The sequence below is a fragment of the Mesorhizobium sp. 1B3 genome, from assembly GCF_050958605.1.
Taxonomy (GTDB): domain Bacteria; phylum Pseudomonadota; class Alphaproteobacteria; order Rhizobiales; family Rhizobiaceae.
In genome coordinates this window covers 849097-963025 of the sequence record NZ_JBJHDO010000001.1, presented here as the reverse complement: position 1 = coordinate 963025, position 113929 = coordinate 849097, and the positions used below count along the sequence as shown (strand labels likewise).

The following is a 113929-nucleotide window of genomic DNA, read 5'->3' as shown; positions in this document are numbered from 1 at the left end:
CGTTCGCGCGATGATCCATTTGTCCTACCGCTATCCCGCCCCCCGCGAAACCGTGGAATTCGTCCTGCAGGGCGTATCGAGCATCCGTGCCGGGCTCACCGCGGCACAGGACAAGCGGATCGCCGGCCTCGGCATCGCAATGCCCTTCGAGCTATGGAACTGGGCCGACACCGCCGGCGCGCCGCGGGATGTCATGGACCAGTGGCGACACCGCGATATCCGGGCTGAAATCCAGGCGGAATGTCCGTTTCCGGTCTATCTACAGAACGACGCCACCTCTGCCTGCGGAGCGGAACTGGTCTTCGGCCGCAGCGCCAATCCGCGTGACTTTGTCTATTTCTACATCGGTGCCTTCGCTGGCGGGGGCATCGTACTCAATGGCAGTCTTTACGCCGGCCCCAACGGCAATGCAGGGGCGCTCGGTTCGATGCCGGTGCCCGGACCGATGGGAAAACCTGCGCAGTTGATCGACATCGCGTCGATTGCGATCCTTGAACAGCGACTGAACGCAAGGGGTGCGGAAGCAACACAGCTTTGGACGTCACCCGGGGATTGGGGCAATATCGGCCCGGAACTCGACGCATGGATCGAGGACGCCGGGAGAGCCCTTGCCTATGCGATTGTAGCCGCCTCCTCGGTGATCGATTTCGAGGCCGCCGTGATCGATGGCTGGCTGCCCAAATCGGTCCGAGCGCGGCTCGTCGAAGCGGTTCAGCGGGAGATCGCGGGGATCGACGTCGAAGGGCTCAGGCTTCCCCAGGTGCAGGAGGGAAGCGTCGGACACAACGCCCGCGCGCTCGGTGCTGCCAGCCTGCCGCTTTCCGACCGGTTCCTGCTCGGCGCGGGCGTGGCTTTGAAGGGAGCCTGATCATGCGCTTGCAATCAGCCCGCAACCCGATTGCCGCGATCAAATCCAGATCCTATTGACCCCGTGGGGGCTTACTGGTCCGAGGGAACAGACGCATGATTCTATGCTGCGGTGAAGCGCTGATCGACATGCTGCCGCGTCAGAGCACGCAAGGCGAGCCCGCCTTCGCGCCCTATGCGGGCGGCGCGGTTTTCAATTCCGCGATCGCGCTCGGTCGCCTCGGCATCCCGACGGAATTTTTCTCGGGCCTCTCGTCCGACCTCTTCGGCCAACAGATTCGGGATGTGCTGGAGTCCAGCAATGTGGGGTCTCGCTACGCAGATGTCTCGACGCGGCCGACGACCCTGGCCTTCGTGCGCCTCGTGGACGGGCATGCGACATATACGTTCTACGACGAGGACACGGCCGGCAGGATGTTGACGGAAACGGACCTCCCGATGCTCGGCGACGACATCGAGACCATGCTCTTCGGCGCGATCAGCCTGATCCCGGAGCCCTCGGGGTCCGCTTATGAGGCGCTGATGAGGCGCGAGCACGAAACCCGCGTCACCATGCTCGATCCCAACATCCGCCCGGGCTTCATCTCCGACAAGGAAAAACATCTGGCGCGAATGCGCCGCATGATCGGCATGGCCGATATCGTCAAGCTGTCCGATGACGACCTCGGTTGGTTTGGCGAGACCGGAACCCATGACGAGATCGCCGCCAAATGGCTCGGCCAAGGGCCAAAGCTGGTTATCATCACCAGCGGCGCCAAGGGCGCCGATGGCTATACGAGACGGCGCAAGATCTCCGTAGCGTCGCAAACGGTGGCCGTGGTGGATACGGTCGGCGCGGGCGATACCTTCAACGCCGGCGTGCTTGCCTCTCTCCATGAACAGGGCCTCTTGTCCAAAGACGCGCTTGATGAACTTTCCGGACCGGCCCTGCAGGCTGCGTTGTCGCTGGGCGCGCGAGCTGCGGCTATTACGGTTTCCCGTGCCGGCGCCAATCCGCCCTGGCGACACGAGTTGACTTCAAATTGAACCGACCCCGGGTTGGAATGCGGGTGCGCCTCTCCACCTAAACGGGCAGGCCTATCCGCTTGCCCGCTCTGGTCGATTGCCAAGATGGTGCTCGATGGCCCAAGAGCCGAGACAAGCTTTTCGGATGAATCGAAGGCCACCACATTCCTTAGCCATGGTCGAGGAGGAAAGAACGTGAACACAAGAAAGTTGTTTTCCAGCGTCGTATTTGCGGCTTCGCTGGTCCTTGCTGCATCGGCAGCGAAGGCCGACATCGTCATCGGTCTCGTCGCGCCGCTTACCGGGCCAGTCGCGGCCTATGGTGCTCAGGTCAAGAACGGCGCCGAGGCGGCCGTCGAAACGATCAACAAGAATGGCGGTATCCTCGGCGAGAAGGTCGTGCTGACGCTTGCCGACGATGCGGGCGATCCCAAGCAAGGTGTCTCGGCCGCCAACAAGTTGCTCGGCGAAGACGTGCGCTTCGTCGTCGGACCGGTGACATCCGGCGTGGCCATCCCGGCTTCGGACGTCTTTGCCGAGAACGGCGTTCTGATGGTCACGCCGACAGCGACCGCCCCGGATCTGACCGCCCGCGGTTTGACCAACGTGCTGCGCACCTGCGGCCGCGACGACCAGCAGGCGGAAGTTGCCGCCAACTATGTCCTCAAGAACATGAAGGACAAGCGGATCGCCATCATCGACGACAAGGGCACCTATGGCAAAGGTCTGGCCGACGCCTTCAAGAAGGTGATCAACGATGGCGGCATCAAGGAAGTCCTGAGCCTGTCGCTGACGCCGGGCGAGAAGGACCTGTCGGCGCTCACCACGCGTCTCAAGGCCGAGAACGTCGATCTGATCTATTTCGGCGGCTATCATCCCGAGGGCGGTCTGCTTGCCCGTCAGCTCAACGACATCTCGGTGAAAGCGACGATCATCGGCGGCGAAGGGCTTTCCAACACGGAGTATTGGGCGATCGCCAATGACGCCGCCGCGGGAACGCTGTTCACCAACGCGACCGACGCCCTGAAGAACCCAGCCTCGGCAGAAGCAGTCAAGGTGCTGAACGAAAAGGGCATCCCGCCGGAGGCCTTTACGCTCAATGCCTATGCCGCTGTCGAGGTGCTCAAGGCGGGGATCGAAAAAGCCGGCAGCGCCGAAGACCCTGCAGCCGTTGCAACTGCCCTGAAGTCTGGCGAGCCAGTCGCCACAGCCATCGGCAGCCTGACCTATGGCGAGAGCGGCGACCTGAGCTCGCCGAGTTTCGCCATGTTCAAGTGGGAAAACGGCCAGATCGTCGGCGTGGAATAATACCAAGGGCGTTGATCTTTGATCGGTCGCAAGTGGCCCCTTGCTGTCCTGCCGGACATCTCTCCCCGCGTGTGACGCGGGGAGAGAGACGACGGCCGCTTGGGTTTCGCCAGTCGCCAATGCCTGACGATTGGCGAAAGTCGCGATGACAGCGTCCTTCTCCCCATAAAAAGGATAGAGTGGCCGGCAGGCCGATGAGCGGCAACGCGAGCGGTCAACCCTTATCGCTGCCGGCTGCTATAAAGGACGGGTTGGCATAATCGGCTTCACCGGCCTGCCTGCATTTGCCGTAAGTCAGAGGCTTGCCGTCCAAAGTCCGAGTCGAACCCCCGGCGGCACGCAACACGGCATCGCCAGCCGCCGTGTCCCATTCCATGGTGCGACTGAAGCGCGGATAAAGATCCGCTTCGCCGGCTGCGAGCATGCAGAATTTGAGCGAGGAGCCAACAGATACGAGTTCGACGGTTCCCAGATCGCGGATATAGCGCTCGGTCTCGGGATTGCTGTGCGATCGGCTGGCGACCACCGTCAGGGGTAGCCGACTCTCGCGCACACTGATGGAGCGCCTGGCGACCTCCTCGTAATCCGGAGAAACGATGATCTCCTCGGCCCTGCCCGGCCTGCCGGCGAAGCATTTGCGGCTCGCGGGAGCATAGACCACTCCGATCTCCGGCGCGCCGCCGCGGATAAGCGCGACGTTGACCGTGAAATCGCCGCGACGACCGACGAACTCACGGGTTCCGTCCAGCGGATCGACAAGGAAGAAAGTCTTTCCGGGGTCGCTAGGGCAAAGGCCTTGCGAACTCTCCTCCTCCGCCACGCAGGGAATGCCGGGAAAAGCCCGGCGCAGCCCGTCGAGGATGATCTTCTCGGCCGCGCGGTCCGCCTCTGTCACGGGCGTGGCGTCGCTCTTGCGCTCCACCTCGAAGTCGCAATGAAAGACCGCCATGACGGCGCGGCCCGCAGCCAGCGCCAGGCTCTCCAGAACGGCAAGGATGGCGATATCGTCAGATGCCGCCGCCGGCGTCGTATTGTTGATCGGCACTGTCCCGCTCGCGAAGCCACGTTTCGATGGTCTCTACCATCTCTTCAGGGGATTTGCCGAGTGTGCTCAGGTGGATTTCCGGCTTTTCCGGCGCTTCATAAGGCGAGTCCAGGCCGGTGAAGTTGCGAATCTCGCCGCCGAGCGCACGCGCGTAGAGACCCTTTGGGTCTCGCCTTGCGCATTCCTCGAACGGAGTGTCGACGAATATCTCGATGAACTCGCCTTCGGCCATGCGTTCGCGCGCCATCCTGCGCTCCGCCCGGAACGGCGAGATGAACGAGACCAATACGATCAGCCCGGCATCCGCCATCAGGCGCGCCACCTCGGCGACACGGCGGATATTCTCGACGCGATCCTCTTCGCTGAAGCCGAGATCCCGGTTCAGCCCGTGCCGCACGTTGTCGCCGTCCAGCAGGTAAGTGTGGCGGCCGGCCGCGTGCAGCTTCCTTTCAAGCAGGTTGGCGATGGTCGACTTGCCGGACCCGGACAGGCCGGTGAACCACAATACGGCCGACCGCTGATGCTTGAGGGAAGCGCGAGCCGCCTTGTCGACATCGAGGGCCTGCCAGTGGATGTTCGCGGCGCGGCGCAGCGGACGAAGGATCATGCCGGCGCCTACGGTCGCATTGGTCATGCGATCGATGACGATGAAGGCGCCGGTGTTTCGGTTCTCGCCGAAGCCGTCGAAGACGATAGGCGACTGGAGCGAGATGTCGCATACGCCGACCTCATTCATCTCCAGCGACTTCGATGCCTCATGCGCAAAGCTGTTTACATCGATGCGGTATTTGAGCGCGGTGACCGTTGCGCTGACGTGGTCGGTCTCCGTCCGCAACAGATAGGACCGGCCGGGCAGCATCGGCGTCCCACCGAACCAGACGAGATTGGCCGTGAGCTGATCCGCCACGTGGGGCCGGTCGCCCGGCGCGACAAGCATGTTGCCGCGCGAAACTTCGATCTCGTCCTCGAGCACCAGGGTGACGGCCTGTCCTTCGACAGCGCGCTCCAGATCGCCGCCATGAGCGACGATGCGCTTGACGCGCGATGGCCTTCCCGATTTCGCAACGACGATCTCGTCGCCCCTGGCGATCGAGCCCGACGCGATGGTCCCGGCAAAACCGCGAAAGTCGAGATTGGGACGGTTCACATATTGTACGGGAAAGCGGAACGGCCGTTCCGAAAGCGCTTCGCCGACCGGAACGATTTCGAGGTGTTCGAGCAAAGTCGGGCCGCGATACCAGGCCATCGTCTCCGAGCGGCGCGTGACATTGTCGCCGAAGCGGGCCGACATGGGGATCGCCTCGATCCCATCGAATCCGAGGCCCGAGGCGAATGCCAGATAGTCTTCGCGGATTCGCTCGAATACGCGGCGATCGAAACCCACGAGATCGATCTTGTTGACCGCCAGCACGATACGACGGATGCCGAGTAGCGAGGCAATGATCGAATGGCGGCGCGTCTGGCGCAGGATGCCTTGACGCGCATCGACCAGCACGACGGCTACATCAGCCGTCGAAGCGCCCGTCGCCATGTTGCGCGTGTATTGCTCGTGGCCCGGCGTATCGGCGACGATGAACTTGCGCTTGGGCGTGGCGAAAAAGCGGTAAGCGACGTCGATCGTGATCCCTTGTTCGCGCTCCGCCTCCAGCCCGTCCACCAGCAGGGCGAAGTCTATATCCGCACCTGTGGTGCCATGCTTGCGGGAATCCCGCTCCAACGCCGCGAGCTGGTCCTCGAAAATCAATTTGGTGTCATAGAGAAGCCGGCCGATCAGCGTCGACTTGCCGTCATCCACCGAGCCGCAAGTGAGGAAGCGCAAGAGCGACTTCTGTTCCTGGGCCGCCAGGTAGTCGCGGATGTCATCGACCTCAGCGATATCCCTTGCCAAGATATGCTGCATGGTCAGAAATACCCTTCCCGTTTCTTCTTTTCCATCGAGCCGGCCTCATCCCGATCGATCAGCCTGCCCTGACGCTCGGAGGTGCGGGCGGTGAGCATCTCAGCGACGATGCCTTCCAGACTGTCAGCAGTGGAATCGATCGCGCCGGTGAGCGGATAGCATCCCAAGGTGCGGAATCGGACGAGCCGGTTCTCGACCACCTCGCCCGGTTTCAGCTTGATCCGGTCATCGTCGACCAGGATCAGCATGCCGCCGCGCTCCACCACCGGGCGCTTCTTGGCGAAATAAAGCGGTACGATCGGAATGTCTTCCTGGAGGATGTATTGCCAGATGTCGAGTTCGGTCCAGTTCGAAAGCGGAAACACACGGATCGATTCCGCCGGCGAAATGCGCGTGTTGTAGATCTTCCACATTTCCGGACGCTGGTTCTTGGGATCCCAGGCGTGCTGCGCGTTCCGGAAGGAGAAGATGCGCTCCTTGGCCCGCGACTTTTCCTCGTCGCGGCGTGCGCCCCCGAAGGCCGCATCGAAGCGGTATTTGTCGAGCGCTTGCCTGAGCGCCACGGTCTTCATGACATAAGTATGGGTGTTCGAACCATGGTCGAAGGGATTGATGTTCTCCCTCACCCCATCTTCGTTGGTGTGGACGAGGAGATCGAAGCCGAGCTTCGCGGCCATCGCATCGCGAAATTCGATCATCTCGCGGAACTTCCACGTCGTGTCGACATGCAGGAACGGAAATGGCGGCTTCGCCGGATAGAAGGCCTTCATCGCCAGATGAAGAAGAACCGAGGAGTCCTTCCCCACGGAGTAAAGCATTACCGGTCTTGTGAAAGTTGCGGCAACTTCCCTGAAGATATGGATCGCCTCGGCCTCAAGTCGGTCGAGATGCGAGAGCTTGGCGAGCATTGGGGCACTTTCATCCGAACGAACGGCGGAACACCGATCGGAACATCCTGTGATCGCACCCGACAAGATTTCGCTCAAGGAGAGCGCGTCCAATGTTGTTGCCGCGCGCGGAGGAATTTTGCGCTCCGGCACCAAATCATAAAATGCGGTTTCGAAAAGGCTCTTGCCGCCTACGTCAGGCGCCGGAGGCCACGGCACGCAGCGCCTTCGCGGCGGATATCGGCGGTGCCCAGCCCAGGCGGGCGGCGAGCTCGGAACCGTCGACGACACATTCCTCGAACATGCGCTCCACGGCGTCTCGCGAAAGCGCGGTGCTTGCCGCCAATCGCAGCAAGCTGGACGGCAGCGGAAATGCATATGTTCGATGGCCAAGTGCCTCACCGATCCGCTTGAACAGCTCGCCATAGGTGAGGTCGAGCCCCTCGCCGGCAGGCAGGCGATAGCTGCCGCGATCGTTCGGCTCATCGGCGGCTGCAGCAAACAGATCTGCAAGGTTGGCGACATAGATCAGGCTGCGGCGATTGCTGAGCGAGCCGAGCGGCAAGGGTATCCTATGACGGGCGGCGCGGATCAGCAGCCCCAGAAGACCCGCACGGTCGGCGCCGTAGACGAAGGGCGGGCGAAGGACGGACAAGGTCGGGCCGTCCGACGGAATTTCCGCCTCGATAGCGGCTTCGGCCGCCAGCTTCGATCGACCATACGCGTCCGCCGGTGAAGGCTCGGTGGTGGCGTCGATACGACCCTGATGGCCATAGACGCGGATCGTGCTGGCATAAACAAAGCGGCCGACGCCGGCGGCCGACGCGACCCGGGCAAGCATGGCCGTGGCTTCGGCATTGGCGCGCATCATCTCGTCTTCAGTGCCGCGCCCCGGATTTCCCGCGAGATGGACGACGACATCGGCGCCGTCGAGAAGCCGGTCCCAGCCAACCGGCTCGGTGAGGTCGCCTTGGACCCATTCCACGCCGCCCGCCGACGACCCGCCATGCGAACGAGAAACGGCACGGACTTCGAAGCCACGACGGCTAAGCGCGGCGAGCGTTGCACGTCCGACAAAGCCGCTTGCCCCAGTCAGAAGGATTTTCTTCGGTTTCGCGCTCATCGAGATTCGCCTTGCCGCGCAGACCTTGCCTCCGCGCCGCGAAGCTGTGAAGGGAATAAATGGGATACGCACCGCGTGCTATCCTTCACCGCCACTGCCCACGAGTGCTGAATGCCTGAAACGATCTTCTCCTTCATGCTGGGTTTCGGCCTTGGCCTGGCGGCACTTTTCCTTGTCCTGCGGACATTCTCCGGCTTTGCCGCAGCCGATCCCAACGAACGCTCCAACCACGAACGACCGACCCCGCAGATCGGAGGTCTGGCCCTGGTGCCTCTCTTTGTCTTGGCCATGGTCGGCTTCCGTTTGGCCGGGGAGCCGCTGCCTGTGTTCTCGGACTGGAGCTTCCTCAGCGCAGTGCTGCTCCTTTTCATCACGGGCATCATCGATGATCGGCGGGTGCTCGGTCCCCTGCCAAAACTCGCGGCCCAGTTTATCGCGGCCGGGCTTGCAATGGTCGCTCTTCGAGATGTGCCGGCAACCTTTCCCTGGCCTAATGTCTTCGCCACGGTGGCCGCCTTCCTCGTCCTGGTCGCGATCTCGAACCTTGCAAATTTCCTCGACGGGCTGGATCTCATGGCGGTTGCGACGATCGGTCTGCCGAGCCTCTTCTTTGCCCTGCTCGCAGCGACGGGGGCGATAGGAATGGCTTTCGGTCCGGCGGGTGCAATAACAGCCGGACTGTTTCTTGCTTTCGTCTTCTTCAACCGCCCGCCGGCGAAAGCCTTTCTCGGCGATTCCGGCAGCCTGCCCTTCGGCCTCGTGCTCGGCACCATGACGGTGGTCGTCGCGTGCCAAACTAGCCCGCTCGCGGCACTGCTCCTATGCGCCTATATGCTCTGCGACGGACTTGTGACGATCGCGAGAAGAACGCTGAAGGGAGAAAACATTCTCCATGCCCATTCGGCTCATGTCTATCAGCGTGCCTTTCGCGCCGGCCGACCTGTTCTCACGGTGATAGCCGCAACGGTGTTTCTTGGAACTGTTTCCGGGCTGCTGATGCTCGCGACGGCAGGCATGGGCGTCGGCTGGCAGGCGACCGCCGCGATTTCAGTTTTTGTGCTGTGGTGGCTGCTCGCGGCCTGGCTGACGCGCGACCTTCGCGCCTGAGCAGTTTTGTCGGAAAACCGTTGGACACTTTTCCGAACCTGCTTAGGGCTATTCGAGGCTGACGTAGCTGCCTGGACGAAAGCGCGGCACGCAAAGACAGTAGAATTCGAGATCGGTCTCGCCGGTATTGGTAATGCGCTGTGCAGTGTCGGCGGGAATCACCGCTTGATCTCCCACGTCAAGAAGCTGGGCGATACCGTCAACCTCGACGACCCCCTTTCCCTTACGCACGATGTAGCGCTCGGAAATACCGACGAGCTTGTGAAGCTGGGTGGTGACCCCGGGTTCAACCCTGGCTACGGCGAGGGAGGCATCCGGCGAGGCCGGATCGTTGAGGAGTTCCGTTATGTAGCAGCGCTCCTCCGTCCAGAACTCCTTGCTTCCGGCATTGCCGACGAACCATTCTGGCGCCATTCCCGCTTTCTCCGACAAATATCAATCGCCTTGACAAATGTTAGGTTTCGCCCTGTTATCTGTCAAACGCTAGGGAATGGGGTTGCGCTCACCGGCCGGCGAACCAGGAAACAGAAAGGTGCGGGAACCGCCTTTCTCCTCGCTTCACGCCTGAGCCTTCTTCGATCTATGGTAGGGGCGAAGCTGATCGGCCGGTCATGCGCGGTCGTATCGGAGCGACCCGATTTGGGCAGGATCAATGGGAGACGGACCATGAAACTCTGGAAGACCTGGCTCGCAGCAGGCATGCTGGGCGCCGCAATGCTGACGTCGGCCGGCGCGAACGCCGCTGACCAGCTTTTCGTCTATGTTTCTCCCGACGCCATCGGCGTCAACGCCTTCCTTCAGATGGGCAAGGCGGGCATCGAGGCGGCAGGCAAGCAATACGGTGCGGACGTCAAGACTTACGAAAGCAAGACCGCGGCCGACCGGCTCGAGAATGTGAACGCCGCCGTCAACGAGGGCGCCAACGTCGTGGTGCTGCTCGGCTTCGAATTCAATGACATCGTCAAGCAGATCGCTCCGACGGCCCCGGACACGCAGTTTCTGATCGTCGACCAATGTGTCGACGACCGTCCGGACAATGTCCATTGCGCCGTGTTCCGCGAGCATGAGGCGAGCTATCTGATGGGTGTGGCCGCAGGTATGCTGACCAAGTCCAAGAAGGTCGGTGTCGTCGGCGCACTCGATATCCCCTTCCTGCACCGCTACACCGACGGTTATGCCCAGGGCGTGAAGTCGGTGAACCCCGACGCCACCGTCGATGTGCGCTGGGTCGGCGGTGAAAACCCGTTTGCCGATCCTGTACGTGCCAAGGAGCAAGCAGTGGCGATGCATTCGGCCGGCTCTGACCTGATCTTTACCGCCACGGCGGGCGGCGATTTCGGAGTGTTCGAGGCGGCCAAGGAGGGCAACTTCCAGGTCTTCTCGGTGGACGTCAATCATTGCCCCGAATTGCCTGGCAAGATGGTCGACATCACGATGAAGCGGGTGGACACCGCCATGGTCCAGGCGATCGGCAAGATCCTGGAGGGCGAGAAGAAGACGACAGCCTCGCTCGGTCTCAAGGAAGGTGGCATGGGGGCCATGGCGCTGGACGAGGCCGCGCTCGCCGACAGCAAATGCGTGGTCGCCGATCATCCGGAGGTCGTCGAGAAGATGCGTAGCGTTGCGGCCAGCATTATCGACGGGTCCTTGAAACTCGAAGACCCGATGTTCGCCAAGTGATTTTGGCTCGCGCCCGCCCACCCCGGCATCGGCCCGAAAATCGGAAACGATTTTCGGAAACCACGATGCGCGGATTGGGCGATAGGACCTCCTATGCGCGTCCGAGTGGACGCGCGGCGCTCTAAGGCCGGCTGCCATGTATCCGTCCTGTCGGTTCAAGTAGGTTCCGCCGATGCATGTCGAACTTTCCGGCATCACGGTGCGTTTCGGCGCGCTGACCGCCGTCGAAGGCGTCTCGCTGACCATCGAAGCTGGAGAAATCCACGCCGTGGTCGGCGAGAACGGCGCTGGCAAGTCCACGCTGATGAATGTGCTGTTCGGCCTGGTCAGGCCCGATGAAGGCACGGTCAAGCTCGATGGCAAGGAGCAACGCTGGGCTTCCCCGCAGGATGCCATTCGGCACGGGCTTGGCATGGTGCACCAGCATTTCATGCTGCAGGAATCCATGACCGTGCTGGAGAACATCGTTCTCTGCTCCGAGCCGGTCGGGCGTTTCGGTTTCGTCGACTTCACCGCCGCCCGCTGCCGCATGGCCGAGGGCGTCGCCCAGCATGGCATACGGATCGACCTCGATACGAAGGTCAGTCAACTCTCCGTGGGGGAAAGACAGGTCGTCGAGATCCTGAAGGTCCTCTACCGCAACGCGGAACTGCTCATCCTCGACGAGCCGACCGCAGTGCTCACGCCGCTCGAAAAGGATCGGCTCTTTACCATCCTGCGGAGCTTCCGTGCCGACGGCAAAGCGATCGTACTCATCACCCATAAGCTGGATGAAGTGATGGAAATCGCCGATCGCGTGAGCGTGATGCGCGGCGGCCGGCTGATCAAATCGGGTCCGCTGGCCGAGACGTCGAAGGACGAGATCGCCCGTGGCATTATCGGCGGCGAGATCCCCAAGCTGCGCGAACGCAAGGTGCAGGCCCCCGGAAAAGTCGTACTTTCCGTGAGGGATCTGACCATCGCCTCGCGCGGCAGCACGGTGGGGACCCTCACCTTCTCGGTCAGTGCCGGCGAAATCGTCGGCATCGCGGGTGTCAGCGGCAACGGACAGGCCGAGCTCATCCAGGCATTGACGGGGCTGAAGCCCGCAACCTCCGGCGAGATCGTGCTGGCCGGCAAGAGCATCGCTGCCCTCGACGTCCGTGACAGGCGGGCCGCCGGAATGAGCTATATTCCGGAGGATCGACAGCGTGTCGGCCTGGCGCTTGGCGCAACGGTGAGCGAGAACGCCAATGCGGGGCGCGACAATCGCATGGCTTTCGCCAAGGGACCGTTCCTCAGGCGCACGGCGATGGCCGATTTCGCCCGTTCGCTGATCGAACGCTATCGCATCCGTGTCGGCGGCCCCTCGGCCCGCGCATCCACCATGTCCGGCGGCAACAAGCAGAAACTCGTCGTCGGGCGCGAGCTCGCCCGCAACACTCCGCTGGTGATCGCCGAGAATCCGACTTGGGGCGTCGACATCGGTGCGATCGACTTCATCCATGGCGAGCTGATGCGCATGCGTGACGAAGGCCACGCCGTTCTGGTCGTCTCCACGGAACTCGACGAGATCATCGCGCTCTCGGACCGCGTGCTGGTGATGTATGGCGGGCGGATCGCCGGCGAAGTCGGCGGCGGCGAAGCGAGCCGCGACCGCATCGGCAATCTCATGACCTCGCGCGCCGACACCACTCTCCCGGAGGTCGCATGAGACCGACCAACGACGGTTTCTTCGCCCGGGAGATCCTGCCCTGGCTCGGTGTCGTCGCTTCGATTGGGGCGATCTTCTTCCTCCTTATGGCTCTCGACGGCGCCCCGTTCGGCGAGGCCATAAGGGGCTTCTTCGATGGTGCGTTCGGCGGCCGGCGTTTCGCCTATCTGATGGCGACGCTCTCGCGCGCCACCCTCATTGTCGGCATGGCGATCTCGGTGATGCTGAGCTTCCGTGCCGGTCTGTTCAACATCGGCGGTGAAGGACAACTCGTCGCCGGCGGGCTCGTCGCCGCACTGGTGGCGATCGCGCTTCCTGGTCCGCCGCTTTTCGTTCTGGTCGTTTCGATAGGCGCCGCCATGCTCGCCGGCGCACTTTGGGCCCTGCTTGCCGGCGTGCTGCAGCTCTATCTTGGCGTGCCGCTGCTGGTCGGCTCGCTGCTGCTCAACTATCCGATACGCTATATCGCGTCCTATCTGGTCGCTCATCCGTACCGGGACGTGGAATCCGGAATGGTCCAGTCGCATCTGGTGCCGCAGACGACATGGCTGCCCTATTTTCCCGGCACGCGCCTCGACATCGGTATTCTGTTCATCGTCGCCGCCGCCATCTTCGCCATCGTCTACAGCCGTTCCACGGTCCATGGCTATCATGCCCGCATGAACGGGCTTTCGGCGGATTTTGCTCGTGCCGTGGGCTTGCCGGTGGGCAAGCTAGCCTTGCAGACCCTGATGATGAGCGGCGCCATCGCCGGGCTCGTCGGGGCAATCGCCGTCTTCGGCATCCACCACCGCTACATCGACGGAATGCTGGTTCAGCCGCTTTACGCCTGGACGGGCATCATCGCCGTGCTGCTTGTCGGGATGATCCCCTGGCTCGTACCACTTTCTGGCTTCTTCTTCGCTGCGCTCCAGACAGGCGCGGCCGGCATGGAACGAGCGGCTGGCGTGCCCAAGGAGATCGCGTTGGTCATGCAGGCCGTCATCATCCTGTTCGTCGCGAGCCGGGTCTCCGGTGCACTGCTTGCGTCCTCGAAGAGCAAGGGATCGGACGGTGATTGAGCTTCTTTTCGATCCTTCCTTCGCCGCGTCCGTCCCGCGTTTCGTCACGCCCATCCTGCTCGCCGCCCTTGGCGGAGCGCTTTGCGAACGTGCCGGTGTCTTCAACATCGCGCTCGAAGGCTTCATGCTGACCGGCGCCTTTGCGGCGGTGCTCGGCGCCTATTTTGCGGGATTCCCCTATATCGGAGCCTTCGCGGCCATCATCGCCGGCATCGCCATGGGGCTGATCTTCGCCGAGTTCAATCTGCGGCGCGGCGGCGATCCGATCGTGGTGTCGATAGCGATCAACATATTGGCGGCGGGCCTGACCACCTATCTGTTGCGGGCAATCTTCGACGTGACCGGCGCCTTCAGCGATCCCGGCATCGCCGGGTTCAGACCGATCGACATCCCGGGGGTCGGCACGATCCCGTTTTTTGGAAGATTGCTTAGCGGTCAATCCATCCTGTTCTATGTCGCGCTGGCAGCGGTTCCGGCACTACATTATTTCTTCGCCCGCCATCGGCTCGGTCTGCGCATCCGTGCTGCGGGCGAGAACCCGGCGGCCCTGCAGTCCGGCGGCGTGAGCCCGCGCCGCGTCCAGCTTCTGGCACTGATCGGCTGCGGAGCTCTGTGTGGCCTGGCCGGTGCGCAGCTCTCCATCGCCAACGTCAATCTCTTCGTCGAGAACATGAGCGCCGGACGTGGCTGGATCGCGGTTGTCGCCGTGCTCCTCACGCGCGGCCGGCCGCTGCCGCTTTTTGTGATCGCTATGATTTTCGGAGTGGTGGACAGCCTGTCTTTCCGCGTTCAGGGTCTTGGACTGCCACAGCAGTTCACCGACATGATGCCCTATCTGGCGACGCTCGTCGTGCTGGTCGGCCTGTCCTGGTGGCGCCGGAAGAAGATGGCTTGACGGGAGGAGGCATGTCATGAGCGATCTGGTCATTCGCAATGCGACCGTCGTGACCTGCGACAATTCCGGCACCGTCATTCACGATGGCGGCGTCGCGGTCGAAAACGGCCGCATCACGCAGGTCGCACCGTCGGCCGAACTGCCCGGCGACGCAAAGCAGGTCGTCGATGCCTCCGGCCATATTTTGATGCCCGGCATCGTCAACACGCATTGCCATGCGGCCGACAGCCTGTTCCGCGGCCTCGTCGAAAACCTGCCGCTCGAGCCCTGGCTTCAAACCGTCTGGAAGGCGGAGGGCGCAATCCTCAACCCCGAGACCTCCTATCTCGGTAGCGTGCTCGGTTTCGCGGAGTTGCTTCTGTCCGGCGTCACCACCGTCATGGACATGTTCTGGTATCCCGGCGAAACCGTGAAAGCGGCACGCACGCTTGGCATGCGCGTCGCCACGGGCGGCATCTTCTTCGACCCGCCCGGCGTGACCGGCGACGATCTCGCCGGCAGGATCGCGAAGGCAGAGCGTTTCTTCGAGGAGTTCGGCGACGCGGAAGACGTATTCCCGACCATCATGCCACACGGCACCTACACCGTCGCGCCAGACAATCTGAAGGCGGCCAAGGCGATCGCGGAGCGGCACGGCGCGCTGTTCAGCACGCATGCCGCCGAGACGAAGGCAGAACAGGCCGACGTGACTGGCCGCTATGGCCGCTCCGTCATTCGGCACCTCGATCATCTGGGGCTGCTCGATCGCCGAACCGTGCTCGCCCATTGCGTCCACCTGGACGGCGAGGAGATCGAGATCCTGGCGCGCAGCGGCGCATCCGTCGCCCACAATCCGATGTCCAATCTCAAGCTCGCCTCCGGCGTGGCGCGCGTCCCGGACATGCTGGCGGCCGGCGTCAACATCACGCTCGGCACGGATGGCGCGATCAGCGGCAACGACCTCGACATGTGGATGGCGCTGCGCCTTGCCGCGACCTTGCACAAGGGCGTCACCGGCCGCGCCGATGTGATCTCGACCGGCGAGGCACTTTCCATGCTCACCCGCAACGGTGCCGCCGCTCTCGACGCCTCCGACCGGATCGGCAGCATCGAGAGCGGCAAGTTCGCCGACATGATCCTGATCGACATCAAGCGGCCGCACGCCGTGCCCGTCTTCGATCCGGTCACGCATATCGTCTATTCGACCGCCAAGTCGGATGTCCGTCACGTCTTCGTTGGCGGGCAGCAGGTCGTCCGCGACGGGGTGCTGACCCGTCACGACGTCGGGGATACCATCGAAGCCGTCGAGCGGCTCGCTCCGAAAATCGCCGCCAGCATCGCCTGAGGGCACAAGTGAAGGAAAATCCGATGTCAGAAAGCCAGCTCGCGCGCCTCAATCGCGCCCATTCCTCAATCCGTGGAAGAGCAGGCGCGCCCTGTGAGGTCGCTATCATGCTGGGTTCCGGGCTCGGGCAGCTTGCCGACGCAGTGAGCGATGCAATCGCCATTCCTTACGCCGAAATCGACGGCTTTCCCGTTTCGACCGCTCCCGGGCACAAAGGCCAGCTCGTCATTGGCGAGTTGTTCGGCCGGCGCGTCGTGATGATGCAAGGCAGGCTCCATCTCTATGAGGGCTGGACACCTCGTGACATCGCTCTCCCGGTCTACCTCCTGAAGCGATTGGGCAGTCGTACGCTTCTGGTGACCAATGCGGCGGGCGGCCTCAATGCCGCCTACGCGCCGGGCGACGTCATGCTCATCGAGGACCACCTCAATTTCACCGGTGTAAGCCCGCTCGTCGGTCCCAATGACGATGCCATCGGACTGCGCTTCCCCGACATGTCGCGCGCCTATGATCCAGATTTGCTGAAGCTGGCGGTCGAAGCCGCCGAGCGCGCCGGGGTTACCGTTCAGCGCGGCATCTACACGGGCGTTCTCGGCCCGGCGCTCGAGACGTCCGCGGAGCGCCGCTTCTTCCGCGCCAGCGGCGGGGATGCCGTCGGCATGTCGACCGTCACCGAAGTCGTGGCTTCGGCGCATGCGGCCCTTCCAGTCATCGGCATTTCCGCGATTACCAACGCGGCGACAGGCGGTCCCGACCAGCAGCCGGACACGATCGAAGAGGTCTTTGCCAATGCGGCCGTTTGCGGTCGCAAGATCGAGGCTATCCTGCGCGAATTGCTGCCGGCGCTGCCGGCCTGAGACAATAGGAAAAAATCATGACTTCAGTTCCACCCGTCAGCCGTCTTCTCGATCTCTCCGGCCGCACCGTCATCGTGACTGGTGCGAGCGGAGGCATCGGTTCCGGCATTGCACGGCGCATGGCCGAGGCCGGCGCCGATGTCGTATGCCATTACAACGGCAACCGTAGCGGTGCCGACGCCGTGGTCGCCGATATCGAGCGGAAAGGCGGCAAGGCTGTCGCAGCCCAGGCCGACATCGCGACCGCCCCCGGCGTCGCAGCCCTTCTCGATCAGACGCTCAACGCGTTCGGCCGTGTTCATGCGGTGGTCAACAATGCCGGTCATCAGCCGGTCGAGGCACTGATCGATATTTCCGAAGAAAGCTGGACCAAGATGATGGCGGTCAATGCCGGCGGTCCGTTTCTGTTGACGCGGGCCTTCGCCGAGCATGTCAGGGTTTCAAAGACGGGAGGCGGCTCGGTCGTCAACATTGCTTCGATCGAAGGCCACAATCCTGCGCCCGGGCACGGCCATTACGCAACTTCGAAGGCCGCGTTGCTGATGTTCACCAAGGCGGCGGCGCTGGAATTCGGCAGCCTCGGCATCCGCGTCAACGCGATCTGTCCCGGCCTCATCCATCGCGACGGCATCGAGCAAGGCTGGCCGGAGGGCGTCGGTCGCTGGAAAAAGGCCGCGCCGCTCGGCCGGCTGGGCCAGCCCGATGATATCGCCGACGCGGCCCTCTTCCTCACATCAGACGCGGCGCGCTGGATCACGGGTGCCGATCTCGTCGTCGATGGCGGCGTCTCGACGCATCCGACATGGTGAATTGAAAGTACGAAAGGTGAAATGATGAAAACGCTTCAGGACAGGGTGATCGCCGTGACCGGCGGGGCCGGCGGCATTGCGCGCGGCATAGCCGAGGCGATCCTCGAGGCCGGCGGCAAGGTCGGGTTGCTCGATCTCCCGGGCACGAAGCTTACCGAAGCAGCAGCAGCCCTCGATCCTGGCGGCGACAAGGTCGTTGCAATCCCGGCGGACGTGACTGACCCCGCAAGTCTCGACTTGGCCTTCACCCAGCTTGCCGACAAATTCGGACGATTCGACGGATTGGTGAACAATGCCGGCGTGGTTCGGCTCGGACCGGCGGAGGGCGCTACCCCGACCAATCTCGACCTGGAATTTGCCGTCAATGTAAAGGGCGTGATGCTCGCCTCCCAGGCTGCGGCCCGGCAGTTCGGCGACAAGGGCGGTACCATCGTCAACATCGCATCGAACGCCGGCAAGGTCGGCTACCGCAACATGGCCGGCTACAATGCTTCGAAGGCTGCGGTCATCAACTTGACCCGCTCTCTATCGCTCGAATGGGCCGACAAGAAGATCAACGTCAATGCCGTTTGCCCGGGCGGCGTCGCGACGGACATGCTGAAGACCGTCGCAGACTTCATCACCGGCGGCGACGCGGTGGAATCCGAGAAGATGATGAAGAACATGGTTCCCCACCAGCTCGGCCGCCATATCCTGCCGATCGAGGTCGGCCGCGTGATCGTCTTCCTGCTTTCGGACGCAGCCCAGATCATCCGCGGCCAATCGATCAGCGTGGATGGCGGCGACACGCCGTTCTGAGACATCAGTCCGAAATCAGCCACCAGAATTTTGAAGACAGCCCCGCCGTTTCCGGCGGGGCTGTTCTTTTGGAACGGCCGCGCGGAAGTGGTCTCTCGGGACGATTGCCACGCCGCGCGATCCTGCTGGACGGCCTTGACCTATACACAAATAGGGCAACTTGATCGCAGCCATATTATATGAATATTCTGACAATTGGCGGCAAAAAAGAATGGCCGCCTAACAAGGTGGCTGCTGCCAATCTACTGCATGCGGCTTCCTAGCAATTGATACACGACTACCCTCTTGCAGAGGAGGGAGGAAACCGAAGTCCAGAAGACGTTGAACAGGCAACGCGCCGCACATCAAGCGGACCAGACGGCATGCGTGACATAGAAGACTGCGAATGGGAGGAAATCGATGGTCAAGTCGCTTATCGGCGGCATCGTTGCCGCCACCGCAATTGCAATGTTCTCCTCGACGGCTCTGGCCGAGCCCGAGATCGTCAAGGGCCCGTCGGCTGAGCCGGACTGCTTCGCCCCTTGGACGCCCGAGACCAAGTTCTTCAAGTACCCGAAGAAGGAGGGGCCTTATCGGATCGCCCTGGCGAATGGCTACATCGCCAACACCTGGCGCATCCAGATGATCCAGACCGCGAAAGCCTACGCGGCGCAGCCGGACGTCGCGGCCAAGCTCAAGGAATTCAAGGTCGTCTCCACCGGGGAGGACGTGCCGGCCCAGATCTCGGCGATCAACAATTTCATTGATTCCGGCTATGACGCCATCGTCGTCAACGCGCAGAACCCGACGGCCTTCGCGCCGGTCATCAAGCGCGCCAAGGAGGCGGGCGTCGTGCTTGTCGCCTTCGACAACATCCTCGACACCGAGGATGCGATCAACGTCAATGTCGACCAGAAGGGCCTCGGCGTTCTCTGGGCGAACTGGCTGATCAAGCATCTGCCCGAGGGTGGGAAGGTGCTGGAGGTGCGCGGCGTCGCCGGCACCTCTGTCGACACCGACCGCCACAACGGCATTCATGAGACCTTCGCCGCTTCGGGCAAAAAGTGGGACGTCGTCGAGGTGATGGGCAAGTGGGATGATCCGACCGCCCAGAAAGCGACAGCCGACGCGATTGCCGTGCACAAGAAGTTCGACGGCATCACGGCCCAGGGCGGTGACACCGGCGTCGTCCAGGCGATGATCGATGCCAAGCACCCCTTCGTGCCAGTAGGCGCCGAGACGGAGAACGGCTTCCGGAAATTCTGTGCGAAATTCGCTTCGGACGGCCTCAAATGTTCTTCCGCCGGCACCGGCCCCGCACAGGTGGCGGTCGCCATCAAAACAGCCATCGCCGCACTTGAAGGCCAAGTCGTCCCGCAATCCGTCAAGCTGCCGCTCGCAATCGTAGAAGACCCGAACTTCAAGGAAGGGCAGGATTATTTCCCCGACCAGTCCGACAATTTCTTCGTCGGCAACTCCTTCCCCACCTGCGGCATCAACTTCACAGCACAGGAGATCATGGGGCAGACGAAGGAAAATCAGTAGATCAACCGCGGAGCGGAAGGCGACACAAGTGTCGCCTTCCGCCGAAGCGTTGCGGAGGCCGATGGTGGATGCTGTTCCGCTCTTGCGCATGGAGGGTGTATCCAAGCGTTACGGGGGCGTACGCGCGCTCGAGAAAGCCGAGTTGACAGTCAACGCCGGTCGCGTTCACGCGATCCTCGGCGAGAACGGAGCCGGCAAATCCACGCTGATCAAGATCCTTGCCGGGGTCGTTGCGCCGGACGAAGGACGCATGGCGATCGATGGGAAAGAAGTCGCCTTCGCATCTCCGGCCGGGGCGAACGAGGCCGGTATTGCGTGTATTTTCCAGGAGCTCTCCCTCATCCCCGATCTGACCGTCGCGGACAATATCCTGATCAGCGACCCGCCTCGGCGCTTCGGCATGATCGATCGCAGGACACAGCGGCACCTTGCCCAGGCCGCCCTCGCGCGAGCCGGCGCCGACGACATTCATCCGTTGGCGCTGGTCAAGGATCTGCCGCTGTCGCGAAGGCAGATGGTCGAGATCGCCAAGGCGCTCGCACGAAAACCGCGCATCCTCATTCTGGACGAAGCGACCTCCGCGCTTGCCGCCGCCGAGCGCGCGAAGATTTTTGCCGTGCTGAGGCGATTGCGCGCCGAAGGGCTCGCGCTGCTCTACATCTCGCACCGCATGCACGAGATCGCCGAGCTTGCGGATGAGTGCACTGTCTTCCGTAATGGGCGCAACGTCGCCAGTTACATGGCGGGCACCCGGACCGACAGCGAAGTGGTCGAGCTTATGATCGGCCGCGAATACAGACATGTTTTTCCACCGAAGCCCGAGCACCGCGTCGCTGGGAAACCAGTTCTGGAATGCAGGGGACTCTCCTGGACGGATCGGCTGAACGCGATCTCGTTCTCGATCGCCGCTGGTGAAGTGGTAGGCCTGGGCGGGCTAGACGGCCAGGGCCAAAGAGAGCTGCTGCTCGCGCTGTTCGGTGTGCTGCGCGGTTGTTCCGGCGAAATCCTGATCGATGGGCGGAAGGTGGGGATTTCCAGCCCTTCCCGGGCAAGGTCGAAGGAGGTCGGCATGGCGCTCATCCCTGAAGACCGCAAGACCGAGGGGCTGATGCTGCCGATGTCGGTTCGCCACAACCTTTCCTTCGCCGCTCTCGACCATGTTTCGCGCTGGGGCATCGTCGACCGCGAAACGGAAGGCCACCTGATCGACGAGATGGTCCGGCTGCTGGCGATCCGCACCGCCGACATCGATGTTCCCGTGGCCACTCTCTCCGGCGGCAATCAGCAGAAAGTCGTCGTCGCCAAATGGCTGATGCGCAACCCACGCATCATTCTACTCAACGACCCCACCCGGGGGATCGATGTCGGCACCAAGCAGGAAATGTATCAGCTGCTGCGCAAGCTCGCCGACAGCGGCGCGGCCATCCTCTTTTATTCAACCGACTACGACGAACTGATCGGCTGCTGCGACCGGGTGCTGGTGCTCTACGATGGGGCCATCGCCAGCGAGCTTGCCGGCTCGGCGATCACTGAACGAGCGCTGGTCGCCAGTGCGCTGAACGTGACGGGAGCCTGACGGAGGCACAAGCATGAAGGATTGGCGATACTGGCTGGCGGAACAGCGCGGCACGCTTCTCGCGCTCGGCATCTTCGTCGTCATGTTCCTCATCTATGTCGGCAACCATCCGGCGGGTTTCACCGCCAATGTCGTGCAAACGGCCGCCAACAAGGGCGTATTGCTCGCTTTCGTCGCTGTCGCGCAGGCTCTGGTCGTGATCACGTCCGGCATCGATCTGTCGGTGGGCATGACCTTCATCCTCACCAATTGTCTCGCGTCCTGGCTCGTGCACGGAGGACCGGTGGAAACGGCGCTTGGCGTTGGCGCCGTCCTGCTGACGGGACTTGCCTGCGGGGCGCTGAACGGGCTGATCGTGATTTATGGACGACTGCAACCCATCGTCGCCACCATCGCGACAGGAGCCGTCTATTTCGGCTTGGCCCTGATGTTGCGTCCGTTTCCGGGTGGAACGGTCAATGAGGGGCTTGCCGACGCGATGACCGGAAAGCTCTTCGGCTTCGTTCCAGCCAGCCTCGTCGTGCTGGCCGCGGCGGTGCTCCTGCTCTGGGTACCATTCAGCCGATCGGTGATCGGTCGTGCCGCGTATGCGGCCGGCTCGTCCGAAGTGGCTGCCTTCATGTCGGGAATGCCGATCCGCCGGGCCAAATTTGCCGCCTACACCTTGTCCGGCCTGTTCGCCGCGCTTGGCGGCTTGTTCCTGACCTTCTTCACCTACACGGGCGAAGCAGCCTACGCGTCGGGCAACGCCTATACGCTCTTTTCCATCGCCGCGGTGGTGCTGGGTGGCGTCTCGTTGTTCGGCGGGCGAGGCAGCGCCATCGGAGCGATCTTCGGCGCCCTCGCCTTCCGCACGATCGGCGACCTGCTTTTCGTCTTCGATCTCGAGCCGCTGTGGCAGCCGCTCTTCCAAGGAGTGGTTCTGCTGATCGCGGTTTCCCTCGGCGCCTTCGCCCTGTTCAGGGTGCGCAATCGTCTCGAGTGGTTCGGATGAGCGAAACAACGAGCAGATCGAGTGGCCGCCTTCCCGCAGTTTTCCGGCGTGCCGATCCGGCGGTGGCAACCGCCTTCGTCTGCATCTTCTTGCTGTTGTTCCTGGCGAGCCTTTATTCGACGAGCTTTCTCTCGCCCGAATATCTGCTCCAGCAGCTGAAGGTGGCATCCTTCCTCGGGGTCATTGCGACAGGCATGATGCTCGTCATCCTACTCGGGCAGATCGACCTTTCCGTTCCCTGGGCAGTCGCCATGGGAGGCATGATGGCGAGCGCGGCCGGGGCCTACGGCACGGCCGGGCCGATATTGTCCATTCCCTTCGGCGTGGCTTGCGGGATCGCGATCGGTCTCGTGAACGGCATCGGCGTCGCTTATCTGCGCATCCCGTCGATGATCGTCACGCTGGCCACGAACGCCGTCGCGCAAGGGTTGATGGTGGTCTACACCGGCGGCTTCTCACCGCAGGACGCCGCATCGCCGGCGATGCGGTATCTCGCGACCGGCTCGACCATTCCGGGCGTTCCGAATGCGGTGATTGTCTGGGCAATGATCGGTGCCGCAACGGTCTTCGTGCTGTCTCGCACGACGTTCGGGCGCGCCGTCTACGGCATCGGCAATCGCGAGCGCTCCGCCTACCTGTCCGGCATCGACACGCGGCGTGTGGTGATGATCGCCTTCGCCGTTTCGGGCGGGCTTGCCGCTTTCGGCGGCGTGCTGCTCGCCGGTTATGCATCCAAGGCCGCCCAGGCCATGGGCGACGCCTATCTCCTCCCGGCGATCGCGGCGGTTGTGCTCGGCGGAACGTCCATCCTCGGCGGCCGCGGTTCCTATCTCGGCACCGTCGCCGGCGTCATCCTGATCACACTCCTGCAATCTATCCTGTCGGTCATGCAGATGCCCGAAGCCGGCCGGCAGATCATCTACGGCGTCGTGATTGTCGTCATGCTGCTGCTTTACGGCCGCAGCCCGCCGAGTAGATAGCGCTATGCCCACCCGACATCGGCGAAGACCTCGGGATGCGCCTCCGAGAAATCCTCCAACTCATCCATGACGGAATCGATATGAGCGGCCATCGCCGCTCGCGCCGCGCCAGCATCCCCAGCGCGCAAGGCATCAACGATCGCATTGTGCTCGGCGAAGGTGAGCGCATGCCGGCGGGGTGAACCAAGGAGGCGACGAACCCGGTCGAGAGCCAACCGCGCCTTCTCGACCGTCGCCCGAACACGAGGAAACCCGGCGCCGCTTACAAGAAGATCGTGGAACTCCAAATCCAGCCGATGAAAGCCCTGGCGGTCGCCGGCCTCCATGGCCGATTTCTGGTAGCGCAGGTTTCTCTCCACTTCGACCAGCAGATCCGGGGCCCGACGCTTCGCCAACAGGGCCACCGTCTCGCCTTCGAGCGCGCGGCGCAGGAACATGTTTTCCCGGGCGTCGGCCAGCCTGATCAGCGAAACCGTCGAGGCACTCTGCGGCTTTATCTCGACCAGTCCCTCGGCTTTCAGGCGATTCAAGGCTTCCGAGACCGGGAAGCGCGACACGCCGAACCGGGTAGCCAGCGCTGCCTTGTCCAGCACCGTTCCCGGCGGAATCTCCAGAGCGACTATCGCCTCACGCAAAGCCGTGACGATGCGATCCGTTGCGCCGCCCTGCCCTCGACCGCCGCTCGCCGGCAGGGCGCGGCTGCTGGGAAGGACCGTCATGGTGCCGGCCTAGCCCAAGGAGAATGATACTTGCCTCGCATACTAACATGTTAGTATGCTCAAGTCCGACGAACGTCAATCAGCCCGCTCGCATGTCGAGCCAGCGAACCAGGACCATTCATGAACTCAATCAACACGACGGCGCGCATGCTGCGGCTAAGCGGCGAGGACAATGTCCTCGTCGCAGCGGGAAAGATCGAACCGGGAAGCCCAATCGCCGAGGGCGTGAGGACACGCCAGCGTATTCCTTTCGGCCACAAGGTGGCGGCACGGATGATTGCGGAGGGCGAGCCTGTCGTCAAATTCGGCCAGATCATCGGTTTTGCAAGTCGTGCCATAGAAGCCGGCGATTGGGTGCACGAGCACAATGTCGGCATGCACGATTTCGAGCGCGACTATCAGATCGCCGCCGCGGCCCGGCCCGAGAACATCCTGCCCATCGAGGAGCAGGCCACCTTCCAGGGTTATCGTCGAGCCAGCGGCAAGGCAGGTACCCGCAACTATATCGGCATCCTGACCAGCGTGAACTGCTCGGCCTCCGTCGCACGCTTCATGGCGGAGGCTGCTACTAATTCCGGCATTCTCGAAGGCTTCGACAATGTCGATGGCGTCGTTTCCTTCACCCACGGGACCGGTTGCGGCATGGCGGGCTCGGGAGAAGGCTTCGAGGTGCTGAAGCGCACTCAGTGGGGCTATTCGGCCAACCCGAACCTCGGCGCCGTTTTGCTCGTCGGCCTCGGCTGCGAGGTCTTTCAGATCGGGCGCATGAAGCAGCTCTACGGCATCGAGGAGAGCGAGACCTTCCGCACGATGACCATCCAGGACACAGGCGGGACCCGCAAGACAATCGAGCAGGGCCTGGAGCGCATCAAGGAGATGTTGCCGATAGTGAACCGAGCCAGGCGCGAGGCGACCCCTGCTTCCGAGATCACGCTTGCCCTGCAATGCGGCGGCTCGGATGGCTATTCCGGAATTACCGCCAACCCGGCGCTCGGGGTGGCCGCCGACATATTGGTACGCAACGGCGGAACGGCGATCCTGTCGGAAACGCCGGAAATCTATGGCGCCGAGCATCTTTTGACCCGCCGCGCCAAGAACCAGGCCGTCGGCGAGAAGCTGATCGAACGCATCCGCTGGTGGGAAGACTACACCCGCCGGAATGCCGGCGAGATGAACAACAATCCCTCGCCGGGCAACAAGGCAGGCGGGCTGACGACGATCCTGGAGAAATCACTCGGCGCGGCTGCAAAGGGTGGCTCCACCACGCTCAATGCCGTGTACGAATATGCTGAGCCGGTGACCGAAAAGGGTTTCGTCTTCATGGACACGCCCGGCTACGATCCCGTCTCGGCGACGGGCCAGGTGGCGGGCGGCGCCAATATGCTTTGCTTCACCACTGGACGCGGCTCCGCCTATGGCTGCAAGCCAGTTCCCTCGATCAAGCTCGCGACCAACACACCGATGTACGAGCGCATGGTCGAGGACATGGACGTCAATTGCGGAGACATCCTGGCCGGGGTTCCCGTCGAGGAAAAGGGACGGGAGATCTTCGAAGAGATCCTTGCCGTGGCTTCTGGCAAGCGCACCAAATCGGAGGAGCTCGGCTATGGCGACAATGAATTCGTGCCCTGGCAGATCGGGGCGGTGATGTAGTCGCCGGCGCGGGAGGAAACCGGGCAAGTGCTCGGACGCGCGCGGCCGGCTCGAGGAGAGCTCAAGGGAGGAGAAGACCATGAGGAAAGTTGTTACGACTGCCATGCTGGCGGCCGGCATCGGCCTATGGGCGGCCGGAGCCCATGCCGACACATCCGACAAGAAGATCGCCCTTTCCAACAATTACGCTGGTAATTCCTGGCGCCAAGCCATGCTGAAGAGTTGGGAAAAGGTGACGAGCAAGGCCGTCGCCGACAAGATCGTGGCGGCGGCCGATCCTTTCACTACGGCCGAGAACCAGGTGACGGAACAGGCCGCGCAGATACAGAACATGATTCTGCAAGGCTACGATGCGATCGTTCTCAACGCCGCTTCCCCCGACGCGCTGAACGGCGCAATCAAGGAGGCCTGTGATGCGGGGATCACCGTGGTCTCCTTCGACGGCATCGTGACTGAGCCCTGCGCGTGGCGCATCGCCGTCGACTTCAAGCAGATGGGCAAGGACCAGATCCTCTACCTCGCGGAGAAGATGCCGCAAGGCGGGAATCTCCTTGAAATCCGCGGACTGGCGGGCGTCTTCGTCGACGATGCGATTTCGTCGGGCATCCACGAAGGCGTGAAGGAAAATCCGCAGTTCAAGATCGTCGGCTCCGTCCATGGCGACTGGGCTCAGGATGTCGCTCAAAAAGCCGTGGCCGGCGTCCTGCCGTCACTGCCGGAAGTCGCGGGGGTCGTCACCCAGGGCGGCGACGGCTATGGCGCGGCACAAGCCTTCAAGGCGGCCCAGCGGCCAACGCCACTGATCATCATGGGCAACCGCCAGGACGAGCTGGCTTGGTGGAAGGAACAGAAGGACACCAGCGGCTACGAGACGATGTCGGTGTCGATCGCTCCGGGCGTCTCCACGCTGGCCTTCTGGGTGGCGCAACAGATCCTCGACGGCAAGGAAGTGCCTAAGGACCTGACCGTGCCGTTCCTGCGTATCGATCAGGATACTCTGGAGAAGAATCTCGAGACGACAGAGAAGGGCGGCGTCGCCAACACGGAATACACGCTCGAAGACGCGCAGAAGGTGATTGCGGACGCGAAATGATCTGGCACGGGCATGCGGCCGTCTCGGCGGCCGCATGATGCACGCAATGTCGCTATCTCTACATCTCGTTCATCTCGACGGCGTCGCCAAAAGCTTCGGCGCCGTCCGCGCGCTTTCAAGCGTTGATTTCAGGATCGATGCCGGCCAATGCGCCGGGCTTGTCGGCCATAACGGCGCCGGCAAATCAACCCTCATGCATATCCTTGCCGGGACGCTCGGCGCCGACACCGGCCGTATCTTGATCAGCGGTGAGGACTTGATTGGCCGCTACGATGTCAGCGCGGCCGGCGATCACGGCATACGATGCGTCTTCCAGGAACTGTCGCTGTGCCCAAACCTCTCTGTCGCCGAGAATGCCCGTATCATGCATCCCGCGCTCAAGGGATTCGGATGGCGCCGGCGCGCGGCAGCCCTGATTCTCGGCAGGTTGGACGCCATATTTCCGGGTCACGGCATTGACCCCGACGCTATTGTCGGTGACTTGTCGATCGCTCGTCGGCAGATGGTGGAGATCGCCCGCGCCTTCTCGGTTTCCGACCGTCCAGCGAAGCTGGTCATCCTGGACGAGCCGACCTCTTCGCTCGATGCCGTTCTGGCCAGCCAGTTGCTGGCCTATGTGCGGGCATTCGTCGCCGACGGCGGCGCCGTCGTCCTGATCTCGCACCTTCTGGGTGAAATCCTCTCCACGGCCGATCGTATCGTCGTCATGCGCGATGGGCGCGTGGTCGCCGATCGCCCGGCGGGAGATTTCAACCGCAACAGCCTCGTCGAGACCATGGGCAGCATGGTGCGTAACGAGGCAGGCATAGCGGCCGTTTCAAAGCGCACGAAGGGGGGAGCCCTTGTGGATGCAATCCCTGCTCGCCAGTCCGACGGCCGAAAGCTCACGGCTCATCGCGGCGAGGTCGTCGGCCTGGCCGGGCTGGGTGGCCATGGCCAGACGGAAATGCTTTTCCGGATCTTCGAGGGAGCGTCCCGCCGACTGGCGGGAGTGACAGTCATCGAACCGGTCGCTGTCGTGGCCGGTGACAGGCAGGCCGACGGCGTCTTTCCTCTCTGGTCGATCACCGGCAACATGTCCATCGCCTCGCTGAAGCCCATGACCCGCTATGCCTTGATCGATCCTTCCCGGGAAAATGCGATGGCAGAGGAGTGGCGCCGGCGCATCGCCATTCGCACCGACAATGTCGACAATCCGCTGCTCTCCCTCTCCGGCGGCAACCAGCAGAAGGTGCTGTTCGCTCGGGCTCTCGGCTCACCGGCAAGCATCATCTTGATGGATGATCCCATGCGCGGCGTCGACATCGGCACCAAGCAAGAAGTCTACACCATGCTGCGAACCGAAGCTGAAAGGGGTCGGACCTTTCTCTGGTATACGACCGAAATGGACGAGTTGAGGCACTGCGATCACGTTTATGTCTTCCGTGAAGGCCGTATCGTTGCCGACCTGCCGCGGAACGAGCTGACCGAGGAGCGGGTGCTACAATCTTCCTTCGAGGCCGCCGCCTGATGCAGGATCTCGTCGCACGCCACATCCGTATCGCCCTCCCCGCTCTGTCGCTCGCCGTGTTGCTCGTTGCCGTCTTCTACATGCAGCCGCGCGCCATGAGTTATGTCGGGCTCAACCTGCTTCTGAACCTCGCTCTGCCGATTGCCCTCGCGACGATTGCCCAGATGTTCGTGATCGCGGTCAACGAACTCGATCTGTCGATCGGCTCCTATGTCGGCTTCGTTGCCTGTGTGGGCGCAACCTGGCTTCGGGATGCGCCCTTGTTTGGCGTCGCCGCATTTGCCGGCGGTATTCTCGCCTATGCCGCCCTGGGCGCGCTCGTTCATCTCAGGAATCTCCCTTCCATCGTGGTGACGCTCGGCATGTCGTTCGTCTGGCTGGGGCTGGCGATCCTGGTGCTGCCGACACCGGGCGGAAAGGCGCCGGATTGGCTGCGGTCCCTCATGACGCTGAAAACGCCGCTTCTGCCTTTCACCATCTGGGCTTCCGCTATCCTGGCGGCGGCCGTTCATTTCGGGCTGATGCGGACAGCCTACGGCGCGGTGCTGCGCGGCGTAGGCGGCAATCCGAAGTCGATCGAGCGCGCCGGCTGGTCCCTTCTTCGTGCCAAGGTTGTTATGTTCGCGCTGGCTGGACTGTTCGGCACCTTGGCAGGGCTCGCTCTTGTCGGGCTCACCACCTCGGGCGACGCCAACATTGCGCTGCGCTATACGCTGCTGTCGATCGCGGGCGTGATACTGGGCGGAGGAGAATTCACAGGCGGCCGCATCTCGCCGGTTGGCGCGGTGATCGGTGCCATGACCCTGACGCTGGCAAGCTCGTTCCTTTCGTTCCTGCGTCTCGATCCCGACTGGCAGATCGGTGCGCAAGGCCTCATCCTGATCATCGTGCTGGCGCTGCGTGTCGTCATCAACCGGACGGAGGCGCGCGCCGCATGACCGCCGTTCAACGTCTCGCGGCCAAACCCTGGCTCTGGGCCTATGTCGGCGCGCTCGCCGTCTGGCTGGCCACCATCAGCTTCACTGGCGGTCGAGGCGGTGGCGAGGTGCTCACGGCGGCTCTCTCCTTCGCCACCTTCTCGGTAATTGTGGCGATCGGCCAGATGTATGTGATCACGCTCGGGCCCGGCAATGTCGACCTGTCGATCCCGGCCGCCATGACGCTTGCCGGCGCGGTGTCCATGAAGATCATGGATACGCAGGATTCCATGATCTTCATCGGCCTGCTCGCCGCGCTCGCCTGTGGCATTGCCGTCGGTGTGTTCAATTATGCCTTGATCCGCCTGCTTAGGATCCCGCCGATCATCGCCACACTGTCGTCGAGCTTCATCGTTCTGTCGGCCGCCATCTCCTATAGCCGTGGCATCAGGATCAAGCCGCCGCCTCTGCTCGCCGACTTCACCACGGCAGTTGTCGCCGGCATTCCCGTGCTTGCGCTGGTGATGGTGCTCGTTACCGTGATCATGAGCGTTGTTCTCCACCGCACGATTTACGGGCGCACGGTTACCGCCGTTGGTCAGAATGCACGCGCCGCGCGGCTCGCCGGTCTTCCCGTCGACCTCACCCGCTTCGCCACCTATGTGCTGTGCGGCGCCTTCGCAGGGCTGAACGGCTATCTCCTCTCCGGTTTTTCCGGCGGCGCGGCGCTCAACATGGGCACGGAATATCTGCTCGCCTCGATCGCCGTCGTGGTGATCGGCGGGACTTCTGTCGCAGGCGGCTTCGCCAATCTGCCCGGCCTGTGGGGGGCGGCCATGCTGCTCTTCTTGCTGGTCACCATGCTCAACACATTCGGTTTCGGCGCTGGCATCAGGCTGGTGCTGACAGGGCTGATCATCATCGGCGTCATCACTCTTGCCGGCGGCAAACGCGTGAAGTCTTAGTTTGGGAGGGAAGAATGAGTCTCGTGAGCGACGACTACGAATATTTCGACAAGAAGTTTCGAGACCTGACCGTCCCCACGGCGAAGGTCGAAATGCTCTATGACGGTTGCCGGTGGGCGGAGGGACCGGTCTGGTTCGCCGATGGCGGTTATCTCGTCTGGAGCGACATACCCAATAACCGGATGCTCCGCTGGATGCCGGATCTGGGGGTGAGCGTGTTTCGCGCGGATTCCAATTACTCCAACGGCAACACCCGGGATCGTGAGGGACGGCTCGTCTCCTGCGAGCATGGCGGACGGCGGGTCACGCGCACAGAGCCCGACGGCTCGATCACGGTCATTGCCAGCCATTACGACGGCAAAAAATTGAACTCGCCCAATGACGTGGTGGTGAAGTCCGACGGCACGATCTGGTTCACCGATCCGAACTACGGCATCATGAGCGACTATGAAGGCTACAAGGCAGAACCCGAGCAGGACGGCTGCCACGTCTACCGTGTCGACCCCCGCGCCGGCGAAGTGATCCGGGTCGCCAGCGATTTCGTCAAGCCGAACGGTCTCGCATTCTCGCCCGACGAGACAGAGCTTTACGTCGCGGATTCCGGCTCCTCTCACGATCCCGACGGGCCGCACCATATCCGTCGTTTCGATGTCGGCAGCGATAACAAGCTCCGGGGCGGTGAGGTGTTCTGCGAAGTTTCCCCCGGCGTTCCCGATGGCTTCCGCTTCGATGCCCAGGGCAATCTCTGGACAAGCGCCCGCGACGGTGTGATCTGCTTCGCGCCTTCAGGTGATGCGCTGGGCAAGATCAAGCTGCCCACCATGGTGGCCAACCTTACTTTCGGTGGAGCGCGCAGGAACCGGCTGTTCATCACCGCGACCGACCGGCTCTTCTCCGTCTTCGTCGCGGCAACAGGTGCGCAGAGGCCATAGCTGCACCCAAGGCGGAAGGCCGCTGCGTGATTTCCGTGCTTTGCTTGCGAAAGCTGGCTGGGGCGCCAGGATTCGAACCTGGGAATGGCGGTACCAAAAACCGCTGCCTTACCGCTTGGCTACGCCCCAATTTGGCCGGCTTCCGGATGAATGCCGGGGCCAGCGCAGGCGTCTATACACACTGGATCCGGCCAAGACAATCACCTGACATGGGTCAGTTCGCGAATCCTGGGGAAGTTCCGTCGGCCGGATAGAGTGTGTTCAGCCTTCTTTTATGAACGAAAACAGCGCGTCACGCGCCGCTTCCGCATCCCCCTTCCGCACTGCAGCCTCCAACTCGTCCAAGGCCTCCCGTATGCGGCTCGTCTCCAGCGGCTGCCTCTTTCCGTACATGATTTTGGGGTGGATCGTCTTCTCGACGCTCTCCGGATCGTAGAACAACTCTTCGAAGAGCTTTTCGCCCGGGCGGGAGCCGACGATCTCGATCTCGATATCGCCGTTGGGATTGTCCTTGTCTTTGACCGACAGGCCAGCCAGGCGGATCATGTTCTCGGCAAGATCGTAGATGCGCACAGGGGCACCCATGTCGAGCAGGAAGATTTCCCCCTTCTGCGACAGGCTTGCCGCCTGGATGATCAATTCGGCGGCCTCGTTCACCGACATGAAATAGCGGGTCATCTTCTGGTCGGTAAGTGTGAGCGGCCCGCCCCTTTCGATCTGTTCCTTGAACAGCGGCACGACCGAGCCTTGGGATCCGATCACATTGCCGAAGCGAACGGAGCAGAAGCGGCGCTTGCCGTTGCCCTCCGCATCCCGCGACGCGAAGCAGCGCACGATGATCTCCGCCCAGCGTTTGGTCGCCCCCATCACGTTGGTTGGGCGGACGGCCTTGTCCGTCGAGATCAGCACGAAATACTCGACGCCAGCGTCATAAGCAGCCTTGGCGACGGTCCAGGTGCCCAACACGTTGTTGACGATGCCGGCGATCGGATTGAGTTCGACCATCGGCACATGCTTGTAGGCCGCCGCGTGGAACACCGTGTCGACCGAGTGATCCTCGAACAGGCGACGCACCCTCTGTTCGTCGGTGACCGAACCAAGGATCGGGATCAGTTCTCCGCCCGCCTTGGGGCGCAGGGCGCGTTCGATTTCGTATAGAGCGAACTCGTCGAGTTCGAACAGGATCAACGCCTTCGCTTTCAACGTCACGATCTGGCGGCAGAGTTCTGAACCGATCGAGCCGCCGGCGCCGGTGACCAGAACCGTCTTGCCGGCGATGGGCGCGCTGAGGATTGCCGAGTCCGGCGGCACCATCGGCCGACCAAGCAGGTCGCCGATGCCGATGTCCCGAACCCGCGAGACCAGATCGCCACCGAAGCCACTCGCCACCGAAGGAAGGAAGCTTAGCCGGACAGGTGTCTTGGCGAGTTGGCGGAAAATCGCCGACTTGGCGGTGCTATCGACAGCATCGGAACAAACGATGATCTCCTGGACGTCGAGCGAATCGATCAGTTTCGCAAACTTGTCGGGGCTGTGGACGCGCAAACCCGCGACCTCGGCGCCGTGAAGTGCGGGATCGTCATCGAGAAAGCCCAGCGGGATGTTGCGCGGATCCAGCTTGAGCGCCGCCGCCAGCTGCCGCCCGACAGGTCCCGCGCCATAGATCAGGATGCGCTTCTGGTTGACGACATCCTCGACGGCCGCGCCTAGCAGGCGTTTTGCGAGAAGCCGGCTTCCGGACAGCATCGCAGTGCCTACTATGAAGTAGATGATCGGGATAGTGCGGGGAACGCCCTCGATGCCGCGGATCTCGGTCATGTAGACGATGGCCAACCAAAGTGGGATCGAAAGCGCCAGCGCCTTCATGATCGTCCAGACGGTTGTCTCCGTCAGGTAACGGACAACGACCCGGTAGAAGCCGAGTTGATAGAGGAAGGGCAGCGCAATCGCAGGAGCAGCGACAAGCAGGCCCAACTGCTGAAGGCCCGGACTGAAGGCCTCGCCCAGCCGGATTGCGTAACTCAACCACAGAGCCGCGAACAGAATGAAGAAATCGAATATGCCGAGCAGAACACGCTTGCGCGTGCGCGGCATGGAGATGAGCCAAGCAGAAAATCTATTCAGCAAGATGTTCAGGCCTCGACAATATGGAACGGCCTAAATTGATTCTACAGTTTGGCACAAAACACATTCACGCTCGCGTATATTCCCCTCGAATCCACTACGCTGCGGTCAGCGGATCGACGCGCGGCTCTTATCGCGCGAAAACCCAGGCAAATCAACGCATGCGGAGCGCCCGGCGACCTGGAGATAAGAAGGGCGATGCGCGACTCGGCCAAGATGGCGCAACTTCTGCGAAAGAGTTGCCGCCAAAGATCAAACCCGTGAACGTCTCGCGACCATGCAGCGCGAGAAGCGCCTCGTATCAGACCCGCTGGAGCACGGAACGCACGGAATCGATGATGAAGTCCTGCGTCTCCTGGTCGAGATAGGCGTGCATCGGAAGGCTGAAGACCTCCTGTGCCACCCGCTCGCTGACCGGCAGGCCGCCCGCGGCGGCCGGAAAATTCTCGTAGGCGGTCTGCTGATGCAGCGGCTTGGGATAGTAGATCGCTGTCGGCACGCCCTTGTCCTTCAAAGCCGCGACGATTGCGTCGCGATTTTTGCCTGGCGCGCGAACCGTGTACTGCGCCCATACCGACACCGATCCCTCCGGGACATGTGGCGTAACGAGAAGATTCTCGAAGCCCTCACTGTAGCGCGCGGCAATCCGGTTGCGCTCCTCGATCTCAGCGGGGAAGATCGCAAGTTTTTCCTGAAGAATTCCGGCCTGAAGGCTATCGAGCCGCCCGTTCATCCCGATCCGCACGTTATCGTAGCGGTCTTCCCCCTTGCCGTGAAAAAGCAATGAACGGATGAGCGCTGCCAAATCGTCATCGTCCGTGAAGACCGCGCCGCCATCGCCGTAGGCGCCGAGCGGCTTGGCCGGAAAAAAGCTCGTCGTGGTAGCGACACCGATAGTGCCGACCTTACGATCTTTGTAGACGCCCCCGAATCCCTGGGCGGCATCGCTGAGAAGCCAGAGTCCATTTTCCTCGACGATCGGCTCGATCGCGTCGTAATCAGCCGGCAAGCCGAAAAGATCGACTGAGATCACGCCCACAGGCTTGAGGCCGGCTTCCCTAGCCTCACCGATGGCTGCCTTCAGGCTTGCCGGGTCCATGTTGTAGGTGTCCGGCTCGATGTCGACAAAATAAGGTGTCGCACCGAGGAAAGCCACGACTTCGGCGGTGGCCGCGAAAGTGAAGGACGGACAGAATACCGCCTGCCCTTGTCCCACATTCTTAGCCATCAGCACGAGCGTGATGGCATCGGTTCCGTTCGAGCAGCCGATCGCGTGACGGGCGCCGCAGAATTCCGCCAGCTTGGCTTCCAGCTCGCCCAGCTCCGGGCCCATGATATAGGCGCCGTGGTCCAACGTACGGCGCATCGCCGCCTCGACGCGATCGCGAATTCGAGCCTGCTGAGCCGCGAGGTCGATGAATGGTATTGGTGTCTTCATGCTTGAACAGCTTCCAGAATTTCACCCAGCCTAAAGCTGCGCCAGAACGGCGCTCACCCCGGTCGCCTGAGGTGATGCTGGGATAGCTTGCGAACGCGTCTTTTGCCAGCGGCAGCGGCGGCTTTTCGCCGGGAAGGCAAGTGACGAATTGTTGCACTCGGAAAAATCCGACGAGATGGCCGGCACGGTACCGCGGCCGGCCGCCACTGCGCGAGCGGCTCCCAGCGTCAACGACGCAGGCGCGCGACAATACTCCACGTCGCCGGGACGATCGCCGCCGCCAGCGCGACCTTGACGAGGTCCGTCACGACGAACGGACCGACGCCCCATGAAATGGCCTTCTGCACGCCGAAGAGCCAGGCCAGCCACGCCGCGCCAAAGCCAAGGATGACGGCCTCGCCCGCAAGCATGGCCAAAAAGAGCCGGAATGGCTCGCGGTCCACGCCGCGATCCGCCGCGTGGCCGGCGATGGCTGCTGCGACCACGAAGCCGACAAGATAACCGCCGGTAGGACCGCCCATGTAGGCTATCCCTGCCCCGGAAGCGAAGACCGGCAACCCGGCGGCCCCCTGCGCCAAATAGACGAGAAGGGTTGCCAGAGCGAGATCGCGACCGTAGGCGGCTCCAATCAGGAACACGGCAAGAACCTGTAATGTCATCGGCACCGGCCAGAATGGAACGGTGATCTTGGCCGACAGGGCAAGCAGGCCTGTCCCCGCGAGGACGGCCACCACCTGCATCAAGCGACGACTTGTCCGATCCTGTGGGAGCGCAAGCGAGATGAGCGGGCGGGAAGCTTCTGATATGGCCATGCAGACCCTCGACAGGCTGGGCCGGATGTCCGGCGATCGGGTTCCGGTATATTGGCTTCCATGCTAAGCGGCAACGATCTCGCCGGCAAAGTCCACACAAAGCAGGAGCATGGCCGTGGCTCTGGAATTCGACACAGCTTTTGAGCCTTCCTACGGCCGCCCGGTCGAGGCTGCCCCCGGTGTCCTTCGGCTCACGGTCGAGAATCCCAGCCCGTTCACCTTCCATGGCACCAACACCTACCTTGTAGGCGGCGGGGCACTGGCCGTGGTGGATCCCGGCCCTGACGACAAGGCTCATCTTGCCGCCATATTGGATGCGGCGGGCGGGCGGCCGATAAGCCACATCTTCGTCAGCCATACCCATCGCGATCACTCGCCGCTCGCGGCCCGCCTCAAAGCACAAACCGGCGCGCAAATCCTTGCCCAAGGTCCGCACCGCGCGGCAAGACCACTTCGAATCGGAGAACTAAACCCGCTCGACGCTAGTGCCGACACCGACTTCGAGCCGGACGTCGCGCTCGCCGACGGAGATCTCGTGGAGGGCGACGGTTGGGCGCTGCGTGCCGTCCACACCCCCGGACACGCAGCCAATCACACCGCTTTCGCGCTCGAGGGAACTGGTATTCTCTTTTCCGCAGACCACGTGATGGCCTGGTCGACGACCATTGTCGCGCCGCCTGATGGCGCGATGGCGGACTACATGGCCTCGCTGGACAAGCTGCTGGCTCGCGACGATCATCTGTTCCTCCCGGGCCACGGTGGGCCGGTGATTTCGCCCAAAACCTTCATGCGGGGGCTGAAAGCGCACAGGAAAATGCGCGAACGCGCGATCGTCGAAAGGTTGAGCGCCGGAGACAATACGATCGCTGAGATAGTCAAGTCGATCTATCGCGACACGGACCCTCGCCTACATGGCGCGGCCGGCCTGTCGGTACTGGCGCATATGGAGGATCTGATCGGCCGCAATGTCGTAGCCGCTGAAGGGGACCCGGCGATCGACAGCGTCTATCGGTTGAAGTGACGTTCATTGCTCCGGCGCGTCGGGCGCGGCTACACCAGCCTGTAGCGCGACTTGCGTGTCCATCTCCGCCAAAAAGCCCGCTATCCGCCGGGCGTTCTCCCCAAAATCGTGGCGGCCATAGCGGGAGGACGAGCGCATGTCGACATAAGTCGATCCGTCCTCCTCAATCAGCCGAATCGCCACGTCCGCCGGAAAGGCCAGGATCGGTGACCGCGCGATGAATTCCCTGGTAATGACGCCAATGTCCGGATCATCGCCCTCGGAGCGGCTGGAGGCTGCAGCCGCCGTCCAGCCATGCGCTTCGACGAGGCTGTTCACGATGTCTTCAGCCCGCTCGAGCGGCAGATCGTAACGGCGGCCTACGATCTCGGGATAGTGTTCGAGCTGCAAGGCCGCGGTTTCCCCATCGATGCCGGTAATCGCGTTCATGCCCGGGCGCCGCTGCTGCGCGGCGAGGGTCAGCAAAGGTGGATCGGAAGGATCCGTCGACACGTCGTGCAACTGGGGATAGGCGAACACGCAGTAGCCCGAAAAAAGGAACGGCGACAGCACAACCGATGCAACGGCCACGCCAATCGCGGCATCCCGCGCACCACCGTCCCCGAAATTCCAGATTCGCGGAAAACTCGTCCCGGCGAACACCAGCGCCATGGAGGCAAGGGTGCCGACGATAGCGAGCGTCCACAGGAACGGAACCGTTTCGAGCAGCCCGAACCGGTGTGCCGCGCCGGCCACGGCGAAAAGCACTGCCGAAAACCACGCCAGCCGGCGCGACCAGCCCGCAACCGACGATGTCCGCCGTTCAACGAGAGCTGTCATCTCACTCCGCCGTGGTCACGCAATCGGCATGCTTTTAAGCGGTCCAGCCTTTCCGGTCAAAACAGGGAGGGCTGCGTCCGCATTTTCTTCTTTCGCTGGACAAGCTGACGGTGCGTCAGGCCGTCGGCAGCCGGTAGTCCTTGAATTGTTCTCGCAGCGTCGTCTTTTGGATCTTGCCGGTGGCGGTGTGTGGGATCTCCGCCACGAATGCGACATCGTCCGGCATCCACCATTTGGCGACCTTGCCGTTCATATAACCGAGGATCTCCTCTTTCGACGGGTCTTTGCCGGGTTTGCTCACCACCACGAGCAGCGGACGCTCGTCCCACTTCGGATGCGACACGCCGATGACAGCGGCTTCGGCGATATCGGGATGTCCGACCGCGAGGTTCTCCAGGTCGATCGTCGAAATCCATTCGCCGCCGGATTTGATCACGTCCTTGGCACGGTCGGTGATTTGCATGTAGCCGCAGGCATCCATATGGGCGACGTCACCCGTGTCGAACCAACCCTCGGCGTCGAATTGCTCTTCGCCCGCCCCACCGTAATAGGCTCTCGCCACGGCTGGGCCGCGCACCTTCAACCTGCCGAAGGTCTTTCCGTCCCAGGGACGTTCGACACCTTCGTCGTCCGTCACCTTCATCTCGACGCCGAAGGGCGCATGACCTTGCTTCTGCTGGACATCGAGCCGTGCCTCTCCTTCCAGCCCGGCATATTCCGGCTTCACCGTGCAGAGCGATCCAAGCGGGCTCATCTCTGTCATGCCCCAGGCGTGGATCACCTCCACGCCATAGTTCTCCTGGAATTTCTGCGTGATGGCGCGTGGGCAGGCCGAACCGCCGATAACCACCTTGTTGAGATAAGGCAGTTTCTTGCCGGTTTCCTCGAGGTACTGGAGAAGCATCAGCCATACCGTCGGCACGGCTGCGCTGAAGGTAACCTTCTCGGTATCCAGAAGTTCGTAGATCGATGCGCCGTCCATCTTGGCGCCGGGCATGACCAGCTTGGCGCCGATCATCGGTGCGCTCTGGCCGAGCCCCCAGGCGTTCGCATGAAACATCGGCACGACGGGAAGAATGACGTCCCGCGCCGAGATGCCCATTGCGTCAGGCATGCAAGCGATCATGGCATGCAGTACATTGGAACGATGGCTGTAGATGACGCCTTTCGGGTCACCCGTCGTGCCAGAGGTGTAACACATGCCCGCCGCTGTGTTCTCGTCGAAGCTTTTCCACCTGTAATCGCCATCCGCCTCGGCCAGCCATTCCTCGTATGCGACGGCATTGGGCAGCGACGTCTCCGGCATATGGGCCTTGTCGGTCAGTACGATCACCTGCCTCAGCGACTTCACGGCCGGAGCGATCTTCTCCACCAGCGGCAGGAAAGTGAGGTCTACGAACAGCGCCTTGTCCTCGGCGTGGTTCATGATCCAGAGGATCTGGTCGGGAAAGAGGCGCGGGTTCAGCGTGTGATAGACCCCGCCCATACCCATGATCCCATACCAGGCCTCGAGGTGACGGGCACCGTTCCAGGCAAGCGTCCCGATGCGATCGCCCGGCTCGTAGCCATCTCGTTCGAGGCGTTGAGCAATCTGCAGCGCCCGTTTGCGCATCTGATCATAGGTCGTCCTGACGATGGGCCCCTCGATCGACCTGGAAACCACCTCCCTGTTGCCATGCTGACGTGCCGCATGGTCGAGAATCTTATGGCACAGCAGCGGCCAGTCCTGCATCAAGCCCAGCATCTCAATCCTCCCAAACCAAATCCGCGATAGTTGAAGGCGATATCGATGCTTTGTCCAGAGGGCACGATCTTCCCTTGCGGCAGTGCCCGGCCTCTGTCACAATCCCGCCATTCTCGCTGGCAATTTTACAGGGTTTCGGGGGCTTCAGGGAATAAGGCGCAAGCTGAGAGAGGCCCCATGCATGTGACCAGCAAGGTCGAAGGAACTGTGAAGAGACTTCCGGCAGAGGCGGCCGGAGAGAATTTTGCTCTTGCGAAGCCGGGCCACGTCCACCATCCGATGGAAGACCTGCAACTTCTCACCGATGAGATGCTGGCTTCGATCGGGGTCCGCGACGAAGAACCGTCGCCCGAGGCACTACCTGACGCCGCCGACTTCGAAGACATGGTTCTCAAGGCGCTCGACGCAGTCGGTGGCAAGCTGCTTTTCCAGATGCGGCTCGACAATGGCAACGACTGCCAGCATGTCGCAGCGATCACGATCGACGAAGGTGGCGCAAGGCGTATTGCGCTCGTGATTCTGAATGCCGAGGGAGTAATGCGGCTAGAGCCGGTAGAGACCAGCGACAATCCGGTCGCAGGCTTGGCTCGCTCCTATCTGAGCCTCGCCGAGGCCTATCGAGCGGCCGCCTGATCGCGTCGCATATGAGTGGATTTGTCGCAACCAGCGGCTAATGAAGCGGCTGACTGCCGGTCAGGCCGGCTATTTTTCTGTGCACCGTCCCGGATCCGAAAGCAGTATTCGATGCATCGGGCTCTCCGTTGCCGTAGTGCTTCCGTAAAGCCATAGTGGCGACGGAGAGACTTCGATTCAGACGGAGCAGTGGTGAGCAGTGCATATGGAAACGGCCATCGGATTTTTCGATGGCATTACCTACTCGCCGCTCTGGCCAGCATCGCTTTTTCAGCGTGGGGCGCGTTCGCAGTCTCGATGCCGAACCCGGATGCCGCACTTTACCTTAGGGCAGCTGACTATTTTGCACTCGGCCAATGGACAGAGGGGCTAAGCGTCTACCGCTGGCCGGGGTACAGCCTGCTGATCGCCATGATCATGGTTCTCACCGGCACCAAAGCGCTGCTTGCGGCCCAAATCGCCAATGGCCTGCTCACGCTCGGCACGACCATGGCGTTCATTGCCCTTGCCTCACGTCTCACCAAGGGGGACAAGGCTTTCGTGACCATCGCCACGATCATGATCGTCTTCCAGCCGCAACTGATGGAACTGCGGCCATGGGTGATTCGCGATCATGGCTATCTGTGTTTTTTTCTGGCATCCATCTACTTCGCGGTCGCAGACAACCAAAAGCCGTCTCTCCTGCACAAGCTGGCGCTGATCGGATCGCTTGTGCTCGCAACGGCGTTCCGCATCGAAGGGTTGTATCTGTGCCTCCTGATTGCGATGTACTACGTTCTGACGAGGCTCCGCTCAGTCACCCAGCAGGCAAGCCTGATCGCGGTCTTCATTATTGCGACAGCCGCGATTTTGCCCCTCATCTTCGGAATCTGGGCGAGCGGAACCTTCAAGAACTGGATGTCGGGCAACATCGTCCCAACGCAAAATCCGCTTTTCAGTTCCGAGATTCTCCATCGCGTAGAGACGTTGGAGAAGGAGGTCCTCAATCTTGGATCCGGCCATGGCTGGCAGGCCTATATCAGCGTCGTCATCGGGCTTGCCTTCTTCCAGATCGTCCGGGCCTTCACGCCTGTCTACACGGTTCTCGCCTTCTTCGCCTTCCTGCCACACAGGCTCCTGCCGCGTCAGGCCATGCTTCCCGTTGTATGGTTCGCGGCCGGCCAGTTGCCCATGTTCTTCCTCTTTACCTTCATCGTAGCGCTTCTCGACTGGCGTTATCCGATGGCTTTCGCCTTGATGCTGATGTTCGCCGTAGTTGCCACGGCGACGGCAAGCTGGCGCGAACTGCTCATGGCGAGGCCGCGTGCCTTCTTCGTTTTCCCCACGATCTTGATTGCTATCGCCGTTTCGTGGGCGCTGGATATCCCCCGCCATGACCGGCTCGCCTACTACAGGGAAGCAGCGGACTGGATCCGTGATAACGTTCCGCCAGGGTCACACATCTGGATGAACGAACCCCGCATCGCCTACTTCTCCGGACATGCCTATCGCGATGTCGCGGGGGTAGCGCAGGTCTTGTTCTTGCCCTCCCCCGAGTTTGAAACGCGCGGCGATATCGATGTTTTCGTCGTCTCCTCCCACGATGTTTCGGGAAGCCGCGTGCGTCTACCCGACATGCCATCGCCTCCACAACTGATCAAAACCTTCCGAGGCTCCGATGACGACTCCATCCAGGTGCTTGTCTCCTGCCCCGAAATGAAGGAATGCAAGCTTCGAGCACGATGACCTAGTATGGCCTCGATTACTGCAATGAAAATCGCTCTTGGAATTTATCGCTTGCACCCGCGCGGCGGCCTTGAAGACAATTGCATTCGCATTGCCAAGGAATTGGCAATGCGAGGGCACGAAGTCACCCTTTTTGTCGCAGGTCCCTACCCCGATCTTCCATTGCCTGTCGTTACTCTCCAATCCAATCACAGACCTGTCTCCAACCATGGACGGGTGGCGGCGTTCGCCACGGCCTTCTCAAAAACGACGGCGGGGCGCTTCGACATAACGGTCACCTTCCAACCGATGCCGGGAGCAGACATCCTGTTTCTCGCCGATACCTTGCGCGACCGTCCAGATGTGTCGCGCTTGACGCGTATGACTCCTCGCTTCCGCACCTTTACGCGGCTGGAGCGTGGTTGCTTTGGGCCAGAGGCGAAGACCCGGATTATTGGTCTAGCCCGGCCGCAAATGCAGGCCTTCGCTGATCGCTATCCTGACAGCCTGGAACGCATTGCCATCATTCCACCGAGTCTGGCACGATCACGCAGACGCCCAGAATTGCGCGAGAGTTTGCGGCACCAAGCTCGTCGGAAGATGGGCCTGGATAACAAGACCGCCTGGCTTTGGCTCGGTCTTCAACCGGAAGTCAAAGGGCTTGATCGTGTGATTGAAGTCCTTCCCCATCACCCGCACGTAGAGTTAGTCGTCGCCGGATTAGCGGCCTCGGACAGCAAGATCCGGCGGCATCTGGCGCGCGCTGTGCGCCTCGGCGTTGCCGAGCGCGTTCGATGCATAGGCTATGTTTCAGATGATCGATATTTCCGAGCGCTGGCGGCGGCAGACGTCCTCGCACACCCAGCACGGGTTGACGTTACGGGAGGCGTTATCCTCGAAGCGATTGCTAACGGGCTTCCGGTTGTTGCTACGGACGTTTGCGGCTTTGCCGAACACATAGACGCGAGCGGAGCCGGAATGGTTGTACGAGGCCCTTTCAAATCGAGCACGTTCAGCAAACTCCTGGACCAAGTGGGGGGGCATTCAAATGCAGAACTTTCACAAAGAGGCGCCGCATATGGTGCTAGGCCGGAGCTTTACTCGGGTATCGGCGTGGCGTGCGACTTGATTGAGGCATTTCATTGGAAACCGCTCCAAGACCACGACGAGGCATCTCGGGGAGATCTGACATGCTGACAGGAAAAAGGTTCGGAGCTGTCGTCTACATCCTCTCCGGTTGCTTCACGGTTTTGTATCTAATTGGGGCCAATAGCGAATGAGCGAGTTCTCTGCGATGCGAGTGACGCGAGATGCCTCAGATATCACGATCATCATCAAGACGTTTGAGCGCCCAGAAGCTTTGAAAGCAAGCTATCTTTCTATTCGTACGTTTTATCCGTCGGCGCCGATAATCATTGTCGATGATAGCCGTAGAGCAATGGAGACGGGCATATTCGACAGCCGTACAACCTATTTGAAGACAAATTTCAATATAGGCCTCTCGGCGGGGCGAAACCTCGGCATTGATGCCGCCGAAACCCCCTTTGCAATGATCATTGATGATGACCTGCTCTTCAACGCCTCCACCCGGCTGGACCTGCTGAAAGAGCCATTGAACACTGCTGAGTTTGATATCTGTGGTTGCCGGATGCTAAACTTCGGTTCGGAGGAGGTAATTTTCCATGGGACGTTTGAGCTTCAGGGCCGTACCCTGCATCTTCTCATAGAGCGGATGAATGGACATCGAGAAGGATTCCCGGTGTATGACTTTTGCCTTAACGTATTTCTGGCGCGGACGTCTTTTTTGAAGGAGAATCTTTGGTTGCCCGAACTTAAGTTGCGGGAACACGAGGAATATTTCTACCGGCTGCATCGTGCAAAGCCTGGACGAGTAACGATCCGACCTGAAGTACACGTGGATCACTATCCGCTCCGAACGCCGTTCTATTCAAAACACCGCACCCCGATCGAGGATTATTACGAACTGGCATTGGGTATGCACAACCTTGACGGTATCGTGCAGGTACCGTCACCGAAACAGCACCTCATCCGCCAACACAAAAAGGCCTCCAAAGGAGTGCGGCGGCTCATGAACAAGATTGCGGGGCGCTGGTTCGCCTAACCCTCCGTTAGCGACTCGCCTACCCCCCCTTAGCCGCGTTTCCGGACCGCCGCCTGGGCGGCCGCCAATCTGGCGATCGGTACCCGGAACGGCGAGCAGGACACGTAGTCCAGGCCGACTTCCTCGCAAAAACGGATCGATGCGGGATCGCCGCCATGCTCGCCGCAGATGCCGAGCTTGATGTCCGGCCGCGTCTTGCGGCCCTTCTCTGCGCCGAGCCGCACCAACTCGCCGACCCCCTCGACATCGAGCGACACGAACGGATCCTGCTCGATGATGCCCTTCTGTCGGTAGATTTCGAGGAAGGACGCGGCGTCGTCGCGCGAGATCCCGAAGGTGGTCTGGGTCAGATCGTTTGTACCGAAGGAGAAGAACTCGGCAGCCTCGGCGATGACATGGGCACGGATAGCAGCACGCGGCAGCTCGATCATGGTGCCGATGAGATAGTCGATCTTCGTGTCTGACTCGGCCATGACGGCCTTGGCAACAGTCTCGATATGGCGCTTGACGAAATCCAGCTCGGCCTTCAGCCCGACCAGCGGGACCATGACTTCGGGCACCACTGGCGCGCCGGTCACGCGGGCGGCCTCGACCGCCGCCTCGAAGATCGCGCGCGCCTGCATTTCGGCGATCTCCGGATAGGATACCGCCAGGCGGCAGCCGCGATGGCCAAGCATGGGATTGAACTCGTGCAACGCTTCCGTGCGCTGCCGCAGCTTCTCCGGCGACACGTTCATAACCGACGCAACCTCGTCGATCTCCTCGTCCGTCTTCGGCAGGAATTCGTGCAGCGGCGGATCGAGAAGCCGGATCGTGACGGGCAAGCCCGCCATGATCTCGAACAGCTCAAGGAAATCGGAACGCTGCATTGGCAGGAGCTTGGCAAGCGCTGCCCGCCGGCCGCTCTCGGTATCGGCGAGAATCATCTCCCGCATCGCCACGATCCGGTCGCCCTCGAAGAACATATGCTCCGTTCGGCACAGGCCGATCCCTTCCGCCCCGAAAGAGCGGGCCATGCGCGCGTCGGCCGGCGTTTCGGCGTTGGCGCGGACCTTCATGCGGCGGATGCGGTCCGCCCATCCCATGATGGCGGCGAAATCGCCCGACAATTCCGGCTGCAGCATCGGCACGGCGCCCTTCAGAACCTGGCCGTTGGCGCCGTCGATGGTGATGACGTCGCCCTTGCGCAAGGTTGTTCCCATCGCCGAGAGCGTGCCGTTGCGATAATCCACGCGCAACGACCCCGCGCCGGATACACAAGGCTTGCCCATGCCCCTCGCGACGACGGCCGCATGGCTGGTCATGCCTCCGCGGGTGGTGAGGATGCCTTCGGAAGCATGCATCCCATGGATATCCTCGGGGCTGGTTTCGACGCGCACCAGGATCACCTTGCGGCCCTGCTTCTTGAGCTCCTCGGCCTCGTCGGAAGAGAAGACGATTTCGCCCGTCGCCGCTCCCGGCGAAGCCGGCAGGCCGACGCCGATCACATTGCGTTCCGCCTTCGGATCGATGGTCGGATGCAAGAGCTGATCGAGTGAAGCCGGATCGATCCGCGCTACGGCTTCTTCCTCGCTGATCAGTCTCTCGGACGCCATATCGACGGCGATCTTGAGGGCGGCTTTGGCGGTGCGCTTGCCCGATCGCGTCTGCAACATCCACAACTTGCCGCGCTCGATCGTGAATTCGAGATCCTGCATTTCGCGGTAATGCGTCTCCAGGCGCTCTGCGATCCCGACGAAGGCTTCGAAGGCCTCCGGCATGAGTTTCTGGAGAGACGGCCTGTCCGATCCCGCCGCAATGCGCGCAGCCTCGGTGATGTTCTGCGGCGTGCGGATGCCGGCCACGACATCCTCACCCTGGGCATTGACCAGGAATTCGCCGTAGAGCGCCTTCTCGCCGGTGGAAGGATTGCGCGTGAAGGCGACGCCGGTGGCCGAGGTCTCGCCCATATTGCCGAACACCATGGCTTGTACGTTGACGGCCGTCCCCCAGCTTTCCGGGATGTCATGCAGGCGACGATAGGTGATGGCGCGAGGGTTCATCCAGCTCGAGAAGACAGCCCCGATCGCTCCCCAGAGCTGCTCCTGCGGATCTTGAGGAAACGGTCGGCCGAGTTCCTCTTCGATCCTGGACTTGTAGAGGGCGATGACATCCTGCCATTCCGCCGCCGAAAGTTCGGTATCGAGTTCATGGCCCAGCCGGGCCTTCTCCTCTTCGAGTATCTCCTCGAAGACTTCGTGATCGAGCCCCATCACGACGTCAGAGTACATCTGGATGAATCGGCGGTAGCTGTCATAAGCGAAACGCGCGTCGTCAGAATCGGACGCCAGCGCCTCGACCGTGATGTCGTTCAGGCCCAGGTTGAGAACCGTGTCCATCATGCCCGGCATGGAAGCGCGCGCGCCGGAACGAACCGACACCAGAAGCAGGGCGGAGGGATCGCCAAAGCGTCGGCCCGTCAGGGCGGCTATATGGGCCAGAGCCGACTGCACCTCGGCCTCGAGCGTCTCCGGATACGAATTGCCATTTGCGTAGTACTGGTTGCACGCATCCGTCGTGATCGTGAAACCGGGAGGCACGGGCAGTCCGAGGCTGCACATTTCGGCAAGGTTGGCTCCCTTGCCGCCGAGAAGGTTGCGGTCGCCCGCCCGGCCTTCCGCCGATCCATCCCCGAACGTATAGACCCATTTCGTCATAGCGCGCCTCCGCTTCGTCAAAGCCCTCCTTATTCGCTCGGCCGTCGCCTCGCCACGATAAAATCGGTTGAACAAGAACAACATTTTCGCAACTGCGAAACACAGTTGCCGAGGGGTGGCCACTTGCCTTGTAACCTGCCTGGCCCTAGAACATATCAAGAACGAATTGGAGCACACCCATGAGACGGACCGGCAAGCTCGACTATCTGGAAATGCCCGCCACGGGTTCGACGCTGGACAGCACGAAAGCCTTCTACAGCGCGGCTTTCGGCTGGTCCTTCACCGATTATGGTCCAACCTACTCGGCCTTCGACGAGGGGCTGGAGGGAGGCTTCGACGCGAATGCCGCCGAAGCTCCGGCAAAACCGTTGCCGGTGATCTATTCTGAGAGGCTTGAAGAGACGCTTGCGACGGTGGAGAACGCCGGCGGCACGATCGTAAGGCCGATCTTCTCCTTTCCCGGCGGTCGCCGATTCCATTTCCTCGATCCAGCCGGGAACGAGCTGGCTGTCTGGGGGCAATGAGAAGCACTTATCGCGGAAGAGCCGCCACGACCCTCCTCAAAGCTCCGGTCGCCAGCGCTACATCGGCGTCCTTCTGCAACGACATCAGGTAGCGCAGCCGGAACTCCGCCTGCTCGCCTTCGCGCTCGCCCAGCAACGCCTCGGTCGCGGCGCGAAACGGATCCAGCGTTCCGGCCGATGCCGCTTCATCGTCGTCCAACATCTCGTCCAGCTGCACGATGAGCTGCGAGAGTCCGTTCATCCAGCCGAAACGGGGGTCACCGATGACGGCAAAGAGGAGCGTGTAGGGATTCTGAAGGTTCGGATCATCCCCTGCCTCAGCCCGAATCAAGGCGCGGTGAAGATCCTTGAGGGCAATCGACAGTTCGGCGCCTGCCTTGCGTTCGTTCTCGTTCATGACAACCTCTCACGATCGCATCTGCCCGCGATCGGAATGGACCCGACAGATCAGCCGACCTCTCGCAACCGTTCAGCCGCCTGAAGGTCGACGGAGACGAGTTGGCTGACACCCTGCTCGGCCATGGTCACACCGAACAGCCTGTTCATCCGTGCCATGGTGATCGGATTATGGGTGATTATGACGAAACGGGTCTCCGTCGTCGCCGCCATCTCATCCATCAGATTGCAGTAGCGCTCGACATTGTGGTCATCGAGTGGCGCGTCGACCTCGTCCAGCACGCAGATCGGCGCGGGATTGGTGAGGAACACAGCGAAGATCAGCGCCATCGCAGTCAAGGCCTGCTCACCGCCCGACAGGAGGGTCATGGTCTGCGGCTTCTTTCCCGGTGGCCGGGCCAGGATTTCGAGCCCTGCCTCGAGCGGGTCCTCTGACTCGATGAGCTGAAGCTCGGCCGTGCCGCCGCCGAAGAGATGTGTGAACAAGCGCTGGAACTGGCTGTTGACCACATCGAAAGCGGCGAGCAGCCGCTCGCGACCTTCGCGGTTCAGGCTCTGGATGGCCTGCCGCAATTTGCGGATGGCCTCGATCACATCCTCGCGCTCCTGGACGATGCTGTCGTGGCGCTCGGAAAGCTCTCTCTGTTCTTCCTCGGCGCGCAGATTGACGGCACCCAGTCGCTCGCGCTCGATTTTCAGGCGCTCTAGCTTTCTTTCGACGTCGGCCGGGTCGGGCAGCGCATCATCCGCCTCGAGGCCAGCATGCCTGATCACAAGATGCGGCGGCGTGTTCAGCGTCTCCTGGATCCGCGCCTCGATTTCTTTGCGCCGATCGTCCGCGGCTGTGAGCCGCTCCTCGGCGCGTGCGCGCGCCTCGCGTGCCTCCGCCAGCGTCTGGATCGCGGCAGTCGCCGCTTTGTCAGCCACCGCCTGCCTATTCTCGGCCTCCTGCAGGAGGTCGGCGGCAGCTTTGCGCTGCGTTTCGGCTTGGGAAAGCTGACTCATGAGGGACCGGCGCCGATTCTCGATATCCTCGGGCGCGTCGGCCAGCGATTCGCGTTCCTCGACGGCTTCGGCCTGACGTGCGGCGAGCGCGGCAATCTGCCGATCGGCGTTCTCGGCCCGCATCATCCAGCCCTTGCGTTCAGCCGAAATGGCGACAAGTCGGCGCCCGCGCGCCTCAGCCTCCCTTTTCAAGCCCTCATAAACTGCTCGGGCTTCGGCGAGCCCGGCCCTGTCCTTGGAAACCTCCGCCGACATCCGGTCGAGCCGCGATTGGAGGTCACCGAGATCGGGCGCATCGGCGAGTGCCTCTATGGCGTCCTGGTAGGCCGCATCGAGTTCGCCGCGCCCTTCCTCGAGACGAGCGCGCGCCTCCTCGAGAGCGGCCCGGCGGGTCGAAAGCTCACCAGCGGCCTTCTCTGCCATGGCCAGGGCATCACGGGCCGCTTCGACCGCGTGCTGAGCGTTGCGCCAGGCCTGCCTGGCATCGCGTTCGGTCTCGGTCGATTGCCGGACACGCGCCTCCGCCGCCGCCAAGGCGTCCTCCGCAGCTCCCACCCGCTCGCCGGCAATCAAAGCCTCGGCGTCGAGTTCGGCCAGCCGATTCTTCTGCGCAAGCCGCTGGGCCGCCGGCGTCGGCGCATCAGCACTCGCGATCATGCCGTCCCACCGCCAGAGAGCACCTTCGCGACTGACCAGGCGCTGGCCAGGTTTGAGAAGAGTCTGCAGCCGCGGACCATCTGCGGCTTCGGTGATGCCAATCTGGGCCAAGCGACGCGCAAGCTGCCGCGGCGCGCTGACAACTTCGGCAAGGGAACGGAGGCCTGCGGGGAGCTGTGCGTCCTCCGGCTGTGGCTCGATCTTGCTCCAGTGAGCGGGCGCGCTCGGGTCCAGCGGAAGATCGAGATCCTCCCCAAGCGCCGCACCGAGCGCGGTCTCGAACCCTCGCTCGACCTTCATCTGTTCAAGCACAGCAGGAAATGCCTCACCGGATGAAGCATTGAGGATTCTGGCAAGCGTCCTCGCCTCGGTCTCGACGCGCGCAAGCTCCGCTCGCGCTTCCTGTAATGGTGGCCGAAGGGCCGCTTCGGCCGCACGGGCATCGACAACTGCCTTTTCGGCGGCGATCGCAGTCGTCTCGGCGACTTCAAGCGCCGCAGACGCCTGCTCGACCAGATCACGTTTCTCGAGCGGATCCGCCAGGGTGCTGATCCTTGCGGCAAGCTCATCCGATTCACGTCTGACTTCTGCAAGCTGACGCTCGAGCCTGTCGCGGCGTTCGGAACAATCGCGCAAGGCGCGCTCGAACTGCTGGCGCGCTGCCGCCGCCTCCGCGCGTTCGGCCGTAAGGGCCGAGAGCGCGGTTTCGCTCGCCGTCAGCTTCGTTGCCACCTCCTCGAAGGCGGCACGTGTCATCGCCTCCCGGTCCGCGGCATCGTCGTTCTCGGCCTGGAGCGTAGCCTCTTCTTCGGCCAGCCGCTCGAGGATGTCCGCATTATCGCGCACCATCTGTTCCTCGCGCCGAACGTCGGCATCGAGTTGGCCGATACGTTTGTCGAGTTCGACCTGGCGAGCGCGAATGCGGCCAGCCTCCTCCTCGATCTGACCCCGGGCGATCGTCAGGCGTTGCAGCGCCGCCGCGGCAGCAGCCTCGGCATCGCGAAGCTCGGGCAGGCGATGCGCGCCGATCGCCTGCTCCTTGGCGGCGTTCATCTGCGCCTCGGCTTTCTCGCCGACCAGCGCCGTCGCGACAGCGAGCGCCGATTTGGCCTCGGCCTCCTGGCCCTTGGCCGTCGTCCAGCGCAAATGCAGCAGCGTCGCCTCAGCCCTGCGAATGTCGGCGGAGATGTTCTTGAAACGCGAAGCCTGGCGTGCCTGGCGCTTCAGGCTTTCGATCTGGCCCTCCAGTTCACCGACCACGTCGTCCAGCCGCTCGAGGTTCTGCTCGGCCGCGCGCAGCCTGAGCTCGGCCTCGTGACGGCGCGTGTGGAGACCCGATATGCCTGCCGCCTCTTCTAGCAGCGCCCGGCGCGCCTGCGGCTTCGCCTGGATCAGCTCGCCGATACGCCCCTGACCGACCATGGACGGCGACCGCGCACCGGTGGACTGGTCGGCAAAGAGCAGTTGCACATCCTTGGCACGTGCTTCCTTGCCGTTGATGCGGTAGACTGAACCCGCCTCGCGCTCGATACGGCGAGAGACCTGCAGCTCATCGGCATCGTTGAAGGCGGGCGGCGCCGTGCGATCGCTGTTGTCCAGGAAGAGCGTCACTTCCGCCGTATTGCGCGCCGGGCGCGTGGCGGAGCCCGAGAAGATGACGTCGTCCATTCCGGACGCGCGCATGTTTTTATACGAGCTTTCGCCCATAACCCAACGCAGCGCCTCGACGAGATTCGATTTGCCGCAGCCGTTGGGACCGACGACTCCCGTCAGGCCGCGCTCGATAACGAACTCGGACGGCTCGACAAAGGATTTGAATCCGAGGAGGCGGAGCCGGGAAAACCTCATCCGCCACCGCCAGGCGCAGCGAAGGGCAAGCTTCCCTCCCCCGCGAGGAACAGAAGCAAACTACAGCAGGGGATCGATGATCGCCGAGAATTCCGCAATGGACATTGCTCCGGGATATCTGGCCCCATTGATGAAGAAGGTCGGGGTTGAATCCACGCCGAAATCTTTCGCGCCACGCTCGCGCACAGCCCTCACTTCGTCCAGAAGCTTCTGGTCCGTCAAGCAGGCTTCGAAGGACTCCTGTGAAAAACCGGCAAGTTTTGCGATCTGGAGAAGTGCGTCGCGAGCATTCTGCACCGCCGCCCAGCTTTCCTGCTGTTTGAACAGCACCTCGATCATCGGGAAATAGTTGTCGTTCGAGCAACGGGCGAGCATGAAGCCGGCTTCTGCGCGCGGATCGAAGGGGAACTCGCGGAAAACCAGCCGCACCTTGCCTGTATCGATATATTTGGACTTCAGCTCGGGCAGCGTCGTTTCATGGAAATGCGCGCAATGCGGGCAGGTCATCGAGGCATATTCGACGATGGTGACAGGCGCGTCTTCCTTGCCGAGGCTCTTCTCCGGCAGAGGTCCGGCCTCCATGAGCTTGGTGGCATCCACTGTGCCCGCGGCCTTCGGTGCCTCGACGCTCGACTGCGCCGGCTTCGCCGCATCCGCCGGCGCCTGCCCTTCGGCCCTGGCCTCGTCGCCGGAATCGCTGCAGGCGGCAAGCGTCATCGCCGCCGGGATGGCGACCAGGGAGAAGAGAACGGAACGACGCGGAACGATAGGGGTCATCGAATCACCTGACGATGGGTGGATTGTGCAATCGAAAAGCACGAAAAAGCGAGAGTTGGCGCGAATTAAGGCATGTCGTTTCGCATGCCAATGACGAAAAACCCAGCGGGTAATCAACTTAGCGCGAGAATGGGACCTATTTCCGGGCACCGAGGACAGTCGCTCCCAAACGCTCCAGAGACGCTCGAAGTCCCTCGTCCTCTATCTTCGCGACAGAGCCGGCGACCTTCCTTTTCTCCATGTCGGAGAGAGGGCGCAGACTGCGCTTGGGCTTTTGCGGGCCGGGGGCTATCGATTTCTGCACGACCCGGACCTTGCCAATGGCCGAGAAACCCAGGAAGGCGTTCACGCGGCCGATGATCTCGCCCGTCTCGTGCTGCACATGAAGGGCCGCGAGACCGTCGCAGGCGATCACCAGCACCGCTGGTTCGAACGGATCGTCATCGCTCAGACGGCGCGGCCACAAGATTTTCTCGGGCCGGGTACGCGGAGCAAGCCGCGGCCCTACGATCTCCTCCCAGGATTGGACGAGGCCGATCGATATGCCCGCGCGCTTACGCAGCACCGGATCCAGTATCTGCGTCGCGATGTCGCTCACGGCGGTGGGATTGCCGCCCCAAACTTTCCCTGTCATGAGGAGAACCCCAACAACTCCAACTCCTCGAAAAGGCCTGTCAGCGCTCGATGGTAGCCGCAAAACATCCTGATTACATCATCGAAAGCGCAGGAATCGCCCCGCCACTGCTTGCCTGGTACGACAAGCACCACCGCGAGTTGCCCTGGCGGGTCTCTCCAAGTGCTGCCGCCACAGGCCGGCGGCCGGATCCCTATCGCGTCTGGCTTTCAGAGGTCATGCTCCAGCAGACGACAGTGGAAGCGGTCAAGCCTTACTTCCGGACATTCCTGGAAAAATGGCCCGATGCGGGATCACTCGCCGCCGCCTCGGAAGATGACGTGCTCAGGGCCTGGGCCGGGCTCGGCTATTATTCGCGCGCCCGCAACCTCAAGAAATGCGCGGATCTCCTGGCTTCGGATCATGGCAGCCGGTTTCCCGACACGGAAGACGGGTTGCGGCGCCTGCCCGGTATCGGGAACTACACCGCTGCCGCCATCGCGGCCATTGCGTTCGGCCGGCCGGCGGCCGTGGTCGACGGCAATGTGGAGCGTGTGGTGACGCGTTTGCGTGCCATAGCGACGCCGCTCCCGGAAGCCAAGTCTGCGATCAAGGACTTCGTTCGGCAGCATGTGCCGGCGGACAGGCCGGGAGATTTCGCGCAGGCGATGATGGACCTCGGAGCCACTATCTGCACACCGCGCCGGCCGTCCTGCATGCTGTGCCCCCTGAATGACGCTTGCACCGCGCTTACCGCCGGCGACCCCGAATTCTACCCGGTGAAAGCGCCGAAGGCCGAGAAGCCACAGCGCGTCGGCGCAGCCTTCGTCGCGGTGCGCGATGGAGCGATCCTGTTGCGCAAACGTCCTGCAAGCGGATTGCTCGGCGGCATGAGCGAAGTGCCGACCACAGGTTGGACGGCACGAACCGACGGTGACACGACGACCGGCAGCGCTCCTTTTCCCGCGCAGTGGCGAAAGGTCGGCAGCATCACCCACATCTTCACCCATTTCGCCTTGGAACTGCTGGTCTACATGGCCGAAACCGGACCGAGTCCCGCGCCTGCGGGACATTGGTGGGCCCAGTTGGCGGACCTCCACAACGAGGCGTTGCCGACTGTCATGAAAAAGGCAATCGAAGCTGCCATACCCGGCGCGACGAAAACGTTGTCGAGCAGGCAGAAAGGGCATTCATGAGCGAGATCCGTCACATCGTCTTCGATATCGGCCGGGTGCTGATTCACTACGATCCCGATCTGCCCTTCAGCCGGCTGATCCCCGACCCGGAAGAACGACGCTGGTTCTTCGCCAATGTCTGCACCTCCGACTGGAACATCGAACAGGATCGCGGCAGGACGTGGGAGGAAGCGGAGAGCCTGCTCATCACCGAATATCCCAACCATGCGGAAAACATACGCAACTTCCGCCGCCATTGGCATGAGATGGTTCCTCACTCCTATGACGACAGCGTTGCGCTGATGCTCGAGTTGATAGAGGCGGGCTACGATGTGACCATGCTGACCAATTTCGCCTCGGACACTTTCCTCGAAGCAAGGCGGCGCTACCCTTTCCTCGAACGCCCGCGCGGCGTCACCGTCTCGGGCGACGTGCGCATGATCAAGCCGGATCGCGAAATCTACGACCACCATGCGGCAAGCTTCGGCCTCGACCCTTCGGCCACGATCTTCATCGACGACAGCCCCAGGAATGTCGAAGGCGCCCGGGAGGCGGGTTGGCATGCCGTCTGCTTCACGGATGCCATAACGCTGGAGACTGACCTCGAGCGTTATGGAATCAGGCCCTAACCGGAGGAAAGGCTAATACTCAGGCGCCCGCCCGCTGCATGCCGACGCGTGCTATGCGGCGCAGTTCGTCGATCTGCGTGAGACCGCCATGTCTTTCGTAGTGCCAGAAGGTCCAGCCGTTGCAGGCATCGAGCCCCTGCACCTCAGCGCCAACCTTGTGGATGGAGCCGGACGCGTGTCCCGCGGCAAGGGTTCCGTCGGCACGTACAGTGGCCATCCACCGTTTCCTGGCGTCGTAGAGTTTGGTGCCAGGCGTCATCAGGCCCGCGTCGATGAGGCTGACGAAGGCGACACGAGGCTCCGCGCGCTTTCCGGACAGAATCGTCAGCTGTTCGGCTTCGAGCGGCTTGACCGAGGCGATCCGTTCGGCAGCCGCGTCGATATAGGCCTGTTCACGCTCGACGCCCACAAAATGGCGGCCGAGGCGACGTGCCACCGCGCCCGTCGTGCCTGAACCGAAGAACGGATCGAGGATCACGTCCCCAGGTTTGGTGGAGGCAGCCATCACCCGGGCAAGAAGAGCCTCCGGTTTCTGGGTCGGATGCAGCTTGTCGCCGTTCTCGTCCTTCAGCCGTTCGGCACCCGTGCAGATCGGGAACAACCAATCGGAGCGCATCTGCACGTCGTCATTGGCTGCCTTCATGGCGTCGTAATTGAACGTGTATCCCTTGGCCTGCCGGTCACGCGACGCCCAGATCATGGTCTCATGCGCGTTCTGGAAGCGGCGCCCACGGAAATTCGGCATCGGGTTGGTCTTGCGCCACACGATGTCGTTGAGGATCCAGAAGCCGAGATCCTGCATCGTCGCGCCGACGCGGAAAATATTGTGGTAGGATCCGATCACCCATATCGTGCCCGTGGGCTTCAGCACCCGACGGACAGCCAGCAGCCACGCGCGAGTGAAGGCATCGTAAGCCTCGAAGCTGTCGAAGCGGTCCCAATCGTCATCGACGGCGTCCACCTTCGACTGATCGGGACGATGCAACTCGCCCTCGAGTTGGAGATTGTACGGGGGGTCGGCGAAGACCAGGTCGATCGACTTTTCCGGGAGCTTGTTGAGCGCCGCGACACAATCGCCCTTGATGATCGTATCCAACCACTCCGGCTGTACGGAAAATTCGGATAATTCGTTGGAAAGACGCAGGGCAGACATGCGGGACACCCGAGATACGCGTTACGATTCACTGATCGTTATGGTTACCGGACGAGGTAAAGATTTGGTGAAATTTGAGGTTCGGGCCATGATCGTGTATGTCCCCCCTGCCTGGGCGAAGCTCCTTGTGCCCTCTCCACTCTCCTTCCCTACGGATTGCCATGACTCAGACAGACCTTGTCATCTTCGATTGCGACGGCGTGCTCGTCGATTCCGAGATCATCGCCTCCCGGGTCGAGGCGGACCTCCTCACAGAGGCCGGCTATCCGATTTCGGCCGCGGAGCTTGCGGAGACCTATGCCGGACTGACCTTCAAGGACATTCTCCTGCGCATCGAGGAAAAGGCCAATATTCCGCTTCAGTCGTCGCTCATCGACAGGGCCGAGAAGATCAACGACCATAGGCTCGCGACGGAAGTGCTGGCCATCGAGGGGGTGCATGAGGCTGTCGCCGCCGTGACGACGCAGCGTTGCATCTGTTCCAATTCGAGCGCGCATCGCCTTGATGCGATGCTGACAAGGACGCGCCTGAAGCCGCTTTTCGAAGGACGGATATTCTCTGCCAAGGAGACGCCCACCCGCCGGCCGAAGCCGGCGCCGGATGTCTTCCTCCATGCCGCGACAACGCTCCGCGCAGATCCGCGCAGGACCTTCGTGCTGGAGGATTCCGTGCACGGAATCCAAGGCGCCAAGGCAGCCGGGATGCGTGTCATCGGCTTCACCGGGGCCTCCCACAGCTATCCCGGGCATGCCGATGTGTTGACCGACGCCGGCGCCGAGACGGTTATTCGCCGTTGGGCCGACCTCAAGGGCGTCCTCGCGGCACTGTCCGAGTGGTCGGACGCCTGACGGGATGCCATGCGTATCGCATGAGAAGCGGCCGCATCGCGCGATCGGACCGCTTTCAGATCCGAAATGCCTGAAACTTACCTCTGCTTGGAGGGCGGACCTTCGTCGTAGCCGACGAAGACCTGGATCGTGCCGGGTTCTGGAAGTGGAATCACGACGTTGGGGTCGTTGAAGACATATTGCGTCGCCGCGGAAGGGTTCGTGATATTGACCTGGTGCTTATGCAACTGGCTGTAGAGCACTTCTTCGCCGCGAACGACCACGATGCGAATAGGCAAGGTCACGGCGCCGGCTGCCCCAGCCGGCCCCGTGACGACCCGACCCGCGGCGGCCACGTTGATCGTCATTTGCGTGTCGCTGCGCGCGCAGCTACGCGTAACATCGGAGATCGACGCCTGATAGGCGAGCTTCTGAGGATCGTCCTGGCCGCCTTTGGCATAGGTCCTGAGAACCGCGGTGCCGTCCCGCAGCGTGACCGCCGGGCAATAAGCCCTCAGTTCGCTCTCCTGGATCTTCGCCGGAGGCGGTTGCAACTGGCCGCCGTTGACGTCCGAAATCTTGGCCGTTGTGTCGCTCGCCTGGCAACCCGCGACGGCGAGGATAAAGCCCGAAAATCCCAAACCGAGCAAAAAACGCCTGTGGTTCAAATGAGTCCCCATCAACTGCACTTCCCTGTCACGAGTGGGGCGTCTATAGCAACGGCACGGCGAAAATGCGACTACGGCGCTCTTCCTGCTGGCACTTTTTTGAGAAGAGTCGACGCGCTGCTGTGACGGAAAGGTAGTGATGGAATACGTCAGTACGCGGGGCGGCGCTCCGGACCTGGGCTTCTCCGAGGCACTGCTTGCAGGCCTCGCTCGCGATGGGGGACTCTATGTCCCGCGGCAATGGCCGAGTTTTTCGGCAAACGAAATCCGCGCCATGCGCGGTCTCTCCTACCAGGATCTGGCGGTCCGGCTGCTCACCCCTTTCGTCGGCGGCGAAATAGACCACGATACCTTCGCCCGTATTGTGCGCGAGGCCTACGCCACCTTCCGTCACGAGGCGGTTTGCCCGATCGTCCAGATCGGGCCGAACAGCTTCATGCTCGAGCTTTTCCACGGCCCCACGCTCGCCTTCAAAGATGTGGCGATGCAGCTCCTGGCGAGGCTGATGGACCATGTGCTGGCACAGCAAGGCAGGCGCGCCACGATAGCAGGCGCCACATCCGGTGATACAGGAGGAGCAGCGATCGAGGCTTTCGCGGGACGCGAGCGCACCGACATATTCATCCTCTTCCCGCATGGCCGCGTATCGCCCGTTCAACAGCGCCAGATGACGACATCCAAGGCATCGAACGTGCACACGCTGGCGATCCAAGGCGATTTCGACGACTGCCAGGCGCTGGTCAAGGACATGTTCAATGACCATGCGTTCCGCGACCGCGTAGCGCTGGCGGGCGTGAACTCGATCAACTGGGCACGCATCATGGCCCAGATCGTCTACTATTTCTCGTCGGCCTTGTCGCTCGGCGCGCCGGAGCGGCCTGTTTCCTTCACGGTGCCGACGGGCAACTTCGGTGACATCTTCGCCGGCTATGCGGCCAAGCGCATGGGCCTGCCAATAGAGCGGCTGGTGATCGCCACAAACGACAACGATATCCTAGCGCGGACGCTGGCCACCGGGACATACGAGACCCGCCGTGTGGTCGAAACGACGTCACCATCCATGGACATCCAGGTCTCGTCGAATTTCGAGCGACTGCTCTTCGAGGCTTCGGGACGGGATGCGGCGACGGTAGGGCGCTACATGGCGAGCCTGAAGCAATCGGGCAGTTTCACGCTCGACGCGAAGGTTCTGGAAGCCATTCGTCACGAATTTTCCGCTGGACGCGCTTCGATCGACGACGTCGGCGGGACGATCCGTGACACGCTGAGATCCACGGGCCTCGTCATCGATCCGCACACAGCTGCGGGCGTTCATGTCGCGCGCGCCAACGCCGCGACGGCAACGCCTATGGTCGTCCTCTCCACGGCTCATCCCGCCAAGTTCACGGCTGCGGTCGAGGCGGCCTGCGGTGTTTCTCCGGCCCTTCCCGACTGGTTCGGCGATCTGATGACGCGACAAGAGAAGTTCACGGTGCTTCCATCGGAGCTAAAAATGGTGGAAGATCACATAAACCGCCATGCGCGGACAGTGATTTAGGGAGTTATTCCTATATGGGTGTTGAGGTAAGCCGTCTGTCGAACGGCCTGACGGTCGCCACCGAAACTCTTCCACATATCGAATCCGTAGCGCTCGGCGTGTGGGTCAAGTCAGGATCACGCAACGAGCGCGATGACGAGCACGGCATCGCCCATCTGCTCGAGCACATGGCGTTCAAGGGAACGGAAAGACGCAGCGCCTGGCAGATCGCCTCAGAGATCGAGAATGTCGGTGGCGAGATCAATGCCGCGACCAGCGTGGAGACGACGTCGTTCTACGCTCGGGTGCTGTCCGAGGACGTGCCACTTGCCATAGACATACTGGCCGATATCCTGACCGGATCCCTTTTCGACCCGAGCGAGCTCGAGCGCGAGCAACACGTCATCCTACAGGAGATCGGCGCCGCCCACGACACGCCGGACGATATCGTTTTCGACCGCTTCACGGAGACCGCCTTCCGCCACCAGACTCTCGGCCGCTCCATTCTGGGCACCCCGGAAACGGTAAAGTCCTTCACCTCCAAGCAACTCCATTCCTTCATGGAACGCCAGTACGGTGCAGACCGCATGGTCGTCGTCGCGGCAGGAGACGTGAAGCATGACGAATTCGTTCGTGAGGTGGAGAAGCGGCTAGGCGCCTTTCGCTCCAGGGCGGAGGGGGTCATCCCACAATACGCAAACTATGTCGGCGGCGACTATCGCGAGGACCGTGATCTCATGGACGCGCAGATCGTGCTGGGCTTCGAGGGCCGCGCCTACCATGTGCGCGACTTCTACGCCTCGCAGGTTCTGTCGATGATCCTGGGCGGCGGCATGTCATCGCGGTTGTTCCAGGAAGTGCGAGAGAAGCGTGGCCTCTGCTACTCGGTCTACGCTTTCCATTGGGGTTTCTCGGACACCGGTATTTTCGGCGTTCATGCCGCCACTGGTCCGGGCGACGTCGCCGAGCTCGTTCCGGTCATCATTGCTGAACTGCAAAAAACCGGCGAATCGATCTCGATCGAGGAACTCAACCGGGCCCGCGCGCAATATCGCGCTGGCCTTGTCATGTCCGCCGAAAGCGCCGCAAGCCGCGCCTCTCAGATAGCCCGGCAGCTCCTGCTGTTCGGCCGTCCAATTCCGATGCCGGAACTGGTGGAGCGCCTCTCGAATCTTACCGTCGAACGGCTCACCGATCTCTCCTCACGTTTGTTCTCCACAAAGCCGACGATCGCGGCAGTCGGCCCGGTCGGGGCGCTCGCGGCCTACGAAACGATCCGTGATGCGCTTCCGAATGCAAACCCGGCCCTGCGCAAGCTGGCCGTCTAGAAGCAAGGGCCAATGCTCTCGCTTTCCTTCCTTCGCCGAGATCCGCCGGCGCTCAAGGGGGAGCGGGTAAATCTTCGGTTTCCCGTAGCGACCGACTATCGCGAATGGGCCGCATTGCGTGATGAAAGCCGGCGTTTTCTCGAGCCTTGGGAGCCTCGCTGGTCTCCTGACGAACTGGATCGGAGCGCGTGGCGGCAACGGTTGCGCCGCTATCGCGAAGACTTCGCTTCCGGCACGGCAGTGGCCTTCCTCATCTTCGGCAACAAGGATGGCAAACTGATAGGCGGCATTACGCTCGGCAACATACGCCACGGCGTGGCCCAGACCGGTCAGATCGGCTATTGGATCGGCGAGCGTTACGCTGGCCAAGGCTATATGCTCGATGCCATCAGGCTGCTGGTTCCCTATGCGTTCAATACGCTTCGGTTGCACCGGATAGAGGCAGCCTGTATTCCCGACAATGTGCGTTCGACACGTGTGCTTGAAAAAGCCGGATTCCGGCGCGAAGGACTTTTACGATCCTATCTCAGGATCAACGGAAGCTGGCAGGACCACTATCTCTACGCCTTGATCGAGGGCGATCGGGGCGTCACCAAACGGGGCTGATTTTTTGGCAATTCTCTTTCGCACGCGCATGGTGTTGGCGCTTGCCCTGGCGGCAATCGCAACAGTTCTGGCCGTGCCCTCCGCCTTCGCCATCGAACCGATCCGAATCTCTCGCGACGACGTCGCGCTCGATCTGTCCGGTGCAGTCGAAATCCATCGGAATCAGGGCGAAAATTTCCAAGTCTCGACGGCGCCAGGCCCTGACGGCATTGTGCGACGGATCGAGGTGGAGGCCAACGACGCCCGCTCGACCGGCGATTGGGCGGTTTTTGCGCTTGCCAACACGACGGACCAGCAGCTCGATCGGCTGATCGTCGCGCCGCATTTTCGCCTGGCGAATTCCGGTATCTTCTGGCCCGACCTCGGCGCGAGCCGGATTGCCGCGATAACTCCCAGCGAAGGTTTTGCGCTCGATCGGCAGACGAGCCCCGACGCCGATGTATTCCGGGTCACGATCGATCCCGGGGCGGTCATTACATTCGTGGCCGAACTCGCCTCGCCCAAGCTGCCGCAGGTCTATCTCTGGGAACCGGAGTCGTACAAGGACACGGTCAACTCCTATACCTTGTACCGTGGCATCGTCATTGGCATCGCCGGCCTCCTGGCCCTGTTCCTCACCATTCTGTTCGTCGTCAAGGGAACGTCGATGTTCCCGGCGACCGCAGCTCTCGCCTGGGCGGTTCTTGCCTATATCTGCATTGACTTCGGTTTCCTGAACAAAGTCATCGAAGTCTCTCCCGGCAGCGAGCAGATCTGGCGGGCCGGTGCCGAACTGGGCTTGGCCGCAACCTTGGTCGTCTTCCTTTTCACGTATCTCAACCTTAATCGTTGGCACGGCCACTTCAGCTACGGCGTGCTTGCCTGGATGCTGGGGCTTGTGCTGATCGCCGGCATCGCGGTCATCGACCCGGCAGTGGCTGCAGGTATCGCGCGATTGTCCTTCGCCACGACCGGCATCCTTGGCATCGGCCTGATCGCTTATCTCGGAGCGCAGGGATACGACCGTGCCATCATGCTGGTTCCCAGCTGGTTGATGGTACTCGTCTGGCTCGGCGGTTCCTGGATGGCCGTCACCGGCATGCTCAACAACGACGTCGTGCAGCCTGCACTCGGCGGAGGGCTGATCCTGATCATCCTTCTGATCGGTTTCACTGTGATGCAGCACGCCTTTGCGGGCGGCGCTCTCCACCAGGGCCTGTTCAGCGACATGGAACGTCAGGCGCTGGCGATTACCGGGTCCGGTGACATCGTTTGGGATTGGGACGTCCTGCGCGACCGGGTGGTGACCCGGCCGGACGTAAGCCTGCAGCTTGGGTTGGAGCCCAATGCGCTGACTGGCGCGGCGCGCAACTGGCTTCCTGTGCTCCATAGCGACGATCGCGACACCTTCCGCACCACTCTTGACGTGGTGCTCGAACATCGCCGCGGCCGCATCGCCCAGAACCTCAGGCTGCGCGGTTCCGACGGCCATTATCACTGGTTTTCCCTGCGCGCGCGCCCCGTCGTCGGTTCCGACGGCGAGGTCATCCGCTGTGTCGGCACGCTCGTCGACGTCACCGAGCAGAAGAAGGCCGAGGAACGGTTGCTGCACGATGCCGTCCACGACAATCTGACCGGCCTGCCCAACCGCGAGCTTTTCCTCAACCGGCTGGAAGGCATGATCGCCGTCGCCCGCTCCGAGGACAAGCTGCGGCCGACGGTCTTCGTCATCGACATCGACCGCTTCAAACAGGTCAATGACGGCCTGGGAATCTCCGCAGGCGACACGATCCTGCTCACAATTGCCCGGCGCTTGAACCGGCTGCTCAAGCCCCGTGACGCCCTCTCGCGCATCGCTGGCGACCAGTTCGCGATGATGCTGCTGTCCGAACAGGATCCCGCGCGGATCGCCGCGGTCGCAGACGCTGCGAAGCAGGCGATCCGTGCTCCTATCACCTTCGCCAAGCGCGAGATCGTGCTGACCGCCTCAATCGGTCTGCTGACCTGGACGGATTCCCAGATAACGGCCGAAGACATGGTCAAGGATGCAGCTCTTGCGATGCATCAGGCCAAGCGCTTCGGCGGCGACCGCATCGAGCCGTTCCGCCCCGCATTCCGCTCGGTCGGCACTGACCGCCTTCAGCTCGAATCCGACCTGAGGCGCGCGGTCGAGCGCAAGGAGTTCACGCTCGCCTATCAACCGATCGTCCGGTTGGAGGATCGCACCATCGCCGGCTTCGAGGCATTGATACGCTGGGACCACCCGCGGCGCGGGATCATCCCGCCGTCGGATTTCATCCCGGTCGCCGAAAATTGCGAGCTTATCGTTCCACTCGGTCTCTTCGCCATGCAGCGGGCGGCGGATGATCTTGCGAACTGGCAGCAGCAGGTCGGCGACATTCCCCTATCGATGTCGGTCAATCTTTCCAGCCGGCAATTGATCCGCCGCGACCTCGTAAGCGACGTGCGCTCGGTCGTCGCGCGAGCCGGCATCAAGCCCCGCTGCTTCCGTCTCGAACTCACCGAATCCCTGGTGATGGACAATCCCGAGCAATCGGCCCACGTCCTGGCGAAACTCAAGCAGCTCGGAGTCGGCCTTTCCCTGGACGATTTCGGCACGGGTTATTCATCCCTTTCCTATCTCACGCGCTTTCCCTTCGACACGATCAAGATCGACAAGAGTTTCTTGGACGACACGTCGCCCAAGCGTGACGTGCTGCTGAAGTCGATGATCAATATGGCGCACGAACTCGGCCTCTCCGTGGTGACGGAGGGCATTGCCGACGAGCACGATGCCTTGCAGCTAAGACAGATGGGCTGCGAGTACGTACAGAGCTACATGTTCGGAGCGCCGATGGCGGCAGACGCGGTTCTCAAGGTTGTTAAGGAGCAATATCCTGTTGCTCAGGCGTGACCGGCACTCTGGCTGAGACGGGCCAGATCGATGCCGATCGAGGCAAGGATACGATCGTATTTGCGCTCGATGTCGCTGTCGAACAGCAGGTCGACATTGGCCGGGCAGGTCAGCCAGCCGTTCTCGGCGATCTCGCTTTCGAGCTGGCCGGCCCCCCAACCCGCATAGCCAAGCGCCATCAGCGCGTGCCGGGGACCGCGGCCGGTCGAGATCGCTCTCAATATGTCGACGGTGGCCGTCAGACAAACATCCTCGGACACCGGCATAGACGATTCCACCGTATAGTCGTGAGAGTGCAGGACGAAGCCGCGACTACGGTCGACGGGACCGCCATTGCGGATCATGAAGTCGCGTGCCGTCGAAGGCAGCCTGATGGCTTCCTGCTCGTTCATGATGCCGAGTTGGACCAAAAGGTCGGGAAAGCGCATCTGCTGGACCTGGTTGATGATCAGGCCCATCGCGCCCTCCTCGCTGTGGGCACAGACATAGATGACGGAGCGAGCGAACCTGTCGTCCTTCATGCCGGGCATGGCGATGAGGAACTGATCATCTAGGAAGCCGCGCCTCGACGCAGCCCTTTTCCGCCGCAAAAGGTCCATTCGTAAAACTAGCTCTTTTTCACTTGACTTGAAAGACACGTTTTCCTTCGAAGACGGACCCGAGGCTTCACGCAAAAATGAAGGCGAAGTCGCCATGTTCCAGATTGTCCAATGGCCGATCGGGCTTCAAATGGCCGCTATGCGTGACGTGTTACTGATTGCGGCCTTCATAGCGATCGCATCGCCGGCAAGCTCGCTCGCCGCTTCCAGTGCCTGGCTGGAAACGGACGGGGGCAGAGTGAGGCTGGTGACGAGCGGCGTGCCGGACGGCCAGGGGGCGCTGAGCGGTGCCCTTGAGATAGATCTGAAGCAGGGCTGGAAAACCTACTGGCGGGATCCGGGCGGGTCCGGCGTGCCGCCAAGTCTCGACGTTTCAGCAAGCCCCAATATAGCTTCCGCCGAACTTTCCTTCCCGGCCCCGGAACGTTTCGACGATGGTTATGCCAGATGGGCAGGCTATAAGCATTCAGTCACTCTTCCCGTAACGTTCATCGTGAAGGCGCCGGCGGAACCAGCGAAGATCGAAGCTAAAATCTTCCTGGGCGTGTGTGAGACGATCTGCATCCCAGTGCAGGGGCAATTGACTGTCGACCCCGCAAGCGATCGCAACGATGCTGCGGACGCTGCCGTCGTTCAGGCTGCACTCGCAGCCCTTCCTTTGCCCGCAAATCCGGAATTCGGCTTGTTCAAGCTGAGATCGGATCCGAGCATGCTCGTCGTCGAAGCGAGGCTTCCCGATCAAGCCCGCCATGCCGATCTCTTCATCGCCAGCGAGCATGGCTATGTTTTCGGCATACCGGAGGGGCAGGAGAAGGACGGAAAAATTCTCTTCTCCGTGCCAATCCAGGAGCGGCCGGCAACCGCCCCTGCCGAAGGGGCCCTCCACTACACGCTCGTGACTGACAGCGGCTCGGTAGACGGAACCTTGCCGTTCCCCTGACGTTCGGGGCGATTGCAGTCTTGCGGTTCGGAGCATGGTCAGAGCAGGTTGAGCTTGTGCGAAACCCGGCCCCCGGCACAACGTGGAAACCGACTGATGCAACTTGATCTGATCGGGCCCCAACCGTTATGGCTGATTGCGAATCCAACCCCGAACCAAAAGCAGGGCGACCATGACCATAGCCATCGGCGAGAAGCTCCCCGCAGCCACTTTCAAGATCGCCACGGATGACGGCGTGAAAAGCGCCACCACGGACGAAGTCTTTGCGGGAAAGAAGGTGGTGTTATTCGGCGTGCCGGGCGCCTTCACTCCGACCTGCAGCAACAATCACCTGCCTGGCTATCTCGAGAACCACGATGCCATCTTGGCCAAGGGCGTGGATCAGATCGCCGTCGTCGCCGTGAACGACCAGTTCGTCATGCGCGCCTGGGCTCGCTTCACCGGCGGGGAGGACAAGATCCTTTTCCTTGCAGACGGCAGCGGCGATTTCGTCAAGTCGGTCGGTCTCGACACGGACCTCAGCGCAGGCGGTCTTGGGCTGCGTTCCAAACGCTTTTCGATGATCATCGAGGACGGCAAGGTGACTGCGCTCAATATCGAGGATGCGCCGGGCCAGGCGGTCGTCTCCGGCGCGGCGCGGATCCTGGAGCAGCTCTGACCCCAAAGCCGAGTGGCGATCCCTTTGTCTCAGCCCGAAAATCGGATGCTATTTTCGGGCTGACGGGCCGTTGCGAAGGACAGCGCAGCCTTTGCGTGTCCGAGTGAGCGCCACACCTCCCCTTATCCTTCAGGCGCCTGGACCTTCTTAACCTTCTTCTTGAACGGTGCCATGCCGAGCCTGGCAAGCTCGTCCGCCCGCTCGTTCTCGGGATGGCCGGCGTGCCCCTTCACCCAGTGCCACGTCACCTCGTGGCGTTTGCGCGCTTCATCGAGCGCCCGCCACAGTTCGGCGTTCTTCACCGGGGCCTTCGCCGCAGTCTTCCAGCCGTTGCGCTTCCAACCTTCGATCCAGCCGCCGATGCCGTCCTTGACGTAGTTGCTGTCGGTATAGAAGTCGATCTTGCACGGCTCCTTCAAGGCGCCGAGAGCCTGGATCGCCGCCATCAACTCCATGCGATTGTTGGTCGTTTCAGGCTCGCCTCCAGAAAGTTCCTTGGTCTTGCCCTTATAGCGCAGGATCGCGCCCCAGCCTCCCGGTCCGGGATTTCCTGAACAGGCGCCATCGGTGAAGATCTCGACCGATTTCATCGTGCTTCGACACCCAGTTCGGACGGAGAGGCGATGCTGCGATGGAAGCGCAGGCGCCTGACATATTCGAGCGGATCCCGCTTCAGCACCAGCGCACCGTCAGGAATTGTCAGCCAGTCATAAAGCCTGGTGAGCATGAACCGCAGGGCTGACCCCCGAGCCAGTATAGGTAAAGCCTCGGCCTCCTCGGCGCGTAGCGGCCGCACGCTCTGATAGCCCGCCAGCAGCGCCGTTCCCTTGGTCAGGTTGAAAGCGTGGTCCTTCTCGAAGCACCAGGCGTTGAGGCAAGTCGCGAGATCATATGCAAAGAGGTCGTTGCAGGCGAAATAGAAGTCAATCAGCCCCGACAGCCGCTCGCCAAGGAAGAAGACGTTGTCCGGAAAAAGATCGGCATGAATCACCCCGGATGGAAGATCGGCGGGCCATTTCGCCGATAATTCGGCGAAGTCCGCGTCGACTTCCGCCGCGAGCCCGGACTCGACCTCATCGGCACGCGGCCGCGCCGCGTCCCAAAGCTTGCGCCACCCGTCGATCGACAGGGCGTTGCGTCGCTGCAAGGGAAAATCCGCACCGGCGAGATGCAGGCCGGCCAGCGCCTTGCCGACCTCTCGACAATGCGTGACCGTCGGGCGGCGCGGCCACATGCCTTCCAGGAAGGTGATCACGGCCGCGGGGCGGCTGGCGAGTTCACCAATCACGCCGCCGTCGCGACGATGCACCGGCAACGGGCAGGAAATGCCTTTCTGCGCGAGGTGCTGCATCAGCCCCAGGAAAAACGGCAGGTCGGCCGCATCGACGCGCTTCTCGTAAAGCGTCAGCAGATAGGTGCCGCCGGAGGTATGCATGATGAAATTCGAGTTCTCCGAGCCCTCGGCAACCCCTTTGTAGGACAGGAGCTCACCGATGTCGTAGGCTCCGAGGAAGGCGATCAGCTCGCTCTCGGAAATGTCGGTATAGACGGCCATCGCTAGTGCGTTCCGTTGACGAAGGCCATGTCCGCGGCCGTGAGATCAATGTCGCGCAACACCCGCATCACGGGGAAATTCTCCGTTTCGGTCGCCGTCACGGCAAGATCGAGCGTGACGGCGAAGCGGTCGCGGAAGGCTTCGATGATCTCATCGACGATGATCTCCGGCGCGGAAGCTCCAGCCGAGAGTCCGAGTACCGAAATGTCCCCGATGTCATCCCATGGGATCTCGGAGGCACGCTGTACGAGGAGCGACATCTTGGCGCCCGCCCGCTCGGCCACCTCGACGAGGCGCCGCGAATTGGAGGAATTGGGCGCTCCGACCACAAGGAAAAGATCGGCGCCGGAAGCCGTCTCCTTCACCGCTTCCTGCCGATTGGTCGTCGCGTAGCATATCGATTCGGCCGCAGGCGCCTGGATCTCGGAGAATCTTTCCCGGAGCACTCGGATAATGCCGGCGGTATCTTCAACCGACAGCGTCGTCTGGGTGACGAAGCCGAGCGAGGCCGGGCCGGTCGGCTCGAAATGCAGTGCGTCGGCCTCGGTCTCGATCAGCGTCACCGCCCCTTCGGGCAGTTGGCCCATCGTCCCGATCACTTCGGGGTGGCCGGCATGGCCGATCAGAAGCACGTGGCGGCCAAGGCGCTGATGCCGCATCGCCTGCTTGTGCACCTTCGAAACGAGCGGGCATGTAGCGTCGAGATAGAAGAGATTGCGGGCCGCGGCGTCCTGCGGCACAGACTTCGGCACGCCGTGGGCGGAAAACACCACAGGGCAGTCGCGATGCTCCGCCGGAATCTCATGGAGTTCCTCGATGAAGACTGCGCCGAGGTTCTGAAGCCCTTCGACGACGTATCGGTTGTGCACGATCTCATGGCGCACATAAACCGGCGCACCGTACTTCTTGAGTGCCAGAACCACGATCTGGATTGCACGATCGACACCGGCGCAGAAACCGCGCGGCTGGCAGAGCCGGATCGTCAATGGCGGTTTTTCGTTGGCGGTCAGCATGATTTCCCGATCGTTTCAGCGTGCCCGAAATGATGGTCCCAGCCCCTCCCTGTCAAGGGAGAAGACCAATGCCGAGGCGAGGATCGGGGGAAATAGCTGTCACGCCGGCGATTCGCCGGCATGGCTCTTCACAAGCCTTCCACGATGCGCAGCAACGCCAGCTGGCCGGGGTCGACGAGACCGATGCTCTTCTCGCCGAACATCCGTGCGCGCCCGAGCTTATTGGGCTTCGTCTTGTACTCTTCCACCGTATCGCGTGCGGCCGTAACTGCCTTGCCGATCATCGTCTCGGGAGAAGCCCCGTCGATTGCCCTTGCGATGGCATCGACGCTGTCGAGGACTGTCTTGTCGCCGAGCGACCCTTTGCCCCGGGCCATCATGGCGTCGCGTGCCGCGACCATAAGTCCGGGGATCTCCGCGGCGTCGATTGAGCTCTTGCCCTTGGTTGCCTTGGCCGCCGCCATAAAGGCGGTGGCAACGAGTGTGCCATAAGATGAGGCCGAAACGCGCTGAAAGACCTTGGCGATTTCGAGCAGCGCCATGCCGAAATCCTGGGGAAGGGTCGCCACCGCAGCCTCGGAAAATCCTTTCGAGACGGTGATGCCGAGATCACCGTCTCCGAGCGCGCCGTCGGCCGCGCAAAGCTCGGCCGACGCATCCGCCGTTTTGGCCGCGATGCGGCCGAGGGCGCCTGAGAGCGTTGTGCTGTCGATCGTCATCTTGCTTCACACCCGCCAGAACGCACATTCGGCCGGCGCTTGGAGGAGCCGCTCGAGTTCGTCGTCCAGCTTGATGATGGTGATGGTGGCGCCGGTCATCTCCATCGAGGTTGCGTAGCGCCCGACCAGCGGCATGACGATTTCCACGCCGATCCTGTCGAGAAGCTTCTTGGCGTGGCGGTAAAGGATGTACAGCTCTTCGACCGGCGTCGCGCCGAGTGAATTCACCAGGATCGAGATGCGATCGTCCTTGACGACGGGCTGGTCTTCAAGCAGGCGCCCGACCATCTCGTCGGCGATGGCGTCGGCGGGGCGGATCTCGGCGCGCCAGATGCCCGGCTCGCCATGGATGCCCATGCCCATCTCCATCTCGCTCTCGCCGATCTCGAAGGTCGGCTTGCCCGCCTGGGGAATGGTGCAGGGCGTGAGCGCCATGCCGATGGAGCGGCAGGCGTCCGCCGCCTTCTGGGCAACGCGGGTCACGTCGTCGAGATCGGCGCCGGTCTCGGCATGGGCACCGGCGATCTTGAACGCGTAGACCATGCCAGCCACTCCGCGACGCTTGACGGCCTCCTCCTTCGGGGCGGAAACAACGTCGTCTGCGAGCACCACCGTCGTGGTGCGGATGTCGTTCTCCATCTCAACCATCTCGCCGGCCATGTCGAAGTTCATGACATCGCCGCCATAGTTGCCGTAGAGCCTCAACACGCCGGCGCCTCCATCCGCCGCCCGGATCGCTTCGGCCATCTGCTCTGCCGATGGGCTGGCGAAGACGTTGCCGATCGCGCAGGCGTCGAGCAGTCCCTTCCCGACATAGCCGGTAAAAACAGGCAAATGGCCGGACCCGCCGCCGGTAACGATACCCACCTTGCCCTTCGTCGCACCGGCAGCGCGCGCGATCACACGAGGTACGGGTTGGGCGTAGTACTCGGGATGCGCCGCCACCATGCCCTCGAGCATCTCATCGACGTAGTCGGCGGGGTTGTTCAGGATCTTCTTCATTGCTCATACTCCTCCGAGCTCAGACGCCGAGCGGCCGCGCGATGCGTTCGCGATGCCGGGAGACGCGTTCTATGACGATCGGCAGGCCCGTGCCCACGACGATGAGGCAGCCGATTACCACTTTCTGCCAGAAAGACGGAACACCAGCCATCAGCAAAGTCGTGTTGATCATGGTGATAACGAAGACGCCGAGCAATGTGCCCGTCACCGTCCCATGCCCGCCCGTGATGCGGGCGCCGCCCAGGACGACCGCGGCGATGACATTGAGCTCCATGCCGACGAGATCGAAGGGATTGGCCATGCGCGAAAGCGTGACATGGGTCATCCCTGCGAGCCCGGCGATCGCACCGGCCAGCACGTAGATCATCACCTTGACCTGTTTGATCTTGATTCCGATGCGTTCCGCCGCCTCTTCCGATCCGCCGATCGCGTAGATCTTCCGCCCGAACAAGGTGAGATTCATGACGATGGCGACGACCGCCGCGATACCGGCGAAAACCAGGAACGACCTCGGCAGCGACACCATCTGACCGGCGGCATTCTCCAGACGCACAAGGACCTGCCGGGAGAAGGAGATGATCTCCCGCGGAACGGCGGTAATGTAGGTGGTCCCGAGGAAGGTAAGAAGAGCGCCGCGGAACAGGCTCAACGTGCCGAGCGTCACAATCAGGGTCGGCAGGCCGAGACCGCCGATCAGCAGGCCGTTGAACAAGCCGAGCCCCGCTCCGATCAGGGCGCTGAGCAGGAAGAAGCCGAAGATCGGCACATCGACATCTAGGCCGAGCACGATCTTCATCGTGGCATACATCGAGAAGGCGCCGATCGCGGTGCAGGAGACGTCGATTCCGCCGGAAGCCAGAACCATCATCACGCCGAGCGCGAAGATGCCGGTCACCAGCGAATTGCGCAGGATGTCGATCAGGCTGGCGGCAGAGAAGAAGGCGGGGTTCAGGAAGCCAAGCACGATGGCGAAGGTCAGCGCAGTCATGAAGACCACGCCCTGGGGCGTTGCAAGAAGCCGGGAAAGACGCGAATTCATGACCGACCCTCCTTGACGACCTCATCGTAAAGGCGGTCTTCGTCGATCTGCGCCGCCTCGAAGCTGCCGGTGATCCGGCCGCGAACCATCACCAGGACCTTGTCGGAAAGAGCTATCGCCTCGCCGATGTCGTCAGTGACCACCATGATGGCGGTTCCACTGCGGCTGAGCGTCACCAGCAATTCATGGATCTCGCGTTTGGATCCCACATCGACGCCGACGGTCGGACCGTTCAGGATCATCAATTTCGGACTGCGTTCCATCCAGCGCGCCAGGACAACCCGCTGCTGGTTGCCGCCCGAGAGCGTCGCCACGGAAGGCGCCACGTCCGGTGTCTTGATACGCAGTTTCTTCACCGCGTCGCGAGCGCGCCGCATAAGGTTGGCTGTATCGATCAGCCCCGCGACCGTGTCCTTTTCCAGGCTCGACACGACGATGTTGTCGCGGATCGGCTGGCTTAGGAAAAGCCCCTCGCTCAGCCGGTCTTCCGGCACATAGGCGACGCCACGGTCGATGGCGTCGTTCTGGTTGGCGAAGGTCACGGCCTGGCCGTCGATCTCGATGCGCCCGACATCCGGAGAGAGATAGCCAAACAGCGTCAGCGCCAGTTCGGTCCGGCCGGAGCCGAGCAGGCCGACCACGGAAACGATCTCCCCTGGCCTCAGGTCTATATCCACATCAGCGAATTCGCCGCGGCGGCCAAGACCACGCGTGGAAAGGAACGGCTTGGTCGAAGCCATCTCCTGGCGAGGCAGGCGCTGGTTGTCGATCGAGCGCCCGGTCATCGCCTCCACGAGACGGGTGGGATCGAATTCCTCGATCGGGCCTTCCGCCACGACGTGACCATCGCGCAGCACGGTCACGGAATCGCAGACGGCAAAGACTTCCTCGATCTTGTGACTGACGAAGAGGAAAGCCACACCCTGGGTTTTAAGCGCCGCCACGATGTCGAGAAGCCGTGCCACTTCGCTGCGGGTCAGCGCCGTGGTCGGTTCGTCCATGACGATAATGCGCGCATCGTTTGCGAGCGCGCGCGCAATGGCGACCAATTGCTTCGAAGCGACCGGCAGGCGCTCGACGGGCATATCCGGGTCGATCTCGACCTGCATGCGCTTCAACGTGTCGATGGCCAGGGCGCGACGCGATGCGCGCCTGTTCAACCGATCACCGGCCGTGACGGCAGCGAGAAAGCCGATATTCTCCCAGACCGACAGGTTGGGGAATAGCGAGAAGTCCTGGTAGATGACCGACAATCCGGCCGCGATGGCCGCCTCGGCATCACTCCCGCTCTTGCCGGCGATTTCGACCGTTCCGGAATCGGCCGCGATCACGCCCGAAAGGACCTTGATCAGGGTGGACTTGCCAGAGCCGTTCTCGCCCGCCAGGCAGCGCACCTCGCCTGGAATGAGAGAGAGGCTGACATCTTCCAGCACCCGCACGCGCCCATACGCCTTCCGGATGCCGAGCATCTGCAGAACCGGCGATTTGTCGCTTGTTTTTTCTGTCATGAGTTCTCCGGATGCGGCCGCCATGACCGGCGGCCGCAAGCCTAAGCTGGCCCCAGATTAGAATTCGTAGTCGCCCATATTGTCCTTGGTCACATCGACCCAAGCCTGACCGTAGATCACCTTCCCGTCCAGGCGGATCTTGTTATAGCCCTCGACGCCGAGATCCATGCCGTCGGTCACCGGCTTGCCCTCGATCGCCATGGCCGCCACCTTGTTCATGGCGATGCCTGCCTTGGCCGGATCCCAGAAGGAGATCATGTTGATCTCACCGGTCTCCAGATAAGGCCCGGCGACCGAGACTAGGCTGGTGCCGACGATCGAGACCTTGCCTGTGAGGCCGGCTTCCTCGACCGCGAGCGCAGCGCCGACGACGTCCTCGCCGGCCGAACCCTGGATACCCTTAAGGTTCGGGTAGGTGCGCAGCAGTTCCTTGGTCTTCTGATAGGCGGTCTGCTGCTGCTCGTTGCTCTCGATCTTGTCGGTCACGAGCTTCATCTTCGGATATTTCTGCTTCTGATAAGCGACCGCCGCGTCGACCCATTCGTTGTGGGTTTTCGCGGTGAGGTGCCCGACGAACACGGCGTATTCACCCTCGCCGCCCATCGCCTGGGCCAGCGCTTCCATCAGATGTTCGCCATAGGCCGCGTTGTCGAAAGCCTCGACATCATAGGTGACGTTGGTCAGGCTCGAAGCTTCATGCCCGACCACCTTGATGTCCTGGGCAAGGGCCTTTGCCAGCACCGGCTCGAGCGCTTCCGGAGAATTGGGCACCACGGTGATGGCATCGACCTTCTTGGCGATCAGATCCTCGATCATCTGCACCTGGAGCGCGGCGTCCGCCGAAGCCGGTCCGACCTGCGAGGCGTTCTGACCGGTGTCGGCCGCATACTGCTTAACGCCCTCTTCCATACGATTGAACCAGGCAATGCCCGAGAGCTTCACCACGGTCACGATCGTGTGCTTGGCGTCCTGCGCGTTGGAGAAAGCGACGGCGCTGCCGAGCAGAGACGCGCCGAGCGCCGCACTGATGGCCATCTTCTTGAGATTGAATGTCATACTACTCCTGCCCTTTCGATTATGCCCCTGCCCGCCACCATGGCGTTCAAACAGGCTTTTGCGGATCAACCCGAAGCCCGTGCGTCAAGTTTTTCGTCCTGGCGTACAGCTGCTTGAAGGTTTGATAGCCGGATTGGTAGACGGCCCGGTTGCGCGCGTCCGGCTCGATGTCGCGCTCAACCGGATTCCAGATCTGGATGTCGCCTCGCTTCGCGTCGCCGACCGCTACGGCTCCGAGGAACGCATTCCCGTAAGCAGCGCCGATCGTCCTGGCGCACACCGCCTGGCGCCGGCCGGTCACGTCGGAAATGGCCTGCGACCAGACATGGTTCTTGGTGCCGCCGCCCACGGCTGCGATCTTGCGCAGCGGAGCTCCGGCAGCCTGATAGGTCTCGATGATGTCGCTGACTCCGTACGCGATGCCTTCCAGAAGGCCGCGATAGAGATCGGCCCGCCTATGGGTCAGATCGAGCCCGAAGATCATGCCCTTGGCAGCGGGATCATGGATCGGCGTCCGCTCTCCCGAGAAATAGGGAAGGACGACCACGCCGTTCGCGCCGGCCGGCGACGTCTCCGCCTCGGCCGCGAGCTCACGCAATGCCGATTGCGGATTGAGCTCTCGGGCTAACTGTTCCTGGAACCAGCGCGTCAGCGTGCCGCTTGTCGAGGTGCCGGACATGCAGGCGTGCTGCCCCTCGAAGAGCCACGGCGCATACCAGAGCCGCGGATCCTCGACCCGTTTGTCAGCCACGAGGATGATGAACATGGTCGAGCCATACATCATCATCATCTCGCCGGTATCCAGCACACCGACGCTGACGGCCTCCGAAGCCGCATCGATCGTGCCCGCCGTCACCGGCGTTCCGACTGCAAGCCCGGTCGCATCGGCGGCCGCCTGGTTGACAATGCCGGCGATCTCGGTCGTCCAAAGCAGATCCGGAAGGCGTTCCGGCGCAATGATGCGCTCGGCATAGCGGTCGGTCCAGCTATGCGTGCGCGCATCGTAGAGCGGACTTGAGCTGCAGGCGGAATAGTGGTCGATGACGTAGCGGCCGGTCAGCCGATGGATCAGGAAGGAGGAGGAATTCAGGATCTTGTGGGTCTTCTCATAGAGTTCCGGCCGGTTCTTCTTCAGCCAGAGGATCTTGGGACCGACGGATTGGGAGGTGAGCGCATTGCCCCCGCTGCGGACCAGTTCGTCCACCCCGATCTCGGCCGTCAGTTCCTCTATCTCGACCGCTGCTCTGGTATCGACACCGTAGAGCACCGCATTCATCAGCGGCTTCCCATCGGCGTCCACGGGCAACATGCAAGGCCCAATGCCGCTGGCGCCGACCGCGCGGATGGCGGCCGGCGCCACACCGCTTGAGGCGATCAGCTCCTTGCTGATCGAGCAGAATTCGAGCCACCAGTCCCGTTCGGCGTCATGCTCGGCCCAGCCGGGCTGGGGCACGAGCATCTTGTGCGGCCGCGCGGCCGTCGCGACGATCCGCCCGGCCCCGTCGACCAGGACGCCCTTGGACTCGAATGTCCCGATGTCGATACCGAGATAGTGTTGCATCAGGTGTAGAGATCGCGATCGAGGCTGAAGTTGGAGTCTATGCGGCGGATCGCCGAAACGAGAAGCTCGGTCAGCCCGACGAGGTCGCGCAGGTCACACATTTCGAGCGCCGTGTGGGTGTAGCGACAGGGGAAGCAGACATCGATGCAGGCGACGCCTTCATTGACGAGCTGCACATAGGAAGAATCCGTCAGCGCGCCCGTATGCGCGGTACGCTGCAGGGGGATTCCCTCCTTTTCGGCCGCATCGGAAAAGAGCTTGGGCAAAGCCGGATGCGGGATCGTCCCGTTGAGCGTGCCCCGCCCATGGAAAGAATAAAGGCTGATCGCCGGACCGCCGCCGAGTTGGACCTCGCCGCGATGGGTCATGTCCGGCGTATCGGAGTTGAGCGCCAGATCGAGCTGGATGGCGATGTCCGGCTTGACCGCTTGAGCCGCCACCATGGCGCCGCGAAGGTTGAATTCCTCCAGCACGGCAAAGACGAAATGAATGGTCGGACGCTGCCTGCCTTGGGCGAGTTGGCGGGCCACTTCCATCACCACCGCGCATCCGGCACGGTCGTCGACCGACGTGCCGATCACCCTGTTCTCGTTGAGATGGATGACGCGGGGAGCGTAGACGACCGGCGTGCCGATCTCGATGCCGAGCTTCCTTACCTCCTCGGCGCTTTCGGCACCGACATCGATGAAGAGTTCCGCATAAGGCGTGACCTTGTATTTCTCCTCCGCGGGGGTGGCGTGATGGCTCTTATTGGCGATTACGCCATGGATGTCCCTGCCCTCGCCGACGCAGAACAGCACCGCCTGAGCAGGAAGGGCCTTCTCCGGAATGCCGCCGAGACGCTCGATGCGGACAAGGCCGTTCGGCTCGATCTTGCGGACAATGAAGCCGAGCTGGTCGGTGTGCGCGAAGAGCATCACGGAAGGCGCGCCCTTGTCGCCGTCCAGCGTGGCGATCAGGTTGCCTAGCGTATCGACGCGCATCCGCAGCGGAAGATCGGAAAGTTCCCTGGCGATGAGCCGGCGCACGCGATCCTCGTGCCCCGACAGGCCCGGGGTCAGCATCAAGGATTCGAGCAGGGAACGGAGACGGGCTTTCATGAGGACTTGGCCTTTCGTTGGAAGAGCACCGCGGGGCTGAACGTCCCGGCCGCGACACGCAACGACATTACGGCGACCAGCAGGCCACCGAAGAACAAGTCTCGCGAAAACGCGCTGAACGACAGGATGTTGAGCCCGCTGGAAATGAATTGCAGGCAGATCACGGCGAGCACGACGCCGGTGACCGTGCCGAAGCCACCCGCGGGGCTGACGCCGGCGAGGATGTTGATCAGGATCACCAGCAGCAGGTAGGACGACCCATAATCCGCATTGGCCGAGTTGACCCGCGCCAGGACCACCAGGCCGGCCAGTGCCGCGATAAAGCCGGCGATAGCATAGATGCGAATGAGCAGGCCGCGCTCGCGGATGCCGGCAAAGCCGGCCGCGACCGGATTGGCGCCGAAAAGACGCAGGCGCAGGCCGACCGGCGTGCGCCTCAAAAGAATGGACAGTCCAATGGCGACAAGGGCGAACAGGACCAGCGGCAACGGCAGGATGCCGCCGATCGACCAATTGCCGAAGGCGGTGTACCACCCAGGCAGGCCGGTGATGGCCGGGCCTCGCGTGATGACAATGCCGATGCCCGAGAAGAGCTGCATGGTCCCGAGCGTGGCGAGGATGGGGGGTAGCCTGAGGTAGGCCACCAGGAACCCGTTCAGCGCCCCGCAGGCCAGCCCTACGGCGAGAGCGGCCGGAATGGCGAGCCAGGCCGTTTCGGGCCCGGCTTTCATGATGACGGCGGCGACGATGGACGCGAGATTCGCCGTCGCCACTACCGAGAGGTCGATGCCGCCGGAGATCATGGTGGGGAGCACCGCCAGGGCCAGCAGGCCGAACTCGGGGAACTGGAAGCCCATCGAGTTCAGATTGCTGGCAGTCAGGAAGCTCGGGGAAAGGACGCCGAGCAAGGCGAAGATCAGCACCGCCAGAACCGCGAGGCTCCTGAGGTAGCTGGCTGTGGTGTCCTGCCTAACGTCCATACGTTCTCCTCATCGACGCCTTTGCTTCGACTTCTAAGCCCGTGCCGCCTTGACGATGCGCATGAACTCCTTCGCACGCTCCGGATCGACGGGCTTCCATGTGTCGCCGTCCACCTTGAGCGACGAGCCGACGATGCAGCCGTCGGCGAGCTTCAGGATGTCCGTGACGGTATTGTGGCGCACACCGGTATTGGCGAAGACCGGAGTGTTCGGCAGCACGGCCTTGACCGATTCCAAGGCCGACATCTCCGCCGCCTCGCCGGTGATCGCGCCGGAGACCAGCACCGCATCGGGGATCGACGAAAAGACTGCGGAGCGGGCGCGGTCGGCAAGCGAGCGGCGGTCGAGTGAATCCGCGAATTCGGCCGACACGTTGAAAAGCATCGCGAGATCGGAACGACCGAGCCTGTCGCGGTAGCGCATGGCGGCGCCGGCATTCGGTGTCCACGGACCCATGTCCGAAGCGTAGGTGCCCGTGAATATCTCGCGAACGAAGGACGCGCCGGTGGCGGCGGCAAGCGCCACTGTCGCCATCGGATCCCACAAGACATTGACTCCGAACGGCTTTTGGATCTCGGCACGCAACTGTCCGATGACATAGGCCATCGTCGCGGTGGAAGCGGTATCCACGCTCAACTCGTAGGGGCGGTCGTTTTCATTGCCGAACATGACGGCGTCGACATCGGCCGCCTGGAGCGCCTTTAGATCACGACGCGCGGCCTCGACGATGCCGGCAACGCCAGCCTGCGAATCGTAAAGCGGGCTGCCTGGAAGCGGGTTGAGGTGGACCATGGCGATGATCGGCTTCTTGCCGCCGAACAGCCTGTCTAATTTGTTCATTCTCTAATGCCTTTCCATAGTGCGACGGGTGAGAGATCACACCATCCTTATATCGGCGAACTTGCCGCGGTACGGCGCAAGCAAAGGCTCCGCGCCATGATCGGTTATGAACAGGGAAATCGCGTCGAGCGGGCACACTGGCGCGAAGCTTCGGATGTTGAGCTTGCTGTGGTCCGCCACAAGCGTCGTGCGTGTCGCCTGCGTGATCGCCACCCGCTTCACTTCAGCCTCGTCGAGCGTCGAATTCGTGACACCCGCCTCGTCGATGGCGTCGGCGGCCATGAAGAAGAGATCGGCCCGAATACCCTTCATGGCCTTCGCGGCGCCGGCGCCGACGATGCTGTAGAAGCCGTTCCTGACACGGCCGCCGACGATATGCACCTCGGTGCTTCCGGCCGCCGCGGCTTCCGCCACTTTCAGATCGATTGTCACGACGGTTATCGGCCGGCCGGCGAGCGCACGTGCAATCGCAAGCGTCGTGGTTCCGGAATCGAGAATGACCACCTTGCCGTTTTCGACCAACTGCGCGGCAGCCGCCCCGATGCGCTGCTTCAGGTTCTGACGCAAACGCAGCTTCTCGAGAAACAGCGGCTCGGTCGTGCTTTCTCCGACGCCCCGCGCCACCACCCCGCCATGGGTGCGGGAAACCAGCCCTGCCTGCTCGAGCACCGCCAGGTCGCGCCGAACAGTGGCCAGGGATATGCCCATCCGCGCGGCCAGCTCGGTCGTGCCGACGCGCTTCAGCTCGATGATCAGGTCGATCATCTGCTGGTGGCGCTCGTGCGGAAATCGTGGCCGGGGATTGTCCATATTTCTCCTCGTGGCGCTGATTGATAATGATCGTTTTCGCTGAGTCAAGCATTACCGATCGACATCAACAGGGCCGGAGACCGGCGCAGAATGCGTCGAGGATGAATTGAAGGTGTGAAATGCAAAATGGGACAGCTGCTCAGAGCCGTCCCATTCTCAATGCATGCATAGCGGCGAACCGGTCGACGGTCGTATTCGCGACCGCGACAGCGGTCGCGAACCACACGGCTAAACGCGCGTGCCGCCCACGGTCATCTGGTTCATGCGCAGGTGCGGCTGCCCGACGCCCACCGGCACGCCTTGCCCGGCCTTGCCGCACATGCCGATGCCAGTGTCGAGCTTCATGTCGTTGCCGACCATGGTCACGCGGTGCATTGCGTCCGGCCCATTGCCGATCAGCATCGCACCCTTGATCGGCTGCGTTACCTTTCCGTCCTCTATCAAATAGGCCTCGGTGCAGCCGAACACGAACTTTCCGGAGGTGATGTCGACCTGGCCGCCACCGAAGGACACGGCATAGATGCCGTTCTTGACGGAAGCTATGATCTCCGCCGGATCGAGGTCGCCGGCCGTCATAAAGGTGTTCGTCATGCGCGGCATCGGCTGGTGCGCGTAGGATTCGCGCCGTCCGTTGCCGGTTGCCTTCATGCCCATGAGCCGAGCGTTCTGGCGGTCCTGCATATAGTCGACAAGCTTGCCGTCCTCGATCAGCACGTTGCGGTTGGTGGGCGTGCCCTCGTCATCGACGGTGAGCGACCCTCGGCGCTCGGCGATCGTGCCGTCGTCGACCACCGTCACACCCTTGGCCGCCACCTGCTGGCCCATCAGCCCGGCGAAGGCGGAGGTCTTCTTGCGGTTGAAATCGCCTTCGAGGCCATGGCCGACGGCCTCGTGAAGCATGACGCCCGGCCAGCCGCTCGACAGCACGATGTCGAATGTGCCGGCGGGCGCGGGAAGCGCCCGCAGATTGACCAGGGCCTGGCGCAGCGCTTCGTCAGCCGCGAACTTCCAACTGTCCTCGGCCAGAAACTCGCCGAAGCCCTTGCGTCCGCCCATGCCGTAGGAACCGGTCTCCTGCCGGTCGCCATCGCCCACCACGACGGCGATGTTGACGCGCACCAGCGGGCGGATGTCGCGAACGACCTGTCCGTCGGCGCGCAAGATCTCGACATGTTGCCAGGACGAGGCGAGCGAAGCGGTGACCTGCCGGACGCGCGGATCCTTGTTTCGCAGGAAAGCGTCGATCTCCTGGAGAAGCTTCGCCTTTTCCGCGAAGGATGGCGAAGGAATCGGGTTGTCCTCGCCATAGAGGTGACGGTTGGTGCGAGCGGGTGCGGCAGCCAGTGTTCCGGAATAGCCGCTCTTGACCGTCGATACTGCATCGGAAGCTCGCAGCAGCGCACTCTCCGAAAGCTCGCTGGAATGTGCATAGCCCGTCGCTTCGCCCGCCACGGCGCGAAGGCCGAACCCTTGATCCGTGTTGAAGTTGGCCGTCTTGAGGCGGCCATTGTCGAACATCAGCGCTTCGCTCTCGCTGTATTCGAGATAGAGCTCGCCATCGTCCGCGCCGGCAATCGTGTCAGCCACGATGCGGCGCACCTTGTCTTCGGAAATGTCGAAATGACCGAGAATGTCCTTCATCGTCCGTCCGCTTCGCTGGCTGTCCTCGATGAAGCAGCTCCCGCCGCCTCATAATCTATGAGCATCTCGCAGCATGTAGGCGCGGAAGCGCCAAAGGGCAAATGCGACCACGCGGTCAGGGGAGCGCGCCGAAGCCCTCACCGAAGCCGTTCAGGTCGACAGGGATGCCGATGCCTTCCTCCGGCGTCTGGAAAACGATGAAAGTAGCCGACTTTCCGGACTTCAGCGTGTCCAGGAGCTGCTTTTCGAGAATGACCTCGGCATAGCATCCGTCCTGGAAGCAACGCACGAAATAGGCCCGCCCAATGTCCTTGCCATCGACATTGAGGCCAAGGCCGTTGGGCAGGAGCACGCCGAGGGGCGCAAGCACGCGCAGGATCTCAGCCTTGTTGTCGGCCGTCCGCAGCACCACCACCGACAGGCCGACCTCGGGCCGATCCTCGGCCACGACATTCTGCATCATCGCGCATTGTTCGGCCGAAGCCCCGGCCGGAGTATCGCAAACGATCGACCAGGCGCCATGCTTCGATTTCACCGTGCCGCCCTGCTGGGCAGCGGCGGGAAGCGCAAGTCCGCAGGCGGCGAGGAGGACGACCGGTGCCAGCGGTCTCAGAAACCTGTTGATCATGGCGGCTCCGTTTGCGAATCACGGCAATTTAGTTCTCGGCAGCGCCAAGTAAAGGACAAGGCCGCCCTTCAAAATAGCCAAATTGCCCGGTTCGGGGACTTTTCAGCGGGAAATCCGACCGAATTGCGACTCGGCCTTTCCCATGCCCACGTCCGACAGGCCGAACGTATACCGGCAAACATGCACATAAGAAGCATCGCGCTTGACTTGGCTCAATGCATCCGCGCGCGCAAAAATGCCGCATGGATGGTTCCGCTCCTTCCTTGCGGCGACGAAGAGAGTATGGTTTGAACGCGCCATGGCCGCCGGGATTCCTGTCCCGGGCGGCGTACGGCCTTTGGCGAAAAGCCTCGCTGCGAAGACTGGGAGTTTGAGAGGGCGATGAGAAAATTCTTTGCTGGCGCTGGCGCATTGACAGCGTTTTTCTCCACCGCTGCGGCATACGCGGACCAGCCGCATCCGTGGCAGTGGCGTTTCCAGGAAGCGGCCACGCCGATCATGGCGCAGATCGAGTGGTTCGAGAAGTACACGTTGTGGTTCATCGTGCCGATCACGCTTCTCGTTCTGGCGCTGCTCGCCTATTGCATCGTGAAGTTCCGCGCGAGCGCGAACCCGGTGCCGTCGCGCACCAGCCACAACACGATGATCGAAGTGATCTGGACCGTCGGTCCCGTCGTTGTGCTGCTGGCGATCGCCGTTCCGTCCTTCCAGTTGCTCACCGCGCAGTACAATCCGCCGGAGGAGCCGACGCTCACGATCAAGGCGACCGGCAATCAGTGGAATTGGGATTACGAGTACCAGATCGAGGCCCCCCTCTCCTTCAACTCTGCGATGCTGCAGGAAGGTGATCGCGCGGCCACCGGCAAGGAAGATGTCGCGAGGTATCCTCGCCTCCTGGCGGTGGACAACGAGGTGGTCGTTCCCGTCAACACCATCACCCGCGTGCTTGTCACGGCTTCGGACGTCATTCACGCCTTCGCCATGCCGGCTTTCGGCGTGAAGGTCGACGCGGTGCCTGGGCGCATCAACGAGACCTGGTTCAAGGCGGAGAAGGAAGGGCTCTATTACGGCCAGTGCTCCGAGCTCTGCGGCAAGGACCACGCCTTCATGCCGATCGCTATCCGCGTCGTCTCGGAGGAGCAATACAACAGCTGGCTCACTGCCGCGAAGACCGACCTCCCGGGCGCCAACAAGGCCCTCATGGCGGCGATCGAAGGCGATGAGTCGGTGGCGGTCGCCGGCAACTGAGCCGCGGCTGCAGGGATTTAAGGAACGGAGCGGAACATGGCAGGCGCTGCAGCTCACGACCACCACGATCACAAACCACGTGGCTGGACTCGTTGGGTCAATTCGACCAACCACAAGGACATCGGCACACTCTATCTCATCTTCGCCATCATCGCGGGCTGCATCGGCGCTTTCCTGTCGGTGATGATGCGCTGGGAGCTGGCGGAGCCGGGCATCCAGATCTTCACCGGCCTGGCCCAAATGGTCTACGGGCTGGAGGGCGACGCCGCCATCGACGGCGGCAAGCACATGTTCAACGTGTTCACCACCGGACATGCGCTCGTCATGATCTTCTTCATGGTGATGCCGGCGCTGATCGGCGGCTTCGCCAACTGGATGGTACCGATCATGATCGGGGCGCCGGACATGGCCTTCCCGCGCATGAACAACATCTCGTTCTGGCTTCTGCCGCCGGCCTTCCTGCTGCTGATGCTGTCCCTGTTCGTGCCTGGCACGGCGGGCGGCTATGGCGCCGGCAACGGGTGGACCCTCTATCCGCCGCTTTCGACTTCCGGTTCACAGGGGCCGGCCGTCGATCTCGCCATCCTGTCTATCCACATCTCGGGCGCCTCGTCGATCCTCGGGGCGATCAACTTCATCACGACCATCTTCAACATGCGCGCGCCCGGCATGACGCTGCACAAGATGCCGCTTTTCGCCTGGTCCGTGCTCATAACAGCCTTCCTGCTGCTGCTGTCGCTCCCGGTACTTGCCGGCGGCATCACCATGTTGCTGACCGACCGCAACTTCGGCACGGCCTTTTTCCAGCCGGAAGGCGGCGGCGACCCGATCCTTTACCAGCATCTGTTCTGGTTCTTCGGGCATCCGGAAGTCTACATCCTGATCCTGCCGGGCTTCGGCATCGTCAGCCACATCGTCGCGACCTTCTCCCGTAAGCCCATCTTCGGCTATCTCGGCATGGCCTATGCCATGGTCGCCATCGGCGCGGTCGGCTTCGTCGTGTGGGCGCACCACATGTACACCACCGGCCTGTCGCTCGACACGCAGCGCTACTTCGTGTTCGCCACGATGGTGATCGCGGTTCCGACCGGCGTGAAGATCTTCTCCTGGGTGGCCACGATGTGGGGTGGCTCGATCTCCATGCGCACTCCGATGCTGTGGGCGATCGGCTTCATCTTCCTGTTCACCATCGGTGGCGTCACCGGCGTCCAACTGGCCAATGCCGGTCTCGACCGCTCGCTGCATGACACCTACTACGTCGTCGCGCACTTCCACTACGTGCTGTCGCTCGGCGCGGTGTTCGCCATCTTCGCAGCTTGGTACTACTGGTTCCCGAAAATGACGGGCTACATGTACTCGTCGATGATCGCCCGCACCCACTTCTGGGTCACCTTCATCGGCGTGAACCTGATCTTCTTCCCGCAGCACTTCCTCGGCCTCGCCGGCATGCCGCGCCGCTACATCGACTATCCGGATGCCTATGCCGGCTGGAATATGGTGTCGTCCTACGGCTCCTACATCTCGGCTTTCGGCGTCCTGATCTTCCTCTACGGCGTCTTCGAGGCTTTCTCGAAGAAGCGGATCGCCGGCGCGAATCCGTGGGGCGAAGGCGCCACGACACTGGAATGGCAGCTCTCCTCGCCGCCGCCGTTCCACCAGTGGGAACAGCTGCCGAAGATCAAGTAGGCAGACAACGAGTTGAAGCCGCCGGTTCGCCGGCGGCTTCGGCCAAACGGAATAAATGGACGACGTACGCATGGCCCTGGTTCAGAAAAGCGGATTTGACGATGCCCGTTTCCATATTTCGGAAGCGACGGCGTCGGACTATCTCGCCCTGTTGAAGCCGCGAGTCATGTCGCTCGTGGTCTTCACGGCCTTCGTCGGCCTGGTGGCTGCGCCCGTGGCCGTGAACCCGGTCGTCGCCATGACAGCTATCTTGGCGATCGCAGTCGGCGCTGGAGCCTCGGGCGCGCTCAACATGTGGTATGATGCCGATATCGACGCGGTGATGACCCGCACTGCCAACAGGCCCGTGCCGGCCGGCCGCATCCTGCCCGGCGAGGCGCTGGTCTTCGGCCTCGTCCTTTCCTTCCTTTCGGTGATGACCCTCGGCGTCCTGGTCAACTGGGTGGCGGGCGCGCTGCTCGCCTTCACCATCTTCTTCTACGCCGTCGTCTACACGATGTGGCTCAAGCGCTGGACCCCGCAGAACATAGTGATCGGCGGTGCGGCAGGCGCTTTTCCTCCCATTGTGGGATGGGCTTCCGCGACCGGCTCCATCAGCCTCGAGAGCGTCATCCTTTTCCTGATCATCTTCTTGTGGACGCCACCGCATTTCTGGGCGCTGGCGTTGTTCAAATCCGACGATTACGCTCGCGCGGGCATCCCGATGATGCCGAACGTGGCCGGCGCCGCTTCCACACGCCGTCAGATCTTCGCCTACGCTCTTGTGCTCGCCCCGGTCGGGGTCCTCCCCTGGATGCTCGGCTTCACATCCTTGTGGTATGGAGTCGTATCCATCGCGCTGGGCATCGGCTTCGTCTGGTACGCCTGGAAGGTCCTGCACATGGAGAACGGCGACCGTGTCATGAAGCCAGCCAAGGCGCTCTTCGGTTTTTCGCTGCTCTACCTCTTCGCGATCTTCGCCGTCTATCTCGCCGACGCCGTCGTGACGCGCGCCTTGGGAGTGCCAGGAGCCTGACATGAATGACGAGAGCAAAGACATGGTGACGCTGACCGAAGCGCAGAAGAAGGCTCGTCGCAGCCGGTCGGTCGCCATCGCGCTGGCGCTGGGCGCGCTGGTGATCCTGTTCTACATCGTGGCCCTGACCAAGGGGCCCGGCATTCTCACCCGGCCGATATGAGGATCCCGATGAAGAATACCTCCCCTCCCCCGGGCGACAGCAAGAACCGCAACAACCGGTTGATCGCCGGAGTATGCGTCGCTTTCGTCGGCGGTATGGTCGGTATGTCCTATGCGGCGGTTCCGCTCTACCAAATGTTCTGTCAGGTCACCGGCTATGGCGGCACGACACAGCGGGTGGAGCAATATTCCGACCGCATCCTTGACCGCGACATCACCATACGATTCGACGCCAACACCGCCGGGGTGCCCTGGGATTTCCGTCCAGTCGCCCGCGACGTGACGATCAAGATCGGCGAGACGACCCAGGCGAGCTACAAGGCCACCAACCTTTTTTCCAAGCCGGCATCGGGCCGGGCGACATTCAACGTCACCCCTGAACTGGCGGGAGCCTATTTCAACAAGGTCGAGTGCTTCTGCTTCACCGATACCGAGCTGAAGCCCGGCGAAACGATCGACATGCCGGTCGTCTTCTATGTGGATCCAGCCATAGTCGATGTGCCGGAACTCAAGAACATCAAGACGATCACCCTTTCCTACACCTTCTTCCCCACAGAGGGGGCCCAGCCGGTGGCAGTTGCACCGAAGGCCGAAGGTGATAAGACCACATCCGACGGACAATTCGGGGGATAGAATGGCAGACGCCCACGCCAAACCACAGCACGACTACCACATCATCGATCCCAGCCCCTGGCCGTTTCTCGCTTCGGTCGGCGCCTTCATCATGGCGCTCGGGGGTGTTGCCTGGATGCAGTTCATGAAGGGCGGCACGCTGCCTCTCTTCGGCCTGGATCTGATCAACGCACGCTGGTTCATCTTCGCGATCGGCGTGGCCATCATCCTTTATGTCATGTTCTCCTGGTGGTCGGACACCATCAAGGAGGGACAGGAAGGGCATCACACGCCCGTCGTCGCGCTCCATCTGCGCTACGGCATGATCATGTTCATCGCCTCTGAGGTGATGTTCTTCGTGGCCTGGTTCTGGGCATTCTTCGACGCCAGCCTGTTCCCCAACGAGGCGGCCCAATATGCGCGTGAAGCCTATACGGGCGGGGTGTGGCCGCCGAAGAGCATCGAGGTTCTCGATCCCTTCCATCTGCCGCTCTACAACACGATCATCCTGCTGCTCTCCGGCACGACGGTCACCTGGGCGCACCATGCCCTTATCCATGACGATCGCAAGGGGCTCGTCTGGGGTCTTGTACTGACCGTGGCTCTGGGCGTCCTGTTCTCTTTCGTCCAGGTCTACGAATACATGCACGCTCCGTTCGCGTTCGCGGATTCGATCTACGGTGCCACCTTCTACATGGCGACCGGCTTCCACGGCTTCCACGTCTTCATCGGTACCATCTTCCTGCTGGTATGCCTGCTCCGCGCTATGGCCGGCCAGTTCACCCCGAAGCACCATTTCGGCTTCGAGGCTGCCGCCTGGTACTGGCATTTCGTCGACGTGGTGTGGCTGTTCCTCTTCGCCTGCATCTATGTCTGGGGTTCGGCCGGCGCAACGATCGCCGCAGGCCACTAAGATTCCCGATGACCAACTCGAGACGGCCGCGGCAACGCGGCCGTCTTTGTTTTTTCCGGCGCTTTTCGACGCCGTGCGATATAGTTGCCATCAACACGATCGGATCCAACCATGAATGAGGACAAGGTGATCTGGCCACCGGTCGATCCTATCTCGGCCGGCATGAGGGGAAGATGCCCGCGTTGCGGCGAAGGCCGCCTCTTCTCGGGCCTCCTGTCGTTAGGCAAGCACTGCGGAAGTTGCGGGCTCGATTATTCCTTTGCCGATGCGGGCGACGGTCCCGCGGTCTTCGTCATCCTGATCGTTGGCTTCATCGTGGTTGGCCTTGCGCTCTGGATGGAGGTCAGCTACGGGCCGCCACTTTGGCTGCACCTCGTCCTCTGGATCCCGCTGGTGCTCGTGCTCAGCCTCACCGCGTTACGTCTCGCCAAAGGGGTTCTGGTCACGCTGCAATACCGCAACAAGGCCGAGGAAGGCCGCCTGGATCGATAGCCATGACCAGTGGAAGCGACGAGACCTTGCACAAGCAAGGGCGTCCCTGGCTGACGCTCCTGCTGGGGCTCGTGCTGTTCGGCGTGCTCGTCGGCCTCGGCACATGGCAAATGCAGCGGCTCGCATGGAAGGAGGGTCTGATCGCCGCCGTGGATGCCCGGATCAAGGAGCAGCCCCGCCCCCTCGCCGAAATCGAGAAACAGTTCATCGAGACCGGTGATGCGGACTATTGGCCGGTGAGCACATCGGGACGCTTTCTCAACGACCGCGAAAGTCACTTCCTGGCGACATGGCAGGGACGTGCTGGCTTCTTCGTTTATGTGCCGCTGGCCCTCCCCGACGGTCGTTACGTATTGGTCAATCGCGGTTTTGTGCCTTTTGACCGCAAGGATGCTGCAACGCGGTCTGAAGGCCAAGTCGAAGGCGACCAGCCTGTCGCCGGTCTTGCTCGCAATCCCTTGGCGGAAAAACCGTCTTCTCTCGTGCCCGACAACGATCCGGTCAAGAACGTCTTCTACTGGAAGGATCTCAGGGCCATGGCGGCAAAGGCCGACCTGCCCGCCGACAGAATGGTGCCTTTCTTCATCGACGCAGGCCCGGCCCCCAATCCCGGCGGCCTGCCGATCGGCGGGGTCACCTTGATCAACTTTCCCAACAACCACCTCCAATACGCCCTGACCTGGTACGGGCTCGCGGCGGCGCTCGCAGCAGTCCTCTGCGCCTGGTTCATCAAGAGGCGCAGGACCGGAGTTCGTTGAAATGAATGTTCCCGTCACCGGGCAGCCGGAGCTGGGTGCTTCCTCTTCGATCGTGATCCTTACCGGCGCTGGCATCTCGGCCGAATCGGGTATCGATACGTTTCGAGACAAGGGCGGCATCTGGTCGAAGATCGATTACCGGGACGTCGCCACGCCCGAGGGCTTCGCGCGCAATCCCCGCAAGGTGTTCGACTTCTACAACAAGCGCCGACGCCGCATGGCCGACATCAAGCCCAACGCGGCCCATCGCGCGCTGGCTCGGCTGGAGCAGGAATTGCCCGGCACCTTCCTGCTGGTGACCCAGAATATCGACGATCTCCATGAGGCGGCCGGCTCGCGTCATCTCGTCCACATGCATGGCGAACTGAACAAGACGCTTTGCGAGGCTTGCGGACAAAGCAGCCGCTGGACCGGAGACATGTCGATCGATTCGCGATGCCCGACCTGCAGCACGGTCGGCCGATTGCGGCCGGACGTGGTCTGGTTCGGCGAGATGCCTTACCATATGGGGCGCGTTCACGCCGCCCTGTCGGCCTGCGACCTGTTTGTCTCGATCGGCACCAGCGGCAGCGTCTACCCTGCCGCCGGCTTCGTTGAAGAGGCGCGCTTCAATGGCGCCCATACGGTCGAGCTTAATCTCGAACCATCCGAGGGCGGCGGCATGTTCGCCGAAGCTCACTATGGCCGCGCAACGGAAGTCGTTCCGGCCTTTGTCGACCACCTGATCGAGGTAGCGGCGCAGCAATGGTAAAGCGGGGAACTTAACATCCATGCCTTCCGCGCCATTGGCGAAAACGGAGGCAACATCGATCTTCTCCCCTTATTACGGGAAGAAGATGCCGGTAGGCAGATGAGGGACCGGTTCACCGGTCACTCAAAATGGCCGCTCGCTCAGAGCGTCGCTCCGACCTCGCGCAGTTCTTTCAATGTCGGAGCCTAGAACAGCCGGATCTCGTCGTGGGCAGCAATGATTTCGGCGGTGTTCTTCGGATCGACGTCGACGATGATGCGGAGCTTCAGAAGCTTGATCGCCGAGGGATGGCGCACGAGCTTTGCCACCTTGCGGTTCCCTCGGCCCCTGGGACGAGATCAGCACGCGTGCCGAGTAGGTAACTGCCAACCGGCATGCATGGCTGCTTTCAGTGCTGGGCAGTCGTCAAAGATCGATATGCTCGCGCCGATCGTCAGCGATCAGCTTGCGGATTTGATGCACGATCTGATCGCCATGGGCCTTGCCCAGGAGGTCGGCGGTATCGACATCCTGCTGCTCGATCGCCTCGATCATGTCTTCATGCTCCGTGACGTATCGCTCCGGCAGTCGATCCGAGAAGGACAGGTAGTACATACGCAGCAATCTGCGTCCTTCATCAAGGAGCCGTGCGAAGAACGTCGCGAAGAATGGATTCCTGCCGGCTTCGGCAATCGCGGCATGAAAATCGCGATTTGACGCGATCATGTCCAGTGCGTTCTGCGCCCTGACCGCACGTGCAAACTCCTCCTGATGAGCACGTATGATCGCAAGATCGCGATCTGTTCGGTGGCGTGCGGCGAGCCGCGTCGTGACGCGATACATCAATGTGATGGCGTCAAAGAACGCGGGTAAGGTCAGGATATCGATGTTCGATACCACAGTCGAGCGATTGGGCAGCGTCGTCACCAGCCCGTCACCTGCCAGCCGCACCAATGCTTCGCGAATCGGCGTCCGCGACATGGCGAAACGCTCCGCAAGCTGGTTCTCGTCGATCGGGCTGCCCGGGGCGAGCGAGAGGTCGATGATCTCGTCGCGCAGCACATCATAAACCAGCTTGACTCCGGAGCCTTTCCTCCGGTCGGCAAGCTGGTTCTCATGTACATTGCTCATAGCATGCCTCGATATCGGAACGATGGGCAAAGGCCTGATGCTACGATGGCCCCTTCCGTCGGTGTCACTCTTGGTGACGAACGCATCCTATGTGCAACCAGAATCCATGTCGACATAGAAAATACATCAAGTATACTGCCTTGGAGCACGACGCTCTCCGAGGCTGATTGTAGGCTCCGGTCGATTTGATAGCGCTCAGGGGTAAACACATGAATTCGAACATCTTTTCTGGTTGCATCCCGGCACTCATGACACCGTGCAAACCCGACCGCACGCCCGACATCGACGCCTTGGTGAGCAAAGGCAAGGAGTTGATCGAGCTGGGCATGTCAGCCGTCGTCTATTGTGGCTCGATGGGAGATTGGCCGCTCCTGACCGACGCCCAACGCATGGCTGGCGTTGAAGCCTTGGCCAAGGCCGGTGTTCCTGTCGTAGTGGGAACGGGCGCCGTGAATACGGCAACAGCAGTAGCTCACGCCGCCCATGCCCAGAAGGCCGGAGCGAAAGGCCTGATGGTGATCCCTCGTGTCCTGTCGCGCGGCTCGTCGATCAGTGCCCAAAGGGCCCATTTCAAGGCAATTCTCGCGGCGGCGCCGGATCTGCCGGCTGTCATCTACAATAGCCCTTATTATGGCTTTGCCACCCGCGCCGATCTCTTCTTCGCATTGCGCGCGGAACACCCGAACCTCATCGGCTTCAAGGAGTTCGGCGGCGTCGATGCCATGCGATATGCGGCGGAGAACATCACGAGCGCGGACGACAGCGTCACCCTCATGGTCGGCGTGGACACATGTGTCTTCCACGGATTTGTCAATTGCGGCGCAACCGGTGCAATCACCGGCATCGGAAACGTTCTGCCTAGGGAAGTGCAGCACCTCGTTTCCCTGTCGAAAGCTGCGGCCGCAGGCGATGTCGAGGCCCGGACGCGAGCACTCGAACTCGAAGCCGCTCTGGGCGTTCTTTCCTCATTCGACGAAGGCCCGGATCTGGTGCTGTTTTACAAACATATGATGGTTGTCACGGGCAATCCTGAATACGAACTGCATTTCAACGAGATGGATAAGCTTTCCGATAGCCAGCGCGGTTATTGCGAAGCGCAGCTCAAGCTGTTTCAGACCTGGTACGCGGACTGGAGCAAACAGGGCGGCGCGGTCGCAAAGTACGTGGCTTAGCCTTGAGGCAAAGCAAAAAACCCGCCAGGCGCCTGAAGGGTTCTTTTTTGCCGGTTCAACGCCCGTGCTTCGTCGGCCGTCTCGCTGAGCAGGCTTGCCGGAAAACCGTAGGACACTTTTCCGAACCTGCTTAGTCGGCCACTCAAGCGACTGCGTCGAGCCCCTTGCTGCGCAGCAACTCAAGTTGCGCCATTTCGGCGCCGGACAGTGTTATCCCCTTTTCGATAGAAAGACGACGCGCCGCAAAGCGGCGTTGCGAGGGAAGGCGCGCTCCTTGTCCTGCGATCGCGTCGAGTAGAATCTCGCCATGTTTAGCCGGATCAAGCCGCCCACCCGCCATGCGTGCCGGATCGAAAGCGATAATCAGTTCGCCGTGACGCGGAGCGAGGGTGGTCGTGCCCAAGAAGTCGAGAGCTTCGGGGCTGGTGAAATCCCCGATCATCACTCCCGCGAGCAGCTCGATCATGGTCGAGATCGCCGATCCCTTATGCCCGCCGAAGGGCATCATCGCACCCGCAAGCGCTGCTTCGGGATCAGTCGTCGGATTGCCGTCGGCATCGACTGCCCACCCCTCGGGCAAGGGCTTTCCGGCGCGTCGATAGAGTTCAAGCTCACCGCGAGCGGCGACGCTGGTTGCGAAATCGAAGACGTAAGGGTGTTCGCCGGGGCGAGGCCAACCGAATGCAAAGGGGTTTGTCCCAAGAAGAGGTTTCGTTCCACCGGCTGGAGCAACCGTCGCATAGCTCGGGCACATGGCGATCGACGCGAGTCCTTGTTCCGCGAGCGCTTCGACTTCGGGCCAGAGAGCGGCGAAATGCGTGCAGTCGTTGATCACCAGGGCAGCCATACCCAGCTTGCGTGCCCGCTCGACAAGAGGCGGAACGCCTCTTTCGAATGCGAGGTTGGCAAAGCCGCCCTTGGCATCCACTCGGATAATTGCGCTGTCGTCAGTGGCTACATTCGGCACAGCATCAGGGACGACCTTCCCCCTCTTGAGCGTCCGCAGGCAGCCCTCGACACGGTAGACGCCATGGGATTTGCAGCCATCCCGTTCCCCAGCCACGATCGTGCGGGCGATCGCATCGGAATGGTCGGCGCTGAACCCGGCATTGCGAAAGATCTCCTTCACGAGGTCGAGAAGATCCTTTGCCGAGATCAAGAGGGCGTCGCTCATTGTCATATCCTTTCATGCAACAGGTGACGGGCAAAAACGTCCGATTGTGCATACTGCTTGCATGCACCAGCCCTTTGAAGTGCGGATCTTACTTGCGGTCCGTGGCCAGGAGCTATCGTCTTTTCCGCGGCTTCTCCAACAGCGCAACCGCTTCCACATGCGGCGACCACAGGAACTGGTCGATCGGCGTCACGCCTTTCAACGAATAACCGCCATCGAGCAGAATCCGCAGATCGCGGGCGAGAGTCACCGGATTGCAGGAAACAGCCGCGACCAGCGGCACTTCGGACCGGGCGATCTGCTTCGATTGATCCTCGGCTCCGGCGCGCGGCGGATCGAAGACAAGGCCGTCGAAGGCATTGAGCTCCTTGAAGGTAAGCGGACGGCGGAACAGGTCGCGTCTCTCGCTGGTCACCCGCTTCAAGCCGCTCGCGAAGCGAAAGCCGCGGTCGAGTGCGGCAAGCGCGGCGGCATCGCCTTCAACAGCATGGACCTCGGCGCGGGTCGCGAGCCGCAGGGCAAAGGCGCCTGCCCCTGCAAAGAGGTCGGTGATCTTCCTTGCCTTGCCGAGATGGGCCGAAACCAGCTCGGCCATCGTTGCTTCCGCTCCCGCGACAGCCTGGAGGAAGGCTCCGGGCGGCGGCGTCACGGAGGTCGCGCCGAACATGACGACCGGCTTCAGCGGTTCCACCACGGTCTCGCCATCGACCGACAGGCGCGCGATCCTGTTTCTGATCACAAAATCGGTCGCCGCTCTGCGAGCGAATTCAGAGAGCTTGCCCGACCCATTTGCCGCCACGTCCAGCCCGGACGCCGTGTGGGTCACCGCCAGATGGAACGCGTCACCGGTGCTGCAGATCAGGCCCGCAAGGGCCCTCAGCCGCGGCAGGGCGTGGACAATTGCCGGCTCGGCGATCGGGCATTCCGCGATATCGATGATCGTGTGGGAAAGGGCGCGATTGTAGCCGAGCAGCATGCCAGCTTCCGTCCGGCGCGCCGAGAAGACGACGCGCCGTCGCGATGCCGGTGCGCAAGGCGCCGTCGCCGCAACGGACGTTTCAATACCCATGCTCATCAAGGCTTGAATCACCTTGGCGCGCTTCCACTCCCGATAGGCCTCGGCATCGAAATGCTGCAAGGCGCAGCCGCCACATTCCGTGAAGTGCCGGCAGGGAGGGTCAACGCGCAACGGGGAGGCCTCCAGGACGGAGATCAGCGCCGCCCGATCCTTGTCGCGCGCAGCCGTAACGGTCTCGCCCGGCAAGGTGAAGGGAATGAAAACCGGCCCCGACGCCGTGCCGGCGACGCCATCGCCCTGTGCGCCAAGCCTGTCCACGACGAAACGGACGCTCATCGATCCTTGACCCCTGCCAACAGATATTCGCGGTTGCCGTCTCCGCCCTCGATCGGAGATGGACACAGCCCCATGCTGCGCCAGCCGGGGATACCATCGAGCCAGTCGCGCAGGTTCTCTGCGACACGGGCTCCGTCATCGGGATCGCGCAGCAGGCCGCCTTTGCCGATGGCCTCGCGGCCGGCCTCGAATTGCGGCTTCACCAAGAAAATTCCGATGGCGCCCGGTGAGGCAAGCTTCAGCGCCGGAAGCAACGCCAGCCTCAGGGAAATGAAGCTCACATCGGACACAAGGAAATCCGGCGCGACACCTCTAAGGTGCGTAGCATCAAGGTCGCGAGCATTTAAGCCTTCGAGACAGGTGACGCGCGGATCGGTACGAAGCGAGGCATCCATCTGGCCGTGGCCGACATCGATGGCAATAACGTGCCGGACGCCGCGCTCCAGCAGGACCTGGGTGAAACCGCCCGTGGAAGCGCCGATGTCGAGTGCTCGCCGACCGGACGGGTCGAGCCCGAAATGATCCAGGCCGGCAATAAGCTTGAGCGCGGCGCGCGAGACATAGCCACGCGCGGGATCCTCGACGGTGATTGCCGCGTCTTGCGCGACGCCTGCGCCGGCCTTGGCGGCCAGCACGCCGCCGACCCTTACGGTACCGCGGTCGATCGCGTCGCGTGCCCGCGAGCGACTTCCAAAGATGCCGCGACGGACGAGCAACTCGTCGAGACGCATGCGGCTTTTATGGTCGCTCTTCATGCGCTCTCCTTGGCGCGAGAGGGCGTCGAAGGCAAGCGCAATGGCCCTTCGACGATCATGCTTCGGTCGTCTGGGCGCCCGCCTTTCGAACGGGGTCGATGTCGGTTCTGGTTGCGGCCCTCCAGGCCACCGGAACGGGTCAGGCCCGCACAGCCTGAACCACGCCGCCGAGCGCGGCGAACACCGTGCGCACGATGCCGGCGCTGTCGAGCCCGGCGTCGGCATACATCTTCTCGGGCTTGCCATGATCCGTGAATTCGTCCGGAAGCACCAGCGGTCGGACCTTCAATCCGTGATCCAGCAGGCCTTCCACGGCAAGGAACTGCAGCACGTGGCTGGCGAAGCCACCGACCGCGCCTTCCTCGACGGTGACGAGAACCTCGTGCGAGCGCGCAAGCCGGCGGATCATGTCCTCGTCGAGCGGCTTGGCGAAGCGAGCGTCGGCCACTGTCGTCGACAGCCCCGCCGCATCCAGTTCCTCGGCCGCCGCAAGACATTCCTGCAGGCGGGTTCCCAGGGAAAGCAGCGCGATCTTGGTGCCTTCCTTGACGATGCGGCCCTTGCCGATCTCGAGCAACGAGCCGCGCTCCGGCATCTCTACGCCCACGCCATTGCCGCGCGGATAGCGGAAGGAGATAGGCCCGTCGTCGTAAGCCGCGGCGGTTCGCACCATGTGGCGAAGCTCGGCCTCGTCGGCCGCGGCCATGACGACGAAGCCAGGCAACGAAGCGAGATAGGTGGTGTCGAAGGCACCACAATGGGTCGGACCGTCCGCGCCCACGAAGCCGGCGCGATCGATGGGAAACCGTACCGGCAGCTTCTGGATCGCCACGTCGTGAACGACCTGGTCGTATGCGCGCTGCAGGAACGTCGAGTAGATCGCTGCGAACGGCTTCAGCCCTTCGGTCGCAAGACCCGCGGCGAAGGTGACGGCATGCTGTTCGGCGATGCCGACATCGAAGGTTCGCGACGGAAAGGCTTCGCCGAAGAGGTCAAGCCCGGTTCCGGACGGCATTGCAGCAGTGATGGCAACGATGCGCTCGTCCTCGCGGGCCTCCTGGATCAGGCTTTCGGCGAACACCTTGGTGTAGGCCGGGGAATTTGCCGGAGCCTTGGCCTGCGCGCCGGTGATGACATCAAATTTGTTGACGCCGTGGTACTTGTCGCTCGCCGCTTCTGCCGGCGCATAGCCTTTGCCCTTCTGCGTCACGACGTGGATGAGGATCGGGCCTTCGCCGTTGTCGCGAACATTCCTGAGCACCGGGATGAGATGCTCGAGGTTATGACCATCGATGGGGCCGATATGGTAGAAACCCATCTCCTCGAAAAGTGTGCCGCCGGTGACGTAGCCGCGCGCATGCTCAACGGCGCGCGTGATTGCTCGATCCGCCCGCTTGCCCAGGTAGGAGGTCAGCTTCTTGCCGACGTCGCGCAGTCCGAGATAGGCCTTGCCGGAGCCGAGACGCGCGAGATAGGCGCTCATCGCTCCGGTCGGCGGAGCGATCGACATATCGTTGTCGTTGAGGATCACGATCAGCCGGGCATCGAGAGCACCGGCATTGTTCATTGCCTCATAGGCCATTCCGGCCGACATCGCGCCATCGCCGATGACGGCGATGACGTTGTTCCTGCGTCCTGATAGGTCGCGGGCGACGGCCATGCCGAGACCGGCGGAGATCGAGGTCGAAGAATGCGCCGCGCCAAAGGGATCGTATTCGCTCTCGCCCCGCTTGGTGAAGCCCGACAGCCCACCTTCCTGGCGAAGCGTGCGGATGCGGTCGCGACGGCCCGTGAGGATCTTGTGCGGATAGGCCTGATGCCCGACGTCCCAGATAAGGCGATCCTCGGGGGTGTTGAACACGTAATGGAGTGCCACGGTCAGCTCCACCACGCCGAGGCCGGCACCGAGATGGCCGCCGGTCTGCGACACCGCGTCGACCAATTCCGCGCGCAGTTCGTTCGCGAGCTGCGGAAGATCGCTTTCCGACATCTGTCGCAAGTCGGCGGGAATGCGCACCTTGTCCAGAAGCGGCGTTAGGAGGGAAGTGTTCACGCGAAAGTGCCTGTTTGCCCGACAAACTCATCGGGAAATAAGCCGTTGGACCGGCAAAGTAAATGCGCGGCAATGACGCGCACTAATTTTCCGGCAAGGGTATGAACTCCTCCTCGTCGCCAGGAACGATATCGAAACGACCGGTACGCCATTCTTCCTTTGCCTGCTCGATGCGTTCCTTCGAGGAAGAAACGAAGTTCCACCAGATGTAACGCTTCGAACCCAGCGAGGCTCCCCCGAAGAGCATGAAATGCGCACCTCTATCCGACGAAACGGTGAGGATGTCTCCGGGGCGGAAGACGAGAAGCCGGTCTGAAGGAAACGTGTCGCCGGCGATCGTCACTTCACCGTCGAGCACGTAGACGGCGCGTTCCTCGGCGTCAGCCGGTATTTCGACGCTGGCGCCGGGATCGAGGCGGATGTCGGCGTAGAGAGTCTCCGAAAAGGCACGCACCGGCGAGCGCATTCCGTGGAACTCTCCGATGACCAACCGTCCGGACACTCCGCGATCGGAGAAGGCCGGCAGATCGCTGCGCGGCGTGTTCTCGAAGGCCGGCGCCATCTCCTCGCTGGCGTCCGGCAGAGCGAGCCAGGTCTGCAGCCCCGAGATCGACAGCGGGTTGCCCCGCAGTTCCTCCGGCGAGCGCTCGGAGTGGACGATACCGCGGCCCGCCGTCATCAGATTGATGTCGCCCGGTTCGATCACCATTTCCGTGCCCAGCGAATCGCGATGGCGGATCTTGCCATCGAAAAGATAGGTGACGGTCGACAGGCCGATATGCGGGTGAGGCCTGACATCCAGGGCTTGGCCAGCCTTGAGGATCGCGGGTCCCATACGATCGAAGAAGATGAAGGGACCGACCAGCCGGCGCCGCGCGGTCGGAAGAGCGCGCCGCACCTCGAAACCGCCGATGTCGCGCGCATTGGGGATGACCATCAGCTCGATGGCGTCGCACGCAAAGGCATCACCGGGCGAAGGGTCCTTGCCGGGAAAAAAGCTCATCGGATCACTCCACTCCTGCTGGCCGGCACTCAACATGGCGCCTTTCGAAGCAGCTTACCTCGCCCGGAGCCTTTTCCAACCCTGCCGGCCCGGGCGAGCCGGTGACGGTCCGTCCTTGATCGGTGTACGGTTGAGCCCGCTACTCGCCATCAAGCGGTTCGGTTCCTGTCGCTCTTCCGTCGCGAGCGAGACGGATCTTCTCGACCTTGTCTTCAGCCGCTTTCAGCAGCCTGTCGCAATGCGCCTTGAGGGCCTCACCGCGCTCATAGATGCGAATGGACTGGTCCAGTGGGACATCGCCCTTCTCGAGATCGTCGACGATACGTTCCAGCGCGGCAAGCGCCTGCTCGAAGCTCATGGCCTTGATATCGTCGTTGGTTTCATCAGCCATCCGAGGCTCTATCCTCTCATCAAACGCTTCACATGGGCCGCGACCGAGAAGGCCAGGCCGTGCAGGTCGTAGCCGCCTTCGAGCAGGCTGACCAGTCTTCCCCCTGCGGAACGCCGCGCGCGGTCCATCAGTTGGGCCGTCGCCCAGTCGAAATCGTCCTCGGTCAGATTGATCTCGGCCAGCGGATCGCGATGATGCGCATCGAAGCCGGCGGAGATGATGATCAAATCCGGCCCGAACGCGTCGACGGCAGGCAGCACGCGCGACAGCATCGCATCCCGGAATGTCTCGCTGCCGGTGCGCGGACTGAGCGGTGCGTTGACGATGTTGCCTGCTCCGGTCTCATTCTTGGCGCCGGTAAAGGGGAACAGCGGCATCTGGTGAGTGGAGCAATAAAGAACCGACGGGTCGTTCCAAAAGATGTCCTGGGTACCATTGCCATGGTGAACGTCCCAGTCGACGATCGCGACCCGTTCCGCCCCATGCGCCTTTTGAGCATGGCGAGCGGCAATCGCCGCGTGATTGAACAGGCAGAAGCCCATTGCCGTCGTCTGTTCGGCATGATGGCCGGGCGGGCGCGCCGCGACGAACACGTTGTCGACTGCGCCCGCAAAGACGTCATCGACGGCCGCGTTCGCCGCCCCGACGGCGGTGAGTGCGGCCTCCCAACTCAGCGGGCTGACAAACGTATCGGCGTCGATTTGCGCGATACCCGACTGCGGGATCGCAAGCTGCACACGCTCGACGAAGTCTTCGGGATGGGCATAAAGCAGTGTCCGGCGGTCGCCAAGCGGCGCCTCGACACGATCGAGCAGGTGAAAAGCCTCGTCCTCCAATACCCGATCGATAGCACGAAGCCGGTCTGGCCGCTCGGGATGACCGGGAGGAGCGATATGCTGCAGGAAAACGGGATGCGTATAGAGACGCGTTGTCATCGTCCCAATCTAGGCATCCTGACCCGCAATAGCCATGCGTGGGCCGACGATCCCTGGGGAAATCCCCGATGGAGGATTGAATGGGCCCACGCCCTCGCTTGGCGAGGATACAGTCGTTATACTGATTCCAGAGCAAGATTCCCGTGGCTTCGCGCGTGACGCTTCGCGGCGCGAAGATGGCTTGATCGGTTCGGGAACCGGTTTGGCCGCATGGCACGATGTGGATCTCCGCGTCACCTTCGCGCCGGCCTTCTCAGTTCGGCATGTGGCGGCGGAAACCCGTGGGCACCGCAACCAGGGAGGGACGTGATGGACGTCCGGTATTTCGCGGTAGGTGTTGCAGCCTGCACTATTTTAGCGGCGACCGAGCTCCGGGCAGCCGAGGTGACCTATGCAGCGGGCATAACCGGCAATGCGGCCAATGTCTTCGAACAGCTTGTCGCACCGTGGGAGGAAGCTACCGGCAACAAGGTGAAGCTGGTGCCCATGCCGGCATCGTCGAACGATCAGTTCGGGCAATACCGGCTCTGGCTCGCCGCCCACAACAAGGACATCGACCTTTATGAGATCGACGTGATCTGGGCTCCCCAGATCGCGGAGCACTTCGTCGATCTCAAAGAGGCCGCCGCCGACCTGATACCCAAGCACTTTCCGTCGATCATAGATTCCCAGACCGTGGACGGAAGACTCGTCGCACTTCCCCTCTTTACCGACGTGCCGGCGCTTTATTACCGGAAGGACCTGCTCGAAAAGCATGGAGCTTCGGTTCCCGCGACCTGGGAAGAACTCACCGAAACGGCAAAAAAGATCCAGGACGCCGAGCGCGCCGAAGGCAACAGCGATATCTGGGGCTTTGTCTGGCAGGGCAGCGCCTACGAGGGTCTGACCTGCAACGCGCTCGAGTGGGTGAAGTCTTCCGGCGGCGGCCAGATCGTGGAGCCGGACGGGACGATCTCCATCAACAACGAAGCTGCCGCCGCTGCAGTCGACCTCGCTGCAACCTGGCCCGGCGCGATTTCACCCGAGGGTGTGCTGGCCTACCAGGAGGAGGAGGCTCGTGGCGTCTGGCAGACCGGCAATGCCGTGTTCATGCGGAACTGGCCTTACGCCCACGAACTCGGGAACGGCAAAGATAGTGCCGTAAAGGGTCTCTTCGACGTCGCGCCGCTGCCGAAAGGCGGAGACAGCGGCCAATCGGCCGGGTGCCTAGGCGGATGGAACGTCGCCGTCTCCAAATACTCGGAAGAGCAGGAGGCTGCAATCTCGCTTGCCGTCTACCTCGCGGGCCCGGAGGCGCAGAAGAAGCGGGCAATCATCGGAGCGAATCTCCCAACAATCGTCGACCTCTACGACGATTCCGAGATAGCCACCAAGCAACCTCTCATTCCGCGCTGGAAAGATGTGTTCCTGCAGGCGGTCCCACGCCCGTCTGCGCCCACCAAGACCGCCTATAACGAAGTCTCTTCCCTTTTCTGGAACGCGGTCCACAACACGCTCTCCGGCAGTGGCTCCGCTGCCGAAAACCTCGAGATCCTGGAGGCCGATCTGGAGGACTTGCGTGGCGACGGCTGGTAGGCCGCAGTGCCGCGCCGAATCCGGGCGGTTTCCTTGACGCCGCCGCATCCGGCCTTGCCGGGAAGCCGACATAGGGCCGTCAGGGATACGACATGATCACCATCAGGGCATCCGCGGAACCATCGCTCGTTGGGACTCGTTCGGAGCTCAAGGCGCAGCGCGCACGAACGGCCGTCTGGTTCCTGCTGCCGATGATCGTGGCGTTGCTCGCCGTTGCCGCCTGGCCCCTCGCACGGACCATCTATTTCGGCTTCACGGACACTTCGCTCAACGATTTGGGTGGCGGTGAATGGGTTGGGCTCCGGAACTACTTGAGCTGGCGCGCACTATCGTCGGGGCGCGTGATTTTCCGCGGCGTCCTTGCCGACCCGGCCTGGTGGAACGCCGTATGGAACACGGTCTATTTCACAGTCGTTTCGATCAGTCTCGAGACCATATTCGGTGTCATTGTCGCGCTGGTCCTCAACACCGAGTTCAAGGGGCGCGGGCTTGTACGCGCCGCCGTTCTCATCCCTTGGGCGATCCCCACGATCGTTTCGGCCAAGATGTGGGGGTGGATGCTCAACGACCAGCACGGGATCATCAATGACCTGCTTTTGAGGCTTGGACTGATTTCGCAGAAGGTTGCGTGGACCGCCAATCCGGATACTGCCATGACCGCGATCATCATCGTGGACGTCTGGAAGGCCACGCCTTTCGTGGCGCTGCTCACGCTCGCCGCACTGCAGATGATTCCGCGCGAGATCTACGAGGCGGCGCGGATCGATGGCGTCCATCCCGTCAAGGTCTTCTTCCGCGTAACGCTGCCGCTCATTCGACCGGCTCTGCTTGTGGCGGTGATCTTCCGCACGCTCGATGCCTTGAGAATGTTCGATCTCGTCTATGTGCTTACACCCGGTTCCGCCGCGACCAAGACCATGTCGGTCATCGCCCGGGAGAACCTCATAGATTTCAATAAATTCGGTTATGGATCCGCACAGTCGACCCTGCTCTTTCTGCTGATCGCCGCCTTCGTCCTTCTCTATATCCGGCTCGGCCGGCTGAACCTCGGCGGAGAGGTCGTGCGATGAAGCTTCTCGGAAACATCGCCTTCTACGCGCTGGTGCTGGTGATCGTCGTCGTGGCCGTATTCCCATTCTACTACGCTGTTCTCACCAGCCTGGAGACCGGCACTGCGATCTTCCAGGTGAACTACCTGCCGGTGTCGTTCGACCTCGGAAATTACGTAACGGTGCTGACCTCCGCCAACTTTCCCGCCTCGATCTTGAACTCGATTTTCATCGCGACCACGACAGTGGCCATCGCGCTGTTCCTTGCAGTAACGGCTTCATACGCCTTGGCGCGGGTACAGTTTCGCGGGCGTGGCATGCTGCTGATCGCCATTCTCGCCGTCTCCATGTTCCCGCATATCGCCGTGCTTGCGGGGCTGTTCGAGCTGGTCCGCTTTCTCGGCATCTTCAACACGCCTTGGGCGATGATCCTGAGTTACACGATTTTCACCCTCCCCTTCACGGTATGGGTGCTGACGACCTTCTTGCGAGAATTGCCGATCGAATTGGAAGAGGCGGCGATTGTCGATGGGGCCACGCCCTGGGTGATCATCACGCGGGTTTTCTTGCCACTGCTGTGGCCAGCCTTGGCTACGACCGGGCTGCTCGCCTTCATTGGGGCATGGAACGAGTTCCTCTTCGCGCTCACCTTTACTGCTTCCGCGGAAACGAGAACGGTTCCGGTCGCCATCGCTCTTCTGTCCGGCGGCAGCGAGTTCGAGATCCCGTGGGGCGCCATCATGGCCGCGTCGGTGATCGTCACGGTTCCGCTGGTGTTGCTCGTGCTCGTCTTCCAGCGAAAAATCGTATCCGGCCTCACGGCCGGCGGCGTGAAGGGATAGCCATGGCGCACATAGAGTTCAGGGATGTCCGCAAGTCCTTCGGTGCGGTCGAAGTCATCAAGGGCGTGGACATGGACATCCGCTCAGGCGAGTTCATGGTGTTCGTCGGCCCCTCGGGATGCGGGAAATCCACGCTGCTTCGCCTGGTCTCCGGGCTGGAGGACATCACGTCGGGCGAACTTCTGTTCGACGGGGAACGCGTCAACGAACTCGCGCCGTCCCGGCGCGGCGTCGCCATGGTGTTCCAATCCTACGCCCTTTACCCTCACATGACCGCCTTCCAGAACATGGCCTTCGGCATGCAGCTTTCCAAGGTCGGCAAGCAAGAGATCGACAAGCGTGTGCATGCGGCCGCCGGCATGCTGCAGATCAAAGGGCTGCTCGATCGCCTGCCGCGGCAATTGTCGGGTGGCCAGCGTCAACGCGTAGCGATCGGCCGAGCGATCGTCCGCGATCCGCGCGTCTTTCTCTTCGATGAACCCTTGTCAAATCTCGACGCGGCGCTGCGGGTTTCCACCAGGATCGAAATCGCCCGCCTCCACGACGAGATGGAGGACTCCACCATGATCTATGTCACGCACGACCAGGTGGAGGCGATGACGCTGGCAGACAGGATATGCGTTCTGCGCGACGGCGTCGTGGAGCAGGTCGGAACGCCGCTCGATCTCTACAATAGTCCGCGATCGCTTTTTGTCGCGGGCTTCATCGGCTCGCCACGAATGAATTTCCTGACCGGCGAACATGCGGAGCCTTTCGGCTGCGCGACGGTCGGCGTGCGGGCCGAACATTTGGAGATCGGAGACGAAGGGGTGTGGAGCGGCCGCGTCATTCACTCCGAAAACCTGGGCTCGGACACCTATGTCTATGTCGCGTTGGGGGCCGACGAACCGGTGATCATCCGCCGGCCTGGCACGGCACCTTTTGCGCCGGGTGAGGCGCTCAACTTTTCGCCCTTACCGGGTCAATTCCACCGCTTCGATGCAAGGGGAAGCCCTCTGCCGCGCCAGTAGCGTGCGATGCGCAATTTGGTCGAATTACGAAGTGAAGATGCTGGTGGCAGGGAATGACGTACAGGCGACACCCCGCCTCCCTGTCTGGCCTGCCTCTTTCACGCAATAGTGTCGGCAGGAAGCCTCGATATCATCGCCTATCCGGGGATAATGGCGGCCTCGGGAGGCGCCATGCCCAACAACGTTTTTCGCCGCTTTGCTGGAGCATTGCTGCTCCTTATCATCGCAGCCGCGCCGGCCCAGGCGCTCTCTCCGCCGCGATCGGGCCATCCCGTTTTCGACCGCGCGGTGCAGCTCGTGATGGACAAGTTCTATGATGCTTCCAAACTCGAACGTTTCGTCGAGGCGGTCAGACGGGAGGTCGAAGATCGCCAGGCTCCGGTCAATGCGGACAGCCCGGAGAGCCGCATCGATGCCGCAATATCGACGATCCTGGACAGCCTGCAGGCATCCCACACCGGCCGGTTCAGGCCGGATGGGATCGATTATTTCGAGCTGGCCGACATCTTCCGCTACGGCATACGCGGCGACATTCGACGTCTGTTTCCGCCGGATGGCGAGGTCGCCTATGCCGGCATCGGCTTGGCGGCACGGCATGGGAATGGTCTGTGGTTCGTAAGCGATGTTTATGACGGCGGGCCGGCCGCGCGGGCCGGAATCCTCGCCGGGGACGAGATCCTATCGGTCGACGGTGCCCCGTATCGGGAGATCGAATCCTTCCGCGACAAGGCCGGCAAAACCGTAGAGGTGATCGTTCGCCGCCGGCCGGGCACCGAGCCGATCCCGGTCAGGGTCGCCGTCGAGCGGCTGCGGCCGCTGCCCACCTTCGAGAAGGCGATCGAGAGCAGCGCGAGGCTCGAGGAACGGGATGGCCACGAGATCGGTTACATCCATCTATGGACGCTTGCGTCACCAGGTTCGATGGAAAAGGTGGCGGAAGCCCTCGCCGAGGGTCCCCTCAAGGAAGCCGACGGCCTTGTGCTCGACCTGCGCGGGCGCTGGGGAGGCGGACGCTCGGACGCGGCCGAGCTCTTCCTGGGAGGAGTGCCACCCTTCCGCCTGATCGGTCGCGACGGCGAGGCGATGCTGGCCAATGTGCGTTGGAAGAGGCCCGTGGTCGCCCTCATCGACGAGGGAACGAGGAGCGGCCTCGAAGTCTTTGCCTATGCGTTGAAGGCAAAGGGCATACCGCTCGTCGGTATCCGCACGGCGGGCGCACTGCTGGCCGGGAGCGCGTACGTCCTGCCCGACGACAGCCTGCTCGAGCTGGCCGTCTGCGACGCCGTGATCGGCGAGGATATCCGCCTGGAGGGCCGGGGCGTACAGCCGGACATATCCGTGCCCTTCACCCTCCCCTACGCAGCCGGACAGGATCCCCAGCGCGAAGCCGCGATCGAGGAGATGCGGCGCATCCTTGCACGCGACTGAAATCCTCAATGTCGTCCTGGACCGCCTTCTAATACGTGGCGCGCCCTCCGGAAATGTCGAACACCGCTCCAGTCGTAAACGAACATTCCTCGGAGCACAGCCAGGTGATCAACGCGGCGATCTCCTCGACTTCGCCGAAACGCCCCATCGGGATCTTGGACAGCATGAAGTCGATGTGCTGCTGCGTCATCTGCTTGAAAATGGCAGTACGCACGGCGGCAGGCGTCACGCAGTTCACGGTGATGCCGGATTGCGCCAACTCCTTGCCCAGCGACTTGGTGAGCCCTATCACCGCCGCTTTCGACGCGCTGTAGGCCGGCGCGTTCGGGTTGCCTTCCTTGCCGGCGATCGAGGCAATGTTGACGATCCGCCCCCACCCGGCCTTCAGCATATGCGGCACCGCAGCTTTGTTGCAGTGGAAGACACCATTGACGTTGACATCGATAACCTTGCGCCATTCTTCGGGCAAATATTCCCAGGTGGTCGTGTTGGGACCCGTAATGGCGGCGCTCGTCACCAATATGTCGATACCGCCGAGGATCTTCGCAGTACCGTCGGCTGCAGCCAACACCGACTGCCAGTCGGAAACGTCCACAACCTCGTCATAAAGGCCGGAAATCTCCGATTTTGCAGCCTCAATCTGTTCCCTGTCCCGATCCCAGACGGAGACGCGGGCCCCCTCCTCCGCCAGCCGTGAGGCCACGGCGAGTCCGATACCAGAAGCGCCTCCCGTGACAACGGCGCGCCGTCCCGAAAATCGTCCGTCAAATCTCATCCTTCTCCCCCTCAAATTCAGGACTGCCGACGTTGTTGTCACGTCCGCCTCATGATCCTGACAGCTCAATTGACAAACGTCACGGCCAAGACTTACTGTAAAAGCACTTGGTATAAAAGGTATGCCAAATGCGTGGTGGACAGATAAAGCCGCGTAAACTCTCCGATGAAGTTGCCCATCATCTTGAACAGATGATCCGGGACGGCGAGTTTGCGGAGGCCGACAGGCTGCCATCGGAGCGCGACTTGATGCGCCACTTCGGCGTCGGCCGGCCGTCGGTGCGCGAAGCGCTGCTCCATCTCAGCAAGATGGGACTCGTGGAGGTACGTTCCGGTGAGCGTGCGCGGGTGACGCGTCCCACACCCCAATTTGTCATCGATGCGCTGGCCGGCCCGGCGCGGCATATGCTTACCGCGCCCGACGGCGTTCGCAATTTCCAGCACGCGCGGATCTTTTTCGAGGTCGGCCTTGCCCGCAACGCAGCGCTCCATGCAACGAAGGAGGATATCGAGGCCTTCAAGGAGGCCCTGGAGGCCAATCGTCAATCGATCGGCGATTTGAAGCGCTTCGAGCGAACGGATGTGGACTTCCACTACGCGCTCGCATTGATGATGCGCAATCCGATCTTCACGGCGATCCATGACGCCCTGGCGGAGTGGCTGCTCGAACAGCGACACACCACGCTTGCCGCGGGCGAGGACGTGAAGGCCTACGAGGCCCATAGAGCCATCTTCGAGGCCGTCGCGGCTAGAGATCCCGACAGATCCGAGCGCGCCATGCGCAACCACCTCGAATATGTGGCGCGCCGCTACATGAATCTGGTCGAGAAACGATGAGCGGCTTCGTTGTCATGGTGGATTTTCGGCTCAAATCGGGAGCGCTTGCCGAGTTCCGCCGGATGATCGACGCCAACGCCCATGCTTCGGTCCGTGACGAACCGGGATGCCGGCGTTTCGACGTGGTCGAGCCGCAAGGCAAGGCGGACCGCGTGCTGCTCTATGAACTCTATGACGACGAAGCCTCATTCGACCGGCACTGCAGAACGGAGCACTTTGCCGTCTTCGACGCGCAAAGCTCGTCGCTCGTGGCCGAGAAGACCGTCATTCAGGGCAACCTGGTCTGCGAGGGCTAGCAAAAACGACAGGGAGGAAAGGCATGGCCGATCACAGCCTCAAAGAAATGTCCAGGGATAGACAAGCAAAGCTTGGACATTTCATCGTGGAGTTCGCCACCCCAGGGATCGGCCATATCCTGAAATCGGCCGGCTGCGATTTCGTCCTCTTCGATCTCGAACATTCCGGATTTGGCTTCGAGACAGTCAAAAGCACGCTGCGCTATTTCGAAGCCGCCCAACTCCCTGCGATCGTGCGCGTTCCCTCCCTCGAATACCACCATATCGCTCGCGCCATGGACATGGGAGCGGAAGGCCTGATGCTCCCGATGGTCGGCAACGCCAACCAGGCTCGCCACATCGTGGACTCGATGAAATACCACCCCGCCGGAAAGCGCGGCGTCGCCTTGCAGGTTGCCCATGACCGCTACCGTCCAGGCGCTGTGACCGACAAGTTCACCGGGGCGAACTCCCGCTCGACTCTTTTCTGCCAGATTGAGACCGAGGAAGGCGTCGAGAACGCTGAAGCCATTGCGGCCATCGAAGGTGTCGACGCGCTATGGGTCGGTCATTTCGACCTGTCGGTATCGCTCGGCGTTCCCGGAGATTTCGAGCATCCGAAATTCAGGGACGCGATCGAAAGGACGACTGCTGCAGCCAAGAAGCACGGCAAGGCGCTCGGCCGGCTGGTTCCGACGGTGCAACAGGGCATTGAGCTTTACGCCCAGGGCTTCGATTTCCTCTGCTATTCGGGCGATGTCTGGGTTCTGCACAATGCGCTGGCCGAGGCGATCAATGGGCTTCGCGACGGGTGCAAATAGGAGGCGGAGATGAACGACGCCAAATTTCGGGTCGCGCTTTCCGGCGATTTCACAAAGCCGGACGGATCGCCGACCTATCCCGATTTCGATATTGAAACGCTGCGCAATGCGCCCGGCGTCGAAATAGCTTATCTGGAATCCGCCAGCCCGTTGCGGGCGGAACAGTTGGACGATTTCGACGCGCTGATCCTGCTTGCCCATCGTTTTGACGCCGGCAGCGTGCCCAAGAGTCGCCGGCTCGCCGTGGTCGCAAGATTTGGTGTCGGTTACGATACCGTCGACGTCGAGGCCTGCACCAAGGCGGGCATCGCGCTGGTCATCACGCCGGACGGCGTCAGGCGCCCAGTCGCAGTCTCGGTCATCACGCTGATGCTGGCATTGACCGGCAAGCTCATGATCAAGGACAGGCTGACGCGGGAAGCGGCATCCGGCTATGCGAAACGCTCCGAACACATGGGTGTCGGCCTTGTCGGCCGGACCTTAGGTTTGTTGGGCATCGGCAATATCGGCGCCGAGGTGTTCCGGCTGGCGAAGCCCTTCGATATGCGGTTCATCGCCCATGACCCGTTCGCCGACCAGGCGATCGCCAGGGAACTTGGCGTCGAATTGGTCGGGCTCGAGGATCTGTTCGGACGCTCCGATATCCTTTCGGTGAACTGTCCGCTTACCCCGGAGACGCGCCATATCGTCAATGCCGAGCGGCTCGCGCTGATGAAGCCAACTGCGTACCTCATCAATACTGCGCGCGGCCCGATCGTCGATCAGAAGGCGCTGACCGAAGCCCTGGAAGAGCGCCGGATCGCCGGCGCCGGACTGGACGTGCTGGAGGAGGAGCCGCCGCAGGCCGACGATCCGATCATCGAGCTCGACAATGTCATTCTCGCACCGCATGCCTTGTGCTGGACTGATCAGTGCTTTGCCGGCAACGGGGCCGCCGATGTGCGGGCGGTTATCGACGTGCAGCACGGTCGCGAGCCGCGTGGCGTCGTCAATCGTGAAGTGCTTGCCTCGGATCTGTGGAGAAGGCGCCTAGCCGAATTCGGTAGGCGATATGGCCCGTAGGCAGCGCTTGTGTAGCGACCAGGGCGCGCGCCACCGTGGCGACGACACCACGATGGCGCCTGGAGCATAGCTTGGCTGCAGCGCCACGGCTGAGCGGGAAGGCTACAGCCGACCGCCGCCATCGCGGATGGTCAACTCTTGGGAGGAGTTGAAACAATGAACGAACAACAAAAACGTGACTTCCAGGCCGGCCTCGAAGAAGAGGTCGACGCTTTCCTGCGCGGGGAACATACGCGTCGGATATTCATCACCCGCTTCGGTCAGATGATCGGGATGCTCGCCGCTTCCGGGCCGATGCTCGGAATGATGTCGGACTGGGCGCTCGCACAGCAAAAGCTGGAGCTCGCCGATCCTTCTTCCCCGCTCGGCCAGGCGCAAGCCGCCGCACTCAAGTCGTCGAGCGAAGGACCCGCCGAAGGCTCCGCGTTCCGCGCGACGCAAGCGGCCAAGCAATATTCCGGCATCACACTCAACATGACTTACGAGGCCGGCCTGCAGGCTCTCGACCCCCGCAACTTCAGCGGCCCCATGTGGGAGCAACTCACGGGCATCAAATCGAATGTCGTCGAGCTGTCCAATCCCGACCAATATTCCAAGGCGGTTGCGGAACACATAGCCGGCTCCGGGGCCTACGACATCCTCGACATCTCCCCGGCTTGGACGCCCTCTCTTGCCGATGGCGGCGTGATCGCTCCGCTCGACGACTACATCGCCAAACATATGAACATGGCGGATCTCGAAGACTACCATCCGCTCTACAAGGCCCTTCCCACCTACAAGGGCAAGATCTGGGGCTTCTTCGACGACGGCGACATGTTCGCACTCTACTATCGGAAGGACATCTTCGAGGATCCGAAGATGATGGAAGCCTACCAGGCGAAATTTTCCAGGCCGCTCGGGCCGCCGAAAACCTGGGAGGAATATGCCGAGACCGCGCAGTTCATCACCGATCAGATGGCGCCCAACGTCTATGGCGCCGGCCATTTTCGCAAGGCAGGCAGCCCCGGGAATCAGTTCGACTTCCTGCAGCAATACCGAGCCAATGGTGGGAAACTCTTCGACGACAACATGAAGGCGCAACTAGCTTCCGAGGCCGGCCTGAAGACACTGAAGAACATGCAGGCGGCGAACGCCGCCTCCATTCCCGGCAACAACGAGTTGGACGCCGTGTCGTTATGGGCGGCGTTCCTGACGGGAAAAGTGGCCATGATCTATTCCTGGCCGCCAACGGGTCGCATGGCAGCCAATTATTCGCAGAGCGCGACGGCGATCAATTTCATTCCGCAGTCGCAGATAGCGGGGAAGGTCGGCTACGCCGTCGTGCCGGGCAACCCCGAACATGCAACCGGTTTCAACAAGGCGCTGTCCGCGGACTCCGCGAACTTGGAGGCGGCATATCTTTTCATGCAATGGGTGACTTCACCGCCGGTTTCGCTTGCCCGCGTGATGCTGCCTTACGCGTTGCGTGATCCTTATCGGCTCTCCCACTTCAAGTCCGACCTTTACGCAGGACTTTTCCCCAGCGCGAAGGAGTACCTTGTCAACCTCAACAACTCCGCGAATGTCGGCCTGCTCGATCCGATCATGCCGGGAGCCCAGGACTATTTCCTGAGCGTCGATCGCATGTGCACGGCGGTGTGGGCTGGAGGGGACCCGGAAGCTTCGCTCAAGACGGCGGCCAGCGAGTGGGACGCGACGACGGACCGGCTTGGGGCCGAGACCCAGAAAGCATTCTACGCCGAGTTTCTGAAGCTGCCGGGTGCGACCGCCGACAACACCGTGGAAAAACTCGGCATGGCTGTGAAGCTCTGAACAGCATTTTGGCTTGGCCGGAAAAAGCGCGCCGGCCGAGCCAGCCTGGGCCAGTTGGGCTCAATCTGTCGAGAAGATGCGACCGCGAGGCAATGGTTCGATGTCGGTCCCGATCACAATGAAGAACATGCGGAGTGCCGGTGCGCCACTCCGGCTCTCGGGTCTGGCCGCCTGGTTGGACCGCCACTTCAAATGGCTGCTGGTAGCACCGGCCGTGTTGCTGATCCTGACGCTGTCGATCTATCCGCTCGCTTTTTCACTCGTCGTCTCGTTCATCAATTACGACTTCCAAGTCCCCGGACACGCTTTCGTCGGCCTGAAGAACTTCGAGCGAGTGGTATTCGACCCGGTAGCGAGATGGTCGCTTCTGCTCACCGCGATTCTTTCCGGCGTCAGCGTTGCAATCGAATTCGCCCTGGGACTACTCGTTGCGCTTACGATGGTCCGAAATTTCCCTGGCCGCGGACTCATCATGTCGGTCCTGATCGTGCCGCTCTTCATCAGTCCCGTGATCGTCGGCCAAGCCTGGACCCTCCTGCTGCAACGACCGTTCGGCCCCACGAACTATATCCTCAGCCAGATTCTAGGACGGGACGTGACGATCGGCTGGCTGACAGAAAGCCCGTGGCTCTACATGTCACTGATCCTTGCCGATGTCTGGCAGTGGACACCGTTCATGTTCGTCATCCTGCTGGCCGGGCTGACGGCCATCCCATCCAACCTGTACGAGGCCGCCGAACTCGACGGCGTCAATGCCTGGCAGGCGTTCTGGGCGATCACCTTGCCCCATCTCGCACCGATGATGCTTTTGGCGGTCACCTTCCGGCTTCTCGACGCCATCCGCATGTTCGACACGATCTTCATCATGACGGGCGGCGGGCCGGGCACTCAGACGTATACGGCGTCCTATTATCTCTACACGGTCGGCTTCACCCAGTTCCACCTGTCCCAGGCGACGGCCGGAAGCTGGCTGTTCCTTTTCTTCACTGCGATCGTGGTCATGCTGCTCGTGCGGCGTCTCCTCAAAGCGGAGCCGAATTGATGGTCGCCGTCCGCTCAGCCCGCCGGGTGAAACCGCGGTCCCTTCCTTTCGGAAGGATCGTCCTGTTGGGCTTCTTCCTGCTGTTCGTGCTCTGGCCGCTCTATTGGATGTTCAACACGTCGATCAAACCGAGCGACGATTATCTGGCCAATCCACCCGTCTGGTTTCCGGCCGCGCCGACCCTGATTCACTACGAAGCCGCTCTTTTCACCTATCGCGGGCTCGACGGACTGATCAACAGCCTGATCATCTCCCTTTCGGCGACGGCCCTTTCGGCGCTGTTCGGTACGCTGATGGCCTACAGCCTGGCCCGATACAACACCGGTGGGCAACACCTCTCGTTCTGGGTTCTATCGCAACGCTTCCTGCCGCCGATCGGCATCGTGCTCCCGATTTTCCTGATCTATCGCAACATCGGCGTCTACGACACACGGTTCGGCCTGATCATCGCCTACACCGTATTCACTCTCCCTGTGTCCGTGTGGATGATGTTCGCCTATTTCCGGCAGATGCCCAAATCTCTGGAAGAGGCTGCGTTGGTCGACGGCTGCACGCGCTGGCAGGCCTTCTGGTCGGTCGCGGTGCCGCTCGCAGCTCCTGGCATCGTCGCGGCTGCGGTGTTCGCTTTCATCGCGTGCTGGACCGAGTTCTTCTTTGCGCTCGTCCTGACCAGCCGTTACGCCTTCACGCTGCCGACCGTGTTTCGAGCTTTCATCGGCTTCCAGGGTGCTCAATATGGCGAGGCAGCGGCGCTCGCCATCGTTTCGCTCGCGCCATCCATCGCGCTCGGAGTGCTCGCTCAGAAGCATCTCGTGCGCGGGCTGACGCTCGGCGCAGTCCGCGGCTAGGACAACGCGAATGGCAAATGTGAAGATCATCGGTCTGCACAAGAAATACGGCGCTTTCGACGCCGTGCGCGGGATCGACCTCGACATAAGCGACGGCGAGTTCACCGTTCTGGTCGGCCCGTCGGGATGCGGCAAGAGCACCTTGCTGCGGACGATCGCCGGCCTGGAAGAGGCATCGGATGGCACGATCGAGATCGGCGGCGAGGTCGTCAACGAGTTTCGGCCGCGGGACAGAGACGTCGCGATGGTCTTCCAGGACTATGCTCTCTATCCCCACATGAATGTCGCCGGGAATATCGGCTTCGGGCTGAAAGCGCGCAAGATGCCCAAACATGAGATCGACCAGCGCGTGATGGACGCCGCACGCATGCTCGGCATTACCAAGCTGCTCGACCGTTATCCGCGCCAGCTCTCTGGCGGCCAGCGCCAGCGCGTGGCAATCGGCCGTGCGATCGTGCGCAGCCCGCGCATCTTCCTGTTCGACGAGCCGCTCTCCAATCTCGACGCGCAATTGCGCGATGAAATGAGGGGGGAAATCAAGCGGCTGCACCAGCAGATCGCGACCACGATGATCTACGTCACGCATGACCAGATCGAAGCGATGACCCTGGCCGACAGGATCGTGCTGATGCGAGACGGCATTATCGAACAGCAGGGTGCTCCGCTCGACCTTTTCGAGCGGCCCGCTTCGACCTTCGTGGCGGGTTTCCTCGGCTCCCCCAAGATGAGCTTCTTGCCGGGAAAGTTGCTGCGTGGGGAGAATGGCGACGCCGTCACGCTCAAGCAGACGTCGATCCCGATTCCCGCCGGCCGCACACTCATCGACGCCGAAGACGGCCAAGCGGTGCTTCTGGGGCTCAGGCCGGAGCATGTCACGCGTGCGCGGGATGCCGGGCCCGAGGCTGGACACGTCCGTTATGACGCGACCATCGCTCTGATCCAGCCGACGGGATCGCGCAGCTATGCCACCTTCAGTCTCGACGGAACGCCTGTCATGGCAGAATTGCAGGCGCACGACGTGAGCCGGCCGGGAGAGCAGATCCAGATCGACATCAATATGAAGCGCGCATCGATATTCGATCGGGAATCGGAGAGAGCGCTTTAAGACGAGAGGAGGAAGATCGGATGGTCTCGCGCGCTATTGCCCTGTTCGGCACCGACCAGGACACGCCATCCATGCGAACGCTCCGAGCCGGACCGCTGTCGGTGGAATTCGACAACGGCGCTCTGCGATATATCCGCTTGGACGGCACTGAGGTGCTGCGCGCCATCGCTTTCCTGGTTCGCGACGAGAACTGGGGCACGTTTTCGCCAGAAATCGAAAACCTCGAAATAGAGGAAGGGGCCGACGGCTTCGCGGTAACCTATCGCGCAACCTGTTCGGATGCCGAGCGCACGCTGTCTTACGATGCCACGATCACTGGGGCGGTCGACGGGTCGCTATCGTTCGAAGCGGTCGCAGAGCCCCAGACCGATGTTCTGACCAACCGCACCGGATTCATCGTGCTACACCCCGTGGAGGGCGTGGCGGGCCGTCCTGTAAAGATCCTTCACGTGGATGGGCGAGAAGAGACCGCGATTTTTCCCGAGTTGATCGATCCAAGATGTCCGTTCAAGGACATTCGTTCGCTTTCACATGAGATCGCTCCTGGGGTGTGGGCGACCTGCAGAATGGAAGGTGACGCGTTCGAGATGGAGGACCAGCGCAACTGGTCGGACGCTTCCTACAAGACCTATGTTCGTCCGCTCACCAAGCCCTGGCCATATGTGTTGTGCAAAGGCGAGAAGATTGCGCAATCCGTGAGCCTGACAGTGTCCGGAATCCTGCCCGTAACGAGCGGAGGGGCAGCCGACCGGCCGGTTTCCCTTACGCTCGGTGCCGAAGCCGGTCGGTTTCCGGCAATCGGCCTCGGCGTTCCGGCCGAGGAAGCATCGTTCGCGCTTGAGAAAGGCGACCTACTGAAGCGGCTCGAGGTCGCCTCGCTCATCTGCGAGATCGATCTTCGCAAAGGCCATGGGCGCGCACAGATGGAACACTACCGGGCGCTCGCCGATCTGACCGGCGCGGAAATCACGCTCGAGATCGTCACGAAGGGCACGCTCGATCCCCTTGGGGAACTCGTCCCCGTTGCAAGGGCAGCCCAAGAAGCGAGGCTGCGGCCGCAGACCATCACGGTTTTCCCGGCGCAGGACATGGTTTCGGTTCAGCCAGACGCGCCATGGCCCGAAATGCCGACCTTCGAGGAAACCTACGCCGCGGCGCGCAAGGCGTTTCCCGAAGTGAGGCTCGGCGGCGGCATGGCCACCTACTTCACCGAACTAAACCGAAAGCGGCCGCCCGCCGCATCGCTGGATTTCGTGACCCACACGA

Annotated in this window: 105 protein-coding genes and 1 tRNA gene (2 of these 106 running past the window's edge); 61 read left to right on the top strand and 45 right to left on the bottom strand. The window is 62.2% G+C overall.

Translation table 11 applies throughout. The features are described 5' to 3' along the window. The 3 genes from ACCO56_RS04545 to ACCO56_RS04535 all read left to right on the top strand — a co-directional run. A protein-coding gene (locus tag ACCO56_RS04545; RefSeq protein ID WP_433638029.1) for an ROK family transcriptional regulator crosses the window boundary here: on the top strand, positions 1 to 868 show its 3' portion. 359 nt of this gene lie to the left of the window's left edge; only the last 868 of its 1227 coding nucleotides appear in the window; its start codon lies off the left edge, out of view; its stop codon occupies positions 866 to 868. Between the two features lie 95 nt (positions 869 to 963). Continuing rightward, positions 964 to 1893 (top strand): carbohydrate kinase family protein, encoded by a 930-nt coding sequence (locus ACCO56_RS04540; protein ID WP_433638027.1) that lies wholly within the window; start codon positions 964 to 966, stop codon positions 1891 to 1893. A 189-nt stretch (positions 1894 to 2082) separates the two neighbouring features. Continuing rightward, on the top strand, positions 2083 to 3180 hold the full coding sequence (locus tag ACCO56_RS04535) for a branched-chain amino acid ABC transporter substrate-binding protein (protein WP_433638340.1): 1098 nt from the start codon (positions 2083 to 2085) through the stop codon (positions 3178 to 3180). A 214-nt stretch (positions 3181 to 3394) separates the two neighbouring features. Here ACCO56_RS04535 and cysQ read toward each other — a convergent pair whose 3' ends face one another. The 4 genes from cysQ to ACCO56_RS04515 all read right to left on the bottom strand — a co-directional run bounded on the left by cysQ (position 3395) and on the right by ACCO56_RS04515 (position 8135). Continuing rightward, positions 3395 to 4225 (bottom strand): 3'(2'),5'-bisphosphate nucleotidase CysQ, encoded by an 831-nt coding sequence (gene cysQ / locus ACCO56_RS04530; RefSeq protein ID WP_433638024.1) that lies wholly within the window; start codon positions 4223 to 4225, stop codon positions 3395 to 3397. After that, complete coding sequence (gene cysN, locus ACCO56_RS04525; RefSeq protein ID WP_433638022.1) at positions 4188 to 6125, bottom strand: sulfate adenylyltransferase subunit CysN; 1938 nt, start codon at positions 6123 to 6125, stop codon at positions 4188 to 4190. The genes cysQ and cysN overlap by 38 nt, the downstream gene beginning before the upstream one ends. Before the next feature lie 2 nt (positions 6126 to 6127). Further along, positions 6128 to 7033 (bottom strand): sulfate adenylyltransferase subunit CysD, encoded by a 906-nt coding sequence (gene cysD / locus ACCO56_RS04520; protein ID WP_433638020.1) that lies wholly within the window; start codon positions 7031 to 7033, stop codon positions 6128 to 6130. A gap of 175 nt (positions 7034 to 7208) precedes the next feature. Further along, positions 7209 to 8135, bottom strand: coding sequence for an NAD-dependent epimerase/dehydratase family protein (locus ACCO56_RS04515; RefSeq protein ID WP_433638018.1), 927 nt, complete (start codon positions 8133 to 8135; stop codon positions 7209 to 7211). 111 nt (positions 8136 to 8246) lie between these two features. Here ACCO56_RS04515 and ACCO56_RS04510 point away from each other — a divergent pair, with 111 nt between their 5' ends. Then, a complete protein-coding gene (locus tag ACCO56_RS04510) occupies positions 8247 to 9242 on the top strand; it encodes a hypothetical protein (protein ID WP_433638016.1) in 996 nt (331 codons plus the stop codon). Between the two features lie 48 nt (positions 9243 to 9290). On the opposite strand, the gene ACCO56_RS04505 is transcribed toward ACCO56_RS04510, so the two are convergent. Then, positions 9291 to 9656: a cupin domain-containing protein gene (locus tag ACCO56_RS04505; protein ID WP_433638014.1), complete on the bottom strand. Its 366-nt coding sequence runs from the start codon at positions 9654 to 9656 to the stop codon at positions 9291 to 9293. Positions 9657 to 9908: 252 nt separating this feature from the next. Between ACCO56_RS04505 and ACCO56_RS04500 the strand changes: the two genes are divergently transcribed. The 12 genes from ACCO56_RS04500 to ACCO56_RS04445 all read left to right on the top strand — a co-directional run bounded on the left by ACCO56_RS04500 (position 9909) and on the right by ACCO56_RS04445 (position 23433). Then, positions 9909 to 10922, top strand: coding sequence for a BMP family ABC transporter substrate-binding protein (locus ACCO56_RS04500; protein WP_433638011.1), 1014 nt, complete (start codon positions 9909 to 9911; stop codon positions 10920 to 10922). 172 nt (positions 10923 to 11094) lie between these two features. After that, entirely contained in the window at positions 11095 to 12615 is a 1521-nt protein-coding gene (locus tag ACCO56_RS04495) for an ABC transporter ATP-binding protein (RefSeq protein WP_433638008.1), read from the top strand. Beyond that, the gene (locus ACCO56_RS04490; RefSeq protein WP_433638006.1) at positions 12612 to 13676 is read left to right on the top strand and encodes an ABC transporter permease; all 1065 of its coding nucleotides are present in this window, start codon (positions 12612 to 12614) and stop codon (positions 13674 to 13676) included. The genes ACCO56_RS04495 and ACCO56_RS04490 overlap by 4 nt, the downstream gene beginning before the upstream one ends. Next, positions 13669 to 14571: an ABC transporter permease gene (locus tag ACCO56_RS04485; RefSeq protein WP_433638004.1), complete on the top strand. Its 903-nt coding sequence runs from the start codon at positions 13669 to 13671 to the stop codon at positions 14569 to 14571. Before ACCO56_RS04490 ends, ACCO56_RS04485 begins: the two co-directional genes overlap by 8 nt. Before the next feature lie 16 nt (positions 14572 to 14587). Further along, entirely contained in the window at positions 14588 to 15895 is a 1308-nt protein-coding gene (locus ACCO56_RS04480; protein WP_433638002.1) for an amidohydrolase family protein, read from the top strand. A gap of 23 nt (positions 15896 to 15918) precedes the next feature. Next, positions 15919 to 16752: a purine-nucleoside phosphorylase gene (locus ACCO56_RS04475; protein ID WP_433638000.1), complete on the top strand. Its 834-nt coding sequence runs from the start codon at positions 15919 to 15921 to the stop codon at positions 16750 to 16752. 17 nt (positions 16753 to 16769) lie between these two features. Continuing rightward, positions 16770 to 17561 (top strand): SDR family NAD(P)-dependent oxidoreductase, encoded by a 792-nt coding sequence (locus ACCO56_RS04470; protein ID WP_433637999.1) that lies wholly within the window; start codon positions 16770 to 16772, stop codon positions 17559 to 17561. A 21-nt stretch (positions 17562 to 17582) separates the two neighbouring features. Beyond that, positions 17583 to 18359 carry an SDR family NAD(P)-dependent oxidoreductase gene (locus ACCO56_RS04465; protein ID WP_433637997.1) on the top strand — a complete coding sequence of 259 codons (777 nt, stop codon included), beginning with the start codon at positions 17583 to 17585 and terminating at the stop codon, positions 18357 to 18359. A gap of 399 nt (positions 18360 to 18758) precedes the next feature. Then, on the top strand, positions 18759 to 19883 hold the full coding sequence (locus tag ACCO56_RS04460) for a sugar ABC transporter substrate-binding protein (protein WP_433637996.1): 1125 nt from the start codon (positions 18759 to 18761) through the stop codon (positions 19881 to 19883). A gap of 61 nt (positions 19884 to 19944) precedes the next feature. Beyond that, complete coding sequence (locus ACCO56_RS04455) at positions 19945 to 21459, top strand: sugar ABC transporter ATP-binding protein (RefSeq protein ID WP_433637994.1); 1515 nt, start codon at positions 19945 to 19947, stop codon at positions 21457 to 21459. A 13-nt stretch (positions 21460 to 21472) separates the two neighbouring features. Next, positions 21473 to 22453: an ABC transporter permease gene (locus ACCO56_RS04450; protein WP_433637993.1), complete on the top strand. Its 981-nt coding sequence runs from the start codon at positions 21473 to 21475 to the stop codon at positions 22451 to 22453. Continuing rightward, positions 22450 to 23433 (top strand): ABC transporter permease, encoded by a 984-nt coding sequence (locus ACCO56_RS04445; protein WP_433637991.1) that lies wholly within the window; start codon positions 22450 to 22452, stop codon positions 23431 to 23433. Before ACCO56_RS04450 ends, ACCO56_RS04445 begins: the two co-directional genes overlap by 4 nt. 2 nt (positions 23434 to 23435) lie before the next feature. Here the strand turns inward: ACCO56_RS04445 and ACCO56_RS04440 are convergent, their stop codons facing one another. Then, positions 23436 to 24152, bottom strand: coding sequence for a GntR family transcriptional regulator (locus ACCO56_RS04440; protein WP_433637989.1), 717 nt, complete (start codon positions 24150 to 24152; stop codon positions 23436 to 23438). A 120-nt stretch (positions 24153 to 24272) separates the two neighbouring features. Here ACCO56_RS04440 and ACCO56_RS04435 point away from each other — a divergent pair, with 120 nt between their 5' ends. The 6 genes from ACCO56_RS04435 to ACCO56_RS04410 all read left to right on the top strand — a co-directional run bounded on the left by ACCO56_RS04435 (position 24273) and on the right by ACCO56_RS04410 (position 31222). Next, positions 24273 to 25805, top strand: a complete 1533-nt coding sequence (locus tag ACCO56_RS04435; protein WP_433637988.1) for a UxaA family hydrolase — start codon at positions 24273 to 24275, stop codon at positions 25803 to 25805. Positions 25806 to 25884: 79 nt separating this feature from the next. After that, entirely contained in the window at positions 25885 to 26898 is a 1014-nt protein-coding gene (locus tag ACCO56_RS04430) for an ABC transporter substrate-binding protein (RefSeq protein ID WP_433637986.1), read from the top strand. A 46-nt stretch (positions 26899 to 26944) separates the two neighbouring features. Continuing rightward, complete coding sequence (locus tag ACCO56_RS04425) at positions 26945 to 28408, top strand: sugar ABC transporter ATP-binding protein (protein WP_433637984.1); 1464 nt, start codon at positions 26945 to 26947, stop codon at positions 28406 to 28408. Beyond that, positions 28408 to 29346 (top strand): ABC transporter permease, encoded by a 939-nt coding sequence (locus ACCO56_RS04420; protein WP_433637982.1) that lies wholly within the window; start codon positions 28408 to 28410, stop codon positions 29344 to 29346. Before ACCO56_RS04425 ends, ACCO56_RS04420 begins: the two co-directional genes overlap by 1 nt. After that, positions 29343 to 30290 (top strand): ABC transporter permease, encoded by a 948-nt coding sequence (locus tag ACCO56_RS04415; protein ID WP_433637980.1) that lies wholly within the window; start codon positions 29343 to 29345, stop codon positions 30288 to 30290. The genes ACCO56_RS04420 and ACCO56_RS04415 overlap by 4 nt, the downstream gene beginning before the upstream one ends. 14 nt (positions 30291 to 30304) lie before the next feature. After that, on the top strand, positions 30305 to 31222 hold the full coding sequence (locus ACCO56_RS04410; RefSeq protein WP_433637978.1) for an SMP-30/gluconolactonase/LRE family protein: 918 nt from the start codon (positions 30305 to 30307) through the stop codon (positions 31220 to 31222). A 54-nt stretch (positions 31223 to 31276) separates the two neighbouring features. On the opposite strand, the gene ACCO56_RS04405 is transcribed toward ACCO56_RS04410, so the two are convergent. The 4 genes from ACCO56_RS04405 to ACCO56_RS04390 all read right to left on the bottom strand — a co-directional run bounded on the left by ACCO56_RS04405 (position 31277) and on the right by ACCO56_RS04390 (position 35596). Continuing rightward, positions 31277 to 31351 (bottom strand) — tRNA-Gln (locus ACCO56_RS04405). Between the two features lie 132 nt (positions 31352 to 31483). Beyond that, positions 31484 to 33316 (bottom strand): polysaccharide biosynthesis protein, encoded by a 1833-nt coding sequence (locus ACCO56_RS04400; RefSeq protein WP_433637975.1) that lies wholly within the window; start codon positions 33314 to 33316, stop codon positions 31484 to 31486. Between the two features lie 331 nt (positions 33317 to 33647). Beyond that, positions 33648 to 34784 carry a DegT/DnrJ/EryC1/StrS family aminotransferase gene (locus ACCO56_RS04395; protein ID WP_433637972.1) on the bottom strand — a complete coding sequence of 379 codons (1137 nt, stop codon included), beginning with the start codon at positions 34782 to 34784 and terminating at the stop codon, positions 33648 to 33650. A gap of 227 nt (positions 34785 to 35011) precedes the next feature. Next, positions 35012 to 35596 carry a biotin transporter BioY gene (locus ACCO56_RS04390; RefSeq protein ID WP_433637970.1) on the bottom strand — a complete coding sequence of 195 codons (585 nt, stop codon included), beginning with the start codon at positions 35594 to 35596 and terminating at the stop codon, positions 35012 to 35014. A 115-nt stretch (positions 35597 to 35711) separates the two neighbouring features. Between ACCO56_RS04390 and ACCO56_RS04385 the strand changes: the two genes are divergently transcribed. Further along, complete coding sequence (locus tag ACCO56_RS04385; protein ID WP_433637968.1) at positions 35712 to 36617, top strand: MBL fold metallo-hydrolase; 906 nt, start codon at positions 35712 to 35714, stop codon at positions 36615 to 36617. Between the two features lie 3 nt (positions 36618 to 36620). Here the strand turns inward: ACCO56_RS04385 and ACCO56_RS04380 are convergent, their stop codons facing one another. Continuing rightward, positions 36621 to 37436 carry a DUF1499 domain-containing protein gene (locus ACCO56_RS04380; RefSeq protein WP_433637965.1) on the bottom strand — a complete coding sequence of 272 codons (816 nt, stop codon included), beginning with the start codon at positions 37434 to 37436 and terminating at the stop codon, positions 36621 to 36623. A gap of 115 nt (positions 37437 to 37551) precedes the next feature. Next, positions 37552 to 39180 (bottom strand): 3-(methylthio)propionyl-CoA ligase, encoded by a 1629-nt coding sequence (locus ACCO56_RS04375; protein WP_433637962.1) that lies wholly within the window; start codon positions 39178 to 39180, stop codon positions 37552 to 37554. A gap of 177 nt (positions 39181 to 39357) precedes the next feature. On the opposite strand from ACCO56_RS04375, the gene ACCO56_RS04370 reads away from it, so the two are divergent. The 4 genes from ACCO56_RS04370 (at position 39358) to ACCO56_RS04355 (ending at position 43639) form a co-directional block, all read left to right on the top strand. Continuing rightward, on the top strand, positions 39358 to 39813 hold the full coding sequence (locus ACCO56_RS04370; protein WP_433637960.1) for a hypothetical protein: 456 nt from the start codon (positions 39358 to 39360) through the stop codon (positions 39811 to 39813). A 297-nt stretch (positions 39814 to 40110) separates the two neighbouring features. Next, positions 40111 to 41538 (top strand): hypothetical protein, encoded by a 1428-nt coding sequence (locus tag ACCO56_RS04365; RefSeq protein WP_433637958.1) that lies wholly within the window; start codon positions 40111 to 40113, stop codon positions 41536 to 41538. Between the two features lie 24 nt (positions 41539 to 41562). Further along, positions 41563 to 42714 (top strand): glycosyltransferase family 4 protein, encoded by a 1152-nt coding sequence (locus ACCO56_RS04360; RefSeq protein WP_433637957.1) that lies wholly within the window; start codon positions 41563 to 41565, stop codon positions 42712 to 42714. A 79-nt stretch (positions 42715 to 42793) separates the two neighbouring features. After that, positions 42794 to 43639: a glycosyltransferase family 2 protein gene (locus ACCO56_RS04355; RefSeq protein ID WP_433637956.1), complete on the top strand. Its 846-nt coding sequence runs from the start codon at positions 42794 to 42796 to the stop codon at positions 43637 to 43639. Positions 43640 to 43668: 29 nt separating this feature from the next. On the opposite strand, the gene ppdK is transcribed toward ACCO56_RS04355, so the two are convergent. Beyond that, the gene (gene ppdK, locus ACCO56_RS04350) at positions 43669 to 46335 is read right to left on the bottom strand and encodes a pyruvate, phosphate dikinase (RefSeq protein ID WP_433637954.1); all 2667 of its coding nucleotides are present in this window, start codon (positions 46333 to 46335) and stop codon (positions 43669 to 43671) included. A 179-nt stretch (positions 46336 to 46514) separates the two neighbouring features. Between ppdK and ACCO56_RS04345 the strand changes: the two genes are divergently transcribed. Then, entirely contained in the window at positions 46515 to 46859 is a 345-nt protein-coding gene (locus ACCO56_RS04345) for a VOC family protein (protein WP_433637953.1), read from the top strand. 7 nt (positions 46860 to 46866) lie between these two features. On the opposite strand, the gene ACCO56_RS04340 is transcribed toward ACCO56_RS04345, so the two are convergent. The 4 genes from ACCO56_RS04340 to ACCO56_RS04325 all read right to left on the bottom strand — a co-directional run bounded on the left by ACCO56_RS04340 (position 46867) and on the right by ACCO56_RS04325 (position 52176). Further along, positions 46867 to 47256: a hypothetical protein gene (locus ACCO56_RS04340; protein WP_433637952.1), complete on the bottom strand. Its 390-nt coding sequence runs from the start codon at positions 47254 to 47256 to the stop codon at positions 46867 to 46869. A 50-nt stretch (positions 47257 to 47306) separates the two neighbouring features. Further along, a complete protein-coding gene (smc, locus tag ACCO56_RS04335) occupies positions 47307 to 50765 on the bottom strand; it encodes a chromosome segregation protein SMC (protein ID WP_433637951.1) in 3459 nt (1152 codons plus the stop codon). 60 nt (positions 50766 to 50825) lie between these two features. Further along, positions 50826 to 51542, bottom strand: a complete 717-nt coding sequence (locus ACCO56_RS04330; protein ID WP_433637950.1) for a DsbA family protein — start codon at positions 51540 to 51542, stop codon at positions 50826 to 50828. 136 nt (positions 51543 to 51678) lie between these two features. Further along, on the bottom strand, positions 51679 to 52176 hold the full coding sequence (locus tag ACCO56_RS04325; protein WP_433637949.1) for a DUF721 domain-containing protein: 498 nt from the start codon (positions 52174 to 52176) through the stop codon (positions 51679 to 51681). Between the two features lie 50 nt (positions 52177 to 52226). Between ACCO56_RS04325 and mutY the strand changes: the two genes are divergently transcribed. Further along, positions 52227 to 53351, top strand: a complete 1125-nt coding sequence (mutY, locus tag ACCO56_RS04320; RefSeq protein ID WP_433637948.1) for an A/G-specific adenine glycosylase — start codon at positions 52227 to 52229, stop codon at positions 53349 to 53351. Then, positions 53348 to 53959, top strand: coding sequence for an HAD family hydrolase (locus tag ACCO56_RS04315; protein ID WP_433637946.1), 612 nt, complete (start codon positions 53348 to 53350; stop codon positions 53957 to 53959). The genes mutY and ACCO56_RS04315 overlap by 4 nt, the downstream gene beginning before the upstream one ends. Positions 53960 to 53978: 19 nt before the next feature. Here the strand turns inward: ACCO56_RS04315 and ACCO56_RS04310 are convergent, their stop codons facing one another. Continuing rightward, positions 53979 to 55112 carry a site-specific DNA-methyltransferase gene (locus ACCO56_RS04310; RefSeq protein WP_433637944.1) on the bottom strand — a complete coding sequence of 378 codons (1134 nt, stop codon included), beginning with the start codon at positions 55110 to 55112 and terminating at the stop codon, positions 53979 to 53981. Positions 55113 to 55273: 161 nt separating this feature from the next. Between ACCO56_RS04310 and ACCO56_RS04305 the strand changes: the two genes are divergently transcribed. Next, complete coding sequence (locus ACCO56_RS04305; RefSeq protein ID WP_433637942.1) at positions 55274 to 55960, top strand: HAD family hydrolase; 687 nt, start codon at positions 55274 to 55276, stop codon at positions 55958 to 55960. A 77-nt stretch (positions 55961 to 56037) separates the two neighbouring features. On the opposite strand, the gene ACCO56_RS04300 is transcribed toward ACCO56_RS04305, so the two are convergent. Then, positions 56038 to 56619, bottom strand: coding sequence for a hypothetical protein (locus ACCO56_RS04300; protein ID WP_433637940.1), 582 nt, complete (start codon positions 56617 to 56619; stop codon positions 56038 to 56040). Positions 56620 to 56746: 127 nt separating this feature from the next. Here ACCO56_RS04300 and thrC point away from each other — a divergent pair, with 127 nt between their 5' ends. From thrC to ACCO56_RS04280, 4 genes are read left to right on the top strand one after another with little or no spacing between them, the layout of a single operon-like run. Then, the gene (gene thrC, locus ACCO56_RS04295) at positions 56747 to 58144 is read left to right on the top strand and encodes a threonine synthase (RefSeq protein WP_433637939.1); all 1398 of its coding nucleotides are present in this window, start codon (positions 56747 to 56749) and stop codon (positions 58142 to 58144) included. A 14-nt stretch (positions 58145 to 58158) separates the two neighbouring features. Next, complete coding sequence (locus ACCO56_RS04290) at positions 58159 to 59451, top strand: M16 family metallopeptidase (RefSeq protein ID WP_433637938.1); 1293 nt, start codon at positions 58159 to 58161, stop codon at positions 59449 to 59451. Between the two features lie 12 nt (positions 59452 to 59463). Continuing rightward, entirely contained in the window at positions 59464 to 60057 is a 594-nt protein-coding gene (locus tag ACCO56_RS04285) for a GNAT family N-acetyltransferase (RefSeq protein ID WP_433637937.1), read from the top strand. 28 nt (positions 60058 to 60085) lie between these two features. Continuing rightward, positions 60086 to 62950 (top strand): EAL domain-containing protein, encoded by a 2865-nt coding sequence (locus ACCO56_RS04280; protein ID WP_433638337.1) that lies wholly within the window; start codon positions 60086 to 60088, stop codon positions 62948 to 62950. Here ACCO56_RS04280 and ACCO56_RS04275 read toward each other — a convergent pair. Further along, positions 62941 to 63549 carry a YqgE/AlgH family protein gene (locus ACCO56_RS04275; RefSeq protein WP_433637935.1) on the bottom strand — a complete coding sequence of 203 codons (609 nt, stop codon included), beginning with the start codon at positions 63547 to 63549 and terminating at the stop codon, positions 62941 to 62943. The two genes, ACCO56_RS04280 and ACCO56_RS04275, sit on opposite strands and share 10 nt — an antisense overlap. Positions 63550 to 63643: 94 nt before the next feature. Between ACCO56_RS04275 and ACCO56_RS04270 the strand changes: the two genes are divergently transcribed. Together ACCO56_RS04270 and ACCO56_RS04265 are read left to right on the top strand one after the other, a co-directional pair. Beyond that, positions 63644 to 64489, top strand: a complete 846-nt coding sequence (locus ACCO56_RS04270; RefSeq protein WP_433637932.1) for a protein-disulfide reductase DsbD domain-containing protein — start codon at positions 63644 to 63646, stop codon at positions 64487 to 64489. 172 nt (positions 64490 to 64661) lie between these two features. Beyond that, complete coding sequence (locus ACCO56_RS04265) at positions 64662 to 65147, top strand: peroxiredoxin (protein ID WP_433637930.1); 486 nt, start codon at positions 64662 to 64664, stop codon at positions 65145 to 65147. A gap of 122 nt (positions 65148 to 65269) precedes the next feature. On the opposite strand, the gene rnhA is transcribed toward ACCO56_RS04265, so the two are convergent. The 15 genes from rnhA to ACCO56_RS04190 all read right to left on the bottom strand — a co-directional run bounded on the left by rnhA (position 65270) and on the right by ACCO56_RS04190 (position 80599). Next, positions 65270 to 65737 carry a ribonuclease HI gene (rnhA, locus tag ACCO56_RS04260; protein WP_433637929.1) on the bottom strand — a complete coding sequence of 156 codons (468 nt, stop codon included), beginning with the start codon at positions 65735 to 65737 and terminating at the stop codon, positions 65270 to 65272. Next, positions 65734 to 66702 (bottom strand): homoserine kinase, encoded by a 969-nt coding sequence (locus ACCO56_RS04255; protein WP_433637927.1) that lies wholly within the window; start codon positions 66700 to 66702, stop codon positions 65734 to 65736. The genes rnhA and ACCO56_RS04255 overlap by 4 nt, the downstream gene beginning before the upstream one ends. Positions 66703 to 66704: 2 nt before the next feature. After that, complete coding sequence (gene ispH / locus ACCO56_RS04250) at positions 66705 to 67715, bottom strand: 4-hydroxy-3-methylbut-2-enyl diphosphate reductase (RefSeq protein ID WP_433637926.1); 1011 nt, start codon at positions 67713 to 67715, stop codon at positions 66705 to 66707. 128 nt (positions 67716 to 67843) lie between these two features. Further along, entirely contained in the window at positions 67844 to 68434 is a 591-nt protein-coding gene (locus ACCO56_RS04245) for a dihydroxyacetone kinase subunit L (RefSeq protein WP_433637925.1), read from the bottom strand. Between the two features lie 6 nt (positions 68435 to 68440). Next, a complete protein-coding gene (locus ACCO56_RS04240) occupies positions 68441 to 69436 on the bottom strand; it encodes a dihydroxyacetone kinase subunit DhaK (protein ID WP_433637922.1) in 996 nt (331 codons plus the stop codon). Positions 69437 to 69455: 19 nt separating this feature from the next. After that, entirely contained in the window at positions 69456 to 70475 is a 1020-nt protein-coding gene (locus ACCO56_RS04235; RefSeq protein ID WP_433637921.1) for an ABC transporter permease, read from the bottom strand. Further along, positions 70472 to 71983 carry a sugar ABC transporter ATP-binding protein gene (locus ACCO56_RS04230; protein ID WP_433637920.1) on the bottom strand — a complete coding sequence of 504 codons (1512 nt, stop codon included), beginning with the start codon at positions 71981 to 71983 and terminating at the stop codon, positions 70472 to 70474. The genes ACCO56_RS04235 and ACCO56_RS04230 overlap by 4 nt, the downstream gene beginning before the upstream one ends. A 57-nt stretch (positions 71984 to 72040) precedes the next feature. Next, a complete protein-coding gene (locus ACCO56_RS04225; RefSeq protein WP_433637918.1) occupies positions 72041 to 73039 on the bottom strand; it encodes an autoinducer 2 ABC transporter substrate-binding protein in 999 nt (332 codons plus the stop codon). Positions 73040 to 73085: 46 nt separating this feature from the next. Beyond that, a complete protein-coding gene (locus ACCO56_RS04220; RefSeq protein ID WP_433637916.1) occupies positions 73086 to 74600 on the bottom strand; it encodes an FGGY-family carbohydrate kinase in 1515 nt (504 codons plus the stop codon). Beyond that, a complete protein-coding gene (locus tag ACCO56_RS04215) occupies positions 74600 to 75700 on the bottom strand; it encodes a M42 family metallopeptidase (RefSeq protein WP_433637915.1) in 1101 nt (366 codons plus the stop codon). Before ACCO56_RS04215 ends, ACCO56_RS04220 begins: the two co-directional genes overlap by 1 nt. Further along, a complete protein-coding gene (locus ACCO56_RS04210) occupies positions 75697 to 76680 on the bottom strand; it encodes an ABC transporter permease (protein WP_433637913.1) in 984 nt (327 codons plus the stop codon). The genes ACCO56_RS04215 and ACCO56_RS04210 overlap by 4 nt, the downstream gene beginning before the upstream one ends. A 33-nt stretch (positions 76681 to 76713) precedes the next feature. Continuing rightward, on the bottom strand, positions 76714 to 77520 hold the full coding sequence (locus tag ACCO56_RS04205) for a BtpA/SgcQ family protein (protein WP_433637911.1): 807 nt from the start codon (positions 77518 to 77520) through the stop codon (positions 76714 to 76716). 36 nt (positions 77521 to 77556) lie between these two features. Then, positions 77557 to 78330: a DeoR/GlpR family DNA-binding transcription regulator gene (locus ACCO56_RS04200; protein WP_433637909.1), complete on the bottom strand. Its 774-nt coding sequence runs from the start codon at positions 78328 to 78330 to the stop codon at positions 77557 to 77559. A gap of 228 nt (positions 78331 to 78558) precedes the next feature. Continuing rightward, positions 78559 to 79971, bottom strand: coding sequence for a metalloprotease TldD (gene tldD / locus ACCO56_RS04195; RefSeq protein WP_433637906.1), 1413 nt, complete (start codon positions 79969 to 79971; stop codon positions 78559 to 78561). Between the two features lie 115 nt (positions 79972 to 80086). Then, positions 80087 to 80599 (bottom strand): invasion associated locus B family protein, encoded by a 513-nt coding sequence (locus tag ACCO56_RS04190; protein WP_433637905.1) that lies wholly within the window; start codon positions 80597 to 80599, stop codon positions 80087 to 80089. 381 nt (positions 80600 to 80980) lie between these two features. Between ACCO56_RS04190 and coxB the strand changes: the two genes are divergently transcribed. From coxB to cobB, 9 genes are all read left to right on the top strand, one after another. Further along, complete coding sequence (gene coxB / locus ACCO56_RS04185) at positions 80981 to 81847, top strand: cytochrome c oxidase subunit II (RefSeq protein WP_433637902.1); 867 nt, start codon at positions 80981 to 80983, stop codon at positions 81845 to 81847. A gap of 36 nt (positions 81848 to 81883) precedes the next feature. Next, entirely contained in the window at positions 81884 to 83533 is a 1650-nt protein-coding gene (ctaD, locus tag ACCO56_RS04180) for a cytochrome c oxidase subunit I (protein ID WP_433637899.1), read from the top strand. Between the two features lie 70 nt (positions 83534 to 83603). Further along, positions 83604 to 84548, top strand: a complete 945-nt coding sequence (locus ACCO56_RS04175; protein ID WP_433638335.1) for a heme o synthase — start codon at positions 83604 to 83606, stop codon at positions 84546 to 84548. A 1-nt stretch (position 84549) separates the two neighbouring features. After that, positions 84550 to 84711, top strand: a complete 162-nt coding sequence (locus ACCO56_RS04170) for a hypothetical protein (protein WP_433637896.1) — start codon at positions 84550 to 84552, stop codon at positions 84709 to 84711. Positions 84712 to 84719: 8 nt separating this feature from the next. After that, positions 84720 to 85343: a cytochrome c oxidase assembly protein gene (locus ACCO56_RS04165; RefSeq protein WP_433637895.1), complete on the top strand. Its 624-nt coding sequence runs from the start codon at positions 84720 to 84722 to the stop codon at positions 85341 to 85343. Position 85344: 1 nt separating this feature from the next. Continuing rightward, the gene (locus tag ACCO56_RS04160; RefSeq protein ID WP_433637892.1) at positions 85345 to 86235 is read left to right on the top strand and encodes a cytochrome c oxidase subunit 3; all 891 of its coding nucleotides are present in this window, start codon (positions 85345 to 85347) and stop codon (positions 86233 to 86235) included. 111 nt (positions 86236 to 86346) lie between these two features. After that, entirely contained in the window at positions 86347 to 86727 is a 381-nt protein-coding gene (locus tag ACCO56_RS04155; protein ID WP_433637890.1) for a DUF983 domain-containing protein, read from the top strand. A 2-nt stretch (positions 86728 to 86729) separates the two neighbouring features. After that, positions 86730 to 87485 carry an SURF1 family protein gene (locus ACCO56_RS04150; RefSeq protein WP_433637889.1) on the top strand — a complete coding sequence of 252 codons (756 nt, stop codon included), beginning with the start codon at positions 86730 to 86732 and terminating at the stop codon, positions 87483 to 87485. Position 87486: 1 nt separating this feature from the next. Next, on the top strand, positions 87487 to 88236 hold the full coding sequence (cobB, locus tag ACCO56_RS04145) for a Sir2 family NAD+-dependent deacetylase (protein WP_433637886.1): 750 nt from the start codon (positions 87487 to 87489) through the stop codon (positions 88234 to 88236). A gap of 185 nt (positions 88237 to 88421) precedes the next feature. Here cobB and ACCO56_RS04140 read toward each other — a convergent pair whose 3' ends face one another. Further along, the gene (locus tag ACCO56_RS04140; RefSeq protein WP_433637884.1) at positions 88422 to 88544 is read right to left on the bottom strand and encodes a hypothetical protein; all 123 of its coding nucleotides are present in this window, start codon (positions 88542 to 88544) and stop codon (positions 88422 to 88424) included. A 97-nt stretch (positions 88545 to 88641) separates the two neighbouring features. Continuing rightward, positions 88642 to 89346 carry a GntR family transcriptional regulator gene (locus tag ACCO56_RS04135; RefSeq protein WP_433637882.1) on the bottom strand — a complete coding sequence of 235 codons (705 nt, stop codon included), beginning with the start codon at positions 89344 to 89346 and terminating at the stop codon, positions 88642 to 88644. Between the two features lie 209 nt (positions 89347 to 89555). Here ACCO56_RS04135 and ACCO56_RS04130 point away from each other — a divergent pair, with 209 nt between their 5' ends. Then, on the top strand, positions 89556 to 90518 hold the full coding sequence (locus tag ACCO56_RS04130) for a dihydrodipicolinate synthase family protein (RefSeq protein ID WP_433637879.1): 963 nt from the start codon (positions 89556 to 89558) through the stop codon (positions 90516 to 90518). 142 nt (positions 90519 to 90660) lie between these two features. Here ACCO56_RS04130 and ACCO56_RS04125 read toward each other — a convergent pair whose 3' ends face one another. The 7 genes from ACCO56_RS04125 to ACCO56_RS04095 all read right to left on the bottom strand — a co-directional run bounded on the left by ACCO56_RS04125 (position 90661) and on the right by ACCO56_RS04095 (position 98183). Next, positions 90661 to 91692, bottom strand: coding sequence for an Ldh family oxidoreductase (locus tag ACCO56_RS04125; protein ID WP_433637877.1), 1032 nt, complete (start codon positions 91690 to 91692; stop codon positions 90661 to 90663). Positions 91693 to 91804: 112 nt separating this feature from the next. Continuing rightward, positions 91805 to 93046: a class I SAM-dependent RNA methyltransferase gene (locus ACCO56_RS04120; protein WP_433637875.1), complete on the bottom strand. Its 1242-nt coding sequence runs from the start codon at positions 93044 to 93046 to the stop codon at positions 91805 to 91807. Beyond that, on the bottom strand, positions 93043 to 93801 hold the full coding sequence (locus tag ACCO56_RS04115) for a TlyA family RNA methyltransferase (protein ID WP_433637872.1): 759 nt from the start codon (positions 93799 to 93801) through the stop codon (positions 93043 to 93045). Before ACCO56_RS04115 ends, ACCO56_RS04120 begins: the two co-directional genes overlap by 4 nt. Before the next feature lie 139 nt (positions 93802 to 93940). Further along, positions 93941 to 95854: a 1-deoxy-D-xylulose-5-phosphate synthase gene (gene dxs / locus ACCO56_RS04110; RefSeq protein ID WP_433637870.1), complete on the bottom strand. Its 1914-nt coding sequence runs from the start codon at positions 95852 to 95854 to the stop codon at positions 93941 to 93943. Positions 95855 to 95936: 82 nt separating this feature from the next. Next, positions 95937 to 96857: a pirin family protein gene (locus tag ACCO56_RS04105; RefSeq protein WP_433637867.1), complete on the bottom strand. Its 921-nt coding sequence runs from the start codon at positions 96855 to 96857 to the stop codon at positions 95937 to 95939. Between the two features lie 139 nt (positions 96858 to 96996). Beyond that, positions 96997 to 97248, bottom strand: coding sequence for an exodeoxyribonuclease VII small subunit (locus ACCO56_RS04100; protein ID WP_433637865.1), 252 nt, complete (start codon positions 97246 to 97248; stop codon positions 96997 to 96999). An 8-nt stretch (positions 97249 to 97256) separates the two neighbouring features. After that, positions 97257 to 98183, bottom strand: a complete 927-nt coding sequence (locus ACCO56_RS04095; RefSeq protein WP_433637862.1) for a histone deacetylase family protein — start codon at positions 98181 to 98183, stop codon at positions 97257 to 97259. 309 nt (positions 98184 to 98492) lie between these two features. Between ACCO56_RS04095 and ACCO56_RS04090 the strand changes: the two genes are divergently transcribed. The 5 genes from ACCO56_RS04090 to ACCO56_RS04070 all read left to right on the top strand — a co-directional run bounded on the left by ACCO56_RS04090 (position 98493) and on the right by ACCO56_RS04070 (position 104087). Next, entirely contained in the window at positions 98493 to 99758 is a 1266-nt protein-coding gene (locus ACCO56_RS04090) for an ABC transporter substrate-binding protein (RefSeq protein WP_433637859.1), read from the top strand. A 92-nt stretch (positions 99759 to 99850) separates the two neighbouring features. Next, positions 99851 to 100828: a carbohydrate ABC transporter permease gene (locus ACCO56_RS04085; RefSeq protein ID WP_433637858.1), complete on the top strand. Its 978-nt coding sequence runs from the start codon at positions 99851 to 99853 to the stop codon at positions 100826 to 100828. After that, entirely contained in the window at positions 100825 to 101649 is an 825-nt protein-coding gene (locus ACCO56_RS04080; protein WP_433637855.1) for a carbohydrate ABC transporter permease, read from the top strand. The genes ACCO56_RS04085 and ACCO56_RS04080 overlap by 4 nt, the downstream gene beginning before the upstream one ends. A 2-nt stretch (positions 101650 to 101651) precedes the next feature. Continuing rightward, the gene (locus ACCO56_RS04075; RefSeq protein WP_433637852.1) at positions 101652 to 102659 is read left to right on the top strand and encodes an ABC transporter ATP-binding protein; all 1008 of its coding nucleotides are present in this window, start codon (positions 101652 to 101654) and stop codon (positions 102657 to 102659) included. A gap of 171 nt (positions 102660 to 102830) precedes the next feature. Further along, a complete protein-coding gene (locus tag ACCO56_RS04070) occupies positions 102831 to 104087 on the top strand; it encodes a S41 family peptidase (RefSeq protein ID WP_433637849.1) in 1257 nt (418 codons plus the stop codon). A gap of 28 nt (positions 104088 to 104115) precedes the next feature. Here ACCO56_RS04070 and ACCO56_RS04065 read toward each other — a convergent pair whose 3' ends face one another. Continuing rightward, complete coding sequence (locus ACCO56_RS04065; RefSeq protein WP_433637847.1) at positions 104116 to 104862, bottom strand: SDR family NAD(P)-dependent oxidoreductase; 747 nt, start codon at positions 104860 to 104862, stop codon at positions 104116 to 104118. Between the two features lie 128 nt (positions 104863 to 104990). Here ACCO56_RS04065 and nanR point away from each other — a divergent pair, with 128 nt between their 5' ends. From nanR to ACCO56_RS04020, 9 genes are all read left to right on the top strand, one after another. Beyond that, positions 104991 to 105698, top strand: a complete 708-nt coding sequence (gene nanR, locus ACCO56_RS04060; RefSeq protein WP_433637844.1) for a transcriptional regulator NanR — start codon at positions 104991 to 104993, stop codon at positions 105696 to 105698. Then, complete coding sequence (locus ACCO56_RS04055) at positions 105695 to 105994, top strand: putative quinol monooxygenase (protein WP_433637842.1); 300 nt, start codon at positions 105695 to 105697, stop codon at positions 105992 to 105994. The genes nanR and ACCO56_RS04055 overlap by 4 nt, the downstream gene beginning before the upstream one ends. Positions 105995 to 106017: 23 nt before the next feature. Continuing rightward, the gene (locus tag ACCO56_RS04050; RefSeq protein ID WP_433637841.1) at positions 106018 to 106794 is read left to right on the top strand and encodes an HpcH/HpaI aldolase family protein; all 777 of its coding nucleotides are present in this window, start codon (positions 106018 to 106020) and stop codon (positions 106792 to 106794) included. A gap of 9 nt (positions 106795 to 106803) precedes the next feature. Next, positions 106804 to 107856, top strand: a complete 1053-nt coding sequence (locus ACCO56_RS04045) for an NAD(P)-dependent oxidoreductase (protein WP_433637839.1) — start codon at positions 106804 to 106806, stop codon at positions 107854 to 107856. 156 nt (positions 107857 to 108012) lie between these two features. Continuing rightward, positions 108013 to 109668, top strand: a complete 1656-nt coding sequence (locus ACCO56_RS04040; RefSeq protein WP_433637837.1) for an extracellular solute-binding protein — start codon at positions 108013 to 108015, stop codon at positions 109666 to 109668. A 100-nt stretch (positions 109669 to 109768) separates the two neighbouring features. Continuing rightward, on the top strand, positions 109769 to 110710 hold the full coding sequence (locus ACCO56_RS04035; RefSeq protein WP_433637834.1) for a carbohydrate ABC transporter permease: 942 nt from the start codon (positions 109769 to 109771) through the stop codon (positions 110708 to 110710). A 65-nt stretch (positions 110711 to 110775) separates the two neighbouring features. Beyond that, positions 110776 to 111558, top strand: a complete 783-nt coding sequence (locus ACCO56_RS04030; protein WP_433637831.1) for a carbohydrate ABC transporter permease — start codon at positions 110776 to 110778, stop codon at positions 111556 to 111558. 10 nt (positions 111559 to 111568) lie between these two features. After that, positions 111569 to 112663, top strand: a complete 1095-nt coding sequence (locus ACCO56_RS04025) for an ABC transporter ATP-binding protein (RefSeq protein WP_433637828.1) — start codon at positions 111569 to 111571, stop codon at positions 112661 to 112663. Positions 112664 to 112683: 20 nt separating this feature from the next. Then, positions 112684 to 113929 carry the 5' portion of a hypothetical protein gene (locus ACCO56_RS04020; protein WP_433637826.1) on the top strand. It continues 710 nt past the right edge of the window, so the window shows 1246 of its 1956 coding nt (coding positions 1–1246); its start codon is at positions 112684 to 112686; the stop codon falls past the right edge of the window.

Excerpts from the sequence above, each read along its gene's own strand:
- ACCO56_RS04540 (WP_433638027.1), top strand. The coding sequence starts at position 964 with ATGATTCTATGCTGCGGTGAAGCGCTGATCGACATGCTGCCGCGTCAG.
- cysN (WP_433638022.1), bottom strand. The coding sequence starts at position 6,125 with ATGCAGCATATCTTGGCAAGGGATATCGCTGAGGTCGATGACATCCGC.
- cysD (WP_433638020.1), bottom strand. The coding sequence starts at position 7,033 with ATGCTCGCCAAGCTCTCGCATCTCGACCGACTTGAGGCCGAGGCGATC.
- ACCO56_RS04515 (WP_433638018.1), bottom strand. The coding sequence starts at position 8,135 with ATGAGCGCGAAACCGAAGAAAATCCTTCTGACTGGGGCAAGCGGCTTT.
- ACCO56_RS04510 (WP_433638016.1), top strand. The coding sequence starts at position 8,247 with ATGCCTGAAACGATCTTCTCCTTCATGCTGGGTTTCGGCCTTGGCCTG.
- ACCO56_RS04505 (WP_433638014.1), bottom strand. The coding sequence starts at position 9,656 with ATGGCGCCAGAATGGTTCGTCGGCAATGCCGGAAGCAAGGAGTTCTGG.
- ACCO56_RS04500 (WP_433638011.1), top strand. The coding sequence starts at position 9,909 with ATGAAACTCTGGAAGACCTGGCTCGCAGCAGGCATGCTGGGCGCCGCA.
- ACCO56_RS04495 (WP_433638008.1), top strand. The coding sequence starts at position 11,095 with ATGCATGTCGAACTTTCCGGCATCACGGTGCGTTTCGGCGCGCTGACC.
- ACCO56_RS04490 (WP_433638006.1), top strand. The coding sequence starts at position 12,612 with ATGAGACCGACCAACGACGGTTTCTTCGCCCGGGAGATCCTGCCCTGG.
- ACCO56_RS04480 (WP_433638002.1), top strand. The coding sequence starts at position 14,588 with ATGAGCGATCTGGTCATTCGCAATGCGACCGTCGTGACCTGCGACAAT.
- ACCO56_RS04475 (WP_433638000.1), top strand. The coding sequence starts at position 15,919 with ATGTCAGAAAGCCAGCTCGCGCGCCTCAATCGCGCCCATTCCTCAATC.
- ACCO56_RS04470 (WP_433637999.1), top strand. The coding sequence starts at position 16,770 with ATGACTTCAGTTCCACCCGTCAGCCGTCTTCTCGATCTCTCCGGCCGC.
- ACCO56_RS04465 (WP_433637997.1), top strand. The coding sequence starts at position 17,583 with ATGATGAAAACGCTTCAGGACAGGGTGATCGCCGTGACCGGCGGGGCC.
- ACCO56_RS04460 (WP_433637996.1), top strand. The coding sequence starts at position 18,759 with ATGGTCAAGTCGCTTATCGGCGGCATCGTTGCCGCCACCGCAATTGCA.
- ACCO56_RS04455 (WP_433637994.1), top strand. The coding sequence starts at position 19,945 with ATGGTGGATGCTGTTCCGCTCTTGCGCATGGAGGGTGTATCCAAGCGT.
- ACCO56_RS04450 (WP_433637993.1), top strand. The coding sequence starts at position 21,473 with ATGAAGGATTGGCGATACTGGCTGGCGGAACAGCGCGGCACGCTTCTC.
- ACCO56_RS04445 (WP_433637991.1), top strand. The coding sequence starts at position 22,450 with ATGAGCGAAACAACGAGCAGATCGAGTGGCCGCCTTCCCGCAGTTTTC.
- ACCO56_RS04440 (WP_433637989.1), bottom strand. The coding sequence starts at position 24,152 with ATGACGGTCCTTCCCAGCAGCCGCGCCCTGCCGGCGAGCGGCGGTCGA.
- ACCO56_RS04435 (WP_433637988.1), top strand. The coding sequence starts at position 24,273 with ATGAACTCAATCAACACGACGGCGCGCATGCTGCGGCTAAGCGGCGAG.
- ACCO56_RS04430 (WP_433637986.1), top strand. The coding sequence starts at position 25,885 with ATGAGGAAAGTTGTTACGACTGCCATGCTGGCGGCCGGCATCGGCCTA.
- ACCO56_RS04425 (WP_433637984.1), top strand. The coding sequence starts at position 26,945 with ATGTCGCTATCTCTACATCTCGTTCATCTCGACGGCGTCGCCAAAAGC.
- ACCO56_RS04420 (WP_433637982.1), top strand. The coding sequence starts at position 28,408 with ATGCAGGATCTCGTCGCACGCCACATCCGTATCGCCCTCCCCGCTCTG.
- ACCO56_RS04415 (WP_433637980.1), top strand. The coding sequence starts at position 29,343 with ATGACCGCCGTTCAACGTCTCGCGGCCAAACCCTGGCTCTGGGCCTAT.
- ACCO56_RS04410 (WP_433637978.1), top strand. The coding sequence starts at position 30,305 with ATGAGTCTCGTGAGCGACGACTACGAATATTTCGACAAGAAGTTTCGA.
- ACCO56_RS04400 (WP_433637975.1), bottom strand. The coding sequence starts at position 33,316 with ATGCCGCGCACGCGCAAGCGTGTTCTGCTCGGCATATTCGATTTCTTC.
- ACCO56_RS04395 (WP_433637972.1), bottom strand. The coding sequence starts at position 34,784 with ATGAAGACACCAATACCATTCATCGACCTCGCGGCTCAGCAGGCTCGA.
- ACCO56_RS04390 (WP_433637970.1), bottom strand. The coding sequence starts at position 35,596 with ATGGCCATATCAGAAGCTTCCCGCCCGCTCATCTCGCTTGCGCTCCCA.
- ACCO56_RS04380 (WP_433637965.1), bottom strand. The coding sequence starts at position 37,436 with ATGACAGCTCTCGTTGAACGGCGGACATCGTCGGTTGCGGGCTGGTCG.
- ACCO56_RS04375 (WP_433637962.1), bottom strand. The coding sequence starts at position 39,180 with ATGCTGGGCTTGATGCAGGACTGGCCGCTGCTGTGCCATAAGATTCTC.
- ACCO56_RS04370 (WP_433637960.1), top strand. The coding sequence starts at position 39,358 with ATGCATGTGACCAGCAAGGTCGAAGGAACTGTGAAGAGACTTCCGGCA.
- ACCO56_RS04365 (WP_433637958.1), top strand. The coding sequence starts at position 40,111 with ATGCCGAACCCGGATGCCGCACTTTACCTTAGGGCAGCTGACTATTTT.
- ACCO56_RS04360 (WP_433637957.1), top strand. The coding sequence starts at position 41,563 with ATGAAAATCGCTCTTGGAATTTATCGCTTGCACCCGCGCGGCGGCCTT.
- ACCO56_RS04355 (WP_433637956.1), top strand. The coding sequence starts at position 42,794 with ATGAGCGAGTTCTCTGCGATGCGAGTGACGCGAGATGCCTCAGATATC.
- ppdK (WP_433637954.1), bottom strand. The coding sequence starts at position 46,335 with ATGACGAAATGGGTCTATACGTTCGGGGATGGATCGGCGGAAGGCCGG.
- ACCO56_RS04345 (WP_433637953.1), top strand. The coding sequence starts at position 46,515 with ATGAGACGGACCGGCAAGCTCGACTATCTGGAAATGCCCGCCACGGGT.
- ACCO56_RS04340 (WP_433637952.1), bottom strand. The coding sequence starts at position 47,256 with ATGAACGAGAACGAACGCAAGGCAGGCGCCGAACTGTCGATTGCCCTC.
- smc (WP_433637951.1), bottom strand. The coding sequence starts at position 50,765 with ATGAGGTTTTCCCGGCTCCGCCTCCTCGGATTCAAATCCTTTGTCGAG.
- ACCO56_RS04330 (WP_433637950.1), bottom strand. The coding sequence starts at position 51,542 with ATGACCCCTATCGTTCCGCGTCGTTCCGTTCTCTTCTCCCTGGTCGCC.
- ACCO56_RS04325 (WP_433637949.1), bottom strand. The coding sequence starts at position 52,176 with ATGACAGGGAAAGTTTGGGGCGGCAATCCCACCGCCGTGAGCGACATC.
- mutY (WP_433637948.1), top strand. The coding sequence starts at position 52,227 with ATGGTAGCCGCAAAACATCCTGATTACATCATCGAAAGCGCAGGAATC.
- ACCO56_RS04315 (WP_433637946.1), top strand. The coding sequence starts at position 53,348 with ATGAGCGAGATCCGTCACATCGTCTTCGATATCGGCCGGGTGCTGATT.
- ACCO56_RS04310 (WP_433637944.1), bottom strand. The coding sequence starts at position 55,112 with ATGTCTGCCCTGCGTCTTTCCAACGAATTATCCGAATTTTCCGTACAG.
- ACCO56_RS04305 (WP_433637942.1), top strand. The coding sequence starts at position 55,274 with ATGACTCAGACAGACCTTGTCATCTTCGATTGCGACGGCGTGCTCGTC.
- ACCO56_RS04300 (WP_433637940.1), bottom strand. The coding sequence starts at position 56,619 with ATGGGGACTCATTTGAACCACAGGCGTTTTTTGCTCGGTTTGGGATTT.
- thrC (WP_433637939.1), top strand. The coding sequence starts at position 56,747 with ATGGAATACGTCAGTACGCGGGGCGGCGCTCCGGACCTGGGCTTCTCC.
- ACCO56_RS04290 (WP_433637938.1), top strand. The coding sequence starts at position 58,159 with ATGGGTGTTGAGGTAAGCCGTCTGTCGAACGGCCTGACGGTCGCCACC.
- ACCO56_RS04285 (WP_433637937.1), top strand. The coding sequence starts at position 59,464 with ATGCTCTCGCTTTCCTTCCTTCGCCGAGATCCGCCGGCGCTCAAGGGG.
- ACCO56_RS04280 (WP_433638337.1), top strand. The coding sequence starts at position 60,086 with ATGGTGTTGGCGCTTGCCCTGGCGGCAATCGCAACAGTTCTGGCCGTG.
- ACCO56_RS04275 (WP_433637935.1), bottom strand. The coding sequence starts at position 63,549 with ATGGACCTTTTGCGGCGGAAAAGGGCTGCGTCGAGGCGCGGCTTCCTA.
- ACCO56_RS04270 (WP_433637932.1), top strand. The coding sequence starts at position 63,644 with ATGTTCCAGATTGTCCAATGGCCGATCGGGCTTCAAATGGCCGCTATG.
- ACCO56_RS04265 (WP_433637930.1), top strand. The coding sequence starts at position 64,662 with ATGACCATAGCCATCGGCGAGAAGCTCCCCGCAGCCACTTTCAAGATC.
- rnhA (WP_433637929.1), bottom strand. The coding sequence starts at position 65,737 with ATGAAATCGGTCGAGATCTTCACCGATGGCGCCTGTTCAGGAAATCCC.
- ACCO56_RS04255 (WP_433637927.1), bottom strand. The coding sequence starts at position 66,702 with ATGGCCGTCTATACCGACATTTCCGAGAGCGAGCTGATCGCCTTCCTC.
- ispH (WP_433637926.1), bottom strand. The coding sequence starts at position 67,715 with ATGCTGACCGCCAACGAAAAACCGCCATTGACGATCCGGCTCTGCCAG.
- ACCO56_RS04245 (WP_433637925.1), bottom strand. The coding sequence starts at position 68,434 with ATGACGATCGACAGCACAACGCTCTCAGGCGCCCTCGGCCGCATCGCG.
- ACCO56_RS04240 (WP_433637922.1), bottom strand. The coding sequence starts at position 69,436 with ATGAAGAAGATCCTGAACAACCCCGCCGACTACGTCGATGAGATGCTC.
- ACCO56_RS04235 (WP_433637921.1), bottom strand. The coding sequence starts at position 70,475 with ATGAATTCGCGTCTTTCCCGGCTTCTTGCAACGCCCCAGGGCGTGGTC.
- ACCO56_RS04230 (WP_433637920.1), bottom strand. The coding sequence starts at position 71,983 with ATGACAGAAAAAACAAGCGACAAATCGCCGGTTCTGCAGATGCTCGGC.
- ACCO56_RS04225 (WP_433637918.1), bottom strand. The coding sequence starts at position 73,039 with ATGACATTCAATCTCAAGAAGATGGCCATCAGTGCGGCGCTCGGCGCG.
- ACCO56_RS04220 (WP_433637916.1), bottom strand. The coding sequence starts at position 74,600 with ATGCAACACTATCTCGGTATCGACATCGGGACATTCGAGTCCAAGGGC.
- ACCO56_RS04215 (WP_433637915.1), bottom strand. The coding sequence starts at position 75,700 with ATGAAAGCCCGTCTCCGTTCCCTGCTCGAATCCTTGATGCTGACCCCG.
- ACCO56_RS04210 (WP_433637913.1), bottom strand. The coding sequence starts at position 76,680 with ATGGACGTTAGGCAGGACACCACAGCCAGCTACCTCAGGAGCCTCGCG.
- ACCO56_RS04205 (WP_433637911.1), bottom strand. The coding sequence starts at position 77,520 with ATGAACAAATTAGACAGGCTGTTCGGCGGCAAGAAGCCGATCATCGCC.
- ACCO56_RS04200 (WP_433637909.1), bottom strand. The coding sequence starts at position 78,330 with ATGGACAATCCCCGGCCACGATTTCCGCACGAGCGCCACCAGCAGATG.
- tldD (WP_433637906.1), bottom strand. The coding sequence starts at position 79,971 with ATGAAGGACATTCTCGGTCATTTCGACATTTCCGAAGACAAGGTGCGC.
- ACCO56_RS04190 (WP_433637905.1), bottom strand. The coding sequence starts at position 80,599 with ATGATCAACAGGTTTCTGAGACCGCTGGCACCGGTCGTCCTCCTCGCC.
- coxB (WP_433637902.1), top strand. The coding sequence starts at position 80,981 with ATGAGAAAATTCTTTGCTGGCGCTGGCGCATTGACAGCGTTTTTCTCC.
- ctaD (WP_433637899.1), top strand. The coding sequence starts at position 81,884 with ATGGCAGGCGCTGCAGCTCACGACCACCACGATCACAAACCACGTGGC.
- ACCO56_RS04175 (WP_433638335.1), top strand. The coding sequence starts at position 83,604 with ATGGCCCTGGTTCAGAAAAGCGGATTTGACGATGCCCGTTTCCATATT.
- ACCO56_RS04170 (WP_433637896.1), top strand. The coding sequence starts at position 84,550 with ATGAATGACGAGAGCAAAGACATGGTGACGCTGACCGAAGCGCAGAAG.
- ACCO56_RS04165 (WP_433637895.1), top strand. The coding sequence starts at position 84,720 with ATGAAGAATACCTCCCCTCCCCCGGGCGACAGCAAGAACCGCAACAAC.
- ACCO56_RS04160 (WP_433637892.1), top strand. The coding sequence starts at position 85,345 with ATGGCAGACGCCCACGCCAAACCACAGCACGACTACCACATCATCGAT.
- ACCO56_RS04155 (WP_433637890.1), top strand. The coding sequence starts at position 86,347 with ATGAATGAGGACAAGGTGATCTGGCCACCGGTCGATCCTATCTCGGCC.
- ACCO56_RS04150 (WP_433637889.1), top strand. The coding sequence starts at position 86,730 with ATGACCAGTGGAAGCGACGAGACCTTGCACAAGCAAGGGCGTCCCTGG.
- cobB (WP_433637886.1), top strand. The coding sequence starts at position 87,487 with ATGAATGTTCCCGTCACCGGGCAGCCGGAGCTGGGTGCTTCCTCTTCG.
- ACCO56_RS04135 (WP_433637882.1), bottom strand. The coding sequence starts at position 89,346 with ATGAGCAATGTACATGAGAACCAGCTTGCCGACCGGAGGAAAGGCTCC.
- ACCO56_RS04130 (WP_433637879.1), top strand. The coding sequence starts at position 89,556 with ATGAATTCGAACATCTTTTCTGGTTGCATCCCGGCACTCATGACACCG.
- ACCO56_RS04125 (WP_433637877.1), bottom strand. The coding sequence starts at position 91,692 with ATGAGCGACGCCCTCTTGATCTCGGCAAAGGATCTTCTCGACCTCGTG.
- ACCO56_RS04120 (WP_433637875.1), bottom strand. The coding sequence starts at position 93,046 with ATGAGCGTCCGTTTCGTCGTGGACAGGCTTGGCGCACAGGGCGATGGC.
- ACCO56_RS04115 (WP_433637872.1), bottom strand. The coding sequence starts at position 93,801 with ATGAAGAGCGACCATAAAAGCCGCATGCGTCTCGACGAGTTGCTCGTC.
- ACCO56_RS04105 (WP_433637867.1), bottom strand. The coding sequence starts at position 96,857 with ATGAGCTTTTTTCCCGGCAAGGACCCTTCGCCCGGTGATGCCTTTGCG.
- ACCO56_RS04100 (WP_433637865.1), bottom strand. The coding sequence starts at position 97,248 with ATGGCTGATGAAACCAACGACGATATCAAGGCCATGAGCTTCGAGCAG.
- ACCO56_RS04095 (WP_433637862.1), bottom strand. The coding sequence starts at position 98,183 with ATGACAACGCGTCTCTATACGCATCCCGTTTTCCTGCAGCATATCGCT.
- ACCO56_RS04090 (WP_433637859.1), top strand. The coding sequence starts at position 98,493 with ATGGACGTCCGGTATTTCGCGGTAGGTGTTGCAGCCTGCACTATTTTA.
- ACCO56_RS04085 (WP_433637858.1), top strand. The coding sequence starts at position 99,851 with ATGATCACCATCAGGGCATCCGCGGAACCATCGCTCGTTGGGACTCGT.
- ACCO56_RS04080 (WP_433637855.1), top strand. The coding sequence starts at position 100,825 with ATGAAGCTTCTCGGAAACATCGCCTTCTACGCGCTGGTGCTGGTGATC.
- ACCO56_RS04075 (WP_433637852.1), top strand. The coding sequence starts at position 101,652 with ATGGCGCACATAGAGTTCAGGGATGTCCGCAAGTCCTTCGGTGCGGTC.
- ACCO56_RS04070 (WP_433637849.1), top strand. The coding sequence starts at position 102,831 with ATGCCCAACAACGTTTTTCGCCGCTTTGCTGGAGCATTGCTGCTCCTT.
- ACCO56_RS04065 (WP_433637847.1), bottom strand. The coding sequence starts at position 104,862 with ATGAGATTTGACGGACGATTTTCGGGACGGCGCGCCGTTGTCACGGGA.
- nanR (WP_433637844.1), top strand. The coding sequence starts at position 104,991 with ATGCGTGGTGGACAGATAAAGCCGCGTAAACTCTCCGATGAAGTTGCC.
- ACCO56_RS04055 (WP_433637842.1), top strand. The coding sequence starts at position 105,695 with ATGAGCGGCTTCGTTGTCATGGTGGATTTTCGGCTCAAATCGGGAGCG.
- ACCO56_RS04050 (WP_433637841.1), top strand. The coding sequence starts at position 106,018 with ATGGCCGATCACAGCCTCAAAGAAATGTCCAGGGATAGACAAGCAAAG.
- ACCO56_RS04045 (WP_433637839.1), top strand. The coding sequence starts at position 106,804 with ATGAACGACGCCAAATTTCGGGTCGCGCTTTCCGGCGATTTCACAAAG.
- ACCO56_RS04040 (WP_433637837.1), top strand. The coding sequence starts at position 108,013 with ATGAACGAACAACAAAAACGTGACTTCCAGGCCGGCCTCGAAGAAGAG.
- ACCO56_RS04035 (WP_433637834.1), top strand. The coding sequence starts at position 109,769 with ATGTCGGTCCCGATCACAATGAAGAACATGCGGAGTGCCGGTGCGCCA.
- ACCO56_RS04025 (WP_433637828.1), top strand. The coding sequence starts at position 111,569 with ATGGCAAATGTGAAGATCATCGGTCTGCACAAGAAATACGGCGCTTTC.